89 protein-coding genes and 12 pseudogenes (1 of these 101 running past the window's edge) are annotated in these 115343 nt (G+C 58.1%); 61 read left to right on the top strand and 40 right to left on the bottom strand.

Going from position 1 to position 115343, the window contains the following annotated elements:
- The 11 genes and pseudogenes from GGD63_RS30925 to GGD63_RS30875 form a co-directional block, all read left to right on the top strand.
- Nucleotides 1–5, top strand: the end of a protein-coding gene (locus GGD63_RS30925) for an IS110 family transposase (protein ID WP_183247639.1). The gene continues 1039 nt to the left of window position 1, outside the view; the window shows 5 of its 1044 coding nt (coding positions 1040–1044); its start codon lies beyond the left edge, outside the window; it ends in the stop codon at nt 3–5.
- Between the two features lie 928 nt (nt 6–933).
- Nucleotides 934–2184, top strand: a complete 1251-nt coding sequence (locus tag GGD63_RS30920; protein ID WP_312013443.1) for a Tm-1-like ATP-binding domain-containing protein — start codon at nt 934–936, stop codon at nt 2182–2184.
- A complete protein-coding gene (locus GGD63_RS30915) occupies nt 2177–3040 on the top strand; it encodes a phosphoenolpyruvate hydrolase family protein (protein ID WP_183247717.1) in 864 nt (287 codons plus the stop codon). The genes GGD63_RS30920 and GGD63_RS30915 overlap by 8 nt, the downstream gene beginning before the upstream one ends.
- Nucleotides 3033–4808, top strand: coding sequence for an FAD-dependent oxidoreductase (locus GGD63_RS30910; RefSeq protein WP_183247637.1), 1776 nt, complete (start codon nt 3033–3035; stop codon nt 4806–4808). The genes GGD63_RS30915 and GGD63_RS30910 overlap by 8 nt, the downstream gene beginning before the upstream one ends.
- A 902-nt stretch (nt 4809–5710) precedes the next feature.
- Nucleotides 5711–6574 (top strand): branched-chain amino acid ABC transporter permease, encoded by an 864-nt coding sequence (locus tag GGD63_RS30905; protein ID WP_183247635.1) that lies wholly within the window; start codon nt 5711–5713, stop codon nt 6572–6574.
- Nucleotides 6571–7791, top strand: coding sequence for a substrate-binding protein (locus GGD63_RS30900; RefSeq protein WP_183247632.1), 1221 nt, complete (start codon nt 6571–6573; stop codon nt 7789–7791). Before GGD63_RS30905 ends, GGD63_RS30900 begins: the two co-directional genes overlap by 4 nt.
- The gene (locus GGD63_RS30895) at nt 7791–8867 is read left to right on the top strand and encodes a branched-chain amino acid ABC transporter permease (protein ID WP_246785721.1); all 1077 of its coding nucleotides are present in this window, start codon (nt 7791–7793) and stop codon (nt 8865–8867) included. Before GGD63_RS30900 ends, GGD63_RS30895 begins: the two co-directional genes overlap by 1 nt.
- Nucleotides 8854–9588 (top strand): ABC transporter ATP-binding protein, encoded by a 735-nt coding sequence (locus GGD63_RS30890; protein ID WP_183247631.1) that lies wholly within the window; start codon nt 8854–8856, stop codon nt 9586–9588. Before GGD63_RS30895 ends, GGD63_RS30890 begins: the two co-directional genes overlap by 14 nt.
- Complete coding sequence (locus GGD63_RS30885; protein WP_183247630.1) at nt 9581–10276, top strand: ABC transporter ATP-binding protein; 696 nt, start codon at nt 9581–9583, stop codon at nt 10274–10276. Before GGD63_RS30890 ends, GGD63_RS30885 begins: the two co-directional genes overlap by 8 nt.
- 77 nt (nt 10277–10353) lie before the next feature.
- Nucleotides 10354–11610 carry an amidohydrolase family protein gene (locus GGD63_RS30880; RefSeq protein WP_183247629.1) on the top strand — a complete coding sequence of 419 codons (1257 nt, stop codon included), beginning with the start codon at nt 10354–10356 and terminating at the stop codon, nt 11608–11610.
- A 148-nt stretch (nt 11611–11758) separates the two neighbouring features.
- Nucleotides 11759–12969: pseudogene (locus GGD63_RS30875) on the top strand (substrate-binding protein).
- A 60-nt stretch (nt 12970–13029) separates the two neighbouring features.
- Here GGD63_RS30875 and GGD63_RS30870 read toward each other — a convergent pair.
- Nucleotides 13030–13815 carry an enoyl-CoA hydratase-related protein gene (locus GGD63_RS30870; RefSeq protein ID WP_183247628.1) on the bottom strand — a complete coding sequence of 262 codons (786 nt, stop codon included), beginning with the start codon at nt 13813–13815 and terminating at the stop codon, nt 13030–13032.
- 693 nt (nt 13816–14508) lie between these two features.
- Here GGD63_RS30870 and GGD63_RS30865 point away from each other — a divergent pair.
- Nucleotides 14509–15834 (top strand): MFS transporter, encoded by a 1326-nt coding sequence (locus tag GGD63_RS30865; protein ID WP_183247627.1) that lies wholly within the window; start codon nt 14509–14511, stop codon nt 15832–15834.
- A gap of 120 nt (nt 15835–15954) precedes the next feature.
- Nucleotides 15955–18591, top strand: a complete 2637-nt coding sequence (locus GGD63_RS30860) for a CehA/McbA family metallohydrolase (RefSeq protein ID WP_246785720.1) — start codon at nt 15955–15957, stop codon at nt 18589–18591.
- Nucleotides 18592–18745: 154 nt separating this feature from the next.
- Here the strand turns inward: GGD63_RS30860 and GGD63_RS30855 are convergent, their stop codons facing one another.
- The 4 genes from GGD63_RS30855 to GGD63_RS30840 all read right to left on the bottom strand — a co-directional run bounded on the left by GGD63_RS30855 (nt 18746) and on the right by GGD63_RS30840 (nt 22300).
- Complete coding sequence (locus tag GGD63_RS30855; protein ID WP_183247626.1) at nt 18746–19837, bottom strand: LacI family DNA-binding transcriptional regulator; 1092 nt, start codon at nt 19835–19837, stop codon at nt 18746–18748.
- Between the two features lie 245 nt (nt 19838–20082).
- Entirely contained in the window at nt 20083–20985 is a 903-nt protein-coding gene (locus GGD63_RS30850) for an NAD(P)-dependent oxidoreductase (protein WP_183247625.1), read from the bottom strand.
- A gap of 3 nt (nt 20986–20988) precedes the next feature.
- Nucleotides 20989–21669, bottom strand: a complete 681-nt coding sequence (locus GGD63_RS30845) for an HAD family hydrolase (RefSeq protein WP_183247624.1) — start codon at nt 21667–21669, stop codon at nt 20989–20991.
- 10 nt (nt 21670–21679) lie between these two features.
- Nucleotides 21680–22300: a hypothetical protein gene (locus GGD63_RS30840; protein ID WP_183247623.1), complete on the bottom strand. Its 621-nt coding sequence runs from the start codon at nt 22298–22300 to the stop codon at nt 21680–21682.
- Between the two features lie 817 nt (nt 22301–23117).
- Here GGD63_RS30840 and GGD63_RS30835 point away from each other — a divergent pair.
- The 3 genes from GGD63_RS30835 (at nt 23118) to GGD63_RS30825 (ending at nt 26359) form a co-directional block, all read left to right on the top strand.
- On the top strand, nt 23118–23324 hold the full coding sequence (locus tag GGD63_RS30835; protein WP_183247622.1) for a hypothetical protein: 207 nt from the start codon (nt 23118–23120) through the stop codon (nt 23322–23324).
- Between the two features lie 577 nt (nt 23325–23901).
- A complete protein-coding gene (locus GGD63_RS30830) occupies nt 23902–25347 on the top strand; it encodes a hypothetical protein (protein ID WP_312013442.1) in 1446 nt (481 codons plus the stop codon).
- 424 nt (nt 25348–25771) lie between these two features.
- Nucleotides 25772–26359: an FkbM family methyltransferase gene (locus GGD63_RS30825; RefSeq protein WP_409334106.1), complete on the top strand. Its 588-nt coding sequence runs from the start codon at nt 25772–25774 to the stop codon at nt 26357–26359.
- Nucleotides 26360–26650: 291 nt separating this feature from the next.
- On the opposite strand, the gene GGD63_RS30820 is transcribed toward GGD63_RS30825, so the two are convergent.
- The 3 genes from GGD63_RS30820 to GGD63_RS30810 all read right to left on the bottom strand — a co-directional run bounded on the left by GGD63_RS30820 (nt 26651) and on the right by GGD63_RS30810 (nt 30462).
- Nucleotides 26651–28126 (bottom strand): aldehyde dehydrogenase family protein, encoded by a 1476-nt coding sequence (locus GGD63_RS30820; RefSeq protein WP_183247620.1) that lies wholly within the window; start codon nt 28124–28126, stop codon nt 26651–26653.
- Between the two features lie 93 nt (nt 28127–28219).
- The gene (locus tag GGD63_RS30815; RefSeq protein ID WP_183247619.1) at nt 28220–29149 is read right to left on the bottom strand and encodes a dihydrodipicolinate synthase family protein; all 930 of its coding nucleotides are present in this window, start codon (nt 29147–29149) and stop codon (nt 28220–28222) included.
- A 260-nt stretch (nt 29150–29409) separates the two neighbouring features.
- Nucleotides 29410–30462, bottom strand: coding sequence for a LacI family DNA-binding transcriptional regulator (locus GGD63_RS30810; RefSeq protein ID WP_183247618.1), 1053 nt, complete (start codon nt 30460–30462; stop codon nt 29410–29412).
- A 280-nt stretch (nt 30463–30742) separates the two neighbouring features.
- Here GGD63_RS30810 and GGD63_RS30805 point away from each other — a divergent pair, with 280 nt between their 5' ends.
- The 10 genes and pseudogenes from GGD63_RS30805 to GGD63_RS30765 all read left to right on the top strand — a co-directional run bounded on the left by GGD63_RS30805 (nt 30743) and on the right by GGD63_RS30765 (nt 42396).
- The gene (locus GGD63_RS30805) at nt 30743–32341 is read left to right on the top strand and encodes an acyl CoA:acetate/3-ketoacid CoA transferase (RefSeq protein ID WP_246785719.1); all 1599 of its coding nucleotides are present in this window, start codon (nt 30743–30745) and stop codon (nt 32339–32341) included.
- Between the two features lie 16 nt (nt 32342–32357).
- Nucleotides 32358–33122 carry an enoyl-CoA hydratase/isomerase family protein gene (locus tag GGD63_RS30800; RefSeq protein WP_183247617.1) on the top strand — a complete coding sequence of 255 codons (765 nt, stop codon included), beginning with the start codon at nt 32358–32360 and terminating at the stop codon, nt 33120–33122.
- Between the two features lie 50 nt (nt 33123–33172).
- Nucleotides 33173–33961 (top strand): enoyl-CoA hydratase-related protein, encoded by a 789-nt coding sequence (locus GGD63_RS30795; protein ID WP_183247616.1) that lies wholly within the window; start codon nt 33173–33175, stop codon nt 33959–33961.
- A gap of 116 nt (nt 33962–34077) precedes the next feature.
- On the top strand, nt 34078–35424 hold the full coding sequence (locus GGD63_RS30790; protein ID WP_183247615.1) for an MFS transporter: 1347 nt from the start codon (nt 34078–34080) through the stop codon (nt 35422–35424).
- A gap of 65 nt (nt 35425–35489) precedes the next feature.
- Nucleotides 35490–36641 carry a glycoside hydrolase family 88 protein gene (locus GGD63_RS30785; protein WP_183247614.1) on the top strand — a complete coding sequence of 384 codons (1152 nt, stop codon included), beginning with the start codon at nt 35490–35492 and terminating at the stop codon, nt 36639–36641.
- Between the two features lie 72 nt (nt 36642–36713).
- Nucleotides 36714–37205 (top strand): Lrp/AsnC family transcriptional regulator, encoded by a 492-nt coding sequence (locus GGD63_RS30780; protein ID WP_183247711.1) that lies wholly within the window; start codon nt 36714–36716, stop codon nt 37203–37205.
- 239 nt (nt 37206–37444) lie between these two features.
- Nucleotides 37445–37582, top strand: a pseudogene (locus tag GGD63_RS40345) (antirestriction protein ArdC); the annotation flags it as partial.
- A pseudogene (locus GGD63_RS30775) lies at nt 37579–37949 on the top strand (DUF2958 domain-containing protein). The pseudogenes GGD63_RS40345 and GGD63_RS30775, both read left to right, overlap by 4 nt.
- Before the next feature lie 424 nt (nt 37950–38373).
- On the top strand, nt 38374–40035 hold the full coding sequence (gene nodU / locus GGD63_RS30770) for a nodulation protein NodU (protein ID WP_183247613.1): 1662 nt from the start codon (nt 38374–38376) through the stop codon (nt 40033–40035).
- Between the two features lie 741 nt (nt 40036–40776).
- Complete coding sequence (locus tag GGD63_RS30765; protein ID WP_183247611.1) at nt 40777–42396, top strand: ATP-dependent Clp protease adaptor ClpS; 1620 nt, start codon at nt 40777–40779, stop codon at nt 42394–42396.
- Nucleotides 42397–42800: 404 nt separating this feature from the next.
- Here the strand turns inward: GGD63_RS30765 and GGD63_RS30760 are convergent.
- Nucleotides 42801–43148, bottom strand: a pseudogene (locus tag GGD63_RS30760) (cytochrome C); the annotation flags it as partial.
- 354 nt (nt 43149–43502) lie between these two features.
- Between GGD63_RS30760 and GGD63_RS30755 the strand changes: the two are divergent.
- Entirely contained in the window at nt 43503–45524 is a 2022-nt protein-coding gene (locus GGD63_RS30755; protein ID WP_183247608.1) for a hypothetical protein, read from the top strand.
- Nucleotides 45525–45813: 289 nt separating this feature from the next.
- Here the strand turns inward: GGD63_RS30755 and GGD63_RS30750 are convergent, their stop codons facing one another.
- Nucleotides 45814–46206 carry a hypothetical protein gene (locus tag GGD63_RS30750; protein WP_183247606.1) on the bottom strand — a complete coding sequence of 131 codons (393 nt, stop codon included), beginning with the start codon at nt 46204–46206 and terminating at the stop codon, nt 45814–45816.
- 975 nt (nt 46207–47181) lie between these two features.
- Between GGD63_RS30750 and GGD63_RS30745 the strand changes: the two genes are divergently transcribed.
- The 10 genes and pseudogenes from GGD63_RS30745 to GGD63_RS40335 form a co-directional block, all read left to right on the top strand.
- A complete protein-coding gene (locus tag GGD63_RS30745) occupies nt 47182–48378 on the top strand; it encodes a hypothetical protein (RefSeq protein WP_183247604.1) in 1197 nt (398 codons plus the stop codon).
- Complete coding sequence (locus GGD63_RS30740; RefSeq protein WP_183247603.1) at nt 48354–49172, top strand: hypothetical protein; 819 nt, start codon at nt 48354–48356, stop codon at nt 49170–49172. Before GGD63_RS30745 ends, GGD63_RS30740 begins: the two co-directional genes overlap by 25 nt.
- A gap of 468 nt (nt 49173–49640) precedes the next feature.
- Entirely contained in the window at nt 49641–50681 is a 1041-nt protein-coding gene (locus GGD63_RS30735; RefSeq protein ID WP_183247600.1) for a HEPN domain-containing protein, read from the top strand.
- A 366-nt stretch (nt 50682–51047) separates the two neighbouring features.
- A pseudogene (locus tag GGD63_RS40340) lies at nt 51048–51290 on the top strand (DUF2285 domain-containing protein).
- 422 nt (nt 51291–51712) lie between these two features.
- A complete protein-coding gene (locus GGD63_RS30730) occupies nt 51713–52315 on the top strand; it encodes a hypothetical protein (protein ID WP_210316035.1) in 603 nt (200 codons plus the stop codon).
- Between the two features lie 64 nt (nt 52316–52379).
- Nucleotides 52380–54443: a multicopper oxidase family protein gene (locus tag GGD63_RS30725; RefSeq protein WP_183247598.1), complete on the top strand. Its 2064-nt coding sequence runs from the start codon at nt 52380–52382 to the stop codon at nt 54441–54443.
- A gap of 148 nt (nt 54444–54591) precedes the next feature.
- Nucleotides 54592–54864 (top strand): hypothetical protein, encoded by a 273-nt coding sequence (locus GGD63_RS30720; RefSeq protein WP_210316034.1) that lies wholly within the window; start codon nt 54592–54594, stop codon nt 54862–54864.
- Nucleotides 54865–54896: 32 nt separating this feature from the next.
- Complete coding sequence (locus GGD63_RS30715; RefSeq protein ID WP_183247596.1) at nt 54897–56222, top strand: hypothetical protein; 1326 nt, start codon at nt 54897–54899, stop codon at nt 56220–56222.
- A 46-nt stretch (nt 56223–56268) separates the two neighbouring features.
- A complete protein-coding gene (locus GGD63_RS30710) occupies nt 56269–57183 on the top strand; it encodes a hypothetical protein (RefSeq protein WP_183247595.1) in 915 nt (304 codons plus the stop codon).
- 1462 nt (nt 57184–58645) lie between these two features.
- Nucleotides 58646–58841: pseudogene (locus GGD63_RS40335) on the top strand (DUF736 domain-containing protein); the annotation flags it as partial.
- A gap of 177 nt (nt 58842–59018) precedes the next feature.
- Here the strand turns inward: GGD63_RS40335 and GGD63_RS30700 are convergent.
- The 3 genes from GGD63_RS30700 to GGD63_RS30690 all read right to left on the bottom strand — a co-directional run bounded on the left by GGD63_RS30700 (nt 59019) and on the right by GGD63_RS30690 (nt 66037).
- Nucleotides 59019–61274, bottom strand: coding sequence for a di-heme-cytochrome C peroxidase (locus tag GGD63_RS30700; protein WP_246785718.1), 2256 nt, complete (start codon nt 61272–61274; stop codon nt 59019–59021).
- A 66-nt stretch (nt 61275–61340) separates the two neighbouring features.
- Nucleotides 61341–62642 (bottom strand): hypothetical protein, encoded by a 1302-nt coding sequence (locus tag GGD63_RS30695; protein ID WP_246785717.1) that lies wholly within the window; start codon nt 62640–62642, stop codon nt 61341–61343.
- A 173-nt stretch (nt 62643–62815) separates the two neighbouring features.
- The gene (locus tag GGD63_RS30690) at nt 62816–66037 is read right to left on the bottom strand and encodes a hypothetical protein (protein ID WP_246785716.1); all 3222 of its coding nucleotides are present in this window, start codon (nt 66035–66037) and stop codon (nt 62816–62818) included.
- Between the two features lie 1519 nt (nt 66038–67556).
- On the opposite strand from GGD63_RS30690, the gene GGD63_RS30685 reads away from it, so the two are divergent.
- Together GGD63_RS30685 and GGD63_RS40330 are read left to right on the top strand one after the other, a co-directional pair.
- Entirely contained in the window at nt 67557–68942 is a 1386-nt protein-coding gene (locus GGD63_RS30685; RefSeq protein ID WP_183247593.1) for a P-loop ATPase, Sll1717 family, read from the top strand.
- Nucleotides 68943–69207: 265 nt separating this feature from the next.
- Nucleotides 69208–69896, top strand: a pseudogene (locus GGD63_RS40330) (IS3 family transposase); the annotation flags it as partial.
- 688 nt (nt 69897–70584) lie between these two features.
- On the opposite strand, the gene GGD63_RS30670 reads toward GGD63_RS40330, so the two are convergent.
- From GGD63_RS30670 to GGD63_RS30660, 3 genes are all read right to left on the bottom strand, one after another.
- The gene (locus GGD63_RS30670) at nt 70585–70674 is read right to left on the bottom strand and encodes a DNA methyltransferase (protein WP_312013448.1); all 90 of its coding nucleotides are present in this window, start codon (nt 70672–70674) and stop codon (nt 70585–70587) included.
- A 123-nt stretch (nt 70675–70797) separates the two neighbouring features.
- Nucleotides 70798–71727 (bottom strand): hypothetical protein, encoded by a 930-nt coding sequence (locus tag GGD63_RS30665; protein WP_183247588.1) that lies wholly within the window; start codon nt 71725–71727, stop codon nt 70798–70800.
- 238 nt (nt 71728–71965) lie between these two features.
- Nucleotides 71966–73084 carry a hypothetical protein gene (locus GGD63_RS30660; RefSeq protein ID WP_183247586.1) on the bottom strand — a complete coding sequence of 373 codons (1119 nt, stop codon included), beginning with the start codon at nt 73082–73084 and terminating at the stop codon, nt 71966–71968.
- Between the two features lie 811 nt (nt 73085–73895).
- Between GGD63_RS30660 and GGD63_RS30655 the strand changes: the two genes are divergently transcribed.
- The 5 genes and pseudogenes from GGD63_RS30655 (at nt 73896) to GGD63_RS30635 (ending at nt 78204) form a co-directional block, all read left to right on the top strand.
- On the top strand, nt 73896–74471 hold the full coding sequence (locus GGD63_RS30655; RefSeq protein WP_183247584.1) for a hypothetical protein: 576 nt from the start codon (nt 73896–73898) through the stop codon (nt 74469–74471).
- Nucleotides 74472–74624: 153 nt separating this feature from the next.
- A pseudogene (locus GGD63_RS30650) lies at nt 74625–74786 on the top strand (transposase); the annotation flags it as partial.
- A pseudogene (locus GGD63_RS30645) lies at nt 74776–75379 on the top strand (transposase); the annotation flags it as partial. The pseudogenes GGD63_RS30650 and GGD63_RS30645, both read left to right, overlap by 11 nt.
- A gap of 181 nt (nt 75380–75560) precedes the next feature.
- The gene (locus GGD63_RS30640) at nt 75561–76103 is read left to right on the top strand and encodes a hypothetical protein (RefSeq protein WP_183247582.1); all 543 of its coding nucleotides are present in this window, start codon (nt 75561–75563) and stop codon (nt 76101–76103) included.
- Between the two features lie 1387 nt (nt 76104–77490).
- Nucleotides 77491–78204 carry a hypothetical protein gene (locus GGD63_RS30635; protein WP_183247580.1) on the top strand — a complete coding sequence of 238 codons (714 nt, stop codon included), beginning with the start codon at nt 77491–77493 and terminating at the stop codon, nt 78202–78204.
- Nucleotides 78205–78488: 284 nt separating this feature from the next.
- Here GGD63_RS30635 and GGD63_RS30630 read toward each other — a convergent pair whose 3' ends face one another.
- From GGD63_RS30630 to GGD63_RS41025, 5 genes and pseudogenes are all read right to left on the bottom strand, one after another.
- Nucleotides 78489–79433, bottom strand: a complete 945-nt coding sequence (locus GGD63_RS30630) for an XRE family transcriptional regulator (protein ID WP_183247578.1) — start codon at nt 79431–79433, stop codon at nt 78489–78491.
- Between the two features lie 1548 nt (nt 79434–80981).
- Entirely contained in the window at nt 80982–81761 is a 780-nt protein-coding gene (locus GGD63_RS30625; RefSeq protein ID WP_183247576.1) for a hypothetical protein, read from the bottom strand.
- A 506-nt stretch (nt 81762–82267) separates the two neighbouring features.
- Entirely contained in the window at nt 82268–82900 is a 633-nt protein-coding gene (locus tag GGD63_RS30620) for a hypothetical protein (protein ID WP_183247574.1), read from the bottom strand.
- Complete coding sequence (locus GGD63_RS30615) at nt 82879–83547, bottom strand: hypothetical protein (protein ID WP_183247572.1); 669 nt, start codon at nt 83545–83547, stop codon at nt 82879–82881. The genes GGD63_RS30620 and GGD63_RS30615 overlap by 22 nt, the downstream gene beginning before the upstream one ends.
- A gap of 76 nt (nt 83548–83623) precedes the next feature.
- Nucleotides 83624–83791 (bottom strand): annotated as a pseudogene (locus tag GGD63_RS41025) (protease pro-enzyme activation domain-containing protein); the annotation flags it as partial.
- 1417 nt (nt 83792–85208) lie between these two features.
- Between GGD63_RS41025 and GGD63_RS30610 the strand changes: the two are divergent.
- Nucleotides 85209–85514, top strand: coding sequence for a hypothetical protein (locus GGD63_RS30610; protein WP_183247569.1), 306 nt, complete (start codon nt 85209–85211; stop codon nt 85512–85514).
- Nucleotides 85515–86235: 721 nt separating this feature from the next.
- On the opposite strand, the gene GGD63_RS40855 is transcribed toward GGD63_RS30610, so the two are convergent.
- From GGD63_RS40855 to GGD63_RS30585, 5 genes are all read right to left on the bottom strand, one after another.
- Nucleotides 86236–86736 (bottom strand): PilZ domain-containing protein, encoded by a 501-nt coding sequence (locus tag GGD63_RS40855; RefSeq protein ID WP_210316032.1) that lies wholly within the window; start codon nt 86734–86736, stop codon nt 86236–86238.
- 932 nt (nt 86737–87668) lie between these two features.
- A complete protein-coding gene (locus tag GGD63_RS30600; protein WP_183247567.1) occupies nt 87669–87857 on the bottom strand; it encodes a nuclease-related domain-containing protein in 189 nt (62 codons plus the stop codon).
- Nucleotides 87858–88237: 380 nt separating this feature from the next.
- Nucleotides 88238–88777, bottom strand: coding sequence for a hypothetical protein (locus tag GGD63_RS30595; protein WP_183247565.1), 540 nt, complete (start codon nt 88775–88777; stop codon nt 88238–88240).
- The gene (locus GGD63_RS30590) at nt 88759–89160 is read right to left on the bottom strand and encodes a hypothetical protein (protein ID WP_183247564.1); all 402 of its coding nucleotides are present in this window, start codon (nt 89158–89160) and stop codon (nt 88759–88761) included. The genes GGD63_RS30595 and GGD63_RS30590 overlap by 19 nt, the downstream gene beginning before the upstream one ends.
- A gap of 94 nt (nt 89161–89254) precedes the next feature.
- Entirely contained in the window at nt 89255–90727 is a 1473-nt protein-coding gene (locus tag GGD63_RS30585; protein ID WP_183247562.1) for a triacylglycerol lipase, read from the bottom strand.
- A 756-nt stretch (nt 90728–91483) separates the two neighbouring features.
- Here GGD63_RS30585 and GGD63_RS30580 point away from each other — a divergent pair.
- Nucleotides 91484–91633, top strand: coding sequence for a hypothetical protein (locus GGD63_RS30580; protein ID WP_183247561.1), 150 nt, complete (start codon nt 91484–91486; stop codon nt 91631–91633).
- 53 nt (nt 91634–91686) lie between these two features.
- Here the strand turns inward: GGD63_RS30580 and GGD63_RS30575 are convergent, their stop codons facing one another.
- Nucleotides 91687–92886: an IS256 family transposase gene (locus tag GGD63_RS30575; RefSeq protein ID WP_183247559.1), complete on the bottom strand. Its 1200-nt coding sequence runs from the start codon at nt 92884–92886 to the stop codon at nt 91687–91689.
- A gap of 107 nt (nt 92887–92993) precedes the next feature.
- On the opposite strand from GGD63_RS30575, the gene GGD63_RS30570 reads away from it, so the two are divergent.
- From GGD63_RS30570 to GGD63_RS30560, 4 genes and pseudogenes are all read left to right on the top strand, one after another.
- Nucleotides 92994–93533, top strand: a complete 540-nt coding sequence (locus tag GGD63_RS30570; RefSeq protein ID WP_183247557.1) for a hypothetical protein — start codon at nt 92994–92996, stop codon at nt 93531–93533.
- A 943-nt stretch (nt 93534–94476) separates the two neighbouring features.
- A pseudogene (locus GGD63_RS40315) lies at nt 94477–94764 on the top strand (IS481 family transposase); the annotation flags it as partial.
- A 243-nt stretch (nt 94765–95007) separates the two neighbouring features.
- Entirely contained in the window at nt 95008–95796 is a 789-nt protein-coding gene (locus tag GGD63_RS30565) for a DUF5677 domain-containing protein (protein WP_183247555.1), read from the top strand.
- The gene (locus GGD63_RS30560) at nt 95774–96352 is read left to right on the top strand and encodes a hypothetical protein (protein WP_183247553.1); all 579 of its coding nucleotides are present in this window, start codon (nt 95774–95776) and stop codon (nt 96350–96352) included. The genes GGD63_RS30565 and GGD63_RS30560 overlap by 23 nt, the downstream gene beginning before the upstream one ends.
- A 56-nt stretch (nt 96353–96408) precedes the next feature.
- Here GGD63_RS30560 and GGD63_RS40310 read toward each other — a convergent pair whose 3' ends face one another.
- From GGD63_RS40310 to istA, 5 genes and pseudogenes are all read right to left on the bottom strand, one after another.
- Nucleotides 96409–96531, bottom strand: coding sequence for a recombinase family protein (locus tag GGD63_RS40310; protein ID WP_246785727.1), 123 nt, complete (start codon nt 96529–96531; stop codon nt 96409–96411).
- A 23-nt stretch (nt 96532–96554) separates the two neighbouring features.
- Complete coding sequence (locus GGD63_RS41020; RefSeq protein ID WP_409334107.1) at nt 96555–96749, bottom strand: hypothetical protein; 195 nt, start codon at nt 96747–96749, stop codon at nt 96555–96557.
- A 64-nt stretch (nt 96750–96813) separates the two neighbouring features.
- The gene (locus tag GGD63_RS40305; RefSeq protein ID WP_246785715.1) at nt 96814–97017 is read right to left on the bottom strand and encodes a recombinase family protein; all 204 of its coding nucleotides are present in this window, start codon (nt 97015–97017) and stop codon (nt 96814–96816) included.
- Complete coding sequence (gene istB / locus GGD63_RS30550) at nt 97014–97877, bottom strand: IS21-like element helper ATPase IstB (RefSeq protein WP_183247551.1); 864 nt, start codon at nt 97875–97877, stop codon at nt 97014–97016. The genes GGD63_RS40305 and istB overlap by 4 nt, the downstream gene beginning before the upstream one ends.
- Nucleotides 97878–97885: 8 nt before the next feature.
- A pseudogene (gene istA / locus GGD63_RS30545) lies at nt 97886–99376 on the bottom strand (IS21 family transposase); the annotation flags it as partial.
- 685 nt (nt 99377–100061) lie between these two features.
- On the opposite strand from istA, the gene GGD63_RS30540 reads away from it, so the two are divergent.
- Complete coding sequence (locus GGD63_RS30540; RefSeq protein WP_183247549.1) at nt 100062–100640, top strand: hypothetical protein; 579 nt, start codon at nt 100062–100064, stop codon at nt 100638–100640.
- Nucleotides 100641–101031: 391 nt separating this feature from the next.
- On the opposite strand, the gene GGD63_RS30535 is transcribed toward GGD63_RS30540, so the two are convergent.
- Together GGD63_RS30535 and GGD63_RS30530 are read right to left on the bottom strand one after the other, a co-directional pair.
- Nucleotides 101032–101532, bottom strand: a complete 501-nt coding sequence (locus tag GGD63_RS30535; protein WP_183247547.1) for a HipA domain-containing protein — start codon at nt 101530–101532, stop codon at nt 101032–101034.
- 335 nt (nt 101533–101867) lie between these two features.
- Entirely contained in the window at nt 101868–102305 is a 438-nt protein-coding gene (locus GGD63_RS30530) for a hypothetical protein (protein ID WP_183247545.1), read from the bottom strand.
- 82 nt (nt 102306–102387) lie between these two features.
- On the opposite strand from GGD63_RS30530, the gene GGD63_RS30525 reads away from it, so the two are divergent.
- The 3 genes from GGD63_RS30525 to GGD63_RS30515 all read left to right on the top strand — a co-directional run bounded on the left by GGD63_RS30525 (nt 102388) and on the right by GGD63_RS30515 (nt 103959).
- Complete coding sequence (locus GGD63_RS30525) at nt 102388–102597, top strand: hypothetical protein (protein ID WP_183247543.1); 210 nt, start codon at nt 102388–102390, stop codon at nt 102595–102597.
- Complete coding sequence (locus GGD63_RS30520) at nt 102594–103085, top strand: hypothetical protein (protein ID WP_183247542.1); 492 nt, start codon at nt 102594–102596, stop codon at nt 103083–103085. The genes GGD63_RS30525 and GGD63_RS30520 overlap by 4 nt, the downstream gene beginning before the upstream one ends.
- 205 nt (nt 103086–103290) lie before the next feature.
- On the top strand, nt 103291–103959 hold the full coding sequence (locus tag GGD63_RS30515) for a hypothetical protein (protein WP_183247541.1): 669 nt from the start codon (nt 103291–103293) through the stop codon (nt 103957–103959).
- A gap of 40 nt (nt 103960–103999) precedes the next feature.
- On the opposite strand, the gene GGD63_RS30510 is transcribed toward GGD63_RS30515, so the two are convergent.
- The 3 genes from GGD63_RS30510 to GGD63_RS30500 form a co-directional block, all read right to left on the bottom strand.
- Nucleotides 104000–104173 (bottom strand): hypothetical protein, encoded by a 174-nt coding sequence (locus tag GGD63_RS30510; RefSeq protein ID WP_183247540.1) that lies wholly within the window; start codon nt 104171–104173, stop codon nt 104000–104002.
- 100 nt (nt 104174–104273) lie between these two features.
- Nucleotides 104274–105533, bottom strand: a complete 1260-nt coding sequence (locus GGD63_RS30505; RefSeq protein WP_283812004.1) for an AAA family ATPase — start codon at nt 105531–105533, stop codon at nt 104274–104276.
- Between the two features lie 413 nt (nt 105534–105946).
- Nucleotides 105947–106423 (bottom strand): hypothetical protein, encoded by a 477-nt coding sequence (locus tag GGD63_RS30500; protein WP_183247538.1) that lies wholly within the window; start codon nt 106421–106423, stop codon nt 105947–105949.
- 101 nt (nt 106424–106524) lie between these two features.
- Here GGD63_RS30500 and GGD63_RS30495 point away from each other — a divergent pair, with 101 nt between their 5' ends.
- The 3 genes from GGD63_RS30495 (at nt 106525) to GGD63_RS30485 (ending at nt 110152) form a co-directional block, all read left to right on the top strand.
- The gene (locus tag GGD63_RS30495; RefSeq protein WP_183247537.1) at nt 106525–107628 is read left to right on the top strand and encodes an EAL domain-containing protein; all 1104 of its coding nucleotides are present in this window, start codon (nt 106525–106527) and stop codon (nt 107626–107628) included.
- Between the two features lie 427 nt (nt 107629–108055).
- A complete protein-coding gene (locus tag GGD63_RS30490; RefSeq protein ID WP_183247536.1) occupies nt 108056–108316 on the top strand; it encodes a hypothetical protein in 261 nt (86 codons plus the stop codon).
- Nucleotides 108317–109276: 960 nt separating this feature from the next.
- A complete protein-coding gene (locus GGD63_RS30485; protein ID WP_246785714.1) occupies nt 109277–110152 on the top strand; it encodes a TauD/TfdA family dioxygenase in 876 nt (291 codons plus the stop codon).
- Between the two features lie 909 nt (nt 110153–111061).
- Here the strand turns inward: GGD63_RS30485 and GGD63_RS30480 are convergent.
- Nucleotides 111062–111343 carry a helix-turn-helix domain-containing protein gene (locus tag GGD63_RS30480; RefSeq protein ID WP_183247532.1) on the bottom strand — a complete coding sequence of 94 codons (282 nt, stop codon included), beginning with the start codon at nt 111341–111343 and terminating at the stop codon, nt 111062–111064.
- A 602-nt stretch (nt 111344–111945) separates the two neighbouring features.
- Here GGD63_RS30480 and GGD63_RS30475 point away from each other — a divergent pair.
- From GGD63_RS30475 to GGD63_RS30470, 3 genes are all read left to right on the top strand, one after another.
- Nucleotides 111946–112218: a DNA -binding domain-containing protein gene (locus GGD63_RS30475; protein WP_183247531.1), complete on the top strand. Its 273-nt coding sequence runs from the start codon at nt 111946–111948 to the stop codon at nt 112216–112218.
- A 162-nt stretch (nt 112219–112380) separates the two neighbouring features.
- The gene (locus GGD63_RS40300; RefSeq protein ID WP_246785713.1) at nt 112381–112575 is read left to right on the top strand and encodes a transcriptional regulator domain-containing protein; all 195 of its coding nucleotides are present in this window, start codon (nt 112381–112383) and stop codon (nt 112573–112575) included.
- 46 nt (nt 112576–112621) lie between these two features.
- Nucleotides 112622–113158 carry a DUF2285 domain-containing protein gene (locus tag GGD63_RS30470; RefSeq protein ID WP_183247696.1) on the top strand — a complete coding sequence of 179 codons (537 nt, stop codon included), beginning with the start codon at nt 112622–112624 and terminating at the stop codon, nt 113156–113158.
- A 245-nt stretch (nt 113159–113403) separates the two neighbouring features.
- Here GGD63_RS30470 and GGD63_RS30465 read toward each other — a convergent pair whose 3' ends face one another.
- Nucleotides 113404–114303 carry a LysR family transcriptional regulator gene (locus GGD63_RS30465; RefSeq protein ID WP_183247529.1) on the bottom strand — a complete coding sequence of 300 codons (900 nt, stop codon included), beginning with the start codon at nt 114301–114303 and terminating at the stop codon, nt 113404–113406.
- Nucleotides 114304–114461: 158 nt separating this feature from the next.
- The gene (locus GGD63_RS30460) at nt 114462–114743 is read right to left on the bottom strand and encodes a helix-turn-helix domain-containing protein (protein WP_183247527.1); all 282 of its coding nucleotides are present in this window, start codon (nt 114741–114743) and stop codon (nt 114462–114464) included.
- Here GGD63_RS30460 and GGD63_RS30455 point away from each other — a divergent pair.
- Nucleotides 114742–115020, top strand: a complete 279-nt coding sequence (locus GGD63_RS30455; protein ID WP_183247524.1) for a hypothetical protein — start codon at nt 114742–114744, stop codon at nt 115018–115020. The two genes, GGD63_RS30460 and GGD63_RS30455, sit on opposite strands and share 2 nt — an antisense overlap.
- The last annotated feature ends 323 nt before the right edge of the window (nt 115021–115343 follow it).

Here is a 115343-nt window from a genome sequence, read left to right as displayed (position 1 = left end):
CCTAGACGTGAACGAAATACAGAGCTTGGCGCCAGGCCGGCAGGTTTGACGCTGGCGCCGGAACTTGCAGGATAGGAAGAGGTGGTACGTTCGGCGCGAGCCGGTCATGTGAGACACTCCGCTCGGTTTACCGGCAGGAAATGCCGCTCTCGTGTTTGGATCTCACTGTCCGCGAAGCCCATCTTGGCCAGTGGTCGTAAGACCCGAAAATAGGCCGGACATATGAGCGCGAGCGATCCGAGCATGCTGCCCGAGCCAATCCTTGTAAGTCGGGGACCGTCCACATATGAACCGAGCCGCATAGGGCGTCTCGGCCATTCGGCTTCGATCACGCTTGCGCGCATAAGGAGAGCGGCCACGCCGCTCGCATCCCTTCTTCCTGTTGCTAAAGGGCAGCACGGCCCGCCCATGATGTTTGAAAGCCCGAGCCGCCAAGGCGCCGTCGCATCGGCACGGGCCTTCACTTCCTCGAAGCGGTTGCGCGCGGCCTGCTCTTCCTGCCGAAGCCGTTACTCGGATCGCTAGCCCCTTGCAGGCGTCGGCCTTGACCTCGAAGCGTTCAGTCCCTTGGGGGCGACAAATCGTGCGGTGAAGCGGGACATGGGATTCCGGCTCCGGGGTTCGGCGCGCGGTCTCCCCCGGGAAATTTTTGCACCAAGATTGGCTTGATCGTTCCTGTTCTGTTTAAGACGAGCCTGGAGGCGGCGTCAATTAAGGGACCGTTTCAATGGGTTACATGGATCGCCTTGGACGAGCCCTGACAGTCTCAGAATCTAATTGTTTGGGATTTCGAGTTCTCCGCGAAGCGGCTGCTGCTCATATGGCTGCTTGGCACCTACCCAACTTTACCCAGTTGCGGTCGTATCCGGGCTTATGGGCCATTTTACTTCGATCTAGACCTCCAAATGTCCAGAAACGTCTAGGAGGAAGATCGTGTCTCACCATTGCGCGGGCGACCTGAGGTCGGTCCGGGATGGTCACGCCTCCGATCATGCGGGCAAGGTCGCGATTATCGCAACCTTGGACACAAAGGGCCGCGAAAGCGCTTATCTCGCGCGCGTCATCGAACAGTGGGGCCGCAAGACTCTTACGATTGATGTAGGCACATCAAACAGGAGGTGCAGAAGCGAGGCGGATAGCAGCGATGAACGGGTGGCTGCACCCGCTGAGCTCTTACGGGAAATAGCCGCGGGCGCGCGTGAAGAAGTCAAGGAGCTCCTGCGATCAGGTGCGATCGACGCCGCCGTCGGAGTGGCGGGCGGCAAAGGTAGCGCAGTCTTCGGTGAAGTTGTATCGGATTTGCCGTATGGATTCCCAAAGCTGCTGGTGAGCAGCGCGAGGCCAGCCCTCCTGGCCGAACTCGCCCTCCACCATGACATCATCCTCTATCCGACCCTGATCGATCTGTTCGGAATCAACGCGTTCACCGAACGCGTTCTGGACAATGCAGGGCGCGCCATTGCGGCGATGCGCTATGTGCCTGCTCGAGAGCGGCGGAAGAGAAAGACTGTTGCGATCACTGCCTTTGGGGTCACGACGCCGGCGGCAAATCGCTGTGTAGCGCGGCTGGCAGAGGCAGGCGTCGACGCGATTGTCTTTCCGGCCAATGGCGCTGGGGGCCGCAAGATGGAGCAGCTCGTGTCCGCCGGTGAGTTCGATGCGGTGATCGATTTGACCACAACCGAGCTCGCTGACGAGCTGGTCGGCGGCACGGCCAGTGCAGGTCCGGATCGGCTCAAAGCAGCTTCTCACCGCACGATTCCTCAGCTTATCGCGCCGGGAGCTATCGACATGGTGAACTTTGGCCCTCCCTCGAGCGTGCCTGCCGAGTTCAAGGGGCGCCAATTCTATTCGCATACCCCCTTCACGACGCTCATGCGCACGACCGTCTCGGAGAACGAGCGCATAGGCAGGCTCACAGCAGAGCGCCTTTCGCAAGCAAAGGCGCCCGCCCTCGTTTTGTGGCCGGCCAAGGGGGTGTCTGACTATGACCGGGACGGTGGAATCTTTCGAAATCCTGAAGCCGATAGAGCCTGGTTCGACGCTGTCAGGCAAAATCTACCGCCCTCGATCATCGTCCGCGAGCTGGATTGTCACATCAACGATCCGGAATTTGCAGACGCGGCCGCATCGTGGATCGTCGAACGACTGACACCAGGAGGGTCATCCCGTGCGGATGTTTGATCGGCCCGAAATACTCGCAAATATCACGGCTCAAGTTGCGGCGGGAAAGGCAGTGCTTGCCGCGGCGAGCAGTTGCGGGCTCGTCGCAAAATGCGCAGCTCTGGGCGGGGCTGACATGCTCGTGGTCTACAGTACTGGGTTATCGCGGTTGATGGGGCTGCCGACGAGCCGGATCGGCGATTCCAATGCGCGCACGCTCGAGCTGGCGGCGGAGATCCGCAACGTCGTCTCCTCCGTGCCTGTTATAGGCGGTGTCGAGGCCTGGGATCCCCTCCGGCTCGACCTCGATGATCTTCTGGACAAGTTCTGGGCTGCCGGCTTCTCCGGCGTGATCAACTATCCGACCATTTCAACGATGGGTCAGAAATGGCGTGAACGTCGAGGCCGCGTCGGGCTCGGCTTTGAGCGTGAAGTTGAGATGATCGCGGCGGCCCGCAAGAAGAACATCTTCTCTCTCGCCTATGTCGCAAGCCCGCACGACGCCAAAGCGATGGCCACGGCGGGAGCCGACTGCATCGTCCCACATGTCGGCGCAACGCGCGGCGGGCTTGTGGGGCATGAGGAGGGACAGTCGATTGAAGAGGCCATCAGGCGCATCAACGACATCAATGCTGCAGCTCAAGCCGTCCGCCCGGACGTCGCCCTTCTCTGCCATGGGGGGGCAATCGCTGAGCCCCAGGATACCTCGGAAGTCTACCGATCGACCGGATGTGTCGGCTTCGTTGGCGCCTCCTCGATCGAACGAATCCCGATCGAGCGGGCGGTGAAGGCTGCTGCCGAAGAATTCAAAGCCGTTCCGCTCCCGCGAGAGCGTCAGCATTCACTGCAGAATCTGCACCGAGGCATGAATGAATAGCCCAATCACCGAATTGAAACCCAATGCCGCTTCCTTCTCCAAGGCGAGCAAGCCAACGCACGATATGGAGACGGACGTGCTCGTGATCGGCAGCGGCGCGGCTGGACTGTCCGCAGCGCTCTATGCGGCAAAGGCCGGACTTCGCGTGACGGTGTGCGAGAAGTCTGACCGGCTCGGTGGCACGACCGCCCTGTCGAACGGCATGATCTGGGTTCCATGCTCAATGCAGGCCCGAGCCGCGAAAATCGATGATTCGATTGCGAATGCGAAGATCTATCTGCAACACGAACTTGGCAACTACTATCGCCCCGAGTTCGTGGACGCCTATCTTGAAGACGGCCCAACGGCGCTCGCCAGCTTGGAGAATGGGAGTGAAGTGAAGTTCACACTGGCCTCCGCTCCGGATTATCATTCGAGCCAAATCGGCGGGGTCGACAAGGGCCGGGCGCTGAGCCCCGCACCTTACGACGGACGGCTTCTCGGCAAGGATTTCGACCTGATAGGTGATCCGATTCGCGTCGTGCTCGGCGGCATGATGATTTCGTCCGGCGAGGTCAGAAGCTTCCTCAACCCCTTCCAGTCGGCTGCCTCGCTCAAACACGTCCTGCGCCGGGTCAGCCGCTACGCGGGCGACCGGCTGCGCTACAGGAGGGGCACTGAACTCAGTGGCGGCAATGCGCTGATCGCGCGGTTATTGATAAGCCTGCGTAGATATGGCGTTGAAATCTGGCCACGCTGCCCGGCAGTAGATCTGACGAGGGAGGGAGGGAGAGTTACTGGAGCACTCCTCAAGCGGGATGGCACCGATCTCCGCGTCCGCGCCTCGCACGGAGTGATCCTGGCAACCGGTGGCTTTGCGAGGAACGGAAAATTGCGAGCCCAGCTCAGCGGAGCCCACCAGCACAATGACACGCTCGCCCACAGCGATGTCACCGGCGATGGTATTGCGCTCGCAGGCAAGCTCGGAGCTGCGATCGACAATGACGTGGCATCGAGCGGCTTCTGGACGCCCATCTCGATCCTCAGAAACGGCCGCTCCTCGCAAGTGGTCCCGTACGGCTGGCTCGATCGTGGCCGTCCAGGCGTCATCGCCGTGGGGCCAAATGCCAAGCGCTTCGTCAATGAATCCAATTCGTATCATGATATCTGCCTTGCCATGTTCAACAACGGTTATCCGGCGGACAAGCGGTTCTATTTCATCTGCGACAAGAAATTCGTCCGCCTCAGGGGCATGGGACACCTGCTCCCCTGGCCATGGACATTGAGCATCAAGAAGTATGCCCGGTTGGGCTACATCGAGATTGGGCGGACTATTGCGGAGCTGGCGGCGGAATTAGGCCTCGACCCCAACGAGCTCCAAAAGACCGTTGAAGAACACAATGCCCACGCAGCTGAAGGACGCGATCCGCTCTTCAACCGCGGTGAATCGGCTTTCAACCGCACGCTGGGAGATCCGGCGGTCGGAAAGAAGAACCCGAACCTTGGGGCTATCAAAAGCGGCCCATTTATCGCACTCCCAATTGTCCCGGCAACCCTTGGAACGGCCACCGGCCTCTCAACCGATGCAGAGGGACAGGTCCTGAATGGAAATGGGGCGCCGATCGCAGGTCTTTATGCCTGCGGCAATGACATGACCTCGCCGATGCGTGGGATCTATCCTGGGGCAGGCATTACAATCGGCCCGGCGATCGTGTTCGCCTACCGCGCGGTCCACAGCATCGTGCGGTCCGCGCGACAGGAGCAGCCCGCGGCGGCATCGGGAGCGTAAGCCGAATGTTCTCTCCTGTTCCCCGCGACGACGGACCAGGAGTAAAGCAGGAGTGCGCATGGCCAACCAGCACCGCTATAAACACGTTATGAGCCCTGCCGGGCTTCATGCAACTATGATCTCATGATCTGGAGGGGCACGATGCGCCGCTCACGCCACGCCAAGATCGTCGCAAGCGTCGGCCCGCATCAACGCTCACCGGGAGGCAGTTGCGAGCCCCCGGTGATGCTGAACTGGTCGGTGAAGAAGTTCGCCGACCGAAGCGCGTTGTCATGCGCCGTCATCAGGCGGCTAGAAGAGTATAATTACACGCCTCCGGCGTCCGACAAGTTGCTTCAAACCTTGTAAAACACGTTTGCGGGGCGAATTGAATCTACATTTCCGCTTGTTGGCAAGGCAGGTGTTCGGCCGCAATGAGCTTTTCAGTACTGAACAAACAGCCTGCGGCATAGTCAAGTGATGCGTCATTTCACCTGATTTCTTCCAATGGTTCGACATCGTTCGCCGCGGAACGCGTTTGCGCCCCCTGCGACTCGGTTAGGACATGCGGGTAGCTCTCCTATCGTTTGGCTGAATTGAAATTGGCCTGGCGAGAACGTTCGCGGCCCGCCGGCGGCTCTCTTTACGCGGGCGCAATGTCGGTTGCCCGGCGAACATTACCCAACATTACTCAGATCTCCATACGTTTCTCTAGGCAATCTCGCGCCGCATGTCGTGAATAAAGCGCCGAGAGGCGGGCCGCCCAAGAAGCCCACCATCGCCTGCAACTCCCATTGCCGGGATGACCTTCCAGGAGCGCTCTCGTGACAGCAGCCCTTCGCATTCCAACGAGTAGCTCGCGCCTTCAAGCGGTCGGCGTGAAGAGGATGTGCTCGCAATCCCAGGGAATGTGACGCAGCGGCATGGACACGCTAGTTATTGCCATGTTCGAAATCTTGAGCTTCGGCGCGATCGTTGTCCTGGTCGTGCTCGGCCTCGGGATCATTGCCAGCATGATGGGCATCTTCAACTTCGCCCAGGGCGAGTTCGTCCTGCTCGGCGCCTACGTCACTTATCTCGTGCACAGCGTCGGTTTGCCGGTCCCGCTCGGCATGCTTGCCGCGCCCGTCGTGGTCGGCTCGCTTGGTTTTGTGGTGGAAAAACTCGTGGTGCGACGGTTCTACGCCGCTCCAATCGTGGCCATGCTTGGCACCTATGCGCTAGGGCTGATAATTCGGGAAGCCGTGCGCGGTCTGACCGGCGGACTCTATCTATCGGTCCCGGAGCCAATCAGTGGCTCTATCACGATCGGAAGTCTGCACTTCGCTGCCTGGCGCGGCGTCATCGTCATTATCACTTTGCTGGTGATGGCCGCGAGCCATGCACTCCTCGCCTACACCTCGTTCGGCCTGCGAGTCCGCGCCTCGCTGGAGAACCCGTCCCTTGCGCGGGCCTCGGGCATCTCCACGGGAATGATCTACAGCGTCACCTTTGCGTTTGGCGCGGCGCTCGCGGGCCTCGCCGGCGCGCTGATCGTGCCGGTCTTTTCGCTGTTCGCCGATCTCGGCATCCGATTTCTTATCCAGGGTTTTGTTGCCGTGATGGTCGGCGGCGTCGGGTCCTTCGCGGGCCCGGTCGCTGGCGCCAGCGTCATCGGCACGTTCAGTGCCTGGTTGCCTTGGCTGATGTCGCCGGTCATCGCCGACGTTCTGGTGTTCGTGCTCGCCATCATTTTCATCAAGTTCCGGCCGCAAGGCCTAATTTCGGGAAGAGGGGTCAACCGATGATCAACGCCAACCGTCAACTGAGCCGCCGCCGCTTTCTCGCCAATTTTGCCTTCGCTTCCGCGGCCATCGCCGCGGGCCCGGGGAGCTGGGTGATTCGCCCGGACTGGGCAAATGCTGCGGAAGGTCCGATTAGGCTCGGCATTGCGACCGATCTTACGGGGTCACTCGGCTTTGCCGGCAACACCGACGCCAATGTCGCTCGCATGCTGGTCAAGGAGATCAACGACTCCGGCGGCCTGTTGGGACGCCCGATCGAACTCCTGATTGAGGATACTGCCTCCGACGAATCCGTCGCCGTGGGAAATGTGCGCAAGCTGATTCAGCGAGATAAGGTCGACTTGGTGATCGGCGGTATCTCGAGTTCGATGCGCAATGCGATCAAGGACGTCATTATCTCTCGCGGCAAAACGCTCTATATCTATCCGGAAGGTTACGAAGGCAAAGAGTGCACGCCCTCTCTGTTCTGCACGGGGCCGGTACCGGCTCAAAATTGCGACCAGTTCATTCCCTGGTTGATCAAAAATGGTGGCAAACGCTTTGCCCTACCTGGCTCCAATTATGTTTGGCCGCAAACAATTAACGCCTATGCGCGCAAGGTGATCGAGAGCAGTGGTGGCGAAGTCGTCTTTGAAGAATACTACCCGCTCGATCAGATCGACTTTTCCTCTACGGTTAACCGCATCATATCCAACAAAGTAGACGTGGTTTTCAACGCCATTGTCCCGCCCGGCGTTAGCCCGTTCTTCAAACAGCTCTACCAAGCCGGATTCTCCAAAAACGGCGGGCGGCTGGGCTGCGTCTATTACGATGAAAACTTTCTGGAAATGAACCAGGCCCACGAGATTGAAGGGCTTGCGAGCAGCCTCGACTACTACAAGGTGCTCGCGGCGGAGGATCCAGTGAGCGCCAGGATTCAATCTGCTTACGACAAACAATTCCCTGCCAAGTTCCGGTTCTCGGCAGGCAGCGCCGCTACCGGCACCTATCGAGGACTGAAGCTGTGGGAAGCTGCAGTGAAGGAGGCCGGTACAATTGACCGCGACGCGGTAGCCGCCGCTCTTGACCATGCGAAGATTGCGGAAGGGCCGGGCGGGCCTGCCGAGATGGCGCCCGGCAAGCGCCACTGCAGGATGAAGATGTACATTGGAGTGGCGAAGGGCGGCCAGTACGAGATCGTCGCGCGTAGCGCCGGCCTGGTCGATCCGAAGGAGTGCTGATGTCATCGACCGGCACTGGCATACAGCCCCCGCCACCCGTCATTGAAGCTGCTCGTTCCCCCGTCACGGCATTTGCCTTCGCAGGGCGAACGAAGGTGCTTCCAATTCTCGAACTAGCATTACTGATTGCCGCTTCGATCGCACCTCTCGTCCTGCGGGATTACATCACTGTCTATGCGACACGAGTGCTCATTCTGTGCCTCTTCGCGTTGTCGTTCGACCTGGTGTGGGGCTATGCGGGTATCTTGAGCTTGGGTCAGTCGTTGTTCTTCGGCATGGCCGGCTACGGTGTGGCGCTGCTTTCACGCGATTTCGGGGTTGGATCGATCTTTGCCGTTCTCCCGGCCGGAACCCTGATAGGCTTTGTGGCGGCATTGTTGCTGGCAGGCTTCCTGCTGCTCGGCCGTCACCCCTCCAGTGTAGTCTTCGTTTCGCTTGGGACTATGACCGGAGCTTACGCAGCTGACCGGCTGGCGAGAGGTTCACACTATCTCGGCGGTCAGAACGGTATCCCTTCAATCCAACCGATGACAATCGGCTCGCACGAATTGAGCGAGGGACCAGGTTTCTACTACTTGGTGCTCACCATTCTTGTTTTGATCTACCTCCTGTCGCGCTTTCTGTTGCGATCCCAGTTCGGACTGGCGCTGGCGGGATTGCGAGAGAACGAACAGCGGATCGCCTTCTTCGGGTACAAAGTGCAGCATTTGAAGGCGATCATATTTGCAATCAGCGGCGCGATTGCAGGTACTGCCGGTAGCCTTTATGCGTTTCACGAGGGGTTCGTCTGGACAAACATGCTGGGCGTGGTCATGTCGACCCAGGTCGTGCTTTACGTCCTGTTCGGCGGCTCCGGGACATTGATCGGTGCGGTCATCGGCACCGCGATTGTCGAGGGACTCAGCTTCTGGCTCTCCGACAACTATCGCGATATCTGGCCGATCATTCTCGGCGTTCTGCTGTTGCTCGTCATTCTGTTCAGGCCCCTCGGTTTGATCAGCCTCGTGCTGGGCGAGCGGGAACGTGTAGGTCATTTCGGCCCGAGCCTCAAGGAGAAGCGCAATGCCGCTCCTTGAAGCCGCCGGCATCTCCAAGGTCTTTGGCAAGCTCACCGCGCTGGACGGAGCGGCGCTCACGGTCGGCGAGAGAGAGTTTCATGGCCTCATCGGGCCGAACGGCTCGGGCAAGAGCACGCTGATGAAGTGTCTTGCAGGTGCGCTCGTGCCGACCCGAGGCAAGGTGACGTTCATCAATACTGACGTCACCTCGTTTACGCCGCCAGAGCGTGCGCGAGCCGGCATGAGCCTGAAATTCCAGATCACCGCCGTGCTACCGACCCTCACGCTTTACGACAACATTCTGCTCGCGCTGCAGGCCCGGTCGTCACTGCTTGACCTGGCGTTCTCGCGCACTCGAGGACGACTGCACGAGGAGGTCATGACGATGCTCCTCCAGTTCCGGCTCGCCGATCGCGCCTTTGATGCTGCGGCGACCCTATCTCACGGGCAGCAGCAGTGGTTGGAGATCGCGATGGCGCTCGCATGCCGACCGCGCCTGCTGCTGTTGGACGAGCCCACCGGCGGCATGAGCCTGGAGGAGCGACGCCTCACCGGCGAATTGCTGCAGCCGATCAAACAGCATTGCTCGATCGTCATCGTGGAGCACGACCTGGATTTCATCCGCGACATCTGCGACCGCCTGACCGTGCTCGATCAGGGCAGGGTGCTGGCGTCAGGAACGGTTGCCGAGATCCAGGCCAACAGAAGCGTCCAGGAGATTTATCTGCGCCGTGCCTGAATTCCTGAATATCAAGCATCTCGATGCCGGCTATGGACGCAGCCAAGTCTTGTTCGGCGTCAATATGGCCATCCCGCCGCGTGGCGGGGTGGCCGTCCTCGGCCGCAACGGCGCCGGAAAGAGCACGCTCATGAAAACGATTGTGGGCGAACTGCCGGCATGGAAGGGCGGCCTGCAGTTCAACGGCCAAGACATCGATCGTCGGCGGACCGAAGTGCGGGTGCGGGCCGGCATTGGATATGTGCCGCAAGAGCATTCAGTGTTCGCGCGCCTCTCTGTGCGTGACAATCTCGCCGTCGGATCGCTTTTGCAACGCGATGGATCGGCGGTGGACCGGGTGATGAGGATGTTTCCGAAACTCGGCCAGCGTCTCGATCAGCCGGCCGGAACGCTCTCCGGTGGCGAGCGCAAGATGCTCGCAATCGGGCGCGCTATCCTCGGAAACCCTAAACTCCTGCTGCTGGATGAGCCGACCGAGGGTGTCTGGATCGGCGTCATCGAGGAGATCACCGAGCGCTTGGTCGAGCTGGCGAGAGAGATCGCCATCATCATCGTCGAGCAACATCTCGACCTCGCAATGCGTGTAGCGGAGCAGGCTTATGTGCTCGATCGCGGCCGTGTCGCGCTTTCGGGCCCGGCGCAACAGCTGCGCAACGACCCGCGACTGTTGACGTATCTGGCGCCGTAGAGGCGTTTGCCGGCGGCCACCTCCTGGTCGCAGGTGGCGCATTCGAGTTCCTTGCGATGGCTGAACAGAGAGGGGCTATGTCCGAAACCATACGCGATTTTGTGAATGCGTGCCAAGTCGTCGATGTCCATGAACATCACATGCCCGAGGTCGCACACGGCCCGGACATAAATCTGTTGAAACTGTTCCAACAGAGCTATGCGGCTTGGACGAGCCACGTGCTGCCATCCGAGCCCAAGGCAACGAGCAATATGATATCTAGCCCCACCGAGCCGACCACCTGGGAGGCCCTTGCTCCGTTCCTCGAGAGGAGCGGATCGAACGCATTCGTCCGTAACCTCGTCCGCGGAGTCGCCGAGCTTTACGGCGTCGCCGACACTGGAATCACGCGCGACAACTGGGAGGCGGTAGACGCGTCAGTGCGCTTGCGTCACAAGGAGGCGGCATGGCCAAGTGAAGTGATTGGGCGGGCCGCCATCGGAAGGATCGTAACGGACCCGTTTCTCGATCCGTTGATGGATCCGCGGCCGGTCCTTGGACAAAGTTACGATGCGGTCCTGCGCATTAACGCATTCGCCCTCGGCTGGCACCCCGAATCTTGCGATCATAATGGAAATTGCGGGCATACGTTGCTGCGGCGCCTCGGCATGGAGGTGAAAACCTTCGATGATTATTGCGACGCAATCCGTGAGCTCGTAGCCGGCTGCGCCCGGCGCAATCACGTTGCGCTCAAAAACGCACTCGCCTATGACCGGGATCTAAGCTTTGACGAACCGAATGAGGAACTGGCTCGGCAGGCTTGGGGACAAAGGTCTCCATCCCCTGCGGCGCGCAAGGCGTTCTGCGACTTTGTCGTCGACTTGTTTTGCCAACTCGCAGGCGAGGCCGACCTGCCAGTCCAAACTCATCTTGGAACGGCAATCATAAGCGGCTCCCACCCGCTACGTATGACCGGGTTGATTGAGCGTCATCCTCGGACCCGCTTTCTGCTGATGCATTTGGCCTATCCATGGAGCCGGGACCTGTTGGGAATGGCCTTTGTTTATCGAAATGTCTGGCTCGATTTGTGCTGGTCTTTTCTGTTGAGCCCGTCCCATTTCAAGCTCGCCCTGCACGAAGCCATTGAAGTTTTGCCAGATGAATCGCGAATGATGATTGGAGGAGATTGTCTTCACGTTGAGGAGACGTTTGCCGCGATACAGGGCGCGCGCCGGTTGATCGGCGAGGTTCTGAACGAAAAAGTCGCGAACGGTTACTTTCGGTCGCGAGACGCAGAGCGCTTGGCAGTCAGAATCCTTGGCGAGAACGCGAGGGAGTTTTTCAGACTGTCCTGAATGCTGCCTTCGTTACGCGATTTTACCCAAACGCGAGCGGAAGAGGCTGCTTGAAACCAAAAATGAGGGATAGCTTTCAGGCTGCCGCGCCCCCGGAAAGAGCAGGGCACGTGGATTTAAGGCCATGAGCCAAGGGGAGGTCAGTTCCATGTTGAATGATCACCGACAACTCAGCCGCCGCCGCTTTCTCGGCAATTTCGCCTTTGCGTCTGCGGCCATCGCGGCCGGGCCGGGCAGCTGGGTGATCCGTCCTGACTGGGCCAACGCCGCCGAAGGCCCGATCAGGATAGGCATTGCTACCGACCTTACGGGGGCACTCGGCTTTGCCGGGAATACCGACGCCAATGTCGCTCGCATGGTGGTCAACGAGATCAACGAGACTGGTGGTTTGCTGGGGCGCCCCATCGAGCTCCTGATCGAGGACACCGCGTCCAACGAGTCTGTCGCCGTTGGCAATGTCCGCAAGCTGATTCAGCGAGACAAAGTCGACCTGGTGCTCGGCGGCATTGCGAGCTCGATGCGCAACGCCATCAAGGACATCATCATCTCTCGTGGCAAGACGCTCTACATCTATCCGCAGGCTTACGAAGGCAGGGAGTGCACGCCCTATCTGTTCTGCACCGGCCCGGTACCGGCGCAGAATTGCGACCGGTTCATCTCAAAAACGGTGGCAGACGCTTCGCGCTTCCTGGCTCCAACTATGTCTGGCCACAAACAATCAACGCCTATGCGCGCAAGGTGATCGAGAGCAGCGGCGGGGAGGTGGTGTTCGAGGAGTACTACCCGCTCGACCAGATCGATTTTTCATCGACCGTGAGCCGCATCACGTCCAACAAAGTAGACGTGGTCTTCAATTGCGTCATCCCCCCTGGCGTCGGCTCCTTCTTCAAGCAGCTTTATGAAGCGGGCTTTTCCAGGAATGGGGGACAGCTGGGCTGCGTCTACTACGACGAGAACACGCTCGAAATGAATCAGGCTCACGAGATCGAGGGCCTCGCCAGCAGCCTCGACTATTACAAGGCACTGGCGGTCGAAGATCCGGTGAGCGCCAAAATTCAGTGGGCCTACGAAAAGCAGTTTCCTGGCAAATTCCGGTTCTCAGCAGGCAGCGCCGCGACCGGCACTTATCGAGGACTGAAGCTGTGGGAAGCCGCAGTGAGGGAGGCCGGTACAATTGACCGCGAGGCCGTCGCTGCCGCGCTCGACCACGCCAAGATTGCGCAAGGGCCCGGTGGGCCGGCGGAGATGGTGCCGGGCAAGCGCCACTGCAGGATGAACATGTACATTGGCGTGGCAAAGGCCGGCCAATACGAGATCGTGGCCCGTAGCGCCGGCCCGGTCGAGCCGAAGGAGTGTTGAACACCGCATGTTGCGCGGGCGAGCTTCGTCGGCGACACCGCGTGCAGCAAATCGCGCTGGCTATTTCCCGCGATAGTTCGGCGGCCTCTTCTCAAAGAAGGCGTTCATTCCCTCCTGCTGGTCAGCTGTGCTGAAAGCGTGACGTATCGCTTGCCGCTCGAACTCGAGCCCGGCGTCGAGCGTGGTTTGAAACGCTGCGAGAACGGCCGCTTTGGCAAGTTCAGCCGAACGGGGGGGCTTTTGCGCAATCAGATCGGCTAGTTCGAGCGCACGAATCTTCGCCCTACCGCTTTCGACAACTTCCGCCACAAGACCGGCCTGCATCGCAATCCGCGCCGTGATGGATTGGCCGCTCAAGATCACCAACATGGCCAGAGATTTGCCAGCCACACGGGTCAGCCTTTGCGTTGCGCCGTCACCCGGCAATATCCCGATGTTAATCTCAGGCTGCCCAAATACCGCTTCTTCGCCTGCTATCACGATATCCGCGAGCAGCGCCAATTCGTGGCCGCCGCCGAAGCAAATGCCCTCGACCGCGGCAATGAGGGGCTTGGGGAAATTGGCGATGTCCCGCCAGGCAGAACGTCGCGCGGAATTGTCGATTGCCTCAAAACCGCGTTCTCGCATCTCCTTGATGTCGGCTCCAGCGGAGAAGAACGCATCGCTGCCACAAAGCACGACACAGCGGACATCCTCATCGACTGCGGCACGGCGCAAAGTGGCGGCAAGCTCCAGGATCAGATCGTTGCTCAAGGCGTTTCGTTTCGATGTCCTATTCAGCGTGAAGAGACGCACGTGGGGCGCGACAGATGTTGAGAGAATGAGATCGGACGACGTCTCGGTCATGGAGCGGTTCTCCGGAAGGAATATGAGAGTCGCGGGCTTAGACTGAAATCGATTTCTTGGCAACGAGGCCCTTTTGAAGCTTCGTTTTGGCCGGTTTAGCTTTTTGCGGAGCTGGCTCAACCCGCTGACAGTGAGAAGAGAAGGCGGCATGCTCCTTAATGCGGCTTGACTTGCAGTTCAAATGGCCTACTTTGGTGTGAAATCGATTTCAGAAATCGACAAGAAGATAACCCAGTGCTGCGGGAAACCGGAAGCGTGCGGCCGGCGAGAGTGGGCCGCATCTGAGGGATTTCATTGACGCTGCGACGCCTATTGTGACGCCGCGCTGCCAGCAAGAATATCAGCTTCTTCAGAAGCGCGCTTAGAGCAACAGGAGGAAGGCTAGCCATGGGGATGGCATGGAATCCGGGGCGCGCTTCATGCGAGCCGCCGCGCAAGTCGCTAACAGCGACCGAGGCGTCCCGCGCGGCTGAGGTCGTGCAATGGTCGCTCGTGAGGCAGAGCCCGCAATTAGGTGAAGCGAGGCGGGCTTACGGTCAGCATGCCGGCCAGCTTTTGCGCCTGCGCTTTCTCGGGCCGGCCCGCTCAAGGCCGCCGCTCTCGTAGACCACGCCGTGGCGGGAGCAGTTGAGCCGACGAGCGGCTGTCCCGACCCGCAACACCATCAATGTCATCAATAGAACCCGAGGACCCATGAACATTGTTGCTCAGCCCAGCGCTGTATCCATCCAGCTTGACAATGCAGTTGCGAACAGACGGATGACCGCCGGCCTCGGAGGAGGCGTAGCTCTGGAGTGGTACGACTGGAACATCTATGGCGCGATGGCGGCGTTTCTTTCGCCCCACTTCTTTCCTTCTGAGGATCCGACGACCTCGCTGCTTGCGGGACTGGCCGTGTATGGGGCCGGTTTCTTCGCGCGGCCCCTCGGCGCGGCGCTGCTGGGGCCGGTCGCCGATCGCATCAGCCACAAGCGCGTCATGCTGATTTCGGTCACGGCCATGGCGGTTTGCTCGCTATTGATATCCTTATTGCCGACCTACAAGGACATTGGCGTCATGGCGGCCGTGGCGCTGCTCATCATGCGACTGATTCAGGGGCTTGCCACGGGTGCTGAAGCTGGCGTTGCCAATGCCATCGCAATTGAACTGGCGCCGCCCGGGAAGGAGGGACGTTTTCTTGGTCTGATCGGCGGCACGTTCATCCAGCTGGGAAACCTCGGATCTAGTCTGGTCGCCTTCCTGGTGAGTGCCTCGGTGGCTCCCGATGTGATGCGCGAATGGGCCTGGCGCATACCCTTCGCGGTCGGTGGCGTGCTGGGTCTGTTGATCATCTATCTGCGCACCGCGGTGCCGGAGACGTTGATCCGTCGGGCCATGCATCGGCAGGATGAGGCTTCGCGCATTCAGGAAACGATCGGTGGGGTATGGAGGACGCTGTGGGGCGTGCGGCTATCCCTGCTGACTGTCATCCTCGTCATCGGGTCGATGCAGATTGCCAATTATGCCTGGAACGCCGGTCTGCCCAACATGGCCAATACTGTGTTCAAGGAGAACAGCACATCTGTGTACGGAATCATGACACTGATGGTTCTGACTTGGATGCTGTCCGCGCCCCTTGTCGGCGCCTTCGCGGACAAGGTACGGCCCTCGCGCGCGTTCACGTTGCTGCGGCTGCTGCTCATCCCGTGCTTCTTCCTGACGCTGCTCTACTCGGAAAAGAGCATCTCCACGTTCTTCTTTGTCACGGTGTTCGGCGGCGCCATTGTTGGCTTCAACATGGGTCTCTACAACTTCATCGCGACCACTCTGATGCCGCGTGCGGTACGGACAACGGGCGTAGCTCTTGGTTATGCACTCGGTGTCTCGCTGTTCGGCGGAACGTCACCCTATTTGATGGTCTGGCTGCAGCGCGAGAAAATTGCCTGGATGTTTCCCGTGTACGGCTCGTTCATCGCGCTGCTCAGCGTCGTAGTCTACCACATCGCTAAGAAGCGCGGCCGCGTCTACATCGGTGATTGAAGGCGGCCTGCCTGCTGCTTTCCGGCTAGCCAGGGCAGATGCAAGCGTTTCTTGTCCGAGGAAATTGATCGGGCAAGGCTCGCTTGCGGGCCGACGAATTCCTGAACTGGGGTCCAACGAATGAAAACGCCTTCATCGCCGCACTTCACGCCTCTGGATTTGAAGCAATATTTCAACGCCAGGCGTGCAAATGCGCCTGAAGGTTTCGCCAGCCGTCCGGGCGACACTGGCTGGATCGATTCGCTTCGCGGGCTGCAGACCCATCGCGGCATGCCCTTTCTGTTCGGCAGCGAAACAGGACCGGATGTGCTGGAGCTGCGCCCCGGGGGCCGTCCTGCCGTAATCGCGTTGCCGCCGACAATGGCGAGCTATGTGCTGTTCGTGCAAGTGGCGGCAGACCGCCCCAGTACAAGCCCAGAGGGTTTTGGAGAGATCGGCCCGGCTACGCTGCCTGTGGAAGGCAATCTACTCGGCGACCGGGTCGCGACATACGGGCTCCGCTACGCCGACGGGACCGAGACCGAAGTGCCGGTGCTGCGCCGCTTCGCGATCCAGCAGAACCACATCTCCTGGAGCGCGAGTGCGTTCGCCGCCCTGCCGCTACGCGCGCCCATCGTGCATGCAAGCACCGGCGAGGACTTTGTACTTGGCAGAGCGCCGGGGGGGAGCTTCTTCCAGGGCGAGGCCCGCACCCAATCGGGACGCATGGATCGACAAGGTGAGAACCTGTGGCTTTACGCGCTCCCGAATCCCTACCCGGACAAGGAGCTATCGGCGCTAAGCTTGCGCGCGGAACAGGAAATCTCGCTTGTCTTTGCGGTGACCACGACAGCGCTCACCCAGCACCCGCTGCGCCTCCAGGGCCGTCGCAAGCTGAAAGTGAGGCTGCCGCCCGGGGTCCATCTCAACAAGCTTGGCGAGCTCGATGTCGACGATCGAGGCGAGCAGATCGGCATGGACCTCGGCACGGTTATCTCGGCCCGCGCAGTGCTCGAGTACTCCAGAGCGGATTGGCTGGGCGCCAAAGTTGATGTGCAGCCCGTGCGCTCCGACAACGAAGTCATCGTCGAGTACTCCGCGCATCCGGACGCAAGGCTCTATCTGCGCTCCGACGATGGCCGCTTGCACATGTTCGATCTTCCATCGTTGGAAGGTGGCGGTAACGCAGGCGGCGCCTCGCTCAATGTGGCGACGGTCGAACCGGCCACAAGGCCGGTCAAGATCCGCATCGTGGAGAAGGGCAGCGGCGCGCGTGTTGCCGCGCGGCTGCATGTCCATGGTGCGCAAGGAGAGTATCTGCCACCCAAGGGACATCACCGCAAGGTCAATACCGGCAGGTTCGAGGACTTCTCGGGCGAATTTGCCAATGGGCTGAATCAGTACGCCTACGTGGATGGCAGTTGCGACGCAAACCTGCCGCTCGGGCCCGTGTTCGTAGAGATCCGCAGGGGGTTTGAGGTGCGCCCGCTGCGCACCATCGTCGAAATCACTGCAACGACGGAGAATCTCACCTTTGAGCTCGATCGTGTGCTGCGCTGGCGCGAACAGGGATGGGTTAGCTCTGATACGCACGTCCATTTCCTGAGCCCGCAGACAGCGCTGCTTGAGGGTAAGGCGGAAGGCGTCAACGTGGTCAACTTGCTCGCCGCACAATGGGGCGAGCTATTCACAAACGTTGCCGATTTCGACGGACGCACGACGATGGGGGCAAAGGATTTCGGCGGGGACGGAGAATTTCTTGTGCGGGTCGGCACGGAGAACCGGATGCAGGTTCTGGGGCACATATCTTTGCTTGGCTACGAAGGTGAGATGATCAATCCGCTCTCTTGCGGCGGGCCCAACGAAGCTGCGATCGGCGATGTTCTGGAAGCGACCATGGCCGACTGGGCGGAGCGCTGCCGCCAGCAAGGTGGACTGGTGGTCATGCCGCACGCGCCGAATCCGCAGGCGGAGCGGGCGGCTGACATTGTGCTCGGCCTTGTCGACGCCATCGAAATGATGTCGTTCAACCCGCGGACCGCGCAGATCAGCGCATTTGGACTCGCCGACTGGTATCGTTATCTCAACATCGGATACCATCTGCCGCTGGTAGCCGGCTCCGACAAGATGGACGCGGCCGCGCTCCTCGGGGGCTCGCGGACCTATGTATGGCTTGGCGAACGCGACTTCACGTATCGCAACTGGATGGATGCCGTACGTAGGGGGGACACGTTCATTACTGTCGGACCTCTGGTTGAGATGACCGTTGAAGGACGGCGCCCCGGAGGAACGGTGGCGCTTCCCCGTTCAGGCGGCACCCTCACGATCGACTGGCGAATCGAATCGGTCAGCGTTCCGCCAGCGCGCCTGGAGCTGATCCGTAACGGCAGCGTCGTCGAGGAGGTCAGATGTGGCGGCTTGTCGTGCAAGGGACAGCTCTCGCTGGCCATCAGCGAGTCATGCTGGATCGCGCTGCGCGTTCGGGGCAGTGTCGCCGGGCGCGAGGCCGACATTGCGGCGCACACCAGTGCGGTTTATGTCAAAGTAGGCGAGATGCCCATCTTTGCCACCGCGGATGCAGTCTCGGTCCTTGCACAAATCGAGGGATCGATCGCCTATATGGACACGCTTGCTCCCAAGTCCGATGAAGCGCGACACTCGCGGCTGCGAGCTGCCCTTGAACTTGCGCATCATCGTCTGCATCATAGACTACACGAACTGGGCGCCAGCCATTACCACGCGCCCGTTCACTCCGTTCACGTTGAGCGCGAGCATTGAGAAGCCTCTAGTGCCATCGATGGTCTCGAAGGCGCGCGTTGCATGCTCAGCAAACTTGCTGACCGGGCATTGGTGAAATCCACGCTATCGGGGCCCCTGGGGCGCGAAGGACAGGCCACGGTTCTGAAAACTGATTTCAGGAAATGTGGTCCGGTCAATGATCTCGACTGCGCCCGCGACGGGCGGGACGGAAGCTGGACCGCGGCGGGGCGCTTGATGAGCGCATGACCAGCCGGTACGGCAGTACGACACTTCTCGGGACAGGACTTCCGGCGATGGCATTGATGAGATAATCGGCGGCTCCCCGGCCGATTTCTGCTGCTGGAACACTGACCGTTGTGAGCGGCGGGTCCATTTGCGCCGCCAGCTCCACATCGTCAAATCCTGTGATGGAAAGCGTAGCCGGTACGGCCAGCCCCATCTTGCGAGCCTCTGCCATTGCACCGATGGCAAGCGTGTCGGTGGTGCAGATAACTGCTGTCGTGTCCGGGTGATCGGTGAGGAGTTGACGAAGGGCGCTACGGCCCTGGGCAAGCGAATAATCGGCCTTGACGATCTGGGTTGGCTTGAGCGGGAGGCCGGCGTCCGAGAGCGCGCGCTGAATTCCCTCGAGCCTGGCGCGGGATCTGTCGTTGGATGCGGCAACAACGTTGGCAATCGCGCCGAAATGGGCGTGTCCAAGCCTTAGCAGATACTCCGTCATCTCGCGGGTGGCGCTTTCGTTGTCAATTCCGATCGCGGGGATGCCGCCGGCGGCCTTGGCAACATAGGTGGTGATGACGGGTACGCCTGCCTGTTCGATCAGGCTCCTCAGCTCCCGTCCGTGGGAAGCTCCGACCAGCACGATTCCATCGATGCCACGTTCGATGAGACTTTGCAGTTCCTGAAATTCGCGCCGCTGGTCATATTGCGAATTCGCAATGAACAGTGTGTAGCCGCTTTCGCTGAGGCGGTTCTGGAGCGCTTCCACGCCTTCTGCAAAGATCCCAAGTGCCAGCGTCGGAACGATGACGCCAACGGTCCGCATGCGTCCCGATTTCAATGCTCGCGCTGCGCTATCGCGCGTATAGGCGAGGTCATTGATATGCCGCATGACCTTGTCACGAAGCTCCGGCCGTACGATATCGGGGTGATTGAGCACCCGCGACACCGTCGCCGGCGACACATTCGCCTTCCGGGCTACGTCCTCGATTTTCACCCGCGGCTGCTGGCGGCCTTTTGGCGCGATTACAGGTTTCTTGTCCATTTGCTCTGGTCAACCAGGAGAAGCAGAGAGGCTCCCCTCAAAAGGGTTAAACCATCGGGAGCGCCAGGTTCTCAAGCCCTGGATGCGGGCCATCCGCGCTATTTATGGCCCCTCTCATGCGCAGATCAAACGCGATGAGGCGAGTCTCATTCGAAAGTTGGTTGATTCGCTTGACGCCGGTTCGTGCACAGCTAGGTGTGAAATCGATTTCAGCCATCGAGGGCCGTGTCGCTCGATCCAAGCGTTTATGACCGGGCTAAATGTGGTAGGGTCAGTTCACCTTTGCCTGCGGTCACCGAGAGGTTGAATTCCTGCGCTGCCGCATCCAGGACCGGCACGCACACCGCACTCTCGCGCGCTAGGCGCACAGCACAATCGATATCCTTTGAAGCATTCGCAATTGAGATTGCCAGTGCGTCTGGTCTCTCTCCCAACAAAAAGGCAGCGAAGGCTTGAAATATTCCACTGTTAGTAGAACCCCGACTGACCAAAGAGCGCAGCGTTACAAGATCAATCTGAAGACTATCTGCCAATTGGCAAACCTCAGCGGCAACCGCCGCTATACCCATCGTCATGCTGTTGTAAACAAGCTTGAGCTTGTGGCCTTGTCCGACATCTCCAGCATGCAACACGGTCTCGCAAAACGCCGCAAGAATGCGTTCGGCGACGGGAAAGAGTGTTGCATCTGATCCAACCATCGCATTGAGAAGGCCGAGCTCTGCTTGCTCAGGGCTTCGTGTCACTGGAGCATCAATAAGGCTTAGACCTCGTCCTTGCGCCTTTTTAGCCAATGCAACGGTCGAGGCAGGATACGAGGTCGTGCAATCAATGATCAAACCTCCTTGGCACATATGCGCAAAGAGCCCATCGTGATCGAGGCACACCGTCTCAACTTCGCGACTGGACGGCAACGACAACACCACCACTCTCACATGCTGCGCCAACTCAGCGATCGACTTATGCTCTCGGGCCCCAGCACTTGTCAGGCGGTCAGCACCGAGCCGGTTCTTGTTGACCTTGATGTGGAGCTCGCTTTGCTGGCGCAGCAGGCTGATGCCTATACCCGTCCCCATGCGGCCCGCTCCGATAAGCCCTATGCTCTGCTTGATCGTTTTGGGAGCAGCGTTCAATGATGATCCCTTGCTCATGATTCAACACCCCGCAAAGAAGCCATGCCTTTGCAGGATGGGCAACAGCTCGTGATGGTTGTTGATCGTGTAGTCTGGACGCGCAGCTTGCAGGCGGGAGGTCGAAACAAATCCTCCGGTAATAGATATGCTTGTCAGCCCGAGATCACGTGCAATATCGGTCTCGACGGGCATGTCGCCGATGATGAAGGTGGACGACGGCTTCAGGTTGTGGCTGTGCATATAGAGCCGAAGTCGCTCGCCTTTGCTCATGGATTTGTACTGCGTGGCGCGGCTTTCAAACGCGAGCACGTCGGTAATGTAGTCATGCACCCCAAGTCTCCTCAGCTGGGACTTCAGAGGCGCGACTATGTGGTTGCTGAGGATGATGAGTAGCGCGGATTCTCGTCGCGCTAACTCGATCACTCTGCGCGCCCCCTCACGCAAATCGGCCTTATCCGCAAGAGGCTCGTATGTGTCGTGGAACAGTGCGCCCTCGTCACGCTCCACTGCCTCGACCTCCTCCTGCGACATTCCAAGGCTATGATAGAGACGAGAGAGGGGAACATCACAACGATCTCGAAAGGTCTTTATATCGATGCTCGGACGACCGAAGCGGTCCAAAATGACATTGGTCGTTTCGAGAAGCGCATAGGTGTCATCGAGCAGTGTTCCGTTCCAGTCGAATACGAGAGCGGGTTTCATGATCTTGACCTCAAACGGGCATTGACAGGAAGAGCGGCCAGCAACGCTTCCAAGTGTCTACCGGCGCGCTGCCGTCCAGCGGGGGCGGCATGTCGAACGTGAAAGGTGAGAGATCGATGTCCTCTGGCCTGTTGGCTAATACGGATACAACGGCGCGGAAGGGCACATGAATTATCGATGCTGCTTGGATCGCCGTGGCAATGTTGCCCTCAAGGAGTCTGGGCGCTGGCGGCTCCATCTTGTGGAAGCGAACGCATTGGGCGCGCAGTTTGGACGGCAGCCGCTTCAATGCCTGCCAGAATGCGAGCTGATCTAGCGTATCAATATCCGCGCCGTAGTAGTTTGGCGCAACTATGGGGGGAGAACCAATCGCCCAATGTACGGCTTCGGCTCCAGCGGCAAGGAGCATCGTTGTGACGGCTTGGCTGGTATCGCCTCGAACGAGGGCTTCGTCGACAACTCTTACGGTCCGTTCAGCTGCGGCGGGTTCCGACACTCGATACTTCCGGGCAATGCGAAATTGCCGGGCGCCGGTTCTGCCGAGGAGCGTTCGCTCAAGAAATTGCGTTGCTACTACGTCAATACGCACGGCAAGCACGCCCTGTTCGGCGAGAGATGTCAAACAGGCCATCGGCGTACGGCCCCCAAGTATTTGGCATGGAGGACACGATTGGCGGCATCAAGAGTGGCTCTGCTTGAAGCCGCTCCGCAACGACTCTCCCCAAAGAGAGCCCGATGTTGTAACGGCTTTGGCGGTGTGAATGACCCTCGACCGACGTGTTTGGACGTCCCAAATAGAGAGCTTGGTAGGCGCAGAGCTTCGCCTTACGTCCTCCGCAGTGCAGGGCATGGTCAACGCCGGCGACGACACCCGCTTGCCCACAAAGTGCAAGTGTCGGAGTCATTTTGTTCAGCAGGTCAACGATACGCGGCGATGGTTCGCTTGAAGCGCATAGAAACGCACCGGCGAGAGCGCACATACAGTCACCCACTTGTTAAGGAGTCGCTCTGGCAGGGCGCCTCGTTGGCACTTCGCTTCATTCTTAAGCAAGCGTCGTACCAGCCCTTTGCATATGCCGGCTGGCATTTCCGGAGCGAGGAGAGTTGGGAGGCAGGCCATTCTAACCATCGGGTGGGTATTGTGCGTCGTTTAAGCCCCCGCGATGTTCAGGATGCTACGACCATGTGCGAAAAGCGTCACACGGCAGCGAGCAGGTACCTGGGCTTAAAGTCGGCGAAAGCCTTCTGATTTTTTCACTCATGTCTTCCACTTTGCGTCCAGCCCAGCCACCAAAGCGGGGCTTAAGGATGACCAGACTAGGAAAAAGGGCGCTAAGCAGGCCAGAGCGTGGCGTTCGACGCTCGCCTGATCAACTACTAACGCTGGTGATTGATCAGGACCATGCATCTTGGCCATGACGCACCGTGTCGCTTGCGCGGACCAGCGCATGACGATGCACCTTCAGTGTGGTCAGCAACTGCAATATGTCACCTTCAACGGCTCGTCGCTGCGCGCGCGGCCAAAGAAGCTTTCACTCGAAGGCGAGGTGACTGCGGCTTACGGAGCCGCAATGGTTGCGGCATTTCAGGTCCTCATCAACTGTCTTGAAGAAAGCGACGCTTTGTTGCCCGGTCAGTTTCCCGCTCAACTTTAATGAGCGTGCAAGAGTCCTTTCTGGCCTGATTCGAGGCTGTGCGCTTTGCCGAACAATGGAAGGGAAAAACTCGCCGTGGGTAGAAACAGTGAGACTGGGCATGACCGATGGGGTGCGGCGCGCAGACTCCAAATATCGTAGCGCTGCCTACGATCGCGGTTACGACTTCAGCTGGATCACGGGCTAGCATAAGACAAGAGAACCATCATTCAAGCTTGGCTCTTTTTTGTACCCAACGCGTCAGGTTTCCGACAACCTGTCCAGGATTGAACTAGACGAAATCCTCCTTTCCAAACGAACCGCCTAAATCTTTCGATTTTAGTCACTTGAATCGCAGCGATTTATGGCTGGTACGGCGCTTGCTTAAAGAGCGACGAACCGGACTCCTCGCATGTTCGCGGTTTGATGCGTCCACCTGGGGCGGACCGGGGGGCGTCGGAAATTTAAAGCGAGGGGAACTAAGAGCGTGTCCGGTGTTGCTGCAGCGTTTCTATGCTCTTCGAGCAAGCCACCGGCGACGGTTTATGATCAGCTGCAGTACATGCTTCCGAAACTTGCGCTTCGTGGGCAGGCGGGAGTGAGCGTTGCAGCTTTCATGCACAAGGAAGGTATTCGATATGCAAAAGCGGTCGGCCTTTCATGCGGCTCAGTTCGGATTGAACACGTTGAACAGAATTTGAGGTTTAGGCCCCATGTTGCAATCGCACAGATTCATAGCCGAGGCAGCGGCACCGGCGACGTTTGGCCGATCTGCACTACTGAGAGCGCTAGCCGCAATTTCGCGATTTCTTTAGATGGAGCTGTGATCAATTCCAGTGAACTTAGGAGAGAATTGCTGGGTGACGGCTATAGACTGGACGGCAGCACAGATGCTGAACTCTTGCTCAATTGGATTGAAGTCTCTTGCGAAAGAGAATATTGGCGAAAAAATCTGCCAGTCAGCTATGAAAAGCTCTTTCGCGACATTGATGATCGAATCGATGGCGCTATCAGCGTGCTTCTCCTAGACAGAGAAGGAAATCTGGTCGCATACCGTAATCGATTTGGTTTGCGGCCATTGGAATTTATGCAAACAGATGACGGCTTCTTGCTATTTGCTTCAGAAAATTGTGCCTTTGTCCGACTAGAGGGTAAGGGGCAGCAGCTCTTACCGGGCCACATCAAGTTTGTAGACGGGAAAAAGGGGCACTGCGTTGATCATCCCCTGAGAACTGGACGACACAAGGCCAAACTCTGCGCCTACGAAACTCTTTACTTGGGAAATCCGAACACATCTATCGAAGGCCAAACACATCGAGAAACTCGTTACAAGATCGGAGTCGCTCTCGGCGGCCTGGTTGCGAAGCGGCTGCAAGGAGCACCAGACTCCACGCCAGCAATCGTGTCCTCCATGCCTCATACGGGGGGGCCGTACGCCGATGGGCTATTTGCATCACTCGCCGAGCACGGCGTGTTAGCCCGCCGTCAGGAAGTCGTCGCGACACAATTTCTCCAGCGAACTCTCATTGGAGCACCCAGCGAGCGAGAATCCCGCATTGCCCAAAAGTACCTGGTGCAGCAAACCAGCCTTGCGGAAAGCACGATAGTAATTGTCGACGAGGCTCTCATTCGTGGTGATACCAGTCAGGCTGTCACGAAATTGTTGCTTGCCGCTGGGGCAAAGGCCGTACATTGGGCGATCGGTTCGCCACCAATAGTGGCGCCGAACTACTACGGCGTGGGCATCGACACTTTAGAAGAGTTGGCATTCTGGCGGATATGGAAGCGATTGCCGCCCGAAGAGCGCAAGCAAAGCCTTCGCTTTCACAAGATGGAGCCGAAAATTCTCAAAATTATCGAGTCTAATATTGCCGCATTCATCAACGCAGCCACCATAACATATCTGCCGTTTCCGGTTCTAGAAGCCATGCTGCCCAGCCACGACGGCTTCGATCTGTCACCGTTTACATTCGAGATGCCAACCCCTGCGGGACAGAAGCGCGCGGATAGGAACTTCCGTGAACTGATAGCCGATCTCCCTTAGTTTCGGCCTTGGAATCACGGTCGACATCAGTTGGCTCATAGTTAGCGACGCCCGGCGGGCATGAGCTGCGGCTCAGCTTTAACCTGGCCATGAAGCCGGCGAGTGGCCCATACAAAGAGCCGCGGCATGTTCTATCGACGGCTGCCCAGACACAAGAAAAGTTTTGATAAACGGCAGGCGGCTCCGTCAAGGATGTCAACTGCCAGCAACGTCAGTTGCCGCCGGACGACTACGATGCGACAGCTATCTTTAACGGCTTACATTTGGAGGTCAAGTTCATGTTTTCCGAGTTTGAAAACGAGTGCATAAACCGGGAAGTCGCCAGGTTCAATCTTCCCAATTCTCGGATCAAGCACTTCGCTCCAGTTAGCTACGCCCAAGCCGGAGAAGACGTTATTTTGGAAGGAATCTTGGCTGCGAATCTTTGCAAGAACCAAAGATCTTGGGAGAGCGTGTTCTATGTCGAGATCGGCGCCAATCACCCCATCACCCCATCTCCACCTCGAATACCTATCTTATGTATCAGAGAGGGGCGCGAGGTGTTCTGGTCGAACCAAATCCCGAATTGGGAGCGCTGATCCGGACAGTGCGTCCGAGGGACGTTCTCGTGCCGTCCGTTGTCCTGCCGACTCCGCGGGCGTCTGCCACCCTTTTCATCGGAAACGCGCATGAGTTGTCTTCTCTGAATGAAGCACATATCAAGAGCTTCGGAGACTTCGACGGCCTAGGAGGAGTCCGAGAGCATATCGAGGTGAGCGCTGTCGGCATCAACGAGCTACTGACTCCGTATGCAAACAAGATCGATTTCTTGTCGATCGATTGCGAAGGATTAGACTACGATCTCGTCAAGGCCATCGACCACGAGCGCATCAAACCTGCTGTGATCCAATGCGAGCCAAGTGAGCATTTTCTCGGGGGCAACACGGCTCGCATGATAGATCTGATGGAGAGCAGAGCGTACCGTCTTGCTGCCATCACCGATCTGAACGTCATCTTTGAGAGATTGAGCTGATGTAGCCTCTTAAGGTGGTTCGTTGTGTAGTTCTCTCCGGCGCTCCCCACTTGTGGACATGCAGGCGCAAGATCTCCCCAGCGCCTTGACCGGCCACCATAATGAGCTTCACAGCTCGAGGAGGGAGAGGGATGAACCGGCGCATCGGAGGATTCCAAGCACTGCAGAGTTGCGCGAAATCTTCCTCGCGAAGGGTAACTGTTGAAAGAGGTTCGAGCCAGCCGGCCACTCAAATGCCTGCCTCCGACGTGATTTGATCAGCGCGAAACGGGAATCTGCGGCTTACGGCACTCACGACGCCAACTTAGTCTTGGGCACGTAAGGACCGTTGCCGTCGAAAGTGTATGCGGTTTTCACCGTGGTATAGAACTCCTGTGCGTAGCGGCCCTGCTCGCGCGGGCCATAGCTGGAGCCTTTGCGGCCGCCGAATGGCACGTGGTAGTCCACGCCGGCCGTCGGCAGATTCACCATCACCATGCCGGCCTCTGCATTGCGTTTGAAGTGGGTAGCGTATTTCAGGCTGGTGGTGCAGATGCCCGAAGACAGGCCGAACGGCGTATCGTTGGCCAGTGCAAGCGCCTCGTCGTAGTCCCTCGCCCGGATCACGGTAGCGACTGGCCCGAAAATCTCCTCGCGCGCCACACGCATCTCATTGCTCACTTCCGTGAGCAGCGCGGGCGCTAGATAGAAGCCGGGTACCTCGCGTTTCAGGCGCTCGCCCCCGGCAACCAGCTTTGCGCCTTCCGCTTTGCCTATGCTAATATACCCCAGGTCCTGTTCGAGTTGGCTCTCGTCGACGACCGGGCCGATAAGCGTCCCGGCTTTCAAGGCATCGTCAATGACAAGCCCCTGCATCCGCTCTTGCAGGGCGCCTACGAAGCGATCGTGAACGCCATCTGTGACGATCAGCCGCGACGAAGCCGTGCAGCGTTGGCCGGTCGAGAAGAAGGCGCTGTTCACTGCGCATTCCACTGCGAGCGAGAGATCGGCATCATCAAGGACCACCATGGGGTTCTTGCCGCCCATCTCGAGTTGAAGCTTCTTCATCGGTTCAGAGGTGATGCAGGCCAGGGCGATCTTGCGCCCCGTCGGCACTGAGCCGGTAAAGGAGATGGCCGACACCTTTGAGCTGTTGAGCATGGCCTCACCAACCACTGAGCCCAGGCCCATGACGAGGTTGAATACACCTGCCGGCACTCCGGCACGGACGATGATCTCGGCGAGCGCATGAGCCGAACCCGGGACGAGCTCGGCAGGCTTGAACACGACCGTGTTGCCGTAAGCAAGTGCTGGCGCGATCTTCCAGGCTGGAATTGCAATCGGAAAGTTCCAGGGCGTGATCAACCCGATGACGCCAACGGGCTCGCGGGTGATCTCTACATCGATGGACGGCCGTACGGATGGCAGCTTCTCGCCCGCCATCCGGAGGCACTCGCCAGCAAAGAATTGGAAGATCTGTCCGGCGCGCGCGACCTCACTGATGCCTTCTGGCAAGGTCTTGCCCTCCTCGCGCGAGAGCAGGCGGCCGAGTTCGTCCTTGCGAGCGAGGATCTCGTCGCCAATCGCCTTCAGAATGTCATGCCGCGTCTGGATGGTGGAGCGCGACCAAGCCGGAAACGCATCGCAAGCGGCGGCTATCGCGCGCTCAGTCTCAGCAGCCGAGGCGCGGGCATAATCGCCCACAACATCGTTGGTATTGGACGGGTTGATATTCGGCGACGCCTCCGCGGCGGGAAGCCATTCGCCAGCAATATAGTTGTTTGTCATCGATAAGCTTTTGAACTCGAATGGACTTGCAGGTGCAGAAACTCTCGGCCTCGCTGGTTAGCTCGCCAAGTAAGTCACTTCGTGCAGAAGGCGTCAGCGTCCCCAGCGGAGGGCCAACGGGTTGACGCCACGCGCAAGCTCAATCAGCCCAGCTTTCGTCTTGGGATGAATTTGCTCCAGCGGATGCCGCACAGCGTCACACCTGATGACGTTGCCCTCCCTCATAACGCTCTTGGCGGCGCGCAGGCCACATTGGCGGTTCTCGTAATTGATCAGCGGCAGCACTTTTGCATAAGCAGCGGCCGCTTCCGTGTTCCGTCCCGCCATATGATGATCGAAAACAGGGCGCAACAAGTCGGGACATAGCGCGCTCGACATCGTTCCGGTCGCGCCAGCTTCCAGATCGGCCATCATGGTAATGGCTTCTTCTCCGTCGAACGGGCCCGCTATGGCGGCTTCTCCCGCCTCGATCAGGTTGCGCAGCTTCGCTGCAGCGAACGGGACTTCGATCTTGAAATAGTTAACGGACGGCACCTCTTTTGCCAGCCGTACAAGAAAGGGTACCGAGAGCGTTACGCCGCTGAGCGGCGCGTCCTGAACCATGATTGAGATTCTTGCCGCATCGGCCACACGAGCGAAATGCTCGATCATATGGGCTTCGTCCGCCTTGAGACCCGAGCCGTGGTAAGGCGGCATCAGCATGAGAAGGCTTGCGCCCCGTTCGGCTGCATACCGTGCGCGTTCCACCGCGATGCGGGTGCTGAAATGGCTGCATGTCACCATGACCGGCTTGCGGCCAGCAACATGTGACAGGCAGAGGTCGACCAGCAATCTGCGCTCGTCATCTGACAACAAGAATTGCTCTGAATAGTTGGCCAGGATGCAAATTCCGTCGACCTTCTGGTCGATCATGCAATCCAAAATGCGCCTTTGTCCCTCTAGGTCGAGATCTCCAGAGTCCGTGAATGGCGTTGGAGCGACCGGAAACAGGCCACTATAGAGAGGGCTTTTTTGGGCTTGCATGAGCCAAGATCTCTTTTCGGGATGAATTCAGAAGCATGGGGGGGAGCAGCCGATGTGGGGCCCCGCCGATGGATGAGCGCAAGTGTGCTACGGCTTGTCTTTGAGAACTGGCCTCCGTGTTCGAGCGGCTGCGAAGAATCGATTCGGTCGGTAGTTGGAAGCGCCTCTGCCCGCCGTCCACGATTTGAATTGGCCTGAGGAGGGCGAACATCGATAGACGAGGAGATCACCCAGGCAACAACACGCGGATTCGCTCTCTGTCATTGCCGATCTCTCGCGGGCGCAGTTGACTCTCGAACGATCAGCCGCGTTTCCAGTTCGACCCTGGAGTGTATGTCCATCGAATTTTGATCGGCTAAAAAGTAGTTGGCGGCCTCTTCTCCCATCAGGCGAGCCGGGACGTCGATCGTCGTAAGGCTGGGAGCGAGATAATCGGCAATGTCGAGGTTGTCGAAACCGATCATCGATATGTCTTGGGGGACGCTCAATCCAGTATCCTTGCAGGCGCGCAATGCTCCGACAGCAAGCACGTCGCTTCCGCAAAATATCGCCGTCACATTCTTATTTTGATTAAGAATGAATTTAGCTGCGGCTCGGCCGCGGCTGAACTCATAGGGCGATTCCACCACCGCGATGCTGGAACGGTCTATTCCGCGACGTTCGGCCGTGGCGAGGAAGCCCTCAAGGCGACCAGATGCACGATCGTTCTCGCGCGTTACGCCAGCAATGACTGCAAGATTCTTGTGGCCGAGGTCGGCGAGGTAGTTTGCCGCCAACGCCCCTCCGCTGCGATTGTCAAAGCCCATGCTGGGAATCGAAACGTCTTCCGAGAGGGCGTAGGTCACAGCAAACTTGACGTTATGTTCACGCAGCAGTTTGAGAGTTTCCTTCCGGTGATAGGAGCCTACGAGAATGACGCCATCGACCCCCTTTTCGATGAGGTTACGGACGACGCGAATTTCCCGATCCAGGTCGTAACCTGTTGCAGAGTAGACCAGCGACGCGCCGGCTGGCGCTAGCCGGCTCTCCAGCCCTTCAAGCATTCGAGTGAAGATCGCGGCATCTAACGTCGGAACTATCAAGCCAATCAGTCGGGAGCGCGACGATCGCAGTGCGCGTGCTGATCCGTTGGGAACGTAGCCAAGTTCGTCAACGAGCCGGAGAATGCGCTCCCTCAAATCGATCGCGACGGTTTCAGGTCGGTTGAGCACACGCGAGACTGTGGCGATAGAACATCCGGCGCGCTTGGCGATCTCGACAACGGTCGGCGATTGCCTGCCTTGATCAACGCGGGCCATTTTTTCCAACGCCATAAGTTTTAGTCCTTCTCGCCTGCCAGAGGCAGACCGTCGTCGACCAGAATTTGAAATCGTTGTCATTCTATATCGAAACGGATCGTTGGGCAACTCGTCAAATAGCTACTTAAAAACAATGGCTTGCCCTTTCGATCGTTCGCGTGACATCATTTCGCTTGCGCGATCGCGCCATTGGATGTAAACGTTTTCAAAACATCGCAGTCGATGCGGTCAGCCTCGATCGCGAGGCGGGCGGGGGTTGGAAACGGTGAGCCGGCATTCGGCCAGTGGAGAAACTATGCAAGCGAAAAAGAAAATGCGAACGGGCGAGGTGCCGATCATTACGGCTCGGCAAGCCGTGTCGCTGATTTCAGATGGCGACTGTGTCTACTTTGGCGGTTCAGCCGGAGTTGCGATCCCTGAGCTAATCATCGACGCGCTTCGCGACGTTCATTCCGAGAGCGGGGCTCCCAGGAACTTGATGCTAGTAGGGACGGTGGCCATCGGCGACTGGGCTACGACAGGATTCAACAAGTTGGCAGCCCCAGGCCTGGTGCGCCGAGTGGTGGCGAGTGGCTTAAACAATTGTCCTGCGCTTGGGCGCCGTGCGCTGGCCAATGAAATTGAAGCTTACACCCTCCCTCAGGGAGTCTTGGCGCAGCTCACTCGTGAAAACGCGGCGGGGCGACCCGGCGTAATCACGAAAGTGGGCCTCAGGACTTTCGCCGACCCCCGGATTGGCGGCTGCAAGCAAAGCGAGTGCAGCAAAGAGGATATGGTTGCTGTTGTTGATATCGAAGGAGAAGAGCACCTGCTCTACAAGACCTTCCCAATTCAGGTTGCGATTCTGCGGGGTAGTATTGCGGACGAGAAGGGAAACATCTCCCTCGAAGACGAGGCCTATGTCGGGGAGAGCATGTCGATTGCCGCTGCCACGCGCCGCTGTGGCGGAACAGTCATTGTCCAGGTCAAACGGATCGCTGCAAACAATACCCTAAACCAACGAGAAGTGAGAATACCTGGGGTTTTGGTTGATTATCTCGTCGTCGATCCCAATCAGCGGCAGACCTATGCAACGGAGTATAGCCCCGCGTATGCCGGAAAAATGCGCGTGCCGGATGGCAAAATCGCCTCGCTACCGTTCGATGTAAGAAAAATAATTGCGCGACGCGCGGCGCTTGAGTTGACCCCCGGAGCTACCGTCAACATCGGCTATGGCATCTCGAACGGAATTGCGGTCGTCGCAGCCGAAGAAGGAATATATCGCTCTGTTACACTGACGGCCGAGCAGGGGGTGATTGGCGGTATTCCTGCGCCAGGACAGGACGCCGGCGCCGGCACGAACTACGACATGATCGCGCCGCAACCGGATCAGTTCGATTTCTACGATGGCGGCGGGTTGGACATCGCATTCTTATCTTCAGCAGAAGTCGATCGACACGGCAACGTCAATGTTAGCCGCTTCGGCGACAAGATCATAGGACCTGGCGGCTTCATAAACATTAGCCAGGGCGCCCGAAAGGTTGTTTTCTCCGGCACTCTCACGGCGTCGGGATTGAGGGCGATCGCGGATGATGGCTCTCTCGTTATTGCAGAGGAGGGAACGGTCAAAAAATGGGTGAAGGACGTCCTTCAGATTACCTTCAGCGGAGCTTTTGCAAAGGAGCGCCAGCAACAGGTTGTCTTCATCACCGAACGTGCCGTGTTCAAGCTTACACCGAAAGGCCTGATGCTGACAGAAGTCGCGCCGGGTATATCAGTCGAAAAACAAGTGCTGCCGAATATTGAGTTCGACGTCGTCGTCTCGCCCGACCTGAACTTGATGGACGCGAGGATATTCAAGAATGAGCCGATGAACTTGTCGGCGCGATTCCACGATGGCCTCGCGCAGGCGTAGGGGGGGGGCGGCTGACGTGAAGTTTGTTTCAAGAGAATACGAGGACAAGGTCGAGATCCTGGCGATGAATCGGCCAGAGCGACGCAACGCTCTGGGCGAGGACATGCTGAAAGATCTGATTGAATCGGTGGGCCGCGCGGCCAACGACAAGGATGTCAATGTAATATTGCTCGCTGGAAACGGCCCTGGCTTTTCAGCCGGTGCAGACCTCAAAGACTTTTCAGCCGGCGATATCAACGACACGTTCGACCTGAATCGCCGACTCGGTGCCTTTGTCCGTTCGCTCGCTCTTGTCAGAAAGCCCGTCGTCTGCGCTGTCGACGGATTTGCCTTGGGCGGCGGCTTTATGCTCGCAGCCTCATGCGACGTTGTCATCACGGCTCGAGGAGCGCGCTGGCATTTGCCCGAAGTGTCTCTAGGCTGGTTGCCGGGCTTTGGATTGGAGTCTCTAGCGGCACGCGTCGGGCCGTTCGTAGCTCGCGCCTTGAGCTGGAGCCCGACCGCGATCGATGGGGTGGAAGCTCATCGGTTGGGGCTGGCTGACATTCTGTCGTCGCCAACTGAAGCCGCTCGCGACACCGCGCTCCGCTACGCCAAAGGTCTGGCGAAAATGCCGCCACATGCCGTGCGGACCACGAAACAATTCTTCTCCACTTCAATAACCGCCAGGGCAGAAGTCATGGATGACCTGGCAAATCGATACTTTGCTCAGGATATTTCTCACGAAACGGCCCGAGCAAATATGCAACGCTTCCTTCCGAAGAAGGCCGCCGGCGCGTAGCCTCCGGCTGCAGCAAAGGCGCTTCACGCGGGTTGTTTTCAAGGTATGAGATGAACCACCTCAGCCAATCCCTCGTCGTCCTTGAGCGGCCTGACCCAGCCATACTCCTGCTACGGCTCAACCGTCCAAGACAACGAAATGCGCTGAGCGCAGCCCTGCTGGGCGAGCTTGCCGACGCGCTTCGTGCGGCTCGTTCGGACGATTGTGTGCGATGCGTCGTCCTCAGTGTCGATGAACACGCCTTCTCCGCTGGTGCTGAGATCAAGGAGATGCGGCAGCACGGCTTCGAGGCGCTGAGCGATCCCACACGGCAGGATGCATGGGATATCATCGCCGGCTTCCCCAAGCCGCTCATTGCGGCCGTGCGAGGCGTGTGTCTGGGCGGCGGTCTCGAACTCGTGATGCTCGCTGACATCTTGCTGCTGGCGGAAGACAGCGTCCTTGCTCAGCCGGAAATCACGATCGGGATCATGCCGGGAGATGGCGGCACACAGCGGTTAACACCACGCATTGTTGGCAACCCCTTGGCCATGCAGATGGTGTTGACAGATGAGCCAATCAGCGCGGAGCGGGCAGTCGCTGCGGGAATCGTATCCGAAATGCTGCCGGCGTCCCAGGTCCTCGGGCGCGCGCTCGCAATAGCACGCCTCATCTCGAATCGCGCGCCGATCGCTGCCCAATCAGCCAAAGAATCGAGTCAGGCAGCTTACGAGACGCCATTGTCGGCGGGTTTGGCGATTGAGCGGCGCGCGATCCGGTATGCACTCACCACCAACGATCCAAAGGAGGGCATGGCTGCCTTCATCGAAAAGCGGCAGCCGTTATTCTCCGGAAATTGACGGGGGACTGACCTCGGATCGGCCCGGGGATTAGCGACGCAACGCGACAACACCCAAAGTGGTGCTGTCGCGTCGAAATGTAAACGTTTTCATCATAAACAAAACGGAGGGAATGAATGACCACTATTGTTGAAGCCATCGCTGCAGCCACGCCGCAAACCATGGCGCCGGCCGCACCGAATGAGAAACAGGTCGCCACGAGGAGCATGACCATAGCCTTAGGCGGCGGTGTAGCCCTGGAATGGTACGACTGGACCGTCTACGGAATGATGGCTGCTTTTCTGTCGCCACTCTTCTTTCCGTCCAGTGACCCGACGACGTCGCTGCTCGCCGCACTTGCCGTGTACGGTGCGGGTTTCTTCGCGCGACCGGTAGGGGCAGCGATACTCGGACCCATCGCCGATCGGGTCAGCCACAAACGGGTGATGATGATCTCGGTCACGGCGATGGCCTTGTGCTCGCTCCTGATTTCCGTTTTGCCGGGTTACAAGGAACTTGGTGTTGCCGCCGCGGTGATATTGCTGCTCGTCCGGCTCATCCAGGGGCTTGCCACCGGCGCTGAAGCGGGTGTTGCCAATGCCATTGCGATCGAACTTGCACCCCCGGGTAAGGAGGGGCGATACCTTGGTCTGATCAGTGGGACATTTATCCAGCTCGGTGTCTTCGCGTCCAGTTTGGTTGCCTTTTTGGTAAGTGCCTCGGTTGCTCCCGAGACAATGCACGAATGGGCGTGGCGACTGCCCTTTGCCGTCGGCGGAGCGCTCGGCCTGCTCATCATTTATCTACGCAGCAAACTGCCGGAGACCTTGATCAAGCACGCCATGCAGCGCGACGAGTTGTCGCGCACTCAGGAGACCACAGGCGGCGTTTGGAAGACGCTCTGGAGCGTACGGCTTTCGCTGCTCGCCGTCATCCTGGTTGTTGGAGCGGTGCAGATCGCGAACTACGCCTGGAACGCCGGTTTGCCCAACCTGGCCAACGGCGTGTTCAAGGAGAACAGCACCTGGGTGTACGGGATTACGACTCTTATGGGCGTGATCTGGATCGTGACTGCGCCCTTCGTAGGCGCCTTCGCGGACAAGGTTCGACCCTCGCGCGCATTCACGCTACTCCGGCTGCTGCTCGTCGCGTGCTTCTTCATCACTTTGCTCTATTCCGAGAAGAGCATTTCCACGTTCTTCTTCGTGATGGTGTTCGGAGGTGCGGTTGTCGGTTTCAACATGGCTCTTTACAACTTCATCGCAGCCACCCTGATGCCTCGCGCGGTACGTACGACCGGCATCGCAGTCGGGTATGCGCTCGGGGTGTCACTGTTTGGCGGAACGTCGCCTTATTTGCTGGTGTGGTTGCAGCATGCGCAGATGGCCTGGATGTTTCCCGTCTACGGATCTGTAATCGCGGTGCTCAGCGTGGTCGTTTATCACGCCGCAAAGAACCGAGGTCACCTCTACATCGGCGACTGACGTTAGAGCCGCTGTAGACAATTCTGGCTTTGCTTGGACCCAAAAGCGCTTTCTCAGGAGAAAACATGTCGAGCAACGACTTCTTAGCTGCGCGTGAGCGCATGCTGACGCGTATCGCGCAAACGCGAGATGCCTCCACGACTGGCCTGCCACATTGGGCCCGCCTCGAAGATGGAAAATGGACGTTCACATCCGATGGTGATTGGACTGGCGGGGCCTTTGTGGGCGAACTCTGGCTCGCCCATCTTGCCGATCCCCAGCGCTTCCCGATGTCTGACGCGCACGCCGCCTTGGCCCGGATGCTACCTCGCGCCCCGCGCCGAACGGCATTCAAGGGGTTTGGATTCTACCACGGTGCTGCCCTCGGAAGCATTTTGTTCGGGGATGAGATGGCACGCGATGCAGCGCTTACGGCGGCTAGGTCGCTGGAACAGATGTTTGACCCGAAGCTAGGTTTGATACCACTAGGCCAGGATGCTGAGGAAGCGAACGCCGTGGGGCGCGCTGAAAGCAGTATCGACTCTCTCCAGGCCACCGGCCTGCTTTACTGGGCCGCGGACCAATTGAGTGACCCGCACATGGAAGAGGTCGCCAATGCCCACATGCGGAGGGTATTGGAAATCCATGTGCGACCTGACAATTCGGTAATCCAATCGTCCACGCTCGACCCGCAAAACGGTAAGGTGCTGAGAACGCACACGCACAAGGGATATAGCGATGTGAGCACCTGGGGGCGTGCGCAGGGTTGGGCGATGCTCTATACCGCTCATGCGGCCATGGTTCGCCCCAAAGAGCCTTTGTGGCGCGAATATGCGGTGCGTGTGCTGGACTGGTGGATCGACCACGTCCCCTCCGATCTGGTTGCGTATTGGGACTTTGATGATCCAGCGATCCCGACGACGAGTAGGGATACGGCGGCCACTGCTATCGCTGCGGCAGCATCCTTGCGGCTTGCGTCCGCGCTCGGGTCCACCGGGGGCGCAAAGTATCGAGACTTCGCAGAACGTACCGTGACTCAGCTGGCCTCGGAGTACCTGACGCCCGTTGGCCCTTCCGACAAGCGTCCGCGTGGAATGCTCACAGGGGGATGCTTCACCCGAAAAGCAGTTGCGCGGGATATCGACACGGCGCATGACGCGGAACTGATATTCGGTAGCTACTTCCTGTTTGAGTCTCTTGCGATCCTCACCGGCCTCGTGACCGTGGGGCGGATCTGACCCTCTCGGATCGTTTCCTGCACTCGGCGTATCGAAGCTGCGGTGAAATTCACCTCCAAGGCTGGAACTGTCATGCACTACGATCGGATAGACGCGCGTATCCTCGAGATCATGCAAACGAACAACCGCCTAACTTCCGAGGTAATCGGTGAACTGGCGGGGCTTTCTGCCACGGCATGTCAACGACGAATAAAGAGGCTCCGTTCGGAAGGCCTCATCGAGGCGGATGTCTCAATCGTTTCGCCGAAGGCCGTTGGAAGATCAATCCAAATGCTTGTACTGGTTACAATGGAGCGGGAGCGCTCGGATATAATTGATAGATTTAAGAAGGACATCAAATCTTCAGCTGAAGTCGTCAACGGCTTCTACGTTACGGGCGATGCTGACTTTGTCCTTTACGTTACCGCACGTACCATGGAGGACCATGAGCAGTTCACTAGGCGCCTCTTTTATAAGAACCCGGACATCAAATGCTTCAAGACGATGGTCGTATTAGATCGGGTAAAAGCTGGCTTTGCTGTTCCAGTTGAGACCCCTCCCTCTGACAGGCTAACCAATCGTTGATGGTCGTCTCAATCCTGCAAGTCCACATAGTCCCCAGTTCGCACCCTGAAGTGATAACGGCGGCCCGCCCCACGGCAAGCTCCTATCGAGGGTTGCGTTTCGTCGCACTAAGATTTCGCTAAGTTATCCTATTGCTGCTCGTTAGCTGAGCGACAACGAACTTGTTCCTCCAAGTACGCCCGCTCCTCCGCACTCAGCACCAACCGCGCGCTTGGCCCGGCGATCACGACGTTCCTTGCTCCTACCTCGAGGTGCTGCGCGAGGACAATCGCGCCGTTGTCCGCGCCGCCTCCCAGGCGAGTAAGGCGGCCTGGATTCTCGGCTTCCTGCCAGCTGACGACCAGACCCAGCGCGGCATGGACAGGAGGGCGACATGATCCTCCTGACCCCGAGATGCGCGAACGCTTACTCGCCAACGGCGGTGAGCCTGACACCGACCACGTGTCCGTAGTCAAATTCTCAATCCACTCGGTGCGGGAGTCTGGCTTGCGTCCGAGCTCGATGCCGACGGCGACACACTGTTCGGCCTGGCTGATCTGTGTGAACCCGAACGGGGGTCGTTCAGTCTGGCAGAGATGATGGCCGTCCGTCCGCCGCTCGGCATGGGAATCGAGCGCAATCTTCTCTTTGGAGGGCATGGTTCCGATCTCGGTCCGGGTCGAAGCCGCGCGGCGGACCGGCAGTATTCGGGCGGCGGGGCGCGTGCTCTACGCCGCGGCGCGAGCCAAACGAGAGAACAACTGACGCTCGTCTTCGCCGTGACTTTGTAAGGGCGCCGGAAAAGAGAGCGCGACCCTTAGGCGTCGAGGGCATCCACGTCTCTTTGTCTTCACGCAACACGGGCGACGGTGCAACGATCAGCGGCTGTTCGCGACGTTGAGCGAGATCCCAGCTCGCTCGGAGAAGGCACAAGGCGCCGCAGGTCGTGCGCATTGAAATTGTTGCAGCATGCCCGAGTGGTTGGTCTGAAACCGAACGCGCTCGGTGTCACGAATCGATCAAGCCGCCGCCAACCTCGACTTTGATCAGACAGTTGCCAGCGATTCCTCGGATTGGAACTGGCCCAGAGCGTGCATCGTGACTGTGGGAGCCCATCTGACTGTCGCGACATGAGCAGCAGTGGGGGCGCCTTCAAATCGATGTATCTGACATTAGGTTCGGAGACTGTATGCGAATCTGCGGTATCAAACTGACCCATGACGGAGCAGTCGCCCTTGTCGAGAACGGACGGTTGGTCTTTTGTGTCGAGCAGGAGAAGCGGGACAATAACCCGCGATATCAAAAACTCCACAATCTCGATGCGGTTGTTCACGCCTTGGCACAGCACGGTTTGAATCCGCGGGACGTTGACCGGTTCGTTATCGATGGATGGTGGGGCGAGGTTGAGTCACAATTTCAGGTTCTCAGCGGGACTGCACCGATTGCCCTCAAAGGGGCACCGTATGTTGAGGGCGATGCCGAAGGCCTTCTCGTAGCGCACGACGGCGCTGGGCTGATGCTCAAGGAGAGCGCCTTCCCCTATAAAAGCTATCCGCATGTCACAGCCCACGTGGCTTCCGCTTTTTGTACCAGTCCTTTCGCCAAGGCCGGGCAGCCCGCGTTCTGCCTGGTTTGGGACGGCGCCTCCTTTCCACGGCTCTATCATGTAGAATGGCGCGCAGCCAGGTTCCTCGAGTGTCTCTTCCCGCTGATCGGGCATGCTTATGCCGCCGCAGGCTATCACTTCGGGCCTTACAAGCAGGCGAACCGGACCAAGTGGGACCTCGGTGTTGCGGGCAAGTTGATGGCCTACATCGCGCTCGGTTCAGTCGATGAGAGCATCGTCGAGGTGTTTCAGAAGCTCTACGAAGAACACTTCAGCACGTTTACAGAGCCAGTCGGTCGTTGCAGCGAAGAAGCCGCGCTTGAGCCTGTCCATGCGTTCTTCGATGCCTGCGCGCTACGGTTCAGGGCCAAACCCGCCGCAAATGTGCTTGCATCCTTCCATTGCTTCCAAGAGCGACTGCTCGTTGGCAAGCTCGCGAGTGCTATACAGAGACATTCGAGCCTTCCCGCGCGCAATCTGTGCATAACCGGCGGCTGCGGTCTCAACATAAAATGGAATAGCGCATTACGGGCTGCAGGCTTGTTCGATGATATCTGGGTGCCGCCCTTTCCGAATGACAGTGGTTCGGCAATAGGTGCTGCTTGCTCCGCGTTGGCGGCGGAGCACGGTTTTGTACCATTGGAGTGGTCCGTCTATAGTGGTCCAGCCGTGGAAAGAGGCGACGTGCCGTCCGGATGGAGCGGCGCATCATGCAGCATGCGTCAACTTGCAACCATTCTCGCCAGCAACAAGCCCGTCATTTTCCTTGCAGGCCGCGCGGAGCTTGGACCTCGGGCTCTGGGTAGCAGAAGCATACTGGCGTCGGCAACATCGCCGCAAATGAAGGACCGTCTCAACGACATCAAACTTCGTGAGCACTTTCGGCCTGTAGCGCCAATATGCCTGGAGGATCGGGCGCCGGATATTTTTAGCCCTGGAACGCCAGACCCTTACATGCTGTTCGAGCACCTAACACGAGCAGAATGGCGGGATAAGATCCCCGCTGTTGTGCATCTGGACGGATCTGCACGATTGCAGACTATTTGCAGGACCTCTCAGCACAAAGTCGCCGAGCTTCTCGTGGAATACGAAGGTCTAACGGGCATTCCGCTACTATGCAACACCAGCGCCAATCACAATGGGCGCGGTTTTTTCCCCAATGCGGCATCTGCGTGTCAATGGGACCGCGTTGACCACGTGTGGTGCGATGGCATGCTGTGGACGAAAACAGGCGGCGGCGACTGAGCGCCGCCCGGTACTGCTAGCTCTTCTTAATTGCCGAGGCCCTCCGCCGCATCAGAAGTGATGAGACGCAGCACAAGTCATCGGACATTGCGGTGATTGGGGGCGAGGTTGTTAGCCCCAGTTCGATCGTATCCTGGCGGGGTGGCCAATCGCTAGCTTATCCAAAAGGGGGAATATCGGTTGAGAAAAGTCCGACCGGAGTGTGGCTAGTGCCGTCGGCAGAACCGCGACGGTGTGAATTTCAGCTCGCTAATCTGGCCACTCGCGAGCTTGAAGAAGAGAGGCTCATGCCGTTGTTCCTGCAAGGCGCATTTGAAAATCGTTGCCGCGGCCGGCATGCAATTTGCTGAAAGATCCGGAAACGAGAGCGGCTGGATGACGAGCAGTGACATCATTCGCCTTTACACCAACACGGGCGCGTAAGGACTGTAGGAGAGAGCACAACTGTGAGGATACTGACAAAGCCCAAACATGCCGTCGCCCAGGTCCACGACGTGATTGTGCGTTTGGTCCGCTCCGGCCTGCGTGTCCTTACTCGGCTATCGCAGTCGATTGCGCCATTCGGCCCAATCGACGCCGGCCTTGATGGGGTGCACCGTGAGCGGCCAATGAGTTCTCCGGCAGTCGATGCAGCTGAATGGCCTGGACGGCAAAGCGCAAGTTCCTCTAACAACCGAGCAACGAATGGAGCGCATCAGGCGAAGTAAGGCCAATCCGCTTCACTCATACTAGGAGCTTCAAATGGGTCATCAAGTTTGCACTGTGCCCGAGTCAGTACAGCTGGTTTTTCAAGATGCCGGTGAGACGCCGCGCGGTTTCGTGGTGGATCTATTCCGGGAGGTGTTCGGCAGACATCAGCGCGATGCCTACGCCCTTTCCATGTTGATCGAACGGCAGGACAAGGCCGCGTGCGGCCCCTTCCCGCCGTCAGTTGCAAAGGCGCTCTTCGATGCGGCGCAGGAACGAATCCGAGCTGAAGGACATACGTTGCAAATCACCTCCGAGCCTGCTGGCGAAACCGAGGTGCCAGATCCGTCCGAAATCCACTTGGAATTGGCCCGTGACGCGGTTGCCTGGCATTTCGCTGATATCCCGCCGAACAGCCTCGTGACTATGCTGCGGCAATTTCCCGGCCACATGCGCGCGGACATCCAGATCGCAATCGACAAGTTGTTCGCTGCGCCGGTCCGCTTCTTTGGCCTGCATCAGCGATGGGTTTTGGAGAAGCTGTCATTCGCGGAGCTCCGGCGCGCCGGAAACGATGCCGTCTTGCTGGCCTCGCCACAATACCAGGAGATCGACATCGGTGAGGCTACGCCAGTCAAATGCCTGCACAATGGGCTGTGGCTATCCGAGGCGAACGAGCTTCGTTACGCTGTCGTGCTGTACTATTACCGCGAGCCAGTGCAACAATGCGGGACCGACCCAGAGGAGATGATGCACATTGAGGTCGCGGTGCCCGCCGGCGCGGCCGGCGAGTCTTTCGCGCAGCACTGCTTCGTTGAACTGGAGAGAGCGGTACAATCTGCCAGATCGTACCGTGGCAAGATCCTGTCCCTCGAGAGCGGTTCGAATTACAGCGGCCGTTCGCGCGGCGTTACGGTGCATCGTTGGCCCCGGGTAAACCGCGCGGACGTGATTCTGCCCGAAAAGGCGCTCAAACTGCTCGATGGAAATGTATTGAGCTTTGTCGGAATGCGCGATGCGCTGCGCCGGCTCGGCCAATCGACACGCAAGGGCATCTTGCTTTATGGCCCGCCCGGCACCGGCAAGACCCACACGATCCGATACCTCGCAACTAACCTGGCTGATCAGACCACTCTAATAATGGCAGCCGGGGAAGTCGGTGCGCTCGGTGAATATATGAACCTCGCGCGACTGTTGCAGCCGGTATTGGTGGTGATCGAGGACGTCGATCTGATCGCGCGCGACCGCAATGAGATGCGAGACGCGCGCGAAGAATTGCTGCTCAACAAGCTGCTCAACGAGATGGATGGGCTGAAGGAGGACGCCGAGATCCTGTTCTTACTTACCACCAACCGATTGGAAGAGCTCGAGGACGCGATCGCGGCGCGGCCTGGCCGGATCGACCAGGTCATCGAGGTGCCTTTACCTGATGCTAATGGCCGCGACAAGCTGGTGCGGCTCTATGGCAAACGCCTGCCACTCACTGAGGCTGTTGTCAATGAAGCCGTGCGACAGAGCGAGGGCCTCAGCGCCGCCTTCATCAAGGAGTTCATGCGGCGCATCGCGCAATCGTCCATCGCGCGCGATGGCTGCAGAACGGTCATCTGCAATGATATCGACCAGGCACTCGACGATATGCTGCCGATGAGGGGGCGCACATGGGCGGCCGCGTAAGCTGGATCATGAGCCGCGACAAGGGAGCAGGAGGCCCGTCCCAACCGCGCTAAGGTCGCGCATCTGCAGGAGCCGATGAGCCTGTGGGAACGGCGGGACTGCTTGTTCATAGAGGCGGATCGGAAGATGATCCGCTATGGCTCTAGCCGTCCTCTGGACGCGGCTCTTTCGCGTCGTCGCCACCGAGCGGCGACGTTTTCGCTCCGGCCGGCCGACACCAATGCAAAATGAAGAGGCCTTTAAGGTCAGCTGAAAATCGCGGCCCCGGGCGCGACGCCCATTACCCTCTGCGCGGCCTGAATGAGGCTGGCAAATGGCACGCGCACTAACGGCGCGCGGGCGACCCGGGCGGAATGTCGAAGGTAGCGGCGCCGACACACACAGGTCGACGGGCAACGCATCGCTTATAAGGTCTTGAGATACTCAACAAGCGCTCGGCGCTCGCGTTCGGTCAATTCTGGTCCGATGACGCCAGGCGGCAGCTTCGTGAAGTCGGTTTCCTTGCCCTCGAACGAATGTCCGCGATTGCTGTTGCCAAGCAGCGACACATCAAAGTTCGTAAGGCCGGCCGCACAGCTCTGGGTCGCCTTTGCCTTCGTAACAAGCCCGACCTTGATCGGGTCGAACGCACGACTGCCGACGCAAAACGAGGTCGGCCGTTTGGCTTGCGGCACCAACATGTCTCTCAGTGTCGGAACGGACCCATTGTGCAGATAAGGAGCCGTCGCCCAAACACCGTCCAAGGGCCGCGCCCGGTACTGATGGCGCGAGCCCCGCGCTCAGCGTATAGGTTGCTCCTGCGGGAAAAACAGGCACGTTCGGCGTCCGCGAGATGCCCGAGGCCTTCGCAAACCAAGCCCCGGCCGCAAGCTCATTGGTTGATATACGCACGGACGACCCTTCGGGATCGTGTAGGAAGCTCCCGACGGCTTGCCGTGGAAAACATCAGCCCGGCTCGCAATTGTGACCGAGTATCTCCTCTCGCGGTATAGACGTCCGCACGCCTTTGGATGACGGCGCCGATCCTATTTGGCCATACCAATTCCACCGGTGCATGTCCTCTTGCGTCAATCAGAAATTGTCGTAATTTATCGAGCCAATTCGTCGTGCGGACCAAGGCCCGCGCGAAGCGTCGGCTGATGATAAAATCTGCGAAAACCGAGCAAGACCCGCTGCCGCTGAACAATCCATTTCTTGGGCTGCTCGCGATACGCGTTGTGCGAAATGGCGAGGAGCGAGCGGTGAACGGCTCATCCTCCAGGAGTATTGCGATGGTCGAGGGATTGCGGAGGTGGGAAGATAGCCCGGCCAAAGTATTGGCCATCGTCCTGCATGGCTGGGGCGGTAGCCCCAAAAGCATGGAAGATGTAATCGCGGCGACGCAATCCGCCTTCGCGACGGTGGGCGTCGACGTCTACGCGCCGCAATTGCCATACGCCTACCGCTTGAGGTCCGTTCGTGCGGAAAAAATAATCACCAATCTCCTGAAGGAAATTGACCTCGTCATTGCTGAGCGTGAAGCGTTCGGCGGCACGTTCGAGCGTATCGTCATTGTCGGCTTCAGTCTCGGCGGAGTGTTCGCGCGGCGGCTATTCCTGACAGCCGCGGGCAACCCGGCGGGTTTTCAGGCCGAGGCGACGTTGGAGGGGGCGCACTCGCGGCCGTGGGCGTCGCGGGTCGAGCGTCTGGTCACCATCAGTGCGTTCAACCGCGGTTGGCAGGTCACAGGACGCAGCGACTGGTACTCGTCGTTCATCCTCAACCTATTCGGATTGATCGGTCACCTATCACCTGGCGATTGGCGCCCGACCCTTTTCGACGCGCGCCTTGGCGCGCCGTTCATCGTGCAGACCCGCCTGCACTGGATGGCCTACCGCCGATTGCATGCGGGCGTCAGGAGCAAGGTGATTGCCGAGAGCCAGCTGCCCGTGCATGGCATCAAGGATCCGATCGTGGTTCAGTTGGTCGGCAGGCAGGACAGTTTCACCTCGCCGCTGGATCTGGTTGATGTCGCGGTCGATGGCTATGACCCATCGGCACCGCAGCACGGCCGGCGCTACTTCTATGTCGAAATGCTCAACACCGATCACGACCACGCAACCGTCTTTACCGGTACGGCCGACGGCAACGCGCGACGAACGCTATTCATCAACGCCCTGACACAGTCCTCACCAGGTCTCGAAAAAATCGCAAGCGACCCGTCATTGCTGGCCGATGACATTCCGCAGATCGATTCAAGCGTAACGGACGTGGTGTTCATCATGCACGGCATCCGGGACGACGGCTTCTGGACGCATCACATCGCCAAGGTCATTCGCGAACACGCGGCGAGCAGTGCGCCCAGTATTCGGGCGCGCACGCCGAGTTACGGTTATTTCGCGATGCTGCCGTTCATATTGCCCTGGATTAGACGGCAGAAGGTTGAATGGCTAATGGACCAGTATGTTGGTAGCAGGGCACAATTCCCTAACGCCGAGTTCAACTATGTCGGCCATTCCAACGGAACCTATCTTGCCGCGCGCGGGTTGAAGGACTATGCGGACGCACGTTTCAAGCACGTGTTCTTCGCCGGCAGCGTGGTCAGACGGGACTATGACTGGCTCAGCCTAGTGAGGAACGGACGCGTCGGCAAAATCCACAACGTACCAGCTGCCGCCGATTGGGTTGTCGCGCTGTTACCTAAGAGCGTCGAACGCTGGAAGAAGATCGATCTCGGTGGCGCCGGTTTCGACGGCTTCGATCAGGCGGGAAAGGACCCCAACATCACGCAGTCAATCGGCTTTGCCAACGGTAAGCACAGTGCAGCGATTACGGAAACCCAGTGGCCGCATATTGCTGCGTTCATTACCAACGGCACGGTGCCACCCGCATTACCGCCAACCGATTTCGTCAAGTCACGGGCCGCCTGGCTGGTGCCGCTCGCGAACTCCCATCTCGGATTGCCCCTACTTGTTCTCGTCTTCGGGATTGTGATCCCGGTGCTGCTGGCTATGCCGCTATTCCGGTACGCGACGCAAGTGGGGCCGGCATGGCCACTGGATAATCTGAACGGCTGGCAAGCGGTTGCGATGAGCTTCGTCTTCATAGGCTATTTTCTGCTTCTGAAGTTCATCGTCACTCGGGTCTGATCCGTCGTCTGTCCAGGGACAATGGCGCCATTTGCCAGACTGAGCGGTTCATTTCGCTGTTCGTCCGCACCTTAGCTTTTAGAATCAGAGGGAGCTTCATCAGTTCACTTGCGGTGCGAAACGGACTTCGCCAACTGTAAGTCCGATTATGGACCAAAAGGCGAAATGCAGCGCGAGAGAGTTCGCTTCAAAGGCGAGGTCTTACTGCATCGCGGCTGTCATGGGAAGAACGCCTCGGCTCATCCACCTCGAGGTTCGGATCGTTATCTCGCTCGCATCGCACGATGGTTCAAGTCGGTGCCGGCGCTGTTATCGCTGCCGCGATTAGTCCTGCAAGCGCAGCGACTAGCCCGAACCAATAAAGATAGTGGTGCAAAAACCTTCGGCGTAGATTGCTCGCGTCGGCATCCCAATCGACGGATTCCCCGGTTTCCCACGAACGGTTCAGATGCCTTCCCATGAACCAGCTTGCGCAGACACCGGAAACAAAGCACAGTCCAACCAGCACCGCGAATCCGCTCAGAAAATAGGGCGATGCGATCACCTTCTGCCCAAGCGCTTTCGCAATTACAGCAAATACCGGTGGTGTCGCCAGGTAAAGTCCGAGATGAAATTTGATGTAGTCACAGAGAAGCTTGAAGTGATCGAGAGCACTGCCGATTGGCGGATTCTGAGTTGCCATTACTGCCACCGTCTAATTGAACTGGCGCTCACTGAAACAGTTGCTCGATCCAATAGTACCCGTAGTACGTGCTCTCCGCAACTCGGGCGATGAGCCGCGTCGTTTGACGCTCGGCTCCTTAGCTCGCGATTGATAGCCCGGACGGTCGTTACCTCGCATGGGTCTGGCACTTCGCGAAGCTGACTTCGCTGTTAGTAACGTCCGATTATCGGAAGCTGCGCCCTGCCATATCCGCCGCTAGTGCAAAGCGACAACAGCCAGGGCACATGGCTAAGGACCAAAACGTGTCGGGACCGGAAGCGAGGCCCGGCAACTGAGGCGAACCCAGCCGGACCTCGCCGCCGCTGATCCCGGAGGGGATCGAGGTGAAGCATCACATAGAAAGCGTGCCGTTTTCCGTTTTAGTTACGGATCGTTTCGCCGGAAAGCCCCGCTTGAGGACGGCTAGGCATCGGCGGTGTCCGCCTCAACACGGGCACCACGCATCCGAAGCCCCAGGCGCGCCAGCCTCGGCTGGGGCTTGAGCGCACACGGCGGCGGAGCAAGGCGGCCAGACGCACTTAATCGCGCACGTGCTGCTCACTTTCGGCTGTGTGCGCTTCGACACTACTGTCACCAGGGAAGCATGCTCCGAGAGGCCGAAAACGACGGGCGAGCCGCCTCGAACCGAATCTAAGAACTCAAATGGCCCGCTCATCGGCAAAACAGAATCGTTTTCCAAATCGGATCGCTTCTCTGAAAAGAATGTGCTAGCCGCGATACACTTGGTGTTGCCCCGATTGCATCGCGTGACGCGATTTTGAGTCCCTTAGGGGATAACGTAACTATCTGACTCTAAATAATAGAAATCAAATTTGCAAAGGAGTGTGTAAGAATGCGTGAAACTTTCACGCCTCCGGCGGGCTCGTGTGAAACTGTCGCGGCCTCGGCGGGCTGAAGATTGCTTTCGCAGCGGGCGGACACCAAACTCCTCTCATGACCGAACCCGTTTCCAAAACCGCTAGTTACACCTTTACAAACTGGCGAAGAGCCAAAGACGACGTTCCTGCTCAGGAAATCGTCGAGGCCACGCTGTTCACGGATACATGGGTGACGGGCGAGATTCCTGACCTTGGCCCGTACTCGTTTATCAACACGATCGCCCACGCTTCTGACCAACCGGGCCGTGTCCTTCGGCCTGCCGTGGTGATGCGTATGTCTCATCATTACCAGCCGTCCGCCGATCCTGCGTATCGGACGCCGATGGAGAACGATTTCGAGCACTACCACGGTGGCGATTACCTAGACGAAATGGCTGCGCTGGCGTCGCTCTTTCTCGGCAGGCGATTGAAAGCCGGAGGCGTAAATCGCGAGTTTCGGGGAGAAGACCGGTTTGGCCGCCCCAGCCAATTTAGCGGCAAACCCGATCCGCACCTCATGCTTGAAGGACGGACACAAATTCCGAGGCTGGCACTTCCTGTAAACCTGAATGCGGGTTTGCCGGCACTTAGCACCTTCCCGGATCGCACCGTTGAACAAACAAACGCGCTTATCAAGGCGGCTCGGCAATATCAGCAAGCCGTCTGGATCGCGGACTCCGATCCGTCGCTTGCCTGGCTTATGCTGGTTTCTGCGATTGAAACGGCGGTGCAAGAATGGTCGGGCAAGGCAACGCCGGTTGAGCAGCTTGAACTTGCCTTTCCGGAGCTTGTTAAGCTGATTCAGGAAAGCAGTAGCCCCGAGCTGCTTGAGCCGATGGCGGATATTCTGAAGCAGCTAACGCGATCGACGAAGCGATTTGTGGATTTCATGCAAAGCTTTCCTCCGCCGCCTCCAGGCACGCGACCCGAGGAGTGGATGCAGTTTTCTTACGATCCTTCGAACATGAAGAAAGTGTTCAGCTTGATATACGGCCATCGCTCGATGAGCCTGCATCGCGGAACAGTCTTTCCCCTCCCCATGTGCGAGGCACCGCGCTTCGGTCGGCAAGGGGATGAATCGGTCACGGTCCATGAGAGGCCATTCGGGCTAGCCACGACATCGCGCAATGCGAGTTGGAAGATCGAAAAGACGCCAATGCTCTTGAATACCTTCGAGCACCTCGTGAGGGGGGCTTTGCTAAATTGGTGGGCATCTCTGGATCAGGTCGGCGACCTTGATCCTCTCGGTTGCGAGCCATCGCAACCGAACTAGGCCCGCGCCAATGGGCCGGGGATAGGCTGTCACAGGCCGCCGCTTGCGGCGCTCGCCTTGGCCTTGACAGCCGGGGGCCGCAGGCCCGTACTTGGTTTCTCTTCGCGAAGAACTCAAAAGCCGAAGGTATTGTGAACAAGCAAACAGCGCAGCCCACGAATTATTGTCATCCCCGCTGTTATGCAAACGCGGATGCGAACTGCTCGACGAAAATATCGAAAGAACACTTCATCTCGGCGTCGCTGCTGCGCAGGCTCGAACTGAATAACACGGCAAAGATTGCGGGCTTGGCCTGGCAAGAGCCGGAGACATTCAACCTCGTGCCCGTGAAGGGTCTTGCTTCGAACGTCCTATGCGAGCGGCACAATAGCGCGCTAAGCGGTCTCGATAGCCTCATTGATAACTTTGCTACGGCCATTCGCTCGTTCGACCGCGCCCCCAAAAGCAGGCACGTCAAGTTCAGCGGCACCGATATTGAGCGCTGGATGCTGAAATGTCTCCTTGGGCTAAGCGTTTCCAAGAACATTTCATCGCAGCTAAAACCCGAATGCGTTGATCTTCTGTTTCAAAAGGCCTGCTGGCCCGACAGATGGGGTTTGCATGTTTCAACGAACGCATCGACCCCGATCTATCACACGGATAGTCTTCTGATTCAGACGCGAATTGATGAAGCTCGCTCACTGATATTGGCCGCTGACTTTCTGATTCAGGGGATGCCATTCACGCTTATCATGGGCGAGCCTGATAACCCGGTATCGTTCGGGGTAATGGAGGCCTGGCCAAATCATTTTTAGAGCCCCATCGGCAACTCAGCTCGTCAATCTCTCCTGGCAAGAGAAGGGTTCAAGTAAACCGGTCATACTGACGCGGACAGGAACCTATGACGGGCATCCGCCGAATTGGAAGGATTGGGAAAAGAACGGCTAGGTTGTTTGGGGCCGTTGTCCGTGATGCTGTTCAGGGAAAGAAGGCACCCGATGAGGGGCACAGTGATAGCGACGCCGGAACGGCGGGACCCGAAAGCGAGTGCAGTTGCGAGACCGGGTTAAGAAGGTATCCGGGCAACGGGCAGGGATAGCGGTGCCGGAACGGCAGCCCTTCGCAGGTGCCTCCGGCGAGCGACCCCTAATATATATGCGCGAGGATCGAAGCCGGAAGGCCGAGACCTTCAGCGCTCGGTTTACGCGAGCCGTGCCGCAGGTCGCGCCCTAATCTGATGGCCTTCTTTTTGGTAAAATCCTATTTTCGAATCAGAGACGGTCATGGCCGAACAAATCGCAGAACCCGTCAAGCAAGCTGACAAGCTGGCGGAATATATCGGCAACGTGATGCCGTATATCGATACCCGGTTGGCGCACAGCGATTCACCGCTAGCGCAGCGGTTGCTCGTGGCGGCAACCATGTTCGTCGATGAATTCACCACTGCAATTCGAGTTGGTGATAAAGTGCAGGAGATACCGAGCCACACGGACTATGTTGTGACACCCTGGTTCGCCATCATCTATCACCACGTCGAGAACTGGTATCGGGAACACTATGGCGACGCGCTCCGTGACAACCCGAGCGGCAGTGCGCATGGTTATGTTCTGGTCCGCTGGCTTCCTGTCGAAATGATTGTTCCACTAACTCGCAGCCGCGTCGAAACGCCCGGAGAGTCGGCTTGGCTATCTTTTCCTAAAGAAGTGGAAAGTGATGAGAATCCGCTCGAGTGGCTCGTGAAATCTCCCAACATCGCTGCCCTCGACAAAGACGATCGAGAGTCACTGTCTCAGGACGCGGCGGAGATTGCTGCGGCCCTGCGGTCGATCCGGGTGAACAGCATGGGTATCGAGCCATCGGATGAGACGGTCCATGGCTTGATGGATGGTATCGCAGGAGAATTTGAAGCCGCTGCGCAGAAGGCCATTCGCAATGAAGCCGCAGGAAGGCCCGCTGCCCTTTGGAGCATACACTTGGCGATCGAGCGCGCGTTGAAAGCGTTCGCGCAACACAAGACCGGTAAATTCCGGGAAACGCATAATCTCTTTAGGTTGTTTGATGACGTTGCGGCCCATGGAATCGCAGCCGATCGAAATTCGCTTAAGAGATTTCGTCGGGAGTCCGAGGTCATCGACAATCGCTACGGGTTGGGTGATGCGCCGACCGTGCACGAGGTTTTCGCGGCCTACAAAACAGGCCTGACGTTCGTGAGCAGCGTCGTACAGTCGTTCAAGCGGAAGATCAGTATTGGAGGCGCGAGCTTCTTGTTGCGTAAGCCTCCTTGGACTTCATTGCCGCCGACCAAAGAGGAAACGCCGAGCTAATCGGTCGCGCCGAAATCTACGGTCGAGGCGATCCGACCATAGGTATCGACCAGCTTGCCACCAATAGGCGTCGTTCTTGCCGCGAAGCTTATCTTCGAGTGCCGGAATTGCTGTGTGGTCACCGCGTTCAAGTCGTGCAAAGAGTGCCCGATCGGAGAGAAGCTCGGTGGGGCCAATCAACTTTAGGATATGGTTCAATTGGTCCGCGTCGTTGGCCCAGCTTGCTTCAATGGCCTCAGCAAGAATGGGGTCAGCAATACTCACAGAGATGCGTAGTGCTGCAAGCCATGCTGCCTCAGACAGGCTCTCTCTGCGTAATAGGTCTGCGATAGCAGCCGTTAGCTTTTTGCCGAATCGAAGCTTTACATGTTCCATGAGACGGTCGCGCCACGGACGTCCTACGACTGGGCGCGTTTGGTCACCTATTAGCGCCTACTGGACGCGGACGCCGACTGGCGAGAGGTCACCGAGATCATACCGCACATCGATCCGAATATCGAGCCGGCTCGCGCCAGGCATACCTATGAGAGTCATCTCGCCCGCGCGCGATGGATGACAGAGGTCGGCCGGCGCTACATCCTGCGCGGTGACATACCTAGCCTGAATTAATGACGGCCAAGTGTCGGGCGGGAAGTGTCTTGCGATATCGAGCGGGAAACTGTCCTAGCCGAGCCGATCGCCGTGTAGTCGACCACGATCCGGACAGAGCTTCACAGATGGAAGTCTAACCTGGCACGGTCCGAATATCCGCATCTGTAACAATCCTTGCGATGAAGTTCGGCGCGGATATGAGAAGTTCAACCGGATTCGTGCGGCGGCTGCATTATAGGATACGCGTCGCAAGCAAACCGAGCGATCAGAAGCGGCGCCGGCACGAGGCCGAGGAAGAGTTAATCATCGCCAGAACAGATTTCAAACCAGCGGCGCACAGGTAGCGACGACTATCACAAATAGGTATGGACAAAATATACACTCTCCGGTACCTTACGACCATTGCGGCGTGAATTCATTGTGTGACGCGGAAAGCGGCCATGCGCAAAGTCCCGTTACTGTTTTTTGCTTACCTGCTGCTTTCGTCGAGCGTTGCGTCCGCGCAAACCAAATCTCAACTGATGCTTGCGCCCATGGCGGCTACTCCATCCTCAAGTTGGGATACATCACTGCCGGGAAAGTGGACGTATCGCAGCTATCTCAATCGCGCTGATGTAGCGGTCAACGATGATCCGGAGCCGGCGGTCAGAAATCTGGCCGCTATTTTTGGGCAGGGATCGACAGCCAATAGCGCCGCGAAGGCACTGAGTCTGATCTTCGGCGAGGGGATCATGGCGTTCGATCAGCCGTCCGGCAAAAACGTCACCGGAACCTTCGATATGGGCGGCGGCTATGTGCTCGATTTGAAGGGCACGATGCAGACGTCAAGCTCTGGTGACATCACCGTCGAGCTGTTCGGCACCGGCCGCGCTGGCACGCCGACCGCAAACTGGGAATACGATTATCGAGCTACGACGACCCCGAAATGGCCGAACGGGGTGAATCAGATTCCAACGCTGGTTGGTACTGTCATTAGGGCCAGGCCGCATGATGGCGGGGCTGCAGGTGTCGTTGCGTCATTTATTGCGATCAAGCGCGAATAGTCGGCTTGGCAGGGCTGCTGTAGAACATTGATTGCCCGGCTATCCGATTGCGGAGGAGACGTAAGTGTGCGCCAAGCCAGTGTTCATCAACCTTATGAGCGTACGTTCTTGCCTTGCCCTTGGCCTACTCTCCATCTGTGGCGTCGCGTCAGCATTGGCGCAGCAGCAAGATATGACCTCGCGATTGTTCCGAAACCCCGCGGAGCTTCAGCCAGTCACGCCACAGAAGGCGCCCGGACAATCCTTGCTGGTCCTTAGGGCACCCTCGGCTTTAGCGCCACAGCAGGACGTGACCTATGACCTTAACGTCAATTACACCGACACGAAGATAGCCAATCCTTACTTTGGCGGCGAGGATTTGGTGCACCTGCGGTCATACAACGGGTCGCTGATCGCTCCGAGTATTTCGCTATACCCATCGCAGAGCGTGCGGATCCGGCTGCACAATCAGCTGCCGGTGGAGGATACGACGGATTGTCCGAGCCCGGAGGGACGCGTTCACTCAGTGCCCAATTGCCTGAGCACGACCAATCTACACTTCCATGGGCTGCATGTCTCGCCTACCGGAAACAGCGATAATGTGCTGCTCGAACACCCACCAGGCCAGAACTTCGAATACGAGGTCAACGTTCCGGTCGATCATCCTGCAGGAACCTTCTGGTATCATTCGCACCGGCACGGCTCCACGGCCGCCCAAGTATCAAGCGGCATGGTTGGAGCCCTGATTGTGAAGGGCAAGCGAACCCTCGATGATCGTCCGCAAAACGGTGGTATCGCGGATATCGACACGATCCTCAAGAACAGCGGCGGCGGCGATCTCAAAGAGAATGTCCTCCTGTTGCAGCAGATTGCTTACGCCTGCTTCGACGACCCTAACTCGGACACCATCACGACCAAGCTTGCAAGCGGCGGCAAGTCTGTCTGGTATTGTCCCCCCGGAAAGTCAGGAGAAGTGAAGTATTACTCGACCCAGTTCGGCCCCGGGTCCTGGCGCAGCTCGGGGCATTACACGATGATTACTGGCAAGATGCAGCCCCAATTCGGCGAGTGGAAGCCCGGCGAGGGCGAGGCTATTCGTGCTGGCGAGATCCAGCGCTGGCGGATCATTCACGCTGGCGTGCGCGACACTGTTGCTCTGCAGATCATCAAGGCCACCGACGTCGATCCGGCGCTGGCCGCCGTTCCGGTTGGCGCACTTGAACAGTCGAACTGGGTGGACCAGCACTGCAAATCAGGTGAGGTAGTCCAGACGTGGGAGTTCGCCCTTGATGGTCTGACCCGCAAGCGCGCCACTGCTAAGATGATCAATATCCTGCAGCCGGCGTACCGTAGCGACGTGCTGATTGCATTTCCGAGCGAAGGCGTCTTCTGCGTCCTGGATCAATCCGTTCAGCAGTCTAGCGTAGTCAATCCGGGACCAGGCCAGAAAGACACTCGGCTGCTTGCGCTGGTCAGGGTGACCGGCGGAACGCCAGTGCAGGGCGATCTTAAGACCTACATAGTCAACAGCCTGATTGCAGCCGACCCCACTATGCCGGGCACGATTGCGCAGCAGCTGCGCGACGACGATCTGACGGCCTTCGCGCCGAACACGGATCTCTCCCAGCAGCCGATCGCCCGCACGCGCGACGTCAGCTTCAACATTTCTTTTCCGGTGGGCGCGCCGCTGCGCTTTGAAGTCAACGGAGCGCTGTATGACCCGTCAAGAGTAGATTTCAAGCCGGTTCTGGGAACGACGGAAGACTGGAACGTGACCTCGACGCTCGCTGCCCACATTTTTCATATCCACGTCAATCCGTTTCAGATCATGGATATCAAGGATGCGAAGGGCGCCTCGATTTTTACCGCTGACGGCCGTTGTACGGAGCTGGACTTAAAGGACAAACAGGGTAATCCCGCCCCAGACCCCCAGTACTGCGATCTCAAGAACGTATTTCGCGACACAATATTCGTCAAACAGAACTATCATATCCTGCTTCGCACGACCTATGCGCGTTATATTGGGGAGTATGTTCTACACTGTCATATTCTCGATCATGAGGATCAGGGCATGATGCTTAACGTCGAAGTCGTGCCGAACGCCGCATCGAGCGTCGCCGTCACACGAGCGGCCACGCATGCGCATTGATAGGACCGCAAGAGCGAACATCGTTCACCGGCAGAAGTGCGTATTGTTCAAACGAGCTCGAGACATACATTTCCACAGGTTGTGGGGGTAACTCCGAGGGACACATCTTCTATCTGGTATTTACCGGGACGGCAGTGGAGCAGGGTCAATGTCGGATGCAGAAACTGGGAAGCCGCAAGTCGGATTTGCTGCGGATATAGAGCCACTGTTTACACAAACGGACATCGATCACATGAGGTGGTTCTGCGATCTTTCAAAGTACGACGACGTGAAGACGAATGCAGCTGGGATTCTTCGCAGATTGAAGGCGCAGGGCGGACCGGTGATGCCGCCGCCGCCCGCGAAGGGCGGGGACGGTCCCTGGTCTGCGGAGAAGATTGCGCTATTTCAATCGTGGATTGACGGCGGATACCAACCCTGAGCAGCGCGCCTAGTTCTTTTTTGGGGGGTTTCATGCATACATCGAAATCCATTCTCTACTTCCTCGCAGGTTGGTTTTTCTCCGGTTCGATGGCGGCGTTCGCGCAGCAGCCACCAGCCGGATACTTCGATATTCCGCCTGGCTTCGATTTTCCCGCAAGCAAGCAGACCCTGGAGCAATATCGGACGTCGGCAAATCTTTCCGCTCAGCGTCTTCACGTCTGGAACGTCTTTGCGGGCATGACGCAGACGACGCCCGATGGGAAATACTCAATCTTCGAGACCTGGTTCTCTGAGGAGGAGGTTTTCCAGGTCGGGCCGGAGCCGCAGGCATTGGGACCTCGCCGTGTGGTGCGGCGCTTCCGGCAGCCGGCCCAATTGTCCGCTATGCCCGGTGAACTCGTGCCGCAAGCTGCGGGGACTGCTCTTTTGTCAGAGGTGCTCTATAACTACGCCGGCTACAAGCACGTGCGCACCAATCGGCTCTATCTCACAGTCGAACTTGACGCGCTGCGGGCAAACGGTGCGACGGATCCGGTCGTCCCGGGCAACCGCATGATTCCGGCGTTCCCTGCAGAAACGGTCTCACTGAAGACAGTGTGGTGGCCTATTGCGAAGGACCAAGTCACGGCATTGCCCGTGTGGGATCCTGAGAGCAATCCGTCCCGTCCGACCGGCAATCCATTCACGAGTTGGGCGCGCGTCGTCGCGGTCGACCCAAATCAGACCAACGTTCCTTCGAACGCGACCAAGACGGTGTTCTTTCTCGGCAAGCAGTTTTCTGATGCACATCTGGTTGGAATCGATGCGTTTCATGCGGTCAAGCTCGATGCACAGACGGCCCAGAACGCGATGCAGAATGGTCGCCTCGCCCAAGCTGCGCAAATAGCGCTGGGGCGGCCGCTGCAGGAGGGTGACTACGTGGTCCTAGTGGCTACCCATCTGACCACCAAGGAAATCGACGACTGGGTTTGGGCGACCTTCTGGTGGCACGATCGGCCCGACGATGGGCGTTTCGCTGCCGATCGGCCTGCCAAGGTCGGCGGGGTCTGGCGCAATTTTCTGATGAGCGCGAGCTATGACCTGGATCTACCGCTCGAATCGGATGGAAAGCCGCATGTCGCCTTCAATCCGTGGCTGGAGGCCGGATTTCCGGACGGTGGGTCGGGCAACGGCACGGTCAGCAACTGTATGAATTGCCACAACCGGTCCGCTTGGCGGCCCGATTGGCAGGGCCAGGCGGGACGTGTCTTCCTTCCGATCTTCCGCGGCAAGCCTGATCTACAGAGCGATCCCGCCTACTCCACTGGAAGATTGCGAACGGATTTTCTTTGGTCAGTGCCGTTCAGCTCGCAGTAATCGTGCGGAAATGGCGCGTTCCCCATCTTCCAACGCTGTAACCGCATTGAGTAAAGCCAAAAGGCTGGCTCGGTCGCTGGAAGGGGTGTGCGGTGTCGACTACGGGTTCGCCTTCAAGGACGGCAAACGCACCGACAAGCTGTCGGTCCGATTTCATATGAATCGGAAGCAGCGTCTGTCGCGGCTGCCCATCGACCAGAGACTGCCGAACACCATCGACGGCATCGACGTCGATGTGCTGGAAATCGGCTATAGCCCTCACGCCGCAAGTCCGCGCGCGCCCCAGCGACTCGTGCAGCCGGGGCTCAGCGTGGGCAATCTCAAGCAGCGGACCACAGGTACACTAGGAGCTATCGTTCGCGATCTCGCGACTCAAGAGCGCTATCTGTTGAGCAATTGGCACGTCCTCTGCGGCGGTCCTGAAGCTTCAGTCGGGGACATTATCAGCCAGCCTGGGCCAATGGATCTGGGCAGCAAATCCCCAAACGAAGTTGCAAGGTTGGAGAGGTGGCTCCGCTTATCGGAGCAGTTTGATGCAGCTCTCGGACGAGTTTCCGAAGGCATCGATTTGAGCGAGCAGTTGTTCGGTACGGCGCTCGTTTCGACCGCCACGGTCGCCCCCGCTCTGGGGATGTCCGTCGTTAAAAGCGGCGCGGTGTCTGGCGTCTCGCGGGCGCTAGTTGATGGTGTATCGGGTACCTATAGGATCGACTACACCGGCTTCGGAGATGGACCGGAATGGATGCAGGGATTCAGGTTAGTGCCGGACAACGCCGCGCCAGCCGCTGCGCTCAGCTTAGAGGGCGACTCCGGTTCGCTGTGGGTCGAACGCACTACAGGGAGGGCTGTGGGCTTGCACTTTGCGGGCGAGGACGATGTCAGTCCTTTGAACGACTATGCGCTTGCGCATGCCATCGACGAGGTCTTCATGCGGCTCAACGTTGGACTGATTGCGGCATGAATTGCGTCGCCCCATCCGATGGCGCGAGGGGACCAACGTCAGGCCTTGAGTTCATTACCGGAGATCGCGTTCCGCTTACGGACCGATCTATTAGAAACCAAGGTCTGGGAGCGCATGCGGCGATGGCGATAGGACCTTATCCGATCTGCGGCTACGGCTCGCGGGCGCTACGCGCTTACTACAAGCTGGATACGGCGATGCAGGCAGTCTGCCGCTAACTTCTAGTCAATATTCCGTGTGGGAGAGTCTTTTACCCATTTGATTATTCCCGATACGTGTCGCTGTATGGCTCGCAGTTCATGTCGATGTTTCGTTCATCATCAGGCCTAAGCGGTTTGTTTGACTGAAGGTCCTCCATCAACCGGGATAGCCGACGAACACCCCAGACGGTAACAACTACCGCGCTCGTTTGCCATAATACCAGGTCTCCGGTTAGATCGCGGCGCGGTGCAAGCTGTCTCCTATTGCGGCTATTGAAGGATGAGAGAGCGTCACGAATAGGACGCGCGGTATTCTCCATGGTGCGAAAAATCGACGCTAGTCGAGTAAAGACTTCTTCGTTCACCAAAAGGGGTCGAGCGCATTAGTGCCCATACTTCCGAGCGTGAAGCAGGTGGAGATCGGTCGATTTGGGCGGATATCTCCGACGCCGGTCGTATTGATGCACCGAGCATGGGCCAGGACTTGCCATGAAGCGAGTACCACTTGAGATTGAAAGGTCTATCCGCCGCGCGGCCCCCTGCAGCAGTACAGGCTCGTCCAAAGTGCGGCATTCAGCCGTTTCCGATGTGGGCAGTCCAGAAATCAAAACTCATAACCGTCTACGGGGATGACTGGTCCAGGCGCCTTTGCAACCGGTGCTACGGCAGGCTCCTGTCGATTTACGAGGTTACCCACCGAGAAATGGGCGGCGATGGCATGAAGGACGCCGATTTGCGGCATGCGCAGGCCGGGATGACCACCGTCGGGATCCTCGACGGCAAAGACAAAACGGTTTCTCCAGGACTCCAGCACCTTCTCGGGGCTGTCGACCCAGTTAGCCAGGTCCCCAAGCCGGTCCCAGAGAATTCAAGCGACTCCGCCGATTCCTTGTAGTCGTCAGGATCGGCGCAGGTCAGAACGGGCAGGGGACTTTCGACACGGTGGACCTTTGGAAACCTGATCAGGAATGCGTCGAATGGAGGAGCTAGCCGCGTTGTCATCTGATCATGCCCGGGAAGCTGGGCGTCGAAAAACTGGGCCTGCACCATGGCGCCCGGAAAGGCCTTCTGCGTGACTGCGTTCTTTCCGAAAACCTGACGGCGCTCAGGGAGCGCCGGTAGCCGGACCGGTCGTATCCACTTGCTAAACAAAAGATGCCAGTCAGTCGACTGGTCCCCCCGGTTGTTCCAGATTCCCCGAATTCGTCTCTCTCTCTCTCTCTCTCTCTCTCTCTCTCCCTCTCTCCCTCTCGCGCGCGCGCCAAGCCAGGAGCGTCCGCATCGTCTCCGAAGCCGACCGCTCCGGCGAGAATGCACCGAGCCACCGGGTCTCTGTCGGCCGCGTCGAGATCGGGGCCGTGCTGGTCTAAGCGCTCCAACGAGGGCCGCGAAAATCTGAGCCTCAAGCTCGACGATCCAAGCTTCACCGCTCCGATCTTCGCCAATCTCTTCGACGAGGGGCAGCGGCCTCCTCAGAGAGCCTGCCCCTCGGGTCAGCCAGATTGCCCTCGATCCCCTCGGGACCAAGGTGTCGATCGCATCCCGAATGGCACGCGCGTTGACGAGGCGCGCGCGACGTCGGCGGAAGGTCGAAAGTAGCGGCGCCGACACACAGGTCGACGGGCAACGCATCGCTCATAAAGTCTTGAGATACTCAACAAGCGCTCGGCGCTCGGCTTCAGTCAATTCTGGTCCGATGACGCCAGGCGGCAGCTTCGTTAAGTCGGTTTCCTTGCCCTCGAACGAATGTCCGCGATTGCTGTTGCCAAGCAGCGACACATCAAAGTTCGTAAGGCCGGCCGCACAGCTCTGGGTCGCCTTTGCCTTCGTAACAAGCCCGACCTTGATCGGGTCGAACGCACGACTGCCGACGCAAAACGAGGTCGGCCGTTTGGCTTGCGGCACCAACATGTCTCTCAGTGTCGGAACGGACCCATTGTGCAGATAAGGAGCCGTCGCCCAAACACCGTCCAACGGGCGCGCCCGGTACTGAGGCTCGAGGGCGAGAACTATTTCGTCCTTGCCGTTGCGGCTCGCACGCGCCCCGACATAAACTCGCTGGTTTTGGCAGTTCTTCCTCGGCCCCCACATTTGCCGCTTGGTCTCTTCAGAAGTTCCGTCCGCAATGACCCATTGGTCGATCGTTTTGCCCACCATGTCCATGAGCGCGAGTACAAACAGAGGATCTGCGCCTTTATCGGCCAGAAGGCCGCAACCTCCGGCTTTGTTGAGGTCATCTGCAGGATTCAATCCGAGTTGCTCGGGTAGGTGAACGCGTCGCGTCGTGAGGACGTTAGATTGTTGGCGGTCGGTGCCGATCGCCGAGACCGGCATCTGGACGACGTTAAAATAATGACGTCCGCCGATCTCTACCCAATTCTTCTCGTTCTTGGCGGAGCGATCGGGGTTCTCTGCGCGCCAGAACGAGTCTTCCGGCCACTTTTTGTCGAAGGCGGCATCGTTCACCGGACCTCGGTGGCATTCAAAGCAGTGAGCACGATAAAGATCGCGCCCCTGCTCAACGAGCTTTTCATCGATCGCCCAGGCCGCGTCACCGCGGAATTTCTCCTGCGCGTCTTTCCATCGCGGTGCTACGAGCCCGGTGAATTGCCTGCCTCCTGCATCTTCGGACGAAAAGGGATCGGTGCCGCGCAGAAGCTCTTCGAACCGTGCGATGTCGGATAGATGTATGGATGAGGTAAAAAGCGGCCGTCCGGGCGCAGCCGCGGTCATATTGATTTTCGCGTTGACACCCAGCGCTTCGCCTGCATTGCGAACGAGTTCGTTAAGAACAGAAGCGTCATACTGTGCCCAAAGGAAATACGGCGTGTCCCAGATCGGCGGAAAGCTCACGGGCGCATCATGGCGCGCAAAGTTGCCTTTGAGGCTTGGCTCGGAGAGTTCGCCGGTCACGGGATCAAGAAGGTTGCTATAGAAAACCTGGTTCCCGATCCGGTTCAGCGCATCAAGTCGACCGAACCCTTCATCGAGATGCGACACTCCCAGTCCCGTCAAAAGTCTGTCGGTCTCTGCCTTTTGGTTCTTAATCTTCTGAAGTGCTCGCTCAAGATCGCTTCGCAGCTGTTTTCGATCGACGCTCTGCCCTTTGATCTGCTCCAGCTTGCTGGCGAAACGCTCGAAACGCCATGGCAAGATCAGCGTGTAGCCGATCGACAGCCCGACAGCCCTTTCAACTTCGCCCAGATTGACCATCGCCGGCCCGCCGTCGAACCGTATGCTGACATTTTTGTATTCGAGATGACCCGTATGACAGGCCGCGCAGGTTAGCCCGATCTGATCTTCATACGGGGCGCCAGTCGTCGGATCGACATCGCCCTTGAGGATGGCAAAGCCGACCGGCAAAGCATTTGGGTTCTCGGGCGCGCTTGGAGTCCAACCGGGGTTGGCTGTGTTCCCATGCGACGCATTGTCGTGATATCCGTATGCGGGGGCATTACCGGCGAAGTCCTTTGAGCTAGGACTCGGAATGAAGCCGAGGCGGCGCAGGTAGTTCTCGTCTGTCAAGCTCGTGTAGGAGACGGACAGCTCGGGGCGTTCCAGGGCCAAAAACCACTGATAAGGGACAGGGATGGTCGCTGTCCCCTGCGAGGTGTGGTGAAACCAGTAACGCTGGCGGGAGCTCCAATTTTGCGGCAGCCAATAAGCGCTTTCGATTTTTGATGGCTCGGGCAGGGTCGCAGGCAGTAATTGAGCGACCAGATTGGCATCGCTCTTGATCTTAAGGGCTGCGTCGCGAACCTTCTCCGGGGCGAAATATACCAGGCTAGCCGCCACGATCACGACAACGACGCTTGCCAATAACAGGCTGGTGATATGAGGCCAGCGCATCACCCGGAAATAAAGACGAGAGCCAAAAGAAGGTCTCCCCATAGCAAGGACTCCATCCATCTTTTCATGCGGCCGGCCCGGCAGGCTACCGGAAACGGCGACCGTCCGTTACTTGTTCAGCAATTGACTATTGATGAAGGTGACCACGTCGGCCGTCTCTGCAGCTGCGCGTCTGGTTATCGTCGCTGCGGCCGGGCCGCCGTGCAAAAAGGATGGAAACCAACCGAAGTTGCGGACATTCCAATCTTCTTTCGGCCAGACGGCGCGGTTCACGCCAAGCGCGGCGAAGTTTGGAATTTTCCTGGCGAGTGGCTGTGCCGTCTCGGTGTGACAGCTCACGCAATCGGTATTGAAGAAGTGGCTCTTCTTCGGATCGGCAATGGTATTGACGATCTCAACGATGCGGCTATTGGGCACGTTACCATCGATAAACTCGGAGGTCGAAACACCCTTACGATCAGCTTGGGGCAGGGGCGGATTTTGCAACGCCGCGTGTCGACAGGTGACCGGATTTTGATTGTTCGTGCCTGGTTGCGGGACTACGTGCTTCCCGCCGATGGCGCTGAACATCTGTGCCACGTGCATGCCATCAAGCGTCGGGCCGGGGACCGGGATTAGGCCTGCTTGCGGGACCCTTAACATCGACACGAAAATCCAGGGTTCTGGCGGTGAGATGCCCATCACGGCCATGGTGTTGAGGCGCTGCGGCGAGAGATGCTTCTCAATCAATGCCTTGAGTGCATCGCGAAACGCCTTTGCCGATGCCCCTACAAGACCCGGATGCACGTTCAGATCACCGGCAGTTGCGACTTTGACATTGCCAAACTGTCCGGCCGCAAGCTGATCGCGCAAGGTCGCAACGTCACGAACGATCGCCTTGAACGCTTCGTCGTCCGGTTTGAATCGAGGGAACGGCGCACAACCGTCCAGAGCCGGGTCCGGGTCGAGGGTGAAGCTGAAGATCAGGTGGCCGGCAGTGTCATGAACCTTGAAGCCGTCCGGCCCATTGGTCACCGGCTGAATAATGAGCCGGATTTGGGGTTGCCGGCCAAACTGAGCGATGATCTCCGGCGACAATCCCGGCGCGCCCGGATCGATCCGGACGCCAGCCACAAACCAGGCGTCGATCTTTTTCACGGCATCGGGAAACTGAATGTGCCGTGCACCCGAATCCGGCACGCCCGGATGCTCCGGATTTTCGGCGTTGGCGATAAAGTGCGCGAAATCCGCGTCGGAAAACAGCCGCTGCGGCGACCCCGAAGGGCCCGCAAGATCGGACACGGCAATCAGATTGGCGAGGTCGGCCGCTGACTTCGGCGGAGGAAAGAGAATGGACACATCATTGGGCGCAAGAGGCTTCGACGCCGCGTCCGCCGGAGCCCTTCCTACCTCCAAAGCTGCCGCGAACATCACCCCCGCCGCTAACAAGCTTGCAAGCCGTCGCCGAAACAGTGATCTATTGATTTGATCCCTCGCGATCATTGGAAATCCCCCTGTAAGACCAAAAGTTTAAACATCAGCTGTCGAACAATCTCGCCGCTGCGCGCCTTGCCAAGGCAATGCGCGCGACCGGATCAAACCCTTCATTCCTCACCGTAGAATTGGCTTTGCAGGGTCTTGAGTTTCGTCGGATGCAGCGCTTCCTCGATACAGGCGAGGAACATCTCGCTGCGCGCATTGAACCGCGCGTTGTCGGCTGGATGCGCCATATCCGTTTGCAACGCGCGCACGGTTGTCCAGTCGTTCGCACGATCCTTGAGCAATTCGAACAGCGTCCGGCGGTTGTTCGGCGAAGATAACCGGTCGTCCTTATACCGGTGCAATCGGAAGTGAGCGAAAGTAACCTTAGCCGAAATCTTCGCATCCCATAGCGCGTCGGGTAGCGTTAGCAGATCAAGTCCTTGCAGCTGGCGCAGCTGCTGCATTTGATTCTGCGCTTCCTGATACTGCTCACGGCCGACCAATTGATACATTCCTCGCGGGCGAAACAGCCAGCCGTCGTCCGTTCCGGGCTGGTTGCCAAAGTCGTTGTCATCGTAAGCGAGCACGAAATTGGCCAGTTCCTTGGGATGATTAAGCAAAGAATTCACGTCGACCTGGGGCTTGTTTGCGGCCAGGAGCTTTGAGTTATTCTTGTCAATGCGATCGCGCCATTTCTGCGGGAGTTGAGAAACCGCGCTATAAGAAAAGTTCTCGCTGCTGCGAGTAAAATCGGCGCTGTCGTAAGAGACGGATCCCAAAATATAGGCGAGGATACGGGGATCCGTTTCCTCGACGCGATCCCATTCCTGCAACAAGGCTTTGACCTGCTCAGCCTGATAGTAGGCCATATAGCTCTTGCGATATGGCGGAACGGGTGGAGGGGCCGGCGAATGATCTTTGCTCGATTCACTCAGCTGGTGCTCGTAGGCGGCGACTTTTTCCTGATATTCCTCATAGCCGCGCTGTTGCAACCAATTGCTTTCATAACAAGCAAGTAATGGCTGCGGCTTGATCTTTGGAGTTGGTCGATATTCCTGTGCTAGCTCGTCGGCGTAGGCAGTTCGTGCAAGTTTGGCATCCTTCAGCGTTTCAAATGCGGTCGCGACTGATCCATTCAGAAGATGGAACAACTTCACCTGCAGGCAATCTGCATTGCTCTGCCTTTCGCGGGACTGATCGAAGTCGTCCTTCGGCACGCAGTCCCAGAAGCGGCCGCTGCTCAACGAGATGATATCCTCCGTCTTCTGGGACAACGTCCAGCCGAGCGGAAGGCTATAAAACAAGCCTGTTATGTCCGTCCGGCCGAATGTTGGAAAGCGCTGAACACTTGGCGTCACTTCGGCGTCGGGCCGACGGTCGATGCTGGTTGCATGATTGAGGGCGACATAGGTTCGGGACGTTCGCGTGCTCAGAAGCGCGCGTACCGGCTCCATGAGCTCACCGAACATGAATGAACCATGATCGCCGAACTGCCCGTTGACGAGGGACAGCAGGTAGATCCTGAATTTCGGCGCATCGGAGGTGCCCTTGATGGCGTTAAGCTTCTCAATCAGGTCGAGTGCGGTCTCAATCCCGGAATTCTCCACATATCCGCCGTCCACCAGGCGGGCGTGCGGATGAGAGGTTATGCAGTCATTTTTGACTGAGGCGGTCGCCGCCGGCGTCACCCACGGGAAACGTGCGCTCGTGAAAGCGGCTGTGCTGAGCGGAATACGCAGCGAGTGGCTCTTGACCGTTTGGTCCGTCCCAGTGCCCGCACGTTCAAGCGCTGCAAGAACACACAGGTCCGTGTCTTTGGGGTGCAGCGGATCGAAATCAAAGGGAGAGATGACGGCCCGTTTGCCGCTGCCGGCATCCGTCGTGTTGAACAACAGGGCCGGCATGTTGTTGCCGGGCGCCCAATGGGACTGAAAGTCAGCCCTTAACAGATTGGATGGGTTGCCGCTGCCCTTGTTGTTGCCAAGGATTCTGTCACCGGCGTTCTCCAAGGTGTATTCCAAAAAGCGCGCGCGATCAAAGGCCGGGATCGCGAACGGTGAAAACATCTGAGTGAAGTCAGTAAACAGGAAGCCGGCGACCAAAGGCGACAGAAAATCGGTAGCCAGAACGCTTGCAACGCGCTGCTCGACGGGCCCAGGAGCATCAATATCTTGGACCCGTCCAACCCCAGCCAGGAAATCCGCGATTTTGGGGCATGTCTTTTCGTCGACGGCATTCGTATCAAGGGACGCATTTTCGGCGTGGAGCGCAGCGGCGAAGATTGCTGAACCGACGCTGCCCCCGGACACACCGCTTATCGCAAACAGATGTTGGCGAAATGCCGGACAAAGATCCTGCATCCGCGCAAGAAACCGCGCCGCATTATTGGCGGCATAGATCCCTCCGCCTTGAGCCGCCACAATGAAGACGGGATATTCGCCGAGCTTTTTGGCTTCCTCCACCCGCGGCTTTTGTAAAAGCCACTCGCGGAATGCGGCGGCTGCGGACATGCGCGCCTTTTCCGGCTGGCTGTTTGCTTCAGAGACAGTACGCAGTTCGTGGTCGTCGCCTCCCAACAAAGAGGCAAGTAGAAACGAGCCGCCAAAGACAAGCGGAATAAATGGAAACGTAAATCTGATCGTTAAGAGAGCAAAATGGACCGTGAGACCAAGGACGCAAACCGCAAAGAGGGCGATCACGCCAAACGATCCGACAAATTGTGCAAGCCTATCAGGCAGCATAAGGAATGCTGCTGTCAAAAGCACGGTACCACCGATCGAGAGCGCGAGAAACCTGTAACGGATGAAGTAAGCGTTGTTGGCGCGGCTCGCGAGATCAATCGAGCGATCTCTTGATCCTATTCGCCAAGTAAATGCCACGAAACAGACGAGCATGATCAGCATGGCAATTGCGAGGATGAGCAGCATGTTCCGCTCAAACGCAAGCGCCTGGTCCTGAATGCGGAAGATACTTCCGACTTCCTCGACCTCGCCAATCTTTTGCGCCGGCCGCGAGGCGAATTGGCCTGCTATGGCGGCGATGATCGGCAGAGCCCCAAGCAGGACGGGAGCAAGTCTTATATAGAAGGCCATGCGCCCCGAAGCCTTGGGGATTTGCGGCAGGGATGCAGTTGTGAGCTGAAACGCGCTTGCCCAAATCGCCGTCGCAATTACGCCCAAGGCAGCGAACTCCTTGAACGTCACCCAGCCAAGGTCGTCGGCGGCTATCCGGTAGAGCTCCTGAATCTGATCTGGCAGGTAGAGCAATGCTGAGATAGCTACCGACAGGACAACGATCCATCGGAGGTTGCGCAACAAAGTAAACAGCTGCTCGCGCACAGTCATCGCGTGATCTCCTCACACATTTATGGAGGTTGCTGGCAAGCTACTAAAACAGGCTCGCGTACCAGGCCTTCGCGCCAGCTCACATTGAAAACATCCCAAGCATCAGGGCGACTTGAAAAAGATTGAATTACGGTCACGCTCTTAGGTGGCGCGTGCAATATTGTGCACGTCCCTACAGGAGTGTTCCAGGTTTGTCGATGTCTTCTACGCAGCGATCGCAGAGTTTTCCTCCGAATGGCCGCGACTTCCTCATCGTCGCGCAATCGATTGCTGACGTATGACTCCCGTTGAGGCGGATTGCAAAGCCTATCGCAAACGCTCAGTACGAACCGCACCGTTGCCAGTAGGAAGAATGCGCGCTTGCCAGCAGGATCCGAGATGGCCCGCGACTAAGCCGGGATCGAATGGACCTTCGAGAGGCGGCGTCTTGCGGCTCGAAAACGAGGCCTCGCGCTCTTGTTCAGCGTGAATAGGGTCGGAAACGCAAAAAAGCGGCGACGTTGCTGCTCTATGCTGTGGAGTTACGAAGTTTGGGAGCGTGCGGTGTTGCGCGCCCTGCCGACGGCATGGCTGAAGGATCACAGTCATTTCAGGAGCGACGCTCATTAGGATCGAGGGCGGGCTGCCGCGACTTGCCGTCAGCCTCAAGTACTCAAGCTATCCCCGCGGATGTGACGATTGGAGTTTCTACGCGTTGCTGCAATGAGGTGAGGGAGCAACCAACAACAAGATGCCGCTGCCGCCGACAGTCCGGGCTCTAATGACAACCAAAAGCGTGCTTCTGGAGATTCCGAGACAATCTCTCCGCTGCATTGCACCGCGTGTGGTCTATCCGTGGCGCGAATAAGAGGCTGCCGTTCTTGACTTTGAAGTTCTGCTTGTGAAATTATACGCTTAAGCTGTATTTCATAAGCTATCATCTTGGAATTGTTTGGAGAGCCTGGATGGCTACGGCTGTGCCTCGTCAATTTGAGATTGTTCGCATAGCGGCTCGGGGCAATTTCGAGACAAAGATCCAGCTCGCAACTGAATTGGAAAATTACACGAAGCGGATCATACGCGATAATCGCGACTCTGCCTTCCAGCGATACTATAATGATCGGCGAAGTGCGCTGCGCGCCCGTACGATAGTCTCGTACATCAGCGTCGCGCAGAACGTTGGGATTCTCGATGATTCATTGAAGCCAACGGGGAAGGTAACCGCCACTACTCCCCTTTCTGGTTTCTCAAATCATCTGAAAGACCGATTGTTACCCTATGCCAAGAAGCATGGGTTTGCCCTCGATCAAATTCGAGATTTCATTTCTAGCAGATTGAAGGGGGCTAGCCCTGTGGCACCCATAACCCCACGCCTTCTGTACACTGGTCAATCGCCTAATATCTCCGAGTTTACGTTCGTGCAGTGCTTGTACATGCTCGACGAACTCTTCAACGATCGATTTAGGGTCAGATCAGTGCGGACTCTGCTCCACAAGGACGTGTTCTGGGGGGCGATCTGATTTGGCCGGGAAGCGCATCGATGCCTGACGCAAAAGAGAAGGACGGCTCCGCAGCCCGTCAGTACTTTTTCGAACTATGCGGCCGAGCGGACGGTCGCGAAGACCAAGATGTCTTGAGCTATACGATCCCGACCGAGAGCATTTCTGGCTGCTTGACGCCAAAGATGCCCCTTACAGTCTTGCTGGGCATGAAGGGTGTCGGCAAGTCGACAGCTTTCAAAAGGATGACTGCCGAACCACCATCGGGTTTTTTGGTTGTAGGGTTTGCACCCGGCTCCGAGCGTTTCAAGCGTCTCTCGAATGTTCAGCCGGGCCTTTTTAGAGAACGTTTTCTCGCTTTATTTTTGGTTGCGGCGTTAGCGTTGCTTGATGAAAGCGAGCTCTTAGATGCCAAGGACAAAAGTAGTCTGTCCATTCTCCCTGTACCTCTTAAGTCGATTTTGAAGACGTTGGATAGCGCTGTCAAAGAAGGTCGATCTCGCCTCAAGGGGGGATCCGCGTTTGGTTTTGGTCTCTCGTTCGATCTCAGTGAGGATCAGGAGAAGAAGCTTGATCAGTTTGATCGGGCTGCCGCCCGAGCGAAGCTTCAGGCGCTAGCCGGAAAAGGTGTCGCGGTTAGATTCTTTGTAGACGACCCTGAGCAGTCTTTGCCGCCCGGAGAGCAGGGTAGCAACGCCCTCGTAGGGTTGATACTCGCGGCAAACGAAATAAACGTCAATTTTAGGGGTGTCGTAGGTGTGACCGTCTTGCTCAAGACTCACGTCTACCAGAAGGTGTCCGGCAACGAGGAATTGGCGAACATGATCCCTGCGCAACGGGGCGCGCTGTCTTGGAAGGAAGACGAATTGCTCGCGGCCGTGGAGAGCAGATTAGCCTTCGCCGGCCTCATCTACGCAGATGCCTTCGCATTCAAGAAGGGCGATTTGAAGAAGCACGTTATTTCTTTGTTAAGAAACGGGCCGCGCGACTTGTTTGTTTGGATATCGATGGCCGCACAAGCTTCAGGTGGGGAAAAATTGAAGTTGGATAACTTCTCGGCGACCAAGAAATCGATCGGCGAGTTCTCCATGCAGCAGATCGCTACAGCCTACACAAATGAGGTTCCTAACATCCCGAGGCTGCTGCGTTTGGTGTTTCCAAGGAACAAAGAATATAGCTGGGAGGCGTTAATTGCCGAGGTGGCAGAACTGCGCACCAACAGCAAGGAGTTCATCGAACTCAGCGAGAAGAACAGGCTCGACCTATCCTCAGACTATGCCAAGTTTTTCTTGGAGGCGGGAACGCTCCAACTAACGACGAAGGGCAACGTTATCGAGCCCTTCGGGAAGGACTATCACCACAATCAGGAGATTGGTAAGGACACGAAGGTGAGAGTGCATCCCTTGCTAGCCGCAGCCCTGTTCTAGCTTTTGGAAACGCGCGAGCGCTCGCAATGTCGCCGTTAACGGCCAATTAGCCGTTCTTCTGCCCAAGGCCCCTGGGTGGTTCATTCGTTCGCCTTAGGCCGCGGACCAGCGTCAGGGCGATCTGAACGCCAGGCCCGATAGCTATTCTTGAGCGCAAGGCGCGGATCGCATTCATCAATTCTTCTGAGCTACCATCGGTATAGGTGAGCTGCTGCCGGTTTGATGGACACCGAGATTAGGTATTTCATGAAGCCGGAGGTGGGCGATGAAGAGACGGAGGTTCAGTAGAAAATTCAAGATCGAGGCGGTCAAGCTGGTTAGGGAGCGTGGAGTGTCGGTGGCGCAGGCCGGGCGCGACCTGGATGTTCATGAGAACGTTCTGCGCAAATGGGTGAAGGAGTTCGGCTCCGATCAGGTGCAGGCCTTTCCCGGCACGAGCAGATGAAGCCGGAGCAGCAGGAGATCGAGCGGTTGCGCCGTGAGGTCGCCAAGTTGAAGGCCGAGCGGGATATCTTGAAAAAGGCCGCAGCCTTCTTCGCGAAGGAAGCGACATGAAGTTCGTCTTCGGTGGCAAGGCTATGCGATATGCTGGGGTGTCGCGGTGGGGCTTCCATGCCTGGCTGAATCGCTCGCCCAGCGCTAGATCCCGCAGCGACGAAGAGCTCGGCGGCAAGGTGAAGGCCAGCTTCATGGCGAGCGACCGCACCTACTGTGCGCGCCGGGTGTGGCGTGATCTGCTCGCCGATGGGGCGGACTGTGGTCTGCACCAAATCGAACGGCGGATGCGCCTGCAGGGCTTGCGGGCGCGGACGCGGCGCCGGCGCTTGCCGAAGGATAGCGACGATCGACAGCTCGAGACTGTGCCAGCGAACCTCCTTGACCGGCAGTTCGCCGCAGCGGGCGAACCAGAAGTGGATCGCCGACTTTACGTATCTCTGGTCGGCCGAGGGCTGGTGGGACCCGGTTCGAGCGCACTGGTCGCGGCCGACATGCAAGTGAAGCGAACTTGACGCCGTCGCCACGAGCGAGGGCGGAGACCTTCCGCGCGGAGAGGCTCCGGTGATCGGCCCGCGCCTTGTGGCCCCTTCCCCGCAGGGCTTTGTTCTGCTGGCTGGCCCAGGCAAGCGGGAAGTGGAAACGGAGCTCATCGCCCGTCTCCTTATCGGGCTTCGGTTCGCGGACGAGTAGGCAGCCATCCAGCGGCATGCAGCTGAGCTGAAGGTTGAAGCCCTTGACGTCATCATGCGCCCAGCGTCGCCGATCCTGGTCCAGAAGGCTTTGTCGCCTTCGCCCTCGACCACGAAAACTCCGTGGGGGCGCTAGTTCTTTTCGTTACGTTTCATCTATTTATCTCCTATTTGGTTCTCCCGGATGCGCCGATCGCGGCCGGACGGGGAAATCTTCGGGAGACGAGGAGACAGCGGCGGCGCAACGAAGGGGCCGGCCGAGGGCTCCCTTCAGGGATACGGTTGGATGCCTGCTCCGACGCGCCTCGGCGCCAGTTTCTCCGTCCTGCTGCCGTGTATTGGGGCAGACGCGCAACGGGAGATGGGCTTGAGACGCGATAGGACCGCTCCAGAAAGAGTTTCTTGTCGTAAGTGATAAGTCCGATGGGTTGAGGCGTACGGACGCCGTTTCATGTCTATGCTTCGAGTTCGATGCCGACACCTGATCGGCCAGCACGTTGCGCTGCCACCAGTGTCGAACCAAACCCGCAGAACGGGTCTAGCACAATCGCGTCCAGCGGGCAGAATGCTTCTATCAAGCGGCGGCAAGATACTGATTGACTTCTGCGTGGTAGGCAGACGATTTTCGTGTACTTACAGGAAAGATCGGTGCCGCCGGTAGCTCCGCGTCACAATTCGAATGGGTCGCCACCAGGTAGCGGATCGACCACTCTGCTTTGAGGGCGGCGTCTTGCCAATTCAAATGGATCGCCACCTGGAAGTGGGTCGACCACGGCGGCCAACTCCGTTAAGAGTCGCCCGGCGTGATGCAATACAGCCGCGCGAGGCGTTCTCGTGTCGCCTGCTAACCCGGTTTCCGTAACGAGTGCTACCGGCGGATTGACTCTGGCAGCGCGTACATTCGCTATTCGTTTGCGATATTCGCTGCGATGCATAGTGCGATCTTCGACCTCATGGAAATGGCGCTCCTTGTGGCGCGAGCCGAAGATTTCTCGCGCTGCTGAACCGTTGCTGACGATTTGATAACCGTTTTTCAAAGTCTGGAACGGTCTGCTGACCTTGTTTAGATGATCAAATCGGACCGACCGCGGCTTATGCCAGGATTCGAAGAAAGAAGGGTAGACGAAGTTGCTTACAGCGATGCCATCGATTTCATACTCCCCGTCCTCCACCGCATCACACATTTCGTAAGCGTAAAACAGGCTGTTGCTGCCTTGAGCCCACATCTGCGCGCCGGGATCGATCAACATTTCGAGCAACTCATGGGACGCGGTGACGCTCACCTTCTCCCCGGCCGCGACGGTACTCTTGACGAAGACCTTCGACACGGGTTGTCCGTCCTTGGTCAGATCATGATAGCCGAGGGCATCGGCCGCATCAGAATCATCCAGAAAGACAATTTGCCATTCATCGGGCTTCGGCTTGTCGGCAACCTGAAGCTTCGCAGGATAACCCCATATGGGTACGAAATCTCGCTCCAATTGCTTTTCTAATGCTGCTACCAGTTTCTTGAGGTCGACCTCAAGGGACGCCTTCGCCAGATTCACAAAAGTTATGGTCGGAAATTTCCCTTGATTGAATGCGGCTGCTCTAATCATCGCGAAGCTCCTTCGAGTAGCGGTTAAAAGGGTTAGGTCTGCATGCGCGGGGGAAATCACAAATCATCAAATGGATCTTCGTCTTTGTCACGCGGAATTGGGTCCACCGCCCTAGGCGTTCGGGTCTTCGGTTTTGGCTTGATGACCAGTGTTTTTGCCTTCTTTGTGCGCCTGGAGGGGCGAGGTGGCGAGCGCTTCTGGGCTTTCGAGACTGATTTTGCCATTTGGAGGTGATCCCTTATGGAGCGCGGATGAGCTGGAGCTCGCGACTTTTCAGTTGGTCAACCGCCCTGGCGGCAAGTTCTTCAGCCCAATTACGAGCCTGGGCAGTAAGAGTGGTTCCTACATATATGTCATCCGCCGGTAGGCGTGGCGTGTGCACAGGGGCGCGGGGCGGCACCCTTGCCATGCGCACGGAAGGGGAGACGACGGAGGCACCGCCGCTTCGTTCTCGGGAGAAGAGGTAGCTACGCAGCGCAGTGAGATAAGCTAGGACATCCTTATCTACAGCAAGGCCCACAGTGACTTTATGAGTGTCCGTCCGGTTTAGCGAACCAGTAAGCGAAGCATCGGCCAGTTGGAAACCAGTGCCGACGGGAGTAAAGATGACTTTGGGCGTTGATGACCCGTCGATTGTCGTCGTGAAGGTAAGTTTGTCTGCAATGGTTGGAGCGCCGATCGCGCCGGCTGCGGCGTCCTTATCAGACAACTGCCCGAGATAAACCAGTTCGAAGAAGGTCTTCACAAGTTCGTCCACACCGATATGACCGGCGATAGGATAGACGTAGTTGGCCTGCTTGATTTGCCCGTCGCAGTATCGATGACCTCGAACAGGCACATTTACTCTTACCAAGAGTTCGCTGAAGGTGTCGGTCACCGTGAACGAACGCTCGTTAGTTCGGTTCCTATTGAAATCGCCTGACACAGCAAGCGTCAATTTTCGCGCCCAAGGACCTAATAGATTCACGGTGGTGCCAAGATCATTTTGTTCACTCATGGTGAGGTCAAAATTGTAGGCGATCGCCGTCGAGTAGATTACGCGATAAAAATTTCGCACCTGTTCATATTTCGGACCCGGAAATCGATCGGGATTGAAGTTGCTAATCGAGTCGGGGTCCGTTTCATAATCCGCTAGTACTTGTCGGGCGATCGGATCGCCGAGTTGATCATCATGATCGGAGGCAAGTCGTGTAAGTTGTCGGATAAGAAACTGCAACGCGGCATCCCGCGTTTCACAGCGGATTTGGCGAGCAATATGATACGTATTTACACCTGTGACGTCTTCTGGAAGCGGATGAATGGAGCAACTCACCAACAGAAATGCGGCCGCGCTCGCGGCAAATATTCGAATAAACATCGGATTTCCCCTGCCAACGTCTAATCCTCTGATTGTAGGCGCAATATGGTTGTGTTGTATGTCGTATTCGCGCAACAGGGCAGTGAATTTCTCAAATCGTAAGTGCAAACGGTGCTGCCGCGCACGGTACCGATTGCGATGGTACTTCTAGTTTCTCGCCGGGCTGGCTACCTCCAGCGATTTTAGAAGCGTGGGGCCGCGGTCGGCGTTAAAGCTCACTAGCGGCACCGTCGTCCAGACGTATGCCGAGCCGAGCCGGCGCCAAATTCATCGGCCGCGTAATACGCTCTTCCTGCGACGCAACGGCTTGGGAGTTCTCGTACGCTTGGGCGGCCGAGCAAAGAGCTCCAATAAAGGGACGCCCAGCGTTCCGGCGATGCGGTCGAGAAGGTCAATTGTTGGAGTTTTCGCTTCTCGCTCAAGACTGTCCACCCGGTCTGATAAGCCAACTTCTCCTGCGAAAGACCGCGTTCTAAGCGGATCCGACGTACATTCCTAGCCACAAGCGCACGAGTTTTCATGCGCCCAGCCGTGGCATTCGGTCAGGGCCTATAGGCCTCTCTGGTCCGACGCAATCAACGATCATTACTCAAGCCACCATCAATCTAAACGCAGATCCCGCAGACGGTTGTTAACCTGCTGCGAGAATCTGTCCAAGTCAACGTGCCGTGGGATGCTCGCGTATGGCCAACGTTGATGTCGGCGGCTTCGTTCGTTGAAATACTGCGCGAGACCGGGAAGAATCGCTGAAGTTCTGCGCCGGTTGCAGGCTAATCATATCGCGGGCTAGCAACCTTATGCTGGGGGTCTGATGGATTTCAGCGGGGTCTGTATCGTTGGCCTGGTTGTGACTGGCGTAGCGACGCTCGGCTTCTTCGGTGCAAACGATAACTTCAGGGCGGCGGTCGACCGGGCAGTCGCCCCGATGAAGGTCCCTGAGCGGCGATGGTGCGGATATAGCGCCCAGGATCTCAACGAGTTCAGGATAGCCGCGCTCAAACAGCCGACAGCGTTCGGGAAGTCTGCGCTCGATCTGTACCGCGACCGTGTGTTGCTAGTTGACATGGGTTTCGCCGTTGCTTTGGGTTTTTTCAGCCTGCTGTCTTGGGTCGTGGCTACGCAGCAAGCTGGCTCGTCGCTCGTGTCGTTCCTCGCGATGTTCTGCGGAATGGCGGGTGCCATTTACGGTCTGTCCGACCTGGGTGAGGATATTATCCTTCGTATGCTTCTCCAGCCCGGACGCGCTATCCGCGATGACGATGCCAAGAGAGCGACTGCTCTTACGTTGCTAAAATTCGCAACGATCTGCATATCCATTGTCGGAGCTATAGTGTTCGCGCTCCTGTCTATTGTGTTTAAGGCGATGCCTTCCAGTGCCAAATCATAGAGCTTGGTCGGCGAAGATGTCGGCCTTGCTCTAGTGACACTCGATCTTCGACTCTCCTGGTCCCGCCGCAGTGCGCTTGAAATAGCCGTTGACTTTGCCCCACGGGCCTAATCCAGTTTGAAGTTCGCTCTGGCCCACGACAAGGACCAGAGCATGAAGCGCAGCCGCTTTTCGGAAGAACAGATCATCGAAATTTTGAAGGAGCATGATGGCGTGTCGGTTGTCGATCTGTGCCGCAAGCATGGCGTCAGCGACACCAGCATCTACAAATGGAAAGCCAAGTTCGGTGGGATGGAGGTCTCGGTATCCGGTCGATGTGAATCTCATTTGGCCGATTACCAAGTTCCGCGGAAAACCACGAAAGCACCACGTGCCCGATATCTTATCGATTGCCGCAGAACAAATGCTCGCCAGCGCCAAATGGAAAACCGTGAGTTGGCGTAGCGGGACGAAAGGTCGGCTTAAAGCCCAATTTGCTGCTGTCCGCGTCCGGGATAAAGGTCAGCAGCATCTCCCAGGCGACGAAGCCTGGCTCATTGGCGAGCAACGTGCGTCCGGGGAGAAGAAATACTATCTGGTCAACCTTCCGGCGGCGACGGATCTGCGCACGCTGGCCGCCACCATCAAGGCACGGTGGATTTGTGAGCAGGCGCATCAGCAGTTAAAGGAGGAACTTGGACTTGATCACTTCGAAGCGCGATCATGGCAAGATCTTCATCGCCACGCCTTGATGACAATGATTGCCTACGCGTTCCTGCAACATCGTCGCCTCGCATACGCGGGGCGGAAAAAAGAATCAACGGGTCTCCGCCTCAGCCAACCATGCCAGCCGTACGTCACGCCATCGTCGATCTCATCCTTCGGCCGCCGTCTCAGCAGTGCCCATATTGCCGAAAGCAAATCCGTGAAAAACAGCGGCGAAAACACAATCTGCCAAAGTAGTGCTAGCTAGCTCAGCCCTTCCTCCGAAACGCGTTGGGGTTGGTTGTGTGAAGAAGGAGAGGCTAACAGTATTGTAGGTTATATATTGATGCAGCAGGCCTAGCTTAAGCGCCTCCCAGGCGCGGCATTCTTTCAAAAGAGCTTGTCATGCAGCCTCCCTTCTCCATCCCGCTGACCATTGTTCTCGCCGCCGATCCTCAATCGATCAACCTTTCAACCTGGCAAGAAACACGTGATTACCATTACACTGCGTTCAGCGCTGAGATTACGGTCGACCCTTCGATAGAATATTGCAAAGTTGTGAAGAATGCAGTTGCGACCAAAATAGACTTCTGCTCAGATTGGTTGTTTTTATCGGCTTGGGGGAGCCACGTGCCAATTTCGAACAGGCGCTGTGTTGTTCAGGACCTGCTGGCGTTTTTCAGGAGCAGGAGCACAATTGCGTCCTTAATTAAGGACCAGAACTCAAACGTCAGGCGTTCCTGCGGATATGATACCAATCTCGCGGGTTGGCGTTTCCTGGCTGATACCATCTCGTTCCTGCCGCACATCCATTCGTTTGGCTACAGATTGCGAGCTACCGACATGGATCGCGCAACGATCGAGCAGATTGCCGATGCTCTCATCGCCTCCCGCCGAAAGATCGGAGTTATAAAGCTGACCAGCGCACCGGCAAGCCAAGATTCCTAGCCCTCAATAGCGAACGCGCGACCGAGGCACGATCATGAGCGACCGTCGTATTGGGTGGCTCCTGCCGGCAGCCGCACAAACCGTACTAGGATTTATTGCGATCCTCATTCCGTTATTCAACAAAGTGGTTGGTACTCCGGCGTTGGTTTTCGCGACACTATGCACTTCGAGGTCTCTGAGGAGCGCATTAGAAAGTGGGCAGCCGAGCGCGCCTACAACAAATAACGGCGTAGAGAGCGATCGTGGGTCGGCTCTGCCTTGCATCTATGTACTTCGAGCTGAGGGTGGAAGATGGGTAATTGCAAAGCTCCGACGGTTGGATCACCGAGCAATGAAGGTCGATCCGGGATGTGTCGCTCACTTGAGCGACGCTTGGCTGCTTGCGCGGGTTGGCTTCTGACCACCCTTTCAACTCATATGAGGCGTCGAGAAGCCATTTCGAAGGGAATTGTCGTTGTCTTTTTTTGCTGGGTGCTTAGTGACGCTGCGCTAGCGGAGGACAAAGAATTCGTTTTACGTGGTCCAGAGACTTCTCTGTCAGAGTTTCCAACGGATGTCTTAAAGCGGCCGCCGCCGGATTTTGATGAGGCTCAATACGCGGAATGGCTGAAGGCCCAGCCCGTATTGGTTTTGGACGGAACGACCCTCAGAATTGGTCGACCCGGGACCGCGATTTCCTTGTCAATTCGGGCGAGCCGCTTCGAGCTCCGCAATAGTGCTCAGATAATTACCAATGGCGGTACGCTAGAGATCTCAGCGCCCATTATCGTTTCAGAAGGCGGGGCAATAAAGTCTTTTGAAGGTGAACAAATGGCGCCTCCACCCGAAACACGGGCTGGCGTCCCCGGAGCCGCTGGTTTCGCCGGCGGCAAAGTAATGCTCGCCGGAGCGCTGGCAAACGGAAGCCAGTTGACGATCGCGCTCAATGGAAGTGATGGCGGACAGGGAGGTCCTGGTCGAACGGGGCAGAGAGGGGCGCCAGGCGACCCGGGCGAGCGAGGAGCCGATCATCTTTTCGATTGCGCGCGTGGCGGAGGCGCCGGAGGCCGTGGCGCCAAGGGACAGGCAGGAGAGAAGGGGGCCCCTGGAGGAAAGGGCGGCGATGGGGGCGTGCTCGTTCTCAAAGGGAAGATATTTCTTCAGGTCGATATGATCGCCTTCTCGGCTAACCCTGGAGCCCCCGGGCCTGGTGGCCTAGGAGGACCGGGCGGGCCGGGAGGGCCGGGAGGGCCCGGTGGCGCCGGCACCACGTACTGTAGAGGTGGGCCTGGCGGTCCCGATGGTCCGGCCGGGGATTTCGGGACAGCCGGCGATCCCGGCCAGCCCGGAGTCCGAGGTCAGATCGTGACAAATCAGTAGATGCGAACTCACCACAAGATGGCGCGCCATGAGCATTGATGAGCATCACCACGACGGAGCAAAGGTAACGGATCGACCTGTTGCCGCTCTCATCTTAGCATTGTCACTTGCAGCGGGCATACTGCTTCCCTCTATCGTGTATGCGGTAGTGCTACGACCGAGCAACCCTGCCGACGTATTGGTTGCAAGCAGTATCTGTTTGTTTTCAGCGATCGTCTATCTCTGGACGTTGCACGCCACATCAATCGTTCCATTTCGCGACCCCTGGATGAGCAAATCAATCTTCGGTGCCGCAATTGTAGCGATATTGGGAACGTGTACGGCGGCTGTCGCGACTCAACTTTCGGCGAGCCCGCATCCTCGCGAAGGAACATGGGAGATCCGGTTGCGGCGCGTGGATCCAAATACCCAAAATCGCAGTTGTGTCTGGGATGGGAAGATCATCTTGGCTTATAGCTCGTCGAGGAGTTCGTACGTTGGGTATGCCGAAGACAAAGGGGAGAATGCCTGTGAGTATGGCGTTCGCTCAATCCGTCTCGTCGATTGGCAAGAGAAGACGAATGAGCTGCAGGTAACCATTAGAAACTTCCCCGCCAACGATGCCCACCCAGCGGATAAGCTGGTGCCGACAGAGCAGCTCTCTTTTGTTATGGACGGAGGCCCGGGACGCTGGAGCAGCAAGCAAAGCTCAAATCAAACTACGAGCTACCTTTACGCGTTCGAGATGCTTCGGCCTGAATAAGACTAAGGTTCTCTACCCCAAGTGGTCAGCAAGGAGGCGGAGTCCGATCAACCATGTCCTCACCACCGGATCATTAGTCTGCGGAAGCTTACCCGGACGCTGGAGCTCGGGTGGGGCCTCTACCAGGAGTTGATCTGGTCCTTTCGAAGCCGAGGATAATCTCATTTTGATATGGCGCTCGGGGCAGGGAAGTGGTCGCCTGACATTGCTGATACACACGAGGCGTTACTTTGGCGCGCGTGCATTCGCCCAGGGGATGAGTCGCGAGCGTTTGATGACAGTGGTTAGTCGCGCGCCAGCTTAATCTGCTTCCCGATGTGTTCTCGCCAAAGACCGAGGCGCTTGATTCGATAATCGACCAACTCGGACGATGTGCCAAACGAGCGTGCTATTTCGTCCGATGGTCGATTCTTTCTAACAGCATCGGCCATGGCTGCTCTCGGCAGTAGTACTGCCGAGGCAAGATAGTATGCGTCGTGCTCTTCGGTCCTATCATACGTTCGGCCGTAGGCTTCAGCGATGCGGGCGATCTTTGTGAGCTTATGGCCAAGTAGGATGTGCCAATACTCCTCCAGTAGAGTTACGCGCTGACGCTCGATAGTGTGGCCGTCATTCAAAAGCACGACCCAATTCTCATTGTCGGCATCCAGCGGAATAGTCATTGCAGACCATTCGCCGCCGGCAATTCCCCGTAGCTGTTTCACCGTTTGGGCGTCGAGGCAGTTCGTCTTTCCAATAGGAACAACCTTTACGCCGTCCACTTCGATGCGCAGGCTATCGATTGGCTCATTCTGAGAGAGCCCTAGATCTGCTCTGAACTTCTCAGCGGCTTGCTCCAGCTCTTCTTTCGACAGCGACGCACTGGGAGGAGACGCGTTGTCGTCAACATCCTGCTGACCAGTCCAATGAGCGCCAGTCGCTAGAGTGTGGCGTAAGCACTCAGCTGCCTTTAATAATGTGCGGACAGTTGACGACCGAACATTCTTGCCTGCTCGGAAGTGCACGAATGCGACTTTATCAAAGCCAAGTCCCGCATCCTCTGCCTCGGGACCTAGCCATTCCATAAGTCGAATTTTGGAGTTGTTATCTGGCAGCCCTTCCCCGCGTTCGATTCTCGCCAGCGTCGAGAAGCTGACACCTATGGCTGCTGACAGTGCTCGGATGCTCAGCCCTTCAGCCTCCCGCTTCGTTCGGATCGCTCGAATCAGCTTTTCTTCGAATGAGGGCATGCTCTCTCTGTGCGAATGGCACGGCTTGACACGCCCATCGGTTCGGGCGCAGGCTGTGCGGGTGACACAGACTCGCACATTTCCGATTCGGGGTGAAGCCTCCCTGGGGACGGACGTCCGGGCTTTGTTGCATGAGGTCGGGGCTGCATTGGACCAGCACCGACCGCTACGAGTCCATGTGCATGGCTTGATCACCGTGGACGAGCAGTTCCCGGTGACAGCCGCAACCCAGGAGAACGGTAATGAACGACAAAGTGCGAGAAGACCCCCAGCCCGATCACGGGAAAGGACCGCCCGAAGGCAAGGGGCGGCCAGTGGACCACGGGCGTCCGGTACCTCACCACGGCTCGGCGGCGACGTCCTGCGTGCATCCTATGAAGGTCAGGTGAAGCGTCTTGCCGAGGCCTACCCGACGCTACAGACTTTCTCAGACGAAGATGGAATGTGGCTTTTTGCGAAGAGCTCGATTATTGCGGGCTTGCCGCGGAAGGCCACGTTTCTCATAGCGCTACCGTTTAAACCCGGTCCCGGCCCGCGCGCGTGGGGCTTCTGGACTGGCGACGCGGAATTCTCGCGCTGGATTGGTCCACGCCACACGAATTTTCGGGATGGTTCGATTTGCGCCTTTGCACCGAATGAGGGTGCATGGTCCGAAGGCGGCGATCTCGCGACCTTGCTTGATCTCTACAGTGTGTGGGCGCTCCGTCATTTGCATCTAGAGGTTCTTGGCCGTTGGCCGGGAAAGCAATACGGAATCCTAGGTGCGGACCCGAGGGCGGAAGCTTATTACCGTCAACGAGAATGCCGGGACGACGAGCTTTGCGGTTGCGGGTCGGAAACGCGGCGTTACGTCGATTGCTGCAAGGCGTCTGATCTACAGTGCGACTTCATTGAAGCAGCGTCTCTCTTCCTTCAGCACACGGGCGGATTCGCCTCTCGTGCGGCCCCACCCTCGGTCGTTAATTTCGTCCAAAACAGGTCCGCGCTTCCGAAAATGTCCGAAGTTCATTTGTTGCTTGGTTGAAGCCGATTGCGTCCACCAAGCCATCTGGGAGAAGCACGGATGAGTTTATATACAAAGGATGGCCGGCCACTTCAGGTATCGGGCGACAAGGTCTATAGCCGATCGGGAACTGTGGTCGGTCGCATAAAGGGTAGCAAAGTCTACGGCAGCGACGGCCGATATGTTGGCACTATCTCTTGGCGACCGGTTGGTTTATCGCTCAACTGATAGCGCCAGCATCAGTTCGCCTTTTTCGGCGGCGAACCGAGCGGGTTCTGCGAGCGCAAATCGTGCGGGATCTGGCATATGGGCCGATGAGCCGGACATTCCCGACTGAAGGCTGGATCTTGGGCCGTCTTCGGTCGTCCTGTCCAGGCTGGACTGCCAGCCCTTTGTTCGATGCCCCGCAGGGAAGTCGAACCGCGCCCGCGGCGCGTGTCTAACTACGCCCTTCGTCCCGACAGCTGTTTATGTGCCACGGCCAGAGCGACTGTCACCCGCAGGACGTAGCAAAGCGGAGTACGTCGCTATGCGACGTTGACCGGCTAAGCGCTGGCTGTGGCAAGCTCGGTCGCCGCGTCCGTTCTCTCTATGGCGTCCAGAAGGGCGATCGCGCCAGGAATGTCTGACGCAACGTGGCATTGAAATAGTCGATCGAGAGCAAGATGGCGCGCGTGCAGCCCGTCTTCAGCAAAGAAGGCACGACAATAGGCCAGTGCTGCTGATGCGTGTTCAAAGTCGTACAAGTCATTGCTCGTAAACCGTCGAGCCTTGTCCCAACGGAAGGCGGCATGCAACGCGGCGTTGATGTGCAATGTGCGGAGCTGCTCTCTAATAAGAGGTCGCTTGCGGCGCGCCAAGAAAAACAAGTTGGCCCATTGTTTCCAGAGCTTCTGCCATAGGTCCGTTGTCTTGTCAGGCGGCAACTGGCCCGTCCGCTTTCGAAACAGGTCGCCTATTACATCCATTGCCACGTTGGCCCCTGGTTCGACTGAGCCGCGAAGCTCCGCTTCGTAAGCCTGCGCAAAGCTCCTAAGCTGATCCGCGTTTTGTATCACCCCTTCGTTTAATCCTGAAACGTTGAAGTCCAAGCCATCTGGCGACGTCTGGCCTCCGAGCGTTTTCATAACATCTTCAAGCCGCATGTCCCACATCTTGTCAAAGAATGCCTTCTGGATCGCCAGTTCTGTATCCGCGTCAAATCCTGTCTGGTTCAGATGAACGAAGCCGAGAGCGTACGCTACCTTAGTCCAGACAAGGTGATGAAACGGATGAAGGTCGCCACTGCTGTCGGTACTATGAACGAAGTACGAAATCTCTGCCAAGCCCCATCTGTTGATCGAGCAGAGACGCGCCAAGACTTAGTTCATCGGCGACGCGCGTACAGCGATCGAGTTCAAGAGTTGAATGACCTGCTGAATAACTAGTGCCATGGTAAATCCCCGTCAGTGATCAGGACGGCCATTAGACTCCGATTCGCTACGCGCCGTTTTGTGGATATCGAGGATTGTTGAATCGGCGAACTAATTAGAGATCCTTAGCCGCCAAGAGTTCGGGGCTATGGTCTCCGGCTTCCCAGCCCTAGTAGGACTGCCACGATACTTGCGAAGGCTGGCCCTTCCCATTTCGGTAAACTGTGCCACTGGGGTGAGATCGCCGAGTCCGGCTCCATTTATTCTCCCTCCATAACGCCTTGAATTGTTTCTCGATCATAGCGCGAAGTTGCAAAATCGGTTTAAGCCGCGACGCAGAGCTGATGCCTTTCAGCCAGCTCTGCATCGGGACTTGCGAATTTACAGGCGTGAGCGATAGCCAAGTTCTTCGTGCGCGTCTACGCTGCGACGGAGGCCTGCGCCGGGGCTCGCGTCAACGCAGCTATCAACTGCTTGATGTCGGGCGCTCCCAATCCGGTCACGCGGTCATAGCCGCCAGTTGCTGTAAACTCGCCATTGCTGCCAGCCGTGATGTCCCGGAAGCATCCAGTGCCGTTGAGTGGGTAAATCAACGGGTTCAAATATGAAAGCGGAGGCAATCCGGCTTCTTGTCGTGCCTCGTTGATGAGAGCGCAGAAACCTGCCCAAACCGGCGCGGCCCAGCTGGTACCGCCAATTCCAGTAGGCTGTCCGTGCAGGACCAAGAATGCTCCTTCATTTGGATCAGCGGCGGCACTCACGTCTGGGACCGACCATTTGCTCCCGGTCGGTACGCCTTTGCCTGTCTGCCAGGCAGGGCGGCTGAAGAAAATGCTGTCACCGCCACCACTGCCGGGCCAGCCGTCCTCGTGTGCAACGGCGCCGTTCCCCGGTGCAAGCTTCAAGCTTGTCCCACCGACGCCGATGACTGCTGTATCGGAAGCTGCATACTCTGCCTGAAGTGGGCCGTTGGGGGTCTGTCCGTCGCTGTTCGGATTGGATACGGCATCGCCGCTCGACACGAAGACATTTACTCCCATCGCCGCGAGCATGAGGAATTTCTGATGCTGGGTTGCCACTTCGCCGTTTGGGCCTCCCATGAAAGTTCGCCCAATCCCAGGCTAATCGACAGTTGTCGCAAGCTCGGATCATTCGAAGCGTCCGCGATGATTCGATCGAGCGCTCGGTCGAGCGCTACAAACTGAAGTGAACCGGTCGCGTAGATTTTGATTTTCGCTCCAGGAGCGATCCCGCTGGTCCAGGATACATCCAACGTCTCCTCTCCCTCGGGGGCGGGCAGATGGCCAGCGCCCACTTTGATCTTGCCGATCCTTGTCAGATCGACGGCGATCCCGTTTGCTTTCCAAAACTCCGTAATGTCATGATCGTTCGGAAAGGTGTCGATCAATATCGCAATCGTCTGGCCCGCGCCGGTGACGCCCAATGCGTTCGCATTATACGCTTGGAGAATCTCGGCGACGAGATATGGCGGAGAATTCGCAATATTTGGCGAGGGCAGCCCGTGCCGATCCAGAGTGACGCGATTGGTGTGCACAAGCTTGCGCGCCATGTGCTTGTGAGCGTGACGGAATGGTTGCAAACCAATGATGGCATGAACCGGCGCGCCGACAGATACGGGGAGGCTTGGCGCGTTCTGCGCGGCAGTGTAGGTGATTCCTTGCTTTGTGACCCTCACCATTTGAACGCCGAGGCTTTGTTCGATCTGACCGACCGTGGCCTTGGCGTATACTCCGGTTTCGCCGGGGACTTTCCCCGACGACTGTGAAGCCTTGTTCGGTCAGCCATGTTTTGAGCGCGTCGACGTCGGCTCTTTTGGGGCTGTACCTCTGACCTATCTGGTCTGCAGACAATACTTCGCCCTCAGCAACACGCTTCTCCAGATCGTCATTGTCAGGCATTTCCAGTGAAAAGAGCAATTCCATCGTTTCGTTACGGGTGTCGCTCTTTGCTTGAGCCACCATCAGGCCAGCTTTGGTCATTCCGGGTTGGGCGGGCAATTCGGTGACGCTGTCTGTAAAGACCTTGCGATCGCTCATAAAAATTCTCGCTAAAAGACCTTGGTGGAATGGTCGTCCGCGACTCGGTTCAAGCGCGACTCGGTTCAAGAACCGCGCGTTGCAACTCGTAGTTTCGTATCTTTATGGTTTTCGGGTCCGCCCCTTGTGGCCTGGTTCACATTCGCGAAAAATCTCGCGAACTCCAGACGGGCTAGGCGCATTCGATCGTGACACGACTTACGACAGGCATGATTACCTACCTGAGAAGCGTGAAGGCCAAGTCCGACGCTCCAAAGTAAGAGGAGCGGGCGGTCAGATAAGGCCAGCATTCCAGCGCTGCCCCCACGCTGACCGCCTTCTCTAGGGAGGGACCAATGTCGACCAATTTACAGCTGGTCCGCGTGCCTATCGGCATGGCCGGTCTGCTCGTCGGTTTTGTTGGGACCATGCACATCGTGATGCCCTGGTGGTTTGCAAGCACTCGAGCGACCGGCTACGTCATAACTGCCGCGTTCTTATGTGGCTCCAGGCCATACCGGCCTTGAAGGCTTCCGAAAGAGCCGAAATGAAACAGCGATTCCTTGATGCGTTGAATCGAAAGAAATAGCCATGCCTATCGCCGAAGATAGATGTTTGACCTGCGGCACTCGTCATCGACGAGGCAATCTCGACACGACTGTTTCGTTTTGCGAGCTCTTGATGCAGACGGGACTTCTTTGGGCTCTCTACTGGTTTTGCTCAGTGGACTGCTACAAGAAGGCTGTAAGCAAATACATCAAAGACAAACGCTACGGCTTCTATAAGTCACTGAAGCGCTCTTAGAAGACATAGGCGCCGAGGTCGATTTCAAGGAGATCGACATCGGCTACGAACCGGAAGAGGAACAGGAGGAGGAGGAGGCTGAAGATACAGAGGAAACGGAAGCAGACGCCGACACGGAAGCTGGATAATAAGGAGAGCCGCGCAAATGCGGCTCCATGTTCGTACCGGCGGCACCACGCCCATCCCCCGCTGCAAGCCAGCGAACCCCGTCATGGTCTATTTCTCGTGCAAGGATGCCTTGCGCTCGTGCCGACCGATCTAAGGCGACAGCAAGGTCGTCGGGCCTGCTCACGAGTGCACCGCGAAAGAACTGCGACACGGCGGAGAGCCGTCGATAGCGCTGACACAATCTCCCGCGTGGACAGGTGGATGCTGCGCCTATCGGAGACGTGGATTAAGCGCTTGCCACTTTTTCCCGGTCTGCTGTAGAATCTTCTTTGTGTGAGGAGTTCGAGGAATAGCCTCCCTTCAGTTCCAGATTTCGCAAATTCATTTGAAACATTCTGTAGGGGACATTGCGATGGCAAAGCCTTCGGTTTCCCGTGAGGCCTTTCGTGGGTTGTTCGCCTTTTATGCGGCCAAGGCCCACCTCGATCATAACGATGTCGCCGAAGGCCGGCTCCTCAAACTATTTGGATCGAGCGAACACATCCCGGATGGGCTGTTGGAGTTATGGTCATCACGGACTGAGCTGATTGGCTCTGAGGCTGTTGGCAACATAATGTCACCACTCGCTCATCAGATCCTGGACGGCAGCGCACAATACAGCCACGCCAGCGACTTCCTTCATCGACTGTTGCGCGAGTTAGACCGAGACGACCATTGACCGCGGTTGCGAGTGGCTGACGCTGACCTGTGGGAGGCTACTCTGACGGCGTTTCCCCGTAGCCTGGATTTTCGTTCGACGCTGCACCTCAAAACACGGCGACGAGCCGATCGCCGTCCCAAAGCTCAACGTCGTGCTCGCCATTCGGCTCGACGTCTCGCCGCCTGCTCGTCGATGCAGTCGAGCTTCGCGCAGTCGAGCTTCGCAGCGCAAATCACTTGCCGGTTGCCGTCCACCACGAACACTTTGTACCGCATGATGGAAGTCCCATCCTCTAGGGGGGACCACCATCGTAGTCGAAGGTTCGTTTAAGGCAGCGTTAACGTAAGGGCTGGCGCGAGGAACGTTTATACGTGTGGCAATTCGGCTACACCGGCGGTCCGGACTCTTCGATCCCGACGGCGCGTACGGTAATACCTGTCCGGTGTAGTGCGCCTCAGGAGCGTAATCTGATCGCGTGCCGAAGCGAGCGCCTCGTCGAGCCTCATTGAGCTGCTTGACTAGTTGGTCGACGATCCCTTCATCAGTCAGATGGGGTCAATGAATGCACGCCGCGCGATGCCAGTTCGACCTGAGGGATCGTCACCATCAGAGCGTTAACGCTCATACGCCATTGTCCAAAATGAGCTCGTCACAAAATCGATCGCAAGTAGATGCCAAACATCTTGCATGAGCAATGTGCGTAAAGTTACGGAAAGTGGATAAGGGGTCGCGAAGCGTACTACTTCTTCAGCAGTATTCCGATCGTGCGCGCCATCCGCCTCACCGAGCCGGCGTGGCGGCCCAACTCCGCAGCGATCTTCGATACACCGGCTCCTTGCCGAGCGAGCGCGGCTAAGCGACGAACCTCCTGCTCGGCCCACTGCTTTGGCTTTGGTGTTTTCATGCCGGGCGCTCGACCACACTCATAGTGAGTCGACGAGACGCTTCCCTGCGTTCGCCTTGTCTCGTTTGTCTTTGCGGTGACGAATTGAACTCCGACGTGAGATCCATCCACCCAAACCAACTCGCAGCGTCGAAATGCCAGACCGGTGGAGGACAGAACCAGGAAGAATTCCTGTGCTTTCAAGGGGTCTGTTGAGCCCTCGACCTCAAGCTTGGCGCCACTCGCAGAGGCGTCGACAAGAATGCAGCTTCGCCGCCACGTCCCATCGACGCCCATGATGCTCACAATGTGCTTGTGTTCAAACCGAACGCGGTGCGCCTTTCGATTGTTCTCCATGATCCGCAATCCCCGATTTCAAACCGTTTCTCCAAAGAATGCGTCGCCTCCCTGCGCGCCTCTGCAATAAGCAAATGAATCCTAGCCGACTGAGCCAGCGAACTTCTTCTGGTCGTTTCATTCAGTGTGGTCTGTCCGATGAGCAATCGGATGCAGCCATTCCCGCGTTCGAGAGTGAAGATGGCCTGATGGATGTCATCTGTTGTTTGGATGTCGAGAGCTTGAACTTGCGACAACAGAGCGGCGACGTTCCCAAAATCTCAGGCGGTTTCTGGGGCGAGGAATATGTCTTAGACTTCGCGTGGTGCAGCTGTCGAAATTTAAGAACCGACGACATTGTCGCAAATCTCTATTTGGCTCGGCGGCGTTGCCGAAAGTAATCCAAGACGCGATGAAAAATACAGCTATGCGCGAGTACAACGACAGGCCAACTCGAACTAAGCCTCGCCACGACAACCATGGCCACCGACCCGCCCTAAGAATATTCAAGAACTTACGCCAAACCGGTTGACAAACAATTATGAGATTGCGACCAGCAGGTATCGTAGTATGTAGGTTGCGTCCCGAACACCATCGAAATTCGGTGAGAATAGCGGCGGAATGCGCAGGGCCGCCCGCGGTTGATGCGAGAAAGAAACAAGGATGCCGACTTACAGGAGTAGAGCGGCTCCGCGATTCGAACAGAACTTTTGAAGGCACTTTGTCGGTATCACGTGGAATTTCATCTCCAACGGAGCGGCAACCTATTTGCCAAATTGTAATCAGTTCGCGCGGCGGATCCTTTTGTGTTATCAGCTTAAAGATACGCTCCGGAATTCCATCCTCTAATTCCTTTCGGAAGCGGACTTTCACAAGGCTGTGGGTGTTCCGCAAGTGTCCGACTCGATCCGCAATGTCCTTGTCGATGTTTAACTGACACTCCGGATGGGTCATCACAACGATGCCGTCGATGTGACCTTCCCGCGCAAGGAAGGATCACGATTGGTGAGCCAGCCCTTTACCCTTTGGGCGCAATCCTCCGCCTGTTGCAGCGGGTTCTTCTCCTCATCGATCCCTTCCCAGGAACCGATAGCATCGCAGCTAATTGCTCCTCGATGGTTCTTCAGCTCGAGAACAATCATTCCTTCCGCCCGAGCAGGCACGCGTCGATCTCCGGGGGACAAGAAATCGAGGAATGCTGGTCAAGAGTGCCCACTCGTCTTCGAACAATCCATCGCTCAGTGTTCGAATGGCATCAGCTTCGTTGGGGGTGCGCGCCCCACAAGGAATGTGAACGGTCACGACGTTTCCTTCCTGAACGAATAGTGCTTTCGAGAAGTTCGTCTGCGGGTGCAAAAGATAACTAACCTTTATGGTTGGGTCCAGGCCTTGGGTATCTGAAGCTCCTGATCGATCGTGTCCCTTCGAGGTCATTCAATGCGATGACGCTTTCGCCTAGTATGCCGCCGACGTTGACTTGAGAAACGCCATGATCGTTGAAATTTGGACCCGCGCCGCTGGCTTATTGGTATGCGGCTTTCACCAATTCCTGGCCTAGTTTAGCCAGTGCTCCACCACCGACCGCGACAATTGTTAGAACGCCTTGATTGGATTCGTAAAATCGCCGCAGTAACAGCGAGGAAAATGGCTTAAGCACGAAGCTAAACACCTTCGCTATCGCGATGAATAGTTCCAAGCTCACCAACATCAGCGCGACTAGTGCATTCGCACCGGCGGAAAAGGCGGCAGCCAAAGTAGAAATATGAGGATCAAGTTTGAAGTTGAGCGCGTGTCCCAAAACGTTAGACACTAAAAATACATCACGTCCATGAACAATGTTGGATTGATACAGCGGCCGAACGAAAAATTCCCAAACGTTCGCTAGCACGATGGAAAGGAAAATGAGCGCCGCTGCTGCCGCAACGTAGATCGTTGTTGCTCCGAAGCTGATGGTTACAGATCCAGCAGTCGCCGTGTTACTCAAGACCCGGAGGACCCAACCGATGAGCCAAATCCCAGCAACGCCGACCACAGTAGAAAAGATCATAGGAAGCAGCAGCACTGAGTGCTTGCGCCGACCTGCCCCGGGGCGAGGCGTCCACCAAGTCCATATTTGAGCACCCAAACGAGCTCGGTGCCTGCCATGAGTAGGATTCCTGGAAAAACGACGAAAATGAAGCCTCTCCCCCACCGCTCGAACGCTTCGTCGCCTTCGAATAGCTCCTGATAGATTTCGAGAAGCCACCGCGCATCTTGTGACAGATGTTCGCCGAACGATGTCTCCTCTACAAATACCCACCAATCGCCCATCTTCTTTCGTAATCGGTCTCGACCCGCTGGTCCAATTAGGAAATCGAGACCTGACAGGAGACCGGCGACCACGACGAGAGCTACAAAGAAGTTGTCCAAAAATGTATGGGATTCGGAGACAGGTGCTGCAGCCATCGAGTAGACCAATTTATCTACGGTTGCTCATTTGAGCCGAGTTGGGCGCGGTGTATCAGGCTGCAAGGTGGCGCGAAACGCAATCGAACCGAAGCTATTTGCAAGTTATGCGGTACCAAGAATATCCGCAATGATTGCCACGAATGCTGCCACCTTCTGCGGGAGAGACGTCGAAGTTGCTATCGCCACAGATAGCACGACCGCTTACGTTAGGGTCGGCGCCGCCCACCCCGTTTGCCTCGCTACAAAGTTCGAACACGTCGTACTTATGCTCTTTGCACGCATTCTCGTCTTCGCCGTGGCACACGATAGCGGCTTTCGTTGGTACGGATGTTTTCGGCAGGCGCGGCCCAACTCCAGTGACGATGGTATGACGACCGGTACCGATTTCGACGTAGTTATCATCGCGATGCATTAGCCAGCCTGAGAGCTGTATTCTATCTCCTCTTCTGTAGTTGCAGGTATGTTCGCAGGTGTTTACCAAAATGCGGGCCGAAGTGCCGTCTTCTGAAACCATAAACCTGCAAAGGCCGTCCTTTAAGTCTGGAGGTTCACGTACCGTGCCAGTCCATCCATCGCGACCTATAAATCTATTCAGGTAGAGTTCCTGGAACTTGTCGTCCCGCCTCCAAGGCTCTAGCGCCGCCAACAAGTTGAGTATTTCCTCCGCGCTTCCTTCTCGTACAACCAGTGACGATGCCGGTGGCGTAAGCGGGCAAGTCATTTCGGTCCGCTTCCATGATCCTTCGACTTGTGCGTTCTGGACTATAAGGAAGGCGCGTCGCGCCTCAGCTTGAAAAAAATAGCCGATTGAGGCGAGGAAGATCGGTACGACAACGAGGATTATCCAGCGCAACGGCAGCATTGCGAGTATGCGGATAGCCAGCGGCAACTGCTCTGATTTATCGGCCCGTTTAGCTTTGGCTCCTTCTAGGAAAGGGATCCAGAAGTTGTTGCAAAACTCTTCTGTAAGGAAGTCGCTATGTCGGTATCCGTGGTGCCACCTCGTTTCGACGGGCGGGCTATTAAAGCCGGTTGAGCCGACCGAGCCGTAGTCCCAGCCTGCGCTCTCGGCCAAAGCAGGCCAGAAGTCTTTCGTACCGATCTCGTTGAGCAGGGGATCGGCAAAGCGACCAAGAACTTGGTCCAGAGGGAAGTCCTCGCGGACAACGCTCCCGCAAAAAATAACGCGGTACCATTTAAACTCGGGATAGTCGGTCAGTAACTTGCCAACAACGTACGTTCCGAAGCTATGCGAGATGACGGACATTCGCTTCGGATCACTTCCCGTATCTTGTTTGTAGGCCCGTATCGCTGTTCTGATGTCCTTTGCGACACGCTCGATCGCCTTATTTCGAAAGCCGGTGAATGGCGCGAGGAAACGCGCAATACTAAATCGACCGTAACTGGTCGCCGCGACTGCAAAGCCCGAGTTCTCGAGAGCAGGCTTTACATCGTCCATCCAGAGCGCACGGTTGTTGATACCATGCACAAGCACAACCAGATGATCGGTGTTCGGGGAGCCTGGGGACGTCGCCGCCCCCTGATCTGCAGAGTGGTCGGTCAATGTTTTGCCCGCTGCAAAGCGCAAAAATCGGGTGTATAAGTCGATAGCCTAATATAGCCAGGGTCCGCGTTCAACCGGGCGCTTTACTTCGCGTCTGCAACACGTCCCGCTCGGTGCGCAAGACTGGGCATGCTCTATCGCTTCGATACAGCGTGAAAAGGATGGTCGCAATGACCCGGCGGTTAGCGCCGGGGTCCGAGGACGCAGTCACATAGGGGGACCGGTTCAGTTCCAAACGCGAAATGTGCTCTGGGGGTCAGGGACAGATATGCCGTCCTCAAATCGGACCGCACGACGCGCTGGCATTGTAGCCGAAGGGCGACTTTCAGACAAAGTGAATGCGAGAAAGAGAAGAGAAAAGTCGCCGCAAGCAAATGGTGACTGCGTCGTTGGATTATCGCAGGACAGCTGAGGAGTTGAGTACCCCGACACGCTCTAGCATGCCACTGTGATCGCAGCCTTCAAGGACGCGATGCGCCGCTCGCGCGGTGGCCGCGAAGAGCGGCCATCCTTGAGCGCCGCTGCGCAAGCGGCCTGCTGCTTGTGCAACGCCTCAATCTTCAATGAAGCAGTGCGGCCGGTGCATCGCAACAGTCACTGAGCTGTGCGGGGGAAAGATACCGTCGCATCGAAGCTCACGATCCAACAAAGCGCTGGTTATTCGCGCGAAGCGCGTTATTATCGGCAGCAGTCAACATTAGTTGCGAGTTGGATTGGCTTGCTTCCCGAGTTCAAAGTCAGGGATGGAGGTGTGCCATGCTCGAAATTGGCTCACTCATTGGTATCAGCAAGACTTTTCTTGAGACGTTCTCTCTGCTGAAAACGTTGATTGGCGGCACGCGTGATTCGTCGAGCGCCAAGGTACTGACCGATCTGCGCGATAAAGTAGATCGATCGTGTCCCTGAGCGTGGTGTAACTGGCGGTGGGACACCGCGTTCGCCGGCGAGAGCCGGACTGGTCAGCTGGCGATAGCCGGGAGGCTGACGGTGGGATCATCGCTCAACGGCGCGATGGTTTCCAGCGTCATGTAGCGGGCGCGCTGGACGGCCCATTCATCGTTCTGTTCGAGCAGGATCGCGCCGATGAGGCGGACGATGGCGTCCTCATTGGGGAAGATGCCAACGACCTCGGTCCGCCGCTTGATCTCGCCATTGAGGCGCTCGATCGGATTGGTCGAGTGCAGCTTGGTGCGGTGCTGCGGCGGGAACGTCATATAGGCGAGCACATCGGTCTCGGCCTCGTCGAGGAAGCCGGCAAGCTTCGGCAGCTTGGGACGGAGCTGATCGGCGACCTTCCGCCATTGCGCGCGTGCGGCCTCGGCATCATCCTGGGCAAACGCGGTGGCGATGAAGGCGGAGACGACGCGCCGCCCGCTCTTGCCGGCATGGGCCAGTGCGTTGCGCATGACGTGCACGCGGCACCGCTGCCAGGTGGCGTTGAGCACCTTGCGAACGGTGGCCTTGATGCCCTCATGGGCGTCGGAGACAACCAGCTTGACGCCGCGCAGGCCGCGGCGGGCGAGCTTGCGCAGGAACGCGGTCCAGAACGTCTCGGCCTCCGACGGGCCGATATCCATGCCGAGAACTTCGCGCCGGCCATCGCTGTTGACGCCGACCGCGACGATCACCGCAACCGAGACGATGCGCCCCTGCTGACGCACCTTCACGTAGGTGGCATCGATCCACAGATACGGCCAGTCGCCCTCGATCGGACGGGCGAGGAAGGCCTTCACCTTGTCGTCGATCTCCGCGCACAGCCGCGAGACCTGGCTCTTGGAGATGCCGCTCATCCCCATCGCCTGCACCAGATCGTCGACCGAGCGGGTCGAGACGCCCTGCACATAGGCTTCCTGCACCACGGCGGTGAGCGCCTTCTCGGCCATCCGGCGCGGCTCCAGAAAGCCCGGGAAGTAGGAGCCCTTGCGCAGCTTGGGAATGCGCAGTTCGACCGTGCCGGCGCGGGTCTCCCAGGTCCGGTCGCGGTAGCCGTTGCGCTGGGCCAGACGCTCGGGGGTCTTCTCGCCGTAGGCGGCCCCGGTCTGGCCTTCGACTTCCAGCTCCATCAGGCGCTGGGCAGCAAAGCCGATCATCTCACGCAACAGATCGGCATCAGGGGTCTTCTCCACGAGCGTGCGGAGGTTCATCATCTCATCGGTCATCGGTGGTTCCTCGAATCAGGTTGGTGTCAGCAACCCGACCCTACCGGCGAATCGCCGGTGACCACCGCAAAGCCGCCCGCCCGCTACGGCGCTATGTGAGAGCGCGCGTGCGGACGGCTTTGCTCTACCGAGCTACACCACCAATGGGGACACGACCAGTAGATCAGTTCCAAGCTCGTTTGGAAGGCATTGCAATCCAGCTCGAACAAACCGAGCGGTTGACTCGAATGATTCCCGCATGGGAAGCTTACGCAAATCAGATCCCAGTATGGAAGGACGTTACCACAATTCCCGAAGCGGAGGCGCAGCAGATACACGTGTCGTTGCGACAGCTGGTTGATTCTTCTATTCGGGACCAGTTCTCCGGCACATTCTTCCGGACGGACTTCGACGATCTGCCCGACATGAGACGGCTGATTGATATCTTTCGCGGTCACGTCACAAATATCGACAGAACAGTTTCAGGAATCCCCGCGGGCAATCTGCAGGCATTTCGAGCGCTGTGGGGTTCGATTAGCACCGATTTCAACAACTTGAAAAATGCCGCATACGAGGTGCGACGTAACGCAGAAGATCTCCAAGGGAGATTGATTGGCGAGCTCATGAAATCTTCTCAAGAGGCTCGCAAGTTTCTCGCCCAAAACTAGACGGGCCCATCTTCATCTTCATCAAGTTGAACCGGATGTGCGCCCGCCGGCTCAGCCTGTCGGACGGCGCCGGACGACGGGACGGATTTCTGGGGTTCGTTAGAACCCAGTTAGAACCCAGAAAGTCAGACTGGGAATGGTGCCGACCGCAAGTGGCGAAATCCTTGACCGCGCTGCTATTCCCCGCTTCATCCTCCCAGAGGTACTGACGCGGTGTCAGGGGATGTCTCCATGGGTGTGTCACTGCCGGGACGAAAGAACGCCCGAAGCGAACGTCGCATCGAGGGCTCTTGCACAATCGGAGGGCTCCGCCGATGGGCTGGTCGCGAAGTGACGAAAGCATTGGCCGCCTTGGAAAATCCGACCCTCATCCCCCGAACATAAGTACCGACACGGCAAGAGGGGGGCGATAGTTGTGTCTAGCGGGCGTCGATAGGGTGCCGCATGCGCGTCGGCACAGCTATTATTCCGAAAGCGGCCTGGCGAAGCCACGGCGACTGGTGCCAGGCACGCCCGCGAATATGGAAATCGATGGATGGTGGAGATCGACCACAAGCGCATAAAGAAACTAAATGCGAAGGGACGTCTCACGGAAAGACTGTACAAAGAGGCAATCCGCGCCTCCTACTCGGCAATGGTGCCGCTCTCCTTTGGCAACGTGCCGTTCGGCTACTCGCTCACAAAGTTGAGCGCACAAGAACGTCAACTCAGGAACAGGCTGAGCATGAGCGTCGGCGATTTAGCATCACCTTGTCAGAGAAAACCGCGGACGCATTCGAATGGCCAAAGACCATGACCGATGCCCACACAGATTCCGAGTTCATTAGAAGCGCTCTCCGCGTACACCATGTCCTTCTTCAGCGATCGTTGGCTGGTCATACCTTTTTCGTCAGATCTTCCGATGGAAGCGGAGAGCTGACGAGGCTCGACCTGTTCGTCGCAAGCCCAGGTCTACTCAGCCTCAACCCGCCGCTACGGCGGCTTGCCGGAACTGGCTTATCCCTTCCATGACCGCGACGTCGTCGTCACCTCCTGCGGTCGCCTCTGCACCGCAAGAGAATCAATATCTCCCTCGTGCTGGCCGGCCAGAAACTCGGCATCAAGGTAAGTCGACGATGGCATTTGGCTCGTCAGCTTCATGCACTATGATCTTGGATAGTTCGACCTGGAGCAGAAAACCCTGCAGCTTCTCGACAACCCGTTTGGCACGAGGTTGTCACCCATGTCTTAGGTACGATCCGTTACCTATGTGTCCGGGCTGGACACGCGACGAATCGGATAAGCTGGGCGGACTTGGAGGTCGGTCATGAGTACACCCCACGCCAATCCAGAGCATGTACCGCAGCGGCGCTGTCCGAAATGCCATCAGTGGCAGCCGATCAAGGCTGACGCTGGCGATAGTGAAACCGATTGCCCCCGATGCGGATGGCGATCTCACGGGGACAGCGAGCAAACCTATCCGGATGCATAGGCAATGAGCAGCGAGCTGACTTTCGAGCAGCGAAAAAGCCAATGGCTTGGGCACGCTCAGCGACTTATGGACGTAGCGCTTGAGATCGTTGGCCAGTGCGACAAATTCGATACGGAAAAGGGGAGCCAAGATCCGAAGGTGATCGCTCTTGCCTTGCTGTCTAGAAGTCTAGGCCACTTTCGAGGGGTCCCGCGGCTACTGGACCTCGGGCTCATTGTCGAGGCCAGAACACTAACGCGCTGCATCTTCGAGAACCTGTTCATGCAAGGCGGCCTTGCTGAAGGCGGTGATGCGTTTGTCAAACAGATGGTTGAAGACGCTGCGAGGAGCCGGCAGTCACGCGGCAACTGGGTCCTCTCGTGGCTCGAAGTCCAGAATTCGAAGTCCCCTCACGAGGACGGCCTTCGTCAAACCATGGGCCTGCTTCGGGCTCGGTATCCAAAGGCCCGCGCGATCAACTACGCCGACGCTACAAAGGGGTGCAGCATCAAGGACGCCTACCTTTGGTACAAGCAGCTTTCGTCCGACTCAGCTCATCCGTCCCTCGAAGCGCTGACCAGATACATCACCAGACAGGGCGACGGTTCGCTGCTTCTCACCGTTGAAGCCGAGGTGACCGAAAAAGACATTCTCGACACAATCGAGTGGTCGTGCCAAGCCCTCATGGGTGTGATTGTTGGCGCTAACCAGATTGCTGGACCAGTTAAGGCCGGCGTGAAGCTATCTGGGTTGTTCGACGAATTCCTGCACCTGGCTGGGGTCGCAAGTAGTGCCATCGCCCCTCCCAATTGAAGACCGGATCGAACGTGCGGCCCAGCTCGTGCTTCGCTCGCGCATCTTCTTCGACATCTGGTTTTATTTTGAGGGTGCCGACACCCGGCCGCACCTGCTCGATACCATGAATGAGTTCAGCGAGTTCTTCCGCTTCGCTCCACATGCCCATTTCGTGGCGTTCGTCGTCTCGGTCGCTGCGCTCTTTGAAAAGCGACGCGACACGATAACGCTTCCTGCACTCAGCCGAGAGATGGCTCGGGCAGGGATGCTTTCGCCACAAGCTTATTCCGAAGTGGAGGCGCTGATCAGTCATGCCGAACCGCTGGCCGGCAAGGTTACTATTCTGCGCCACAACGCCTTCGCGCACCGAAGCGCCCGCATCTCGTATGACGACATCTTCAAGGCCGCAGCAATCACCCCGGCCCAGATGCGCGAGCTGACAGAGATAGCCCTGAAAGTTGCTAATGCGCTGCTGCGCGCAAGAGGCCACCAAGAGCAGTTTTTCAACGAGCTCGCCCGCGAGGACGCCGAAACCATGATGAGGGTGTTACAGAGTGCAACTCACAATGGATAGATGAAGCAAGCATGTTGAGTTCTGCGTCGCCCGCCACGAGCAGACCGCGCCCCAGGTCAGACAACGAAGGCGGGCCGTGAAAGAACGCGGCTCACCTGGGCGATGTTCCACGCGCTCCCGCGAGGTGCTGTGATGCCTCGCTTGTTGAGCGCCGCAGCGATCCCGTGTGCAGAGGTCATGCCTTCGCTTTGAATGGCTTGGATCAATGGAGAGCCAGATCGGTGGCTCGACGGTTCGCTTTGGCAGTTCGGACGGCGCGCGCCCTTGTAAGATCATTGCAGGTTTCTGCGCGGCCACGAAAGCCGCCGAGACGAATTCCTCGCGCCTTAGCGGCCGCCAGTGCCGCCCGGGTCCGCTGGGATATCGCTTGAGCTTCGTTTTCCGCGACGGCGGCCAGAATATGGATTGTTACCGGTTCGCCCGGGGGAAATCGACCGCCTCAATTTCGGTCCCGCTTTCCATCAGGTTAGAACGAAGGCGACGTTTCGAGCCAATCGGTCAAGCTTCGCAATGATTAGAGTGACCCGATGCAGCCGGCACGCCGCAAGAGCTTCCGCAAGCCTTGGGCGGTCGATACGTCGTCCGCTTTCGACCTCGGTGAATTCCGAGACCAGTTCGCCCCGGTCGCATAGGCGCTCAATTTGGGCCAGCCGTTGGGCTGTCAATCGGCTTGCAAATTTGACCCCTCATCGGCGTCCAATTCTGACCCCTTTGCGCGGCGGGGTTTGCTGGTAGCGCTCGTCTCGTCGGAGCTGGCCGGGATAGCGGAGGCGAGACGAGCGCGGATGGCGTGATCGTCGTCGCGGCTTTTGAACCGCCAGCTATCGTTGCCGGTCTCGACAATGTCGCAGTGATGGGTCAACCGGTCGAGCAGCGCGGTGGTCATCTTGGCGTCGCCGAACACGCTCGGCCATTCGCCGAATGCGAGATTGGTGGTCACGATGACGGAGGCGCGCTCATAGAGCCGGCTGACGAGGTGGAAGAGGAGCTGGCCACCGGACTGGGCGAAGGGCAAATAGCCGAGTTCATCCAGCACGATGAAGTCCATCCGGGTCAGATGCTCGGCGAGCCTTCCCTGCCGTCCGTTGCGCGTCTCGGTCTCGAGGCGATTGACGAGGTCGACTACGTTGAAGAAGCGGCCGCGGGCACCGGATCGGATGCAGCTTCTGGCGATGGCAATGGCCAGGTGGGTTTTGCCTGTGCCGGTGCCGCCAACCAGCACGACGTTGCGTTGTTGGGCGATGAAGCCGCCGCCAGCGAGATCATTGACGAGGGTCTGATTGATCGGCGTGCCGTCGAACTGGAAGTCGGCGATGTCCTTGGCAAGCGGCAGCTTGGCAATGGTGAGCTGGTATTTGATCGACCTGGCTTGCTTCTCGTTGATCTCGGCGTTGAGCAGGTCGCCGACAATGCGCTGAGGTTCGTGCTGGCGCTTGACGGCAGTTGCCATGATCTCGTCGAAGGCAGCCTTCATGCCGTAGAGCTTGAGTTCGCCCATGAGATCGAAGATTTGGGTTCGTTCCATCAGACGGTCCTCCGGAGGTTGTCGTAGCGGGCACAATCGGCGATCGGTGCATGACGGAGCGTCAGTGCGGCCGGCGTCATGATGTTGGCCGGTGGGGCGGGTTCACGTTGACGGGCCAGGATATTGAGCACGACATCGGCGGAATGGACGCTGTGACTGAGCGCTTCGGCACAGGCCGCTTCCACCGCGGGCAGACCGTCAGTCAGCACCGCGTTGAGGATGTCGACCATCTGCCGATTGCCATCGTCGGTGCCGGCAAGCTTGCGCCGGATCCGCTCGATCGCGGCCGGCAGCACCCAGTCTTTGAAGGGAGCACCGTTGCGCAAGGCGCCGGGTTTGCGGGCGAGCACCGGCACATAATGCCAAGGGTCGTAGACGGTATCGCCGCGGCCAAAGGATCGCGGGTGCTCGGCAACGATGCGTCCATCCTGACGGATCACGATGCGATCGGCATAGGCTTGAACCTCGACCGGTCGTCCGACTGCGCTGGCTGCGACCGAGTACTTGTTGTTGTCGAAGCGCACCAGGCAGGTCTTCGAGACCGACGCAGGCACCGCATGGAAGCCGTCGAAGCGGCCGGCATAGGGAACGAGTTTGGGGCGTTCGGCTTCGAACACTTCCCAGATCGTCTGATCGACCAGCTCCGGATGGCGATGAGCCTTGGCGTAGGCGATGCATTTGTCGAGCAGCCAGGCATTTAACTCGTCGAGGTTTTTGAACCGCAGCCGCGGCGTGAAGAAGCGTTCCCGGACCAGCCCGACCTGGTTCTCGACCTGCCCCTTCTCCCAGCCCGATGCTGGCGTACAGGCGACCGGATCGACCAGATAGTGGCTGCACATCTGCAGGAAGCGGCGATTGTAGAGACGGCCTTTACCGACGAAGATCGTCTCTACGGCGGTCTTCATGTTGTCGTAGATGCCGCGGCTGCAGGTGCCTTTGAACAGGGCGAACGCCCGGTCGTGGGCGTCGAACACCATCTCCTGCGTCTCCCGCGGATAGGCCCGCACGAACAGCATGCGGCTGTGACAGAGCCGGACATGGGCGGCCTTCACCATCACCGTGGTGCCGCTCAGCAAGACCACCTCGTGGCTCCAGTCGAACTGGTAGGCTTCGCCTGGGGCAAAGCTCAGCGGGACATAAGCGGCCGCGGTCGATTGCCCGCGTTCTTTGCTCCACCGCCTGGCGTAACGCCGCACCGCATCGTAACCGCCGTCTTAGCCGCGGCCGCGCAGCTCTTCGAAGATCCGGATCAACGTCAGCTGTTCACGAGCCGATTTAGCCGCGTTCGCCGCCAGCAAACCGTCAAGCTCTACTGCCCATCGTCCCAGCTTTGGCCGCGGCTGCACCTGCCGCTCGTACTCGAAGGAGGTCTCTCCCGACCTCAACACCTTCCGAACCGTGTTCCGCGACACCTTCAGGTCACGGGCGATCTCCTTGATCGTCTTGCCCTTGATGAAGTGCTCGCGCCGAATCCGGGCAATCGTCTCCACGATCAGCATCCCCCACCACCTGCTTCGTTCCAAAGCAGGCAGCGCAACAGACCAATCTGTAGGGGGTCAATTTTGGACGCCGATCCCCCGGCTTAGGGGGTCAATATTGCAGGCCGAATGACAGTTGGGCCTCTAGCCCGAGCCCGGATCGACCTTGGCGCTGTGTGCTGACGCGATAGCATGCGACGTAATCGGTTGGATTTCACGGGCTGGCCCCAGAACATATTGAGCAAGGGTGGTTACTTTGAATGTCACATTCAGTTGCGGGCCGCTGCAAGGTCCGCTTATCCGCGCGCTGATCATGGGTAGCGCGCGAGCTATTCGCTAAGAGCGCTTACGCTTTGGAGAGCCATTGGGCGGGTTGAGCGATGTCCGCTATCTGACGCTTGCCGGACTCTGACGTGAAACTGCCCGGCTGCGGAAAAGGGCACAACGGACGGCCGGCTGCCGAACGCGCTGCGCCGCCCCTGAAACCCTTCCCGCATTCGACCATCGTGCGCGTTAGGTCTGCCGTAGCTCGGACAGCTGACCTTAGCGCTTAGGTCTAAACGGCCGCGTCAGGCACAGTGGGCGGCGGCACGGTCCGCGGTAGGACAATGCGCCATTGTTCTGGTGAAATCGAAGCGATTTGGTATTCTCACCCGAAGTGATCCATTTAGGAGAGTTTATCATCGTTAACGATCGGAGCTTCGCGATGAATAGACCAGAAACGAAGCAAGTCATTCTCAAGCGCGCAACCGCCGTATGCTCGTTCTTGCTTAGATATTCTTCGCTACAGCAATTTCTTGAGCGTTGCCCCAGTTTAGAGCGTTGGGTGAGCTTCGACCTTTACATCGTTATCAAGTTCGTACTTTTGTTGGCATTCATCTGGTTGCCACATGAGTGGTTATGGGTGGCGGCGATTGTTGCTGCCTACTTGCTGATCGAAATGTTTGTCTATCGATTTGGAACGCTCTTCCGGTTGCCAAATCATCCACGCGCTGAGTCGGTCGAAGAATCTCTTCTATATTTCATCTTCAACATAGGCGAAGTGATCCTTACCTTCACCGTCTTCTATCGTCTGACACCTGGCGTCTGCGAAGCTAACGCAACGCATATTGCTTGTGTGGCTCGCACAATAAGTTGGGCTTGTCTTGTACTCGGTACGGCTGGGTATCCTGACAAAGCAATAGGGGTGGCAGCGCTCCAAGTTGTATTGGATTTTCTGCTTGTTGCTATTTTCCTTAGTACGATTGTTGCGAGGAGCTACCCCAATTCAACTGGGCAATCCTGATGCCGCGGCCTGACCTCACAGGGGCGTCTTTCGAGGCTCGAAGGTGGTGGATAAAGGAGGCAGAATATTCGCTCTGAGTCCATTTTCGAACCCCATTCGCGGGACCCGAATGTCGCATCTACCCGAGCAGCGGAATATTCGGGCTCCGCCGGAACGGCCATCACGGTTCAATGAACGCCCGCTGCGCCCGGATCACGCGCGGCCGGCCTCGACCAGGTCGAACAACCGCTTCAGGTGCGGATGCGCGCTCCAATCGATCCGTCGTTGATCGACTAGGGGCCCGGTAGCCCCGCGGGATTCATAACAGTTACTGGGTCATCGGATTTCAGCGTCCGGAACGGGCGTCGACGGCGTCACGCCTACCTCGCCGACGATCCCGAGCGCGGCGCCTTCATGCCGAGTATTGCTGCACGATCGCTTTGCCTCGCGCCGAGATTCCGTCCAGCATCCTGTCAAGCACCGGTTCTTTCAGGCCCTCGACCCTCACCTCCTTCACGACGTCGCTGAGCGCGTCGGGAATTTTCTCGCCGAGCGCCACCAATCGCGCGATCATCTCGTCGGGATCCATTTTCATCAGTTCCGCCTGGCGTCGCCAATGCCGCGGCAGGACTTCTGAGAACTTATAGTAGCCGCCGATCTTCATCGCCATGCGCAGCCGCCGCCGCTCATGTTCGTCGTCGTCGTAGGGCACGAAGCTCAGGACGTCGTAGAGTGGCGCAAGAAACATCCGCCGGCCCGGGAGGTGGATGACTGAGAAGTTCTTCGCGTGCGCGTCGGTACCGAGCACCAGGAAGCTGAAGGCGATCATGTCAGCGAACGCCACCTTGTCCGCCTCCGGATCGGTAGCGTAGTCGACTTGAGAAACAAACGTTTCGCGCACAACGACGAACACGATTCGGTTTTCAACGCGCTCGAAGTGTCGTTCGAGGACAATCGCTTTGAACTCAAATATGGACTGTCGCTCGGATACCATATCGCAGGCGCCAAGGAGTGGCCGGATCTCGTGAGCGCCGTCGAGTCCATATATTCCGAGCGGATCGACAAGCTACTCGCGCGAATGCAGCAGAAGACCGGGCACGAATGGGCCCTCCGAAGCGGTCCGGCGCCTGAGGAGTGACCGAAAACCCGAGGGGCGGCGTACGAAAAAAACCAACTACAGTCCGATTGATCGCGTAAGGGCGCAACCGCCTAACTAGACACGTTCCCCCGGAAAGCGCAGGGGTCATATCAATAGTTGTCGAGCCGCTTGTCCGCATTCAGCTTGTTATGGGACGACCCGAAGACGGCAGGGCGCGTCATCGTAACTCCTCCGAAGCTCGCCGTGACTTGGCCCGATGCCAGTTGTCCGCTCGGGTCCATTGCGGCGGCGACAAAGTAGGTTCGCTTGTTTTTCTCGGAGAGCCACGTCTGCTGGACGACACCCGTGGTCCAGACTTCGATCTCCGGGCCGTACGAGCGGTAGGTGCAAGAGCATTCGGGATCCGTCATCGTGGCCGTCGCGGACATCCTGAACTTGCCGACGTCGAAGCCCATCGTCGCGAAGAATCGGGCGAGGCGGTACGCGAGAGCCAGGTTGCCGTCGCCGTCGAACTTCAATGTCGTCACCGAGTCGTCACGGCCATCGGGCTTTCCGTCGACGACGTGCAGCGGGCCGGCCCAGATCATCTGATCCGTCTTGTGGGTCTTTCGATCGAACCAAGCCTGCGCGACGGGCCAGGAAGCGTCGACGAACGCGCCCGCAACCCGCTTGCCGACGGTCGAAGCAGCGCGCGCCCGCCAGCAAGCCGCCGATGACGGGCTTGGAGAGCTTGCCTCGCTCTTCCGGTACGAAATCCTCGACCCGGGCGCCCACGGTCAAAAGCTTTTGCTCCACGGCAGTGCGGCCGGCGGCGGAGAAACCTTCGCTCACGGGGATGGCAGCGACCGCCGCCAGGCCCAAAAGGGCATCGTCACATGACGGGCAAGTGGTCGACGCCAGGCGTGCCGCACAAGGGCTGGGTTTGCGATGGCGTCGAAGACCTTGGCGCTCCGGATGCCGTCTGCGAGATGTGCGAGTCGCAGGACATCCGCTACGTCCATTCGATGTCGCATCCCGACTACGAGGGCGTCCTCGACGTCGGGTGCGTCTGCGCCGAACGCATGGAGGACGACTATGTCGGGCCGCGACGCCGCGAACGCGCACTGAGAGGGGCCGCTCGACGCAAGAGCCGCTGGCTCGACCGCCGCTGGAGGATCTCGTCGCTTGGCAACAGCTTCGTCAATACCGATGGATTCAACATCACTATCTTCCAGAACGGGGATGGTTCATGGGGCGGCAGGCTCACTGAAAAAGCGACAGGACGCTTCGTTACGGCGAGACGGCGATATGAATCCGAAGCGAAGGCCAAGCTGGCCGCGTTCGACGGCATGATCTTCCTGAAAGATAGACGTGGTTGGGGTGGATAGGGCGGCGTCTGTCGGTCCGTTACGTTTCGTCCGGTCGGTTTGTCGAATCGGTTTCCCCGCAACTCACCGATCCGGTTCAAGAGTCGCTCGTCCATCCCAACAAATATTTTTCTGTCAGTATCTGCATGAACATAGCTGGTTCGTGGGAGCCGCCGGGGCGTAGGATTCCACACGATTCGAACCGTCCATCCACAGGCGAACGACGATGGCATCCAACTCGGAATGGCACGCTGCGGCGCGCCACTTGCGCGAAATTTGGGAGCACAAGGCTTGGCCCGACCAGCCGCTCGGTCCGGGTTGGACCACTGCATTCTCCGATTGGATCGAGAAGTTCGGTTTCGGGCGCGTCGCGGACGCTATGCAGATGGCATCGGCTCCTCGTTTCTCGGAGGACGGCGAGCGCTTGCCTCCAGACATTCGGGACATTCCGAGATACGCCGCAGTAGAGCACGCCGAGGATGGGGAGCCCGGGATGAAGGGTTGCTATCTCGTCCGCGGAAGGATGCGCGTGAAATTCTACTGCTCGGAAAGCGACGACGAAGTCCTAATGCTGCTAAGGCGCGCAATGCGCGCGGGGGTTTCAGAATCGGCAATGCACCATGCGGTCGATGACAACACCACGCTCGAGAACTGCTTTGCAGCGATGGGCATCGATCGGATTGAGTTCCGGATTACCATGGGGCACCCGATCGTCGACCTGCGGCCCAAAGGACAGCAGGTCTTCGTGCGAACAGAAGATCCGGAGTGGCAGATCTGGGACGCGTACCGCCGGCGTACGACGGGTAAGGGCGCGCCGATAAGCAACCGCGGGGGCTGGTATTTTCCCAGCCGTCTGCCACCGGCGGATCCCGCGCCTAAGAAGGCGAGGCGGTGAACCCCGCGCCAGAGGACGATCAGCTCGCGCCGCGCGCTGTTCAATCTTCGTGGTCAGCGTCCTTTCCCTTAGATTTCTCGGCTGCTTCGACGATCGCCTGCCGTCTGGCGATCCCCCTGCGAAGTCGCTGTTTGGCGCACATGCGCGCAAGGATTCGGACGATGGTCTGAGCCGGCGTAGACTCTTCGGGCGGCGTCGGGTTGATGATCTTCATGACGGCACCGCTTCGGCGAGGATGCCGACGTTCCGGCAGCGCCGACCGGTCGCGATCCCGACCGACACGCTGGTCTCGGCTCGAAAGATGAATCCTTGGATCATGGAGGCATCGTTCTCGCCGCCGGGTCGAAGCCAGCGACGTTGGTTCGTGTCGACGCGAGGATGGACGCCACCGCAGTGCCGTTGATCCGCCCGCGATCGAAGAGCGTGATCGCCACGGTTTCGAGTGCGGCCCGGTGTCTGGCCAGCAGCGACCGAACGGCGCGGTCGGCTTTTTCGAGTTCGGCATTGGCCGCGGTCCTGACCCCGCGGAAGGACAGGAGATCGTCGGTCTCATCGGTGCCGCCGAGGTAGAGCAGAGGCGCCCATCCGGCCAAGCCTAGAGACCCGACCATCGATGCGGCGAGAGCGGCCGCCTTTTCCAGATCGGAACCACGGCGGCCGCCGGCGCCGTGCGATATGGATCCGCAAAGCATGTGCTCACCGACGCGCCCGGCAAGCAGCACCTGAAGCCGGCGATGGTAGTCCGCATAGGTGCCTTCTAGCTCGGGACCGAGGTGCCTGACGACGGCGCCGGTACGATCACGCATGTTCGTCAGTACGGCGTGAACTCCGTCGGGACCGAAAAGCACGACGTCGGCCACGATGTGCGCCGCCTCGTGGATCGCGGCCCGCCGGCGCGTCCGGTCGTCCAGTTCCTCGCCGTCGCCGACCGCACCGAGCAGGTCCCGCATCGAGAGAGGTCTTTGCCCGCCGCGGGCGACCCGACGCGCATCCTTGACGATGCGCTCGACGTCGGCGCCGACCATGCCCAACGAGAGCTCGGCGAGCGGCGTCAAATCCTCGTTCAATAGGTCGCTCTGCAATCGCACCCGGAACATTCGTTCAAGCTCGGTGACGTCGGGAAAGCCGATCCTGATGATCTTGTCCAAGCGCCCAGCTCGCAAAAGTGCGGGGTCGCAGCGCGATAGGTCGTTGCTGCAGCCAACGATCAGGACGCCTTCGCGTCCCTTAACGCCGTCGATCTCGGCCAATACGGCGTTCACGACCTGAATGGAATCATCCCGGTGGGAATGCGCCATCGCATCGCGGCGACCGATGCTGTCACATTCATCGATGAATATGCAGGCTGGCGCATTGGCGCGTGCCTCATCGAAGCTCTTTTTCATGGCGCGGAGCAGATGACCCAAGTGGCCCTCTCCCGAGCTCTGCCAAGCGGCCAGGTTCGCGTCGCCGACCATGTACAGTCCCGCCTCGGCACAGAATACGGAGGCGAAGGTCATCTTCCCACATCCGGCGGGCCCTTCGAGGGCGACGCCGGACGAGACTGCGCTCCAGGGGGGCGCCCCTCCTTCCATGCTTGGATATCCGCGATCGTGTCCTTCGCCCATGCGCGCGCTTCGCCGAGCCCGTGGAGGTCGGCGAGGGTGAGGTCGCGCGAACCCGCCTTCGCTTTCTTCATGACGGCGAGGCGGCGAAGTTCGTCGACGCATTGCTTCGGTGTGCGGTCGAAGCGGATGGCGACGACGATATCCGCAGCCTTGAGGGTTTCGACGCATCGCTTGCCGGTAATGATCCGGATGGTTCGGGCCGATCGTGGCGGCGTCGAAGCACGGGAATTCGATGTGGGCAGTCGCGGCCTTCAGGCAGTCCGGCAGGTGCGAACGCGCGTGCGGCGACACGCCGAAGAAGGGCAGGGCGAGCGAGAGCGCGTGAAGGGTGGCCTTCTCGTTCTCTACAAGGGCATTGCCTTTGGGTGGTTCGCGGACCGTCATGTGAAGGACGTCGCTGTTCCGCTCCGCTTGAATCCTTCGTGGGCGACGTCGATCCTCTGCCCGTCGTCGAACAGAACTTCACGCCAGGCGTGCCAGACCCGATCCAGCGTCCGGGCATCGGCGACGTCGATCAGAACGGTAGGGGCCCCGTTGCGGATCTGCGCGAGCAGCTCCGGCCGTTCGTCGAACATGCGGGCCATCAAAAGATCGGTCGCGACGCGGCCGGCATCGGCCGGCACATCCCGCTTGCGACGCGTGGGACGTACGTCCGTCTCTTCGTCGTAATCGGGCAGATCGATGGCCTGATGCCGAAGAGCGGCGAAGCCGTAGCCGGAACGTTTCGAGCTCGACTTTTTGCGAGCGACGTGCTGTCGACTTGTCTGAGGGATTGAGAAAACGCACCGAAGCCCGCCACAGGCGTCGGTAGGCGGCGAGTTCGAGAGGACCCATGCCCGCTCTGAGCGCATTTTCATCAACGCGCCCGACGGAATAGATCACGCGTCGTCTCCGCCCTTCGAAGGATTCGAAGGAAGAGAGCGCGGCGGACACCTCCCGGGGTCATCTGCGCGCTTTCATGAGCGAGGTGCTCGAGGATCTCGGCTTCGTCACCAGCGAATGCAGCAGTGCGAACGAGCTGGAAGCTATACTCGCCGCCGATCTGCCGGACCTTGTCCTGCTTGGCATTGCCGCCGATCGCGTCGAACCTGGCCAGTTTCTGGAAGTTCTCGTACGCACGGGATTCGAGGGCAAGGTTCTGGCTGTCGGCGCCCCAGATTCGATTATCGTAAAGGCGGTACAGCAGGTCGGCGAGGAATATGGGCTTGGGATGCTGCCACCGCTCACAACGCCCTTTGCTGCCGGCACACTCCGCGAGCGCGTGGCGATGCTGCTGCCCGAGGAGCCGGCCCCGAGCCCGGCGGTGCATGTCGGCGAGGCGCTGCATGGGGGCTGGCTCGAGCTCTGGTACCAGTCGAAAATCGACGCGCGCTCGCTGGTTCGCCGTGGCGCCGAGGCGAAGGTGCGCATGCGGCACCCGACCTGGGGCGTGGTCCCGCCAGCCTACTTCATCCCGGAGGGACATGATCCTTATTTCAGCGCCTTATCCGAGTTCGTGATCGAGCGCGCCCTGCAGGACTGGCATTATCTCTTGGAACGGCAGAGAGCGGTCGATCTATCGGTCAACCTGCCGGCGCCGTATCTGAGAAAGCCGCAGGCCGTCCGCGACCTCTGCCGCCGGATGCCGATGCATCCGGCCTTTGGCGGGCTGACGATTGAGATCGCCAGCGATGAGGCGATCCGCGACCTCGAGTTTTTGGCCGAGATCGCTCGCGAAATGAGCTTCCACAATATCGCTCTGTCGATCGACAATCTGGGCGCCAACTGGCCGGAGCTGATGGGACTGGACAGAATTCCTTTCACCAAGCTGAAAGCCGACCGGCAATTCGTGGCCGGCTGCGGCAATGACCGGCTAAAACGCACGGTGTGCCGTCACATCGTCGAGCTCGCGCAGGGCTACGGCGCGCGCGCCATCGCTGAAGGCATCGAGAGCGGGGCTGATCTGGCGGCGGTGAGCGAGCTCGGGTTCGACCTCGTCCAGGGCTATCTGTTTGGCAAGCCGATGCCGCTGAAGAAGTTTGCTAAAAGCGCATTGACACCGACCGTGATAAAGCAGGAGTGAGGGCGTGAACACTTACCGCGTGAAGAACGCGCAAACGACCAACAGCGCTGCCGCGGCGACTAGCTCCAGGCAATCGGTCCGTGCCGTCCGCTGTGTTCATAAGCCACGCGATTAGTCTGATGCTCGCACGCATTAGCGACAAAGGCATGTAAACATCAGGTCTAGTCTATTGCCGCAATTGAACGAGTATCCACGTATTTTCATCTACGTATTGAGGATACGTCATGTCGTGTAGCTCTCGGGCACTGAGATCACGCGTCCATAGGGAATTGGGCGGCGCGCTCGTGGAAAAGCTTCTGTTGGTGCTACGGCTTCCAGTCTGGAGCCGGTGATTACCTAAGCCGGGATGGAGCCAGTCTGAATCGATTTTGGGAATCTCCAATCAACGCGTTTCTGATTCACCAAGGTGGCTGGATAGGAGTCCGGCATGGATGGGCAAGCCATATTCTCTGGATTTTCTTCTCTGGATTTTCGAAAGAGTGTGGTAGCCGCGATTGAGGGCGGTTTGTCCCGCAATCGTGCCGCCGAGCAGTTTGGGGGGCAGCAGCACGGCGATTGGCTGCTAGAAGCGGGTCGACGAGACAGCAACGTTGAGCCCAGCAAGATCGGTGGCCACAAGCCAAAGGCGATCTCGGGCGAGTATGCTGAAATCGGCGGCTTTGATCCGTTGCGACAGCCAGACCTATAAGGAAATAGATTCCGGCTTATGATCTGTAGTTCGGCGTGGCATTCAGTGCCGTGCGCTCACGGCGAGGCAAAAATAGCCGTCCGGAATTTGCTGCTTGCAGTCTGAAAGCGCCGAGACGCGTTACCGTCTCCTCTGCGCGCTGTTTCCGTTGTGTGTGCTCAACTGCCACGAAACCAAACAGCATGCAGTTCGTAAGAGGCATTTACGTCTCGAGGTGGACCAAACGCAGGTCATCGCCGCAACAGCCTGAATTGGTGCCGCATGCAAGTTTCGAAAATTGAGGGATTAAGTCCGTTGTTAAACTGCCTCGGAAGTTGCAGCGTTCTTGTTTTGCGCTTCTCCCGCTAGTCCAAGGCACGGCAGCAAGTGATCAGCTGAAGAAACATGTCGCGCATTGAACAACTCCAAATCGCAAAAAAATGATCGACAACCCGTTGAAGTAGTTAGTTACGTGAGATACATCGTTAGGTAGTTAATGCTCTCGAGACGGTGGGTCCTGTCCGCTTCGCGAGCGCATGCCGCGAACCAGTTCTAATCTTCGTCTGCGCATGAGGTCGCACGGGTAATGAGGACGACGCAGTCGTTGTTCGAGGATTTTCCAAGCATCAGTTCTGAGACGAGGCGAACCTTACGCGAGCTCGAAAAGAAAGCTGGTTTCGTTTCATGGACTGGACATGGATAGCGTCTATGATCTGCACTGTTCGATCAGGCTAAAAATCGATGTGGTGGCATGCACGTGTCCTTTGAGAACTGCACTAGCCGTGTCGACGCGCAGAGGAAGTTGGATTCTAAAATGCTGTTGGTGTGTATCAGAGTGCAGCCGCCTGATTGAGCAGTAGTGACCACGCTCAGGCAATTCGGCTGCGTATCATCGAGACTGTCTTGCCGGGTTGTCGCCAGGCGCGACCACCACGGAGCGTGTTTAGACATCCAGAGAGAGGCACCGTCATGAGTGGAACTATGGCTGTTGATAACATCATTCTGCGAGCAAACGTCGTCAAATACGCGGACCGGCTTGGTGCCGAAATCAAGAACATCACGCTGTCTGACGATTTGCCTGACGATGTCATCGTAGCGTTCCGCCAGCTGCTGCTGGAGCATAAGGTCATTTTCTTCCGTGATCAGGACCATCTCGACGATGCCCAACAACAGCGTTTCGTGCTCCGGCTCGGCTCGCTGACACCGAATTTGACAATGGCGGACACAATGGACGGTTTAGCGATCCGGCCGGAGCTGCCTGATCGCCCCTGGACTGATCTCAATCAGATGCACGATGAGCCCGTCCGCACAGCGATCTCGGTGCTGCGGCTCGCAGCGGTCCCGACTTTTGGCGGTGACATTGCTTGGTCGAGTAGGGCGGCCGCTTACCTTGATCTTCCCGATTCCCTGCGGATGCTAGCAGATAATCTCTGGGCTGTGAGCTTCGGCCTATCTGATCTCACTGCGCCAGAGAAGACCACAGAACCCAACGAGCGGCCTTGGTGCGGCGTATCCACCGGAACGATATACGAAACGGCACATCCGATTGTTCGTGTTCATCCCGAGACCGGCGATCGTATGCTCTCGCTCGGTCGTTCCGTAAAGAACTTCGTCGGCATGCAGCGCTATCCCAGCCAAAGACTGTTTGAACGGCTGCAATCCTATCTCATCGCGCCCCGGAATACCCTGTGCTGGAACTGGAAATCAGGCGACGTCGTCATCTGGGACAACCGCGCGACTGAGCCGTACCCCGTTAGCAAATCCAGCAGCCCGCACTGGATGGTGGACCAGTTTGCGATTGACACCCGCGTACCGCACGTGAAGTCGTCGAAAACAAGGGCGGCAAAGGCTGCCTGACATTGTCCACATCTGCCGGATCACGTCAGACGCCTGGAGACCCGGCTCCAAGGTGCGGCCCTGCAATGTCGCGGCGCCGCCCGTCTTGTGCGCGAGGAACCGGCTCACGGGCGCAGCTGCCACTTGCTAGGCTTCTAGCGCGCCCAATAGCTTCAATCTTTAGGCATCGTCTCTGCGCCCCGGTCAAACCGATGACGCTGCATTTTTGAAGATCTGATGCATCCGTTGGCTGTCGCTACGCGAGCAGCTCGCTTATCGACTCGGGATAGTCAGGCCCGACGTGCTCACACGAAAATTCAGACATATTCGTCAAGTGCGAGGCGTCAGATGGCCCTGATTCACATCGCGCCGCCGACAGAAACAATCCCGCTGGTGATCGTGCGGGCGTCTTAAGTGCCCACGGAGAAGCATCAATCGAGCCTTCCAGAAGCCCCTAAATTGCGGCCCTGCAAGCGCATCGCAACTCCCGATCTTCGGCCGGCGGCAAGGCTCATCCTCGAGTCGTACACCAGCTTGATCCTTCGCCCGACAGCTCTGGAGGACGGATTTGCTCCCATGCTCTTGCGCACCACATTAGCAAGTCCCTCCATGGCCTTGCGGAAGTCTTTCAGTTGGGGCCATTGCGATCACCCGAGCCCAAGAATGACAAACCGACCAAAGCTCTAAACGGACTCTTCGCAAACCTCGGTTTCAAGCGACCCTCGGTAGGATTACGCGAGCGGCGCAAGCCCTCAGTTCGAAGATGCTCGGCCTTATAACAGGCCGCTCCGAGGGAGCGCTAAGCGGAACTCTGCTGAGAGTACATCGGCTGGAGCAGGAGATCGGCGGCGTCGGCTGTCAATCGATGAAGCACGTGGGCCGCTCCGGCTCGATTCCGCCCAAGCGTTAGCCGAAAAGTGGCTCGCATAATTACGTCTTGTTTCGGCCAAGCCGTGCTGGCTTGCGCCCTCTGGACATCGGCTTGGGAGGCATTGCACCTTTAGCCGGCTGTGTGAATAATTCGGACAAGTGAATACCTAAGGTCCTGGCGATGCGTTCCAAGAGATCAATAGTCGGGTTCTCTTTCTTCTGCTCAATGCGCCCCATGTAAGAGCGGTCGATCCCGGCATCATAGGCCAATTGGTCTTGCGGAATGCCGCGCTCTACGCGGATCCGGCGCACATTCCAGGCCACAAGCGCACGAGCGTTCATGCGCAGAGGCAGCCATTCCGATGATTATGAAACCACTGGTTATAGCCAGACTATTACAATAAGCTCGCACCCAGCGATGGCTGTCCTCTCCAATTGCTTCGAGAAATCAGGCAATGGTGAGGTGCTGACGCCGGTAGCGTGCCGTCTTCTTGTTGACCATCGCAAGCCATTCCGGCGGGGAAATAGCTTGCGACTCATACCAGATAACGAACCGCGCTCAGCGCTGTTTTCCGCGCACCGCGAATAGGACGAATGTTCAACTAGGGCTCGAAAGGGAAACGAATATTCTCCGGTTGGCTGGTTCTGGCTATCGCCTTTCACGCGTGCGATCGGGGCGGTCACCACGAACCATGGTGTCCTTCCGCCAGAACGGCAAGGACTCTGGTTGCGGGGGGCATGTGCAATCGCCTCCAGTATCGACCGCGATGAACAAGAAGGCGCAGCATGGAGCCAACAGGCCAATGTGAGCCGATATGCGATTGCCGTCTTGGCGCAAAAAGGAGATTGGCGTGCGGCTATTGTGTAGGTACCAAGGCGATCTGAAATTAGCTAGCGTTGCTCTGATTTTGGTAGATTTTTCAGCTGGGTAGGAGTTTCAAGCAGTGCCAGCAGAGCCGAAGATCGCAGAATTGGCGCCCAGCGTCGACGAGCTCACGTCCTATGACAGGGAGCACGCTGTTGCCTACATGCGACTTCTTGATGCCGACGCTGCCAAGGCAGATTGGCGTGAAGTTGCGCGCATCGTGCTTGGGCTTGACCCGACCGTTGACCCGGATCGAGCGCGACGCACGTTCGAAAGTCATTTGACGCGGGCCAAGTGGCTAGCGGGCAAGGGCTATCGTGATCTGCTACGTAGCGGTTGGCCAAAACAATGATCAGCGCGGATGTCGAGGTCGTCGCAATCGTCGCAATCGCAAAAGTTGATTGTTCCATCGATTAGTTGCGTGGAAGACGCGCACACGGTAAGGAAGCACCGGAAAGCGCCACAATCATCGGCTGCATTTCGCCGCGTCTGAAGATTGTGCGGGAAAGGTGCAATGGCGGATACTGACTGGAGATCTGAGGAAGCGTACAGCGGCCTGAAAACGGCAGATGCTGCCGACCTGGCCTGGGAGTGGCTGCGCCGGGATCGCGACTACCAAGAGGATTATAAGCGGTTATCTCGCCGCCAACGTTCAAGCGCAGCGGCGGGCGAGTTCCGACGCAAGTGGGGGCTCTCGTTTTCCTGCTGATCCGCAAAGGACTTTCGACAAACAAGCAGTCTTTTGGGCACCTGAGGTGCTGCCGACCGTACTGGCTGTGCGGACGGCTGGCCGCATTGCGCCCAAAAACGATCAGCTCGATTTCGACAATCTGCCGGGCGGCGAGCTTCGCCGTGCGCCGGATGGATGGCATGCGATCGTGCCGCTCGGGGGTACGGAGCATCGTCTTTGGCTAAGAGAGCTTCCGGCGAGCGGATATGCTGTCGTCGTTGATCTGCCGCTCGATGCCGATTTCGAGCTTCGCCTGGGGGCCGCACGTCGATTTTGGCTTGCCCTTGAGCGTCGGGCGCTCGTAGAGCCGCCACTTGCTTTGCCTGCTTTGAAGCGGCGTCGGCTGATCCTGGCGTTGCGCGCAATCGATGGATGGCAGGAAGGAAATAGCTATCGCCAAATCGCGCAAGGCCTGTTTGGAAGTCATCGTATTGCCGAGCGCGCCTGGAAAACAGACGATTTGCGCAGCCGAACGATTCGACTTGTTAAGCTGGGGCAGCGCCTCATGCGCCTGCGCTGGCGAGCATTGCTCGGCAAACGCAGGGGCAGGGGTGACAAGTAGTGGGTTGCTGCGCGACAAATGGCCTACATTCCGTGCTGCCAGCCAATTCTTCCGCTGCCTGGCACGATGGTGGATAGGAAAAAGTCTTTGCGCTCCGATATCTCATTGTTGCCGTCTTGATTGCTGCAACGGAGGGGCGCCATCTCCGTAGGCGTTGCGGATTATGCTTGAATAGATTTTTTAATTTTAGCGCCCCTCGACCCGAACATTGATCTCTCGCTGCACCGATTGAGGGACCGCTAACCTCAGGCAGCCTGCGCAAGTACAACCTTCTTGCAAAGACGAGCCAGCCATCGGCAAAAAGAACGTGCGATCTCGGGGTGCGCGCTGCGATCTACGGCATAAGCGCGATATTGCATGCCACTCGGAGTGCGGGTGCCAGGGATGATTTGCAAAGCGCCCCCTCTGACCAGATCTCCGACGATGATTTCTGGCGCGACAAGAAGGCATTTTCCCGTCATGACTGCCGGTAAAGCAAGATAGTTGTGATCATACCGGGCGCCCACTCGTATGTCGCTCGAAGACAGATTCATGGCTCTCAGCCATGTCGGCAGGATGTCGGGGCGGGATGTGACGTTCAGTATCGGGGTTGAGCGAACAATCGAGAGCTCTCGGCCCCCGACCAGATTTGGCGGGCCGACGCACACCAGTTCCTCTTTGTAAATCTCCCAACTGTCGGCGGGTTCGATGACGGAAAGATCCCGCGTAATCAAAATATCGAAATCATCCGAAGATGTCGGGTGCGCCAGCGAGCTGATAATGTCCACGATAACGCCACCCGCTTCAGAAGAGAAAGTCTGCAGATTTGGAATAAGGAGAGAGAAAGCAAAGGTCGATAGTGAGGTGCGGACCACGATCCGATTCGTTCCTGCGCCTGCGCGGCGTCGCATTCTCTTCGCCGTGAAGCTGACGGTTTCGAGCGGTTCAGACACTGCGTTTGCGAAGAGCCTTCCGAACTCGGTCAATCGTCCACGCCGCTCGATGAGGTCAGCCCCCAGATAATCCCGCAGTACAGCCAAATAACGGCTGACCGAACTTTGCGTTGTCCCCAAACTGGTGGCCGCGCGCGTGACGCTGCCTTCGCGGGCGACGGTCACAAACGCACGGATGGCATTTAGAGGAACTTCATCGTCTCGAGCCGCCATTGTCTGCTCCGGCGCCAGAATCAAAGTCCATCACAATATTCGATGTCCATGGCCGGATCGCTGCGTATCCGCGTCAGCCGCGCATAAAATCCTCGTGGGGGCGCGATGCCTACGCCGGGAGCGCAGGACATCAGTGTCTCAGCTGGTGTTTGCCGGGCTTAGGTCCTTTTGCCGCGTTTGGGCTTCGGCTTGCGGCCTTTAGGTAAGGTCGCGGGTGGCGGGGCGCCCTTGGATGGCCGAACAAACAGTTCGGAGACAGCTACGCCGAGCGTCTCGGCAAGGCGATCAAGAAGATCGACTGTCGGGTTCGCTTGTTGGCGCTCAAGTCCGCTCATGTAGGAGCGATCAACTCCCGCATCGTAAGCCAATTGCTCCTGCGGCATACCGCGCTGGACGCGGATCCGGCGCACATTGTAAGCCACAAGCGCACGAGCTCTCATGCGCAAAAGCAGCCATTTCGACGGTCATCAAACCACTGGCTATAACCTACATAAAAAGATCACCGGATTGGGAGGCATGCGAGCCACCGTATCGCCTTTCCCGGACGCTACCGGGGCGGCCCGCACATGCGCCGGTATGTCGACCGTCTTTCAATTCGCGGCGGCGCAGGTTTTCCCGGCACTGGCCGAAGCTCACCCGAACTGCTGCCTAGGCAGCGGTTCGATTCGGCGGCCAATTCGCACGAACGGCCTCGAGGCAAACAAAGATCCTGGCTAAGCGAGGCGATGCTCCTCCATTCATCGAAATGGAGTTGCAGCTCCGATGAAATGAGCTGGCGCAGCCGATCGCGATCGCGGTGACGCCGTTCAGGCGTCTTTATAGCGATCTTTATCCCTGGATCAGCGCAGACGGCGCGTTTCAGGGACCCCAATCTTGTTCATTCTCTGGACTCAGAGAATTTCGTCTACCGGTCAACATCTTTGTGGACGTTCCCCAGGCCGCCATGGTCGTGTCCCCGGTGATGGTGTAGCTCGGTAGAGCAAAGCCGTCCGCACGCGCGCCCTCCCATGGCGCCGTAGCGGGCGGGCGGCTTTGCGGTG

The sequence above is a fragment of the Bradyrhizobium sp. cir1 genome (assembly GCF_014198245.1).
Classification (GTDB): domain Bacteria; phylum Pseudomonadota; class Alphaproteobacteria; order Rhizobiales; family Xanthobacteraceae; genus Bradyrhizobium.
The sequence above is the reverse complement of the archived record's forward strand: the minus strand, read 5'-3'. Positions and strand labels throughout refer to the sequence as shown.

Coding starts and splice junctions, on each gene's coding strand:
- GGD63_RS30520 (WP_183247542.1), top strand. CDS start 102,594: ATGACGGGCAAGTGGTCGACGCCAGGCGTGCCGCACAAGGGCTGGGTT.
- GGD63_RS30845 (WP_183247624.1), bottom strand. CDS start 21,669: ATGAAACCCGCTCTCGTATTCGACTGGAACGGAACACTGCTCGATGAC.
- GGD63_RS30575 (WP_183247559.1), bottom strand. CDS start 92,886: ATGACCGATGAGATGATGAACCTCCGCACGCTCGTGGAGAAGACCCCT.
- istB (WP_183247551.1), bottom strand. CDS start 97,877: ATGGAACGAACCCAAATCTTCGATCTCATGGGCGAACTCAAGCTCTAC.
- GGD63_RS30515 (WP_183247541.1), top strand. CDS start 103,291: ATGGCATCCAACTCGGAATGGCACGCTGCGGCGCGCCACTTGCGCGAA.
- GGD63_RS30455 (WP_183247524.1), top strand. CDS start 114,742: ATGCGCAAAAGCAGCCATTTCGACGGTCATCAAACCACTGGCTATAAC.
- GGD63_RS30785 (WP_183247614.1), top strand. CDS start 35,490: ATGTCGAGCAACGACTTCTTAGCTGCGCGTGAGCGCATGCTGACGCGT.
- nodU (WP_183247613.1), top strand. CDS start 38,374: ATGCGAATCTGCGGTATCAAACTGACCCATGACGGAGCAGTCGCCCTT.
- GGD63_RS30795 (WP_183247616.1), top strand. CDS start 33,173: ATGAACCACCTCAGCCAATCCCTCGTCGTCCTTGAGCGGCCTGACCCA.
- GGD63_RS30655 (WP_183247584.1), top strand. CDS start 73,896: ATGGATTTCAGCGGGGTCTGTATCGTTGGCCTGGTTGTGACTGGCGTA.
- GGD63_RS30610 (WP_183247569.1), top strand. CDS start 85,209: ATGGCAAAGCCTTCGGTTTCCCGTGAGGCCTTTCGTGGGTTGTTCGCC.
- GGD63_RS30600 (WP_183247567.1), bottom strand. CDS start 87,857: ATGATTGTTCTCGAGCTGAAGAACCATCGAGGAGCAATTAGCTGCGAT.
- GGD63_RS30730 (WP_210316035.1), top strand. CDS start 51,713: ATGCGCAAAGTCCCGTTACTGTTTTTTGCTTACCTGCTGCTTTCGTCG.
- GGD63_RS30690 (WP_246785716.1), bottom strand. CDS start 66,037: ATGACTGTGCGCGAGCAGCTGTTTACTTTGTTGCGCAACCTCCGATGG.
- GGD63_RS30500 (WP_183247538.1), bottom strand. CDS start 106,423: ATGAAAATGCGCTCAGAGCGGGCATGGGTCCTCTCGAACTCGCCGCCT.
- GGD63_RS30850 (WP_183247625.1), bottom strand. CDS start 20,985: ATGAGCAAGGGATCATCATTGAACGCTGCTCCCAAAACGATCAAGCAG.
- GGD63_RS30745 (WP_183247604.1), top strand. CDS start 47,182: ATGACCGAACCCGTTTCCAAAACCGCTAGTTACACCTTTACAAACTGG.
- GGD63_RS30765 (WP_183247611.1), top strand. CDS start 40,777: ATGGGTCATCAAGTTTGCACTGTGCCCGAGTCAGTACAGCTGGTTTTT.
- GGD63_RS30820 (WP_183247620.1), bottom strand. CDS start 28,126: ATGACAAACAACTATATTGCTGGCGAATGGCTTCCCGCCGCGGAGGCG.
- GGD63_RS30700 (WP_246785718.1), bottom strand. CDS start 61,274: ATGGGGAGACCTTCTTTTGGCTCTCGTCTTTATTTCCGGGTGATGCGC.
- GGD63_RS30635 (WP_183247580.1), top strand. CDS start 77,491: ATGAGCATTGATGAGCATCACCACGACGGAGCAAAGGTAACGGATCGA.
- GGD63_RS30890 (WP_183247631.1), top strand. CDS start 8,854: ATGCCGCTCCTTGAAGCCGCCGGCATCTCCAAGGTCTTTGGCAAGCTC.
- GGD63_RS30465 (WP_183247529.1), bottom strand. CDS start 114,303: ATGGCGGCTCGAGACGATGAAGTTCCTCTAAATGCCATCCGTGCGTTT.
- GGD63_RS30750 (WP_183247606.1), bottom strand. CDS start 46,206: ATGGCAACTCAGAATCCGCCAATCGGCAGTGCTCTCGATCACTTCAAG.
- GGD63_RS30485 (WP_246785714.1), top strand. CDS start 109,277: ATGGCTGTTGATAACATCATTCTGCGAGCAAACGTCGTCAAATACGCG.
- GGD63_RS30565 (WP_183247555.1), top strand. CDS start 95,008: ATGAGCAGCGAGCTGACTTTCGAGCAGCGAAAAAGCCAATGGCTTGGG.
- GGD63_RS30495 (WP_183247537.1), top strand. CDS start 106,525: ATGAGCGAGGTGCTCGAGGATCTCGGCTTCGTCACCAGCGAATGCAGC.
- GGD63_RS30910 (WP_183247637.1), top strand. CDS start 3,033: ATGAATAGCCCAATCACCGAATTGAAACCCAATGCCGCTTCCTTCTCC.
- GGD63_RS30855 (WP_183247626.1), bottom strand. CDS start 19,837: ATGGACAAGAAACCTGTAATCGCGCCAAAAGGCCGCCAGCAGCCGCGG.
- GGD63_RS30905 (WP_183247635.1), top strand. CDS start 5,711: ATGGACACGCTAGTTATTGCCATGTTCGAAATCTTGAGCTTCGGCGCG.
- GGD63_RS30880 (WP_183247629.1), top strand. CDS start 10,354: ATGTCCGAAACCATACGCGATTTTGTGAATGCGTGCCAAGTCGTCGAT.
- GGD63_RS30805 (WP_246785719.1), top strand. CDS start 30,743: ATGCAAGCGAAAAAGAAAATGCGAACGGGCGAGGTGCCGATCATTACG.
- GGD63_RS30530 (WP_183247545.1), bottom strand. CDS start 102,305: ATGATCTGGGCCGGCCCGCTGCACGTCGTCGACGGAAAGCCCGATGGC.
- GGD63_RS30895 (WP_246785721.1), top strand. CDS start 7,791: ATGTCATCGACCGGCACTGGCATACAGCCCCCGCCACCCGTCATTGAA.
- GGD63_RS40300 (WP_246785713.1), top strand. CDS start 112,381: ATGGCGGATACTGACTGGAGATCTGAGGAAGCGTACAGCGGCCTGAAA.
- GGD63_RS30735 (WP_183247600.1), top strand. CDS start 49,641: ATGGCCGAACAAATCGCAGAACCCGTCAAGCAAGCTGACAAGCTGGCG.
- GGD63_RS30620 (WP_183247574.1), bottom strand. CDS start 82,900: ATGCTCGCGGCGATGGGAGTAAATGTCTTCGTGTCGAGCGGCGATGCC.
- GGD63_RS30860 (WP_246785720.1), top strand. CDS start 15,955: ATGAAAACGCCTTCATCGCCGCACTTCACGCCTCTGGATTTGAAGCAA.
- GGD63_RS30630 (WP_183247578.1), bottom strand. CDS start 79,433: ATGCCCTCATTCGAAGAAAAGCTGATTCGAGCGATCCGAACGAAGCGG.
- GGD63_RS30715 (WP_183247596.1), top strand. CDS start 54,897: ATGCATACATCGAAATCCATTCTCTACTTCCTCGCAGGTTGGTTTTTC.
- GGD63_RS30615 (WP_183247572.1), bottom strand. CDS start 83,547: ATGGTGAGGGTCACAAAGCAAGGAATCACCTACACTGCCGCGCAGAAC.
- GGD63_RS30900 (WP_183247632.1), top strand. CDS start 6,571: ATGATCAACGCCAACCGTCAACTGAGCCGCCGCCGCTTTCTCGCCAAT.
- GGD63_RS40855 (WP_210316032.1), bottom strand. CDS start 86,736: ATGGAGAACAATCGAAAGGCGCACCGCGTTCGGTTTGAACACAAGCAC.
- GGD63_RS30815 (WP_183247619.1), bottom strand. CDS start 29,149: ATGCAAGCCCAAAAAAGCCCTCTCTATAGTGGCCTGTTTCCGGTCGCT.
- GGD63_RS30685 (WP_183247593.1), top strand. CDS start 67,557: ATGCCTGACGCAAAAGAGAAGGACGGCTCCGCAGCCCGTCAGTACTTT.
- GGD63_RS30780 (WP_183247711.1), top strand. CDS start 36,714: ATGCACTACGATCGGATAGACGCGCGTATCCTCGAGATCATGCAAACG.
- GGD63_RS30915 (WP_183247717.1), top strand. CDS start 2,177: ATGTTTGATCGGCCCGAAATACTCGCAAATATCACGGCTCAAGTTGCG.
- GGD63_RS30695 (WP_246785717.1), bottom strand. CDS start 62,642: ATGTTCGCGGCAGCTTTGGAGGTAGGAAGGGCTCCGGCGGACGCGGCG.
- GGD63_RS30665 (WP_183247588.1), bottom strand. CDS start 71,727: ATGATTAGAGCAGCCGCATTCAATCAAGGGAAATTTCCGACCATAACT.
- GGD63_RS30480 (WP_183247532.1), bottom strand. CDS start 111,343: ATGAACGCTCGTGCGCTTGTGGCCTGGAATGTGCGCCGGATCCGCGTA.
- GGD63_RS30590 (WP_183247564.1), bottom strand. CDS start 89,160: ATGGCTGCAGCACCTGTCTCCGAATCCCATACATTTTTGGACAACTTC.
- GGD63_RS30840 (WP_183247623.1), bottom strand. CDS start 22,300: ATGGCCTGTTTGACATCTCTCGCCGAACAGGGCGTGCTTGCCGTGCGT.
- GGD63_RS30870 (WP_183247628.1), bottom strand. CDS start 13,815: ATGACCGAGACGTCGTCCGATCTCATTCTCTCAACATCTGTCGCGCCC.
- GGD63_RS30490 (WP_183247536.1), top strand. CDS start 108,056: ATGGATGGGCAAGCCATATTCTCTGGATTTTCTTCTCTGGATTTTCGA.
- GGD63_RS30510 (WP_183247540.1), bottom strand. CDS start 104,173: ATGAAGATCATCAACCCGACGCCGCCCGAAGAGTCTACGCCGGCTCAG.
- GGD63_RS30810 (WP_183247618.1), bottom strand. CDS start 30,462: ATGGCGTTGGAAAAAATGGCCCGCGTTGATCAAGGCAGGCAATCGCCG.
- GGD63_RS30640 (WP_183247582.1), top strand. CDS start 75,561: ATGCAGCCTCCCTTCTCCATCCCGCTGACCATTGTTCTCGCCGCCGAT.
- GGD63_RS30460 (WP_183247527.1), bottom strand. CDS start 114,743: ATGAGAGCTCGTGCGCTTGTGGCTTACAATGTGCGCCGGATCCGCGTC.
- GGD63_RS30790 (WP_183247615.1), top strand. CDS start 34,078: ATGACCACTATTGTTGAAGCCATCGCTGCAGCCACGCCGCAAACCATG.
- GGD63_RS30505 (WP_283812004.1), bottom strand. CDS start 105,533: ATGGAAGGAGGGGCGCCCCCCTGGAGCGCAGTCTCGTCCGGCGTCGCC.
- GGD63_RS30720 (WP_210316034.1), top strand. CDS start 54,592: ATGTCGGATGCAGAAACTGGGAAGCCGCAAGTCGGATTTGCTGCGGAT.
- GGD63_RS30580 (WP_183247561.1), top strand. CDS start 91,484: ATGCTCGAAATTGGCTCACTCATTGGTATCAGCAAGACTTTTCTTGAG.
- GGD63_RS30865 (WP_183247627.1), top strand. CDS start 14,509: ATGAACATTGTTGCTCAGCCCAGCGCTGTATCCATCCAGCTTGACAAT.
- GGD63_RS40310 (WP_246785727.1), bottom strand. CDS start 96,531: ATGACCTCTGCACACGGGATCGCTGCGGCGCTCAACAAGCGAGGCATC.
- GGD63_RS30660 (WP_183247586.1), bottom strand. CDS start 73,084: ATGTTTATTCGAATATTTGCCGCGAGCGCGGCCGCATTTCTGTTGGTG.
- GGD63_RS30540 (WP_183247549.1), top strand. CDS start 100,062: ATGAATAGACCAGAAACGAAGCAAGTCATTCTCAAGCGCGCAACCGCC.
- GGD63_RS30835 (WP_183247622.1), top strand. CDS start 23,118: ATGACGATGCACCTTCAGTGTGGTCAGCAACTGCAATATGTCACCTTC.